Origin of the sequence: Crocosphaera sp. XPORK-15E, from assembly GCF_034931425.1 — a bacterium.
In the GTDB taxonomy this organism is placed as follows: domain Bacteria; phylum Cyanobacteriota; class Cyanobacteriia; order Cyanobacteriales; family Microcystaceae; genus UHCC-0190.
Genome location: NZ_JAYGHQ010000006.1, coordinates 145,865 through 260,259, shown reverse-complemented (window position 1 = coordinate 260,259; position 114,395 = coordinate 145,865). Strand labels below are relative to the sequence as shown.

Annotated in this window: 123 protein-coding genes and 2 tRNA genes (1 of these 125 cut by a window edge); 71 read left to right on the top strand and 54 right to left on the bottom strand. The window is 38.5% G+C overall.

The features are described 5' to 3' along the window. On the top strand, positions 1–1,429 hold the final stretch of the coding sequence (locus VB691_RS07865) for an AAA family ATPase (protein ID WP_323290920.1). The gene continues 3,956 nt to the left of window position 1, outside the view; only the last 1,429 of its 5,385 coding nucleotides appear in the window; the start codon falls outside the window, past its left edge; it ends in the stop codon at positions 1,427–1,429. 22 nt (positions 1,430–1,451) lie between these two features. Here the strand turns inward: VB691_RS07865 and VB691_RS07860 are convergent, their stop codons facing one another. The 6 genes from VB691_RS07860 to hpnA all read right to left on the bottom strand — a co-directional run bounded on the left by VB691_RS07860 (position 1,452) and on the right by hpnA (position 6,833). Further along, positions 1,452–2,096: a Crp/Fnr family transcriptional regulator gene (locus VB691_RS07860; protein WP_323290919.1), complete on the bottom strand. Its 645-nt coding sequence runs from the start codon at positions 2,094–2,096 to the stop codon at positions 1,452–1,454. A 76-nt stretch (positions 2,097–2,172) separates the two neighbouring features. Next, a complete protein-coding gene (locus VB691_RS07855) occupies positions 2,173–3,567 on the bottom strand; it encodes an aminopeptidase P family protein (RefSeq protein WP_323290918.1) in 1,395 nt (464 codons plus the stop codon). Positions 3,568–3,595: 28 nt separating this feature from the next. Continuing rightward, complete coding sequence (locus tag VB691_RS07850; RefSeq protein ID WP_323290917.1) at positions 3,596–4,576, bottom strand: ATP-binding cassette domain-containing protein; 981 nt, start codon at positions 4,574–4,576, stop codon at positions 3,596–3,598. Positions 4,577–4,611: 35 nt separating this feature from the next. Further along, positions 4,612–5,079, bottom strand: a complete 468-nt coding sequence (locus VB691_RS07845; RefSeq protein WP_323290916.1) for a DUF29 domain-containing protein — start codon at positions 5,077–5,079, stop codon at positions 4,612–4,614. A 3-nt stretch (positions 5,080–5,082) separates the two neighbouring features. Next, the gene (locus VB691_RS07840) at positions 5,083–5,829 is read right to left on the bottom strand and encodes a chemotaxis protein CheW (protein ID WP_323290915.1); all 747 of its coding nucleotides are present in this window, start codon (positions 5,827–5,829) and stop codon (positions 5,083–5,085) included. Between the two features lie 5 nt (positions 5,830–5,834). After that, positions 5,835–6,833 carry a hopanoid-associated sugar epimerase gene (gene hpnA / locus VB691_RS07835; RefSeq protein WP_323290914.1) on the bottom strand — a complete coding sequence of 333 codons (999 nt, stop codon included), beginning with the start codon at positions 6,831–6,833 and terminating at the stop codon, positions 5,835–5,837. Positions 6,834–6,984: 151 nt separating this feature from the next. On the opposite strand from hpnA, the gene VB691_RS07830 reads away from it, so the two are divergent. Further along, entirely contained in the window at positions 6,985–7,401 is a 417-nt protein-coding gene (locus tag VB691_RS07830; RefSeq protein ID WP_323290913.1) for an element excision factor XisH family protein, read from the top strand. Beyond that, a complete protein-coding gene (locus VB691_RS07825) occupies positions 7,389–7,724 on the top strand; it encodes a XisI protein (RefSeq protein ID WP_323290912.1) in 336 nt (111 codons plus the stop codon). The genes VB691_RS07830 and VB691_RS07825 overlap by 13 nt, the downstream gene beginning before the upstream one ends. A 302-nt stretch (positions 7,725–8,026) precedes the next feature. Here VB691_RS07825 and VB691_RS07820 read toward each other — a convergent pair whose 3' ends face one another. Both VB691_RS07820 and VB691_RS07815 read right to left on the bottom strand, forming a co-directional pair. Continuing rightward, entirely contained in the window at positions 8,027–8,155 is a 129-nt protein-coding gene (locus VB691_RS07820) for a hypothetical protein (protein WP_323290911.1), read from the bottom strand. Continuing rightward, positions 8,145–8,456 (bottom strand): hypothetical protein, encoded by a 312-nt coding sequence (locus tag VB691_RS07815; RefSeq protein ID WP_323290910.1) that lies wholly within the window; start codon positions 8,454–8,456, stop codon positions 8,145–8,147. The genes VB691_RS07820 and VB691_RS07815 overlap by 11 nt, the downstream gene beginning before the upstream one ends. A gap of 125 nt (positions 8,457–8,581) precedes the next feature. Between VB691_RS07815 and VB691_RS07810 the strand changes: the two genes are divergently transcribed. From VB691_RS07810 to VB691_RS07790, 5 genes are all read left to right on the top strand, one after another. Then, entirely contained in the window at positions 8,582–9,460 is an 879-nt protein-coding gene (locus VB691_RS07810) for an ABC transporter permease (protein ID WP_323290909.1), read from the top strand. 152 nt (positions 9,461–9,612) lie between these two features. Continuing rightward, the gene (locus VB691_RS07805; protein ID WP_323290908.1) at positions 9,613–10,764 is read left to right on the top strand and encodes a DegT/DnrJ/EryC1/StrS family aminotransferase; all 1,152 of its coding nucleotides are present in this window, start codon (positions 9,613–9,615) and stop codon (positions 10,762–10,764) included. Between the two features lie 54 nt (positions 10,765–10,818). Beyond that, on the top strand, positions 10,819–11,727 hold the full coding sequence (gene crtB, locus VB691_RS07800) for a cyanoexosortase B (RefSeq protein WP_323290907.1): 909 nt from the start codon (positions 10,819–10,821) through the stop codon (positions 11,725–11,727). Positions 11,728–11,731: 4 nt separating this feature from the next. After that, positions 11,732–12,448 (top strand): cyanoexosortase B system-associated protein, encoded by a 717-nt coding sequence (locus tag VB691_RS07795; RefSeq protein ID WP_323290906.1) that lies wholly within the window; start codon positions 11,732–11,734, stop codon positions 12,446–12,448. A gap of 64 nt (positions 12,449–12,512) precedes the next feature. Then, complete coding sequence (locus tag VB691_RS07790) at positions 12,513–12,974, top strand: DUF29 domain-containing protein (RefSeq protein ID WP_323290905.1); 462 nt, start codon at positions 12,513–12,515, stop codon at positions 12,972–12,974. Positions 12,975–13,041: 67 nt separating this feature from the next. On the opposite strand, the gene glgA is transcribed toward VB691_RS07790, so the two are convergent. Continuing rightward, positions 13,042–14,478 carry a glycogen synthase GlgA gene (gene glgA, locus VB691_RS07785; protein WP_323290904.1) on the bottom strand — a complete coding sequence of 479 codons (1,437 nt, stop codon included), beginning with the start codon at positions 14,476–14,478 and terminating at the stop codon, positions 13,042–13,044. A 92-nt stretch (positions 14,479–14,570) separates the two neighbouring features. Here glgA and purE point away from each other — a divergent pair, with 92 nt between their 5' ends. Continuing rightward, positions 14,571–15,101, top strand: a complete 531-nt coding sequence (gene purE / locus VB691_RS07780; protein WP_323290903.1) for a 5-(carboxyamino)imidazole ribonucleotide mutase — start codon at positions 14,571–14,573, stop codon at positions 15,099–15,101. Here the strand turns inward: purE and VB691_RS07775 are convergent. From VB691_RS07775 to VB691_RS07730, 10 genes are all read right to left on the bottom strand, one after another. After that, a tRNA-Met gene (locus VB691_RS07775) sits at positions 15,102–15,175 on the bottom strand. 65 nt (positions 15,176–15,240) lie between these two features. After that, positions 15,241–16,194 (bottom strand): asparaginase, encoded by a 954-nt coding sequence (locus VB691_RS07770; RefSeq protein ID WP_323290902.1) that lies wholly within the window; start codon positions 16,192–16,194, stop codon positions 15,241–15,243. Positions 16,195–16,262: 68 nt separating this feature from the next. Continuing rightward, entirely contained in the window at positions 16,263–16,763 is a 501-nt protein-coding gene (locus tag VB691_RS07765) for a CGLD27 family protein (protein ID WP_323290901.1), read from the bottom strand. 5 nt (positions 16,764–16,768) lie between these two features. After that, on the bottom strand, positions 16,769–17,197 hold the full coding sequence (gene rsfS / locus VB691_RS07760; RefSeq protein ID WP_323290900.1) for a ribosome silencing factor: 429 nt from the start codon (positions 17,195–17,197) through the stop codon (positions 16,769–16,771). A 56-nt stretch (positions 17,198–17,253) separates the two neighbouring features. After that, positions 17,254–17,850, bottom strand: a complete 597-nt coding sequence (yqeK, locus tag VB691_RS07755) for a bis(5'-nucleosyl)-tetraphosphatase (symmetrical) YqeK (RefSeq protein ID WP_323290899.1) — start codon at positions 17,848–17,850, stop codon at positions 17,254–17,256. Positions 17,851–17,989: 139 nt separating this feature from the next. Further along, positions 17,990–18,727: a Uma2 family endonuclease gene (locus VB691_RS07750; RefSeq protein WP_323290898.1), complete on the bottom strand. Its 738-nt coding sequence runs from the start codon at positions 18,725–18,727 to the stop codon at positions 17,990–17,992. A 61-nt stretch (positions 18,728–18,788) separates the two neighbouring features. After that, positions 18,789–19,610, bottom strand: coding sequence for a Uma2 family endonuclease (locus VB691_RS07745; protein WP_323290897.1), 822 nt, complete (start codon positions 19,608–19,610; stop codon positions 18,789–18,791). Positions 19,611–19,636: 26 nt separating this feature from the next. Then, a complete protein-coding gene (locus VB691_RS07740) occupies positions 19,637–20,878 on the bottom strand; it encodes a bifunctional sterol desaturase/short chain dehydrogenase (protein ID WP_323290896.1) in 1,242 nt (413 codons plus the stop codon). Positions 20,879–20,945: 67 nt separating this feature from the next. After that, the gene (locus VB691_RS07735) at positions 20,946–21,254 is read right to left on the bottom strand and encodes a (2Fe-2S) ferredoxin domain-containing protein (RefSeq protein WP_323290895.1); all 309 of its coding nucleotides are present in this window, start codon (positions 21,252–21,254) and stop codon (positions 20,946–20,948) included. Further along, entirely contained in the window at positions 21,251–21,682 is a 432-nt protein-coding gene (locus VB691_RS07730; RefSeq protein WP_323291024.1) for a molybdenum cofactor biosynthesis protein MoaE, read from the bottom strand. The genes VB691_RS07735 and VB691_RS07730 overlap by 4 nt, the downstream gene beginning before the upstream one ends. A 191-nt stretch (positions 21,683–21,873) precedes the next feature. On the opposite strand from VB691_RS07730, the gene rpsB reads away from it, so the two are divergent. The 3 genes from rpsB to VB691_RS07715 all read left to right on the top strand — a co-directional run bounded on the left by rpsB (position 21,874) and on the right by VB691_RS07715 (position 24,626). Next, positions 21,874–22,713 (top strand): 30S ribosomal protein S2, encoded by an 840-nt coding sequence (rpsB, locus tag VB691_RS07725; protein ID WP_323290894.1) that lies wholly within the window; start codon positions 21,874–21,876, stop codon positions 22,711–22,713. Between the two features lie 134 nt (positions 22,714–22,847). Then, the gene (gene tsf, locus VB691_RS07720) at positions 22,848–23,648 is read left to right on the top strand and encodes a translation elongation factor Ts (RefSeq protein ID WP_323290893.1); all 801 of its coding nucleotides are present in this window, start codon (positions 22,848–22,850) and stop codon (positions 23,646–23,648) included. A gap of 114 nt (positions 23,649–23,762) precedes the next feature. Continuing rightward, positions 23,763–24,626 (top strand): hypothetical protein, encoded by an 864-nt coding sequence (locus VB691_RS07715; RefSeq protein WP_323290892.1) that lies wholly within the window; start codon positions 23,763–23,765, stop codon positions 24,624–24,626. A gap of 131 nt (positions 24,627–24,757) precedes the next feature. Here the strand turns inward: VB691_RS07715 and VB691_RS07710 are convergent, their stop codons facing one another. Then, the gene (locus tag VB691_RS07710; RefSeq protein ID WP_323290891.1) at positions 24,758–25,654 is read right to left on the bottom strand and encodes a CoB--CoM heterodisulfide reductase iron-sulfur subunit B family protein; all 897 of its coding nucleotides are present in this window, start codon (positions 25,652–25,654) and stop codon (positions 24,758–24,760) included. 256 nt (positions 25,655–25,910) lie between these two features. Here VB691_RS07710 and VB691_RS07705 point away from each other — a divergent pair, with 256 nt between their 5' ends. Together VB691_RS07705 and VB691_RS07700 are read left to right on the top strand one after the other, a co-directional pair. Further along, the gene (locus VB691_RS07705) at positions 25,911–26,222 is read left to right on the top strand and encodes a nucleotidyltransferase family protein (RefSeq protein ID WP_323290890.1); all 312 of its coding nucleotides are present in this window, start codon (positions 25,911–25,913) and stop codon (positions 26,220–26,222) included. 49 nt (positions 26,223–26,271) lie between these two features. Then, complete coding sequence (locus tag VB691_RS07700) at positions 26,272–26,451, top strand: HepT-like ribonuclease domain-containing protein (RefSeq protein WP_323290889.1); 180 nt, start codon at positions 26,272–26,274, stop codon at positions 26,449–26,451. A gap of 50 nt (positions 26,452–26,501) precedes the next feature. Here the strand turns inward: VB691_RS07700 and cobA are convergent, their stop codons facing one another. From cobA to VB691_RS07680, 4 genes are all read right to left on the bottom strand, one after another. Further along, complete coding sequence (gene cobA / locus VB691_RS07695; RefSeq protein WP_323290888.1) at positions 26,502–28,010, bottom strand: uroporphyrinogen-III C-methyltransferase; 1,509 nt, start codon at positions 28,008–28,010, stop codon at positions 26,502–26,504. Between the two features lie 24 nt (positions 28,011–28,034). After that, positions 28,035–29,441 carry a serine/threonine-protein kinase gene (locus VB691_RS07690; RefSeq protein WP_323290887.1) on the bottom strand — a complete coding sequence of 469 codons (1,407 nt, stop codon included), beginning with the start codon at positions 29,439–29,441 and terminating at the stop codon, positions 28,035–28,037. Between the two features lie 126 nt (positions 29,442–29,567). Then, positions 29,568–29,963: a 6-carboxytetrahydropterin synthase QueD gene (gene queD / locus VB691_RS07685; protein WP_323290886.1), complete on the bottom strand. Its 396-nt coding sequence runs from the start codon at positions 29,961–29,963 to the stop codon at positions 29,568–29,570. Positions 29,964–30,046: 83 nt separating this feature from the next. Continuing rightward, on the bottom strand, positions 30,047–30,418 hold the full coding sequence (locus tag VB691_RS07680) for a DUF1622 domain-containing protein (RefSeq protein ID WP_323290885.1): 372 nt from the start codon (positions 30,416–30,418) through the stop codon (positions 30,047–30,049). Between the two features lie 240 nt (positions 30,419–30,658). Here VB691_RS07680 and VB691_RS07675 point away from each other — a divergent pair, with 240 nt between their 5' ends. The 9 genes from VB691_RS07675 (at position 30,659) to VB691_RS07635 (ending at position 35,667) form a co-directional block, all read left to right on the top strand. Then, positions 30,659–31,384 carry a V4R domain-containing protein gene (locus tag VB691_RS07675; RefSeq protein ID WP_323290884.1) on the top strand — a complete coding sequence of 242 codons (726 nt, stop codon included), beginning with the start codon at positions 30,659–30,661 and terminating at the stop codon, positions 31,382–31,384. Beyond that, entirely contained in the window at positions 31,381–31,761 is a 381-nt protein-coding gene (locus VB691_RS07670) for a hypothetical protein (protein WP_323290883.1), read from the top strand. The genes VB691_RS07675 and VB691_RS07670 overlap by 4 nt, the downstream gene beginning before the upstream one ends. 10 nt (positions 31,762–31,771) lie before the next feature. Further along, positions 31,772–32,266, top strand: a complete 495-nt coding sequence (locus tag VB691_RS07665) for a phycobilisome protein (protein ID WP_323290882.1) — start codon at positions 31,772–31,774, stop codon at positions 32,264–32,266. 5 nt (positions 32,267–32,271) lie between these two features. Then, complete coding sequence (locus tag VB691_RS07660) at positions 32,272–32,949, top strand: V4R domain-containing protein (RefSeq protein ID WP_323290881.1); 678 nt, start codon at positions 32,272–32,274, stop codon at positions 32,947–32,949. A 17-nt stretch (positions 32,950–32,966) separates the two neighbouring features. Continuing rightward, positions 32,967–33,449: a 2Fe-2S iron-sulfur cluster-binding protein gene (locus VB691_RS07655; protein WP_323290880.1), complete on the top strand. Its 483-nt coding sequence runs from the start codon at positions 32,967–32,969 to the stop codon at positions 33,447–33,449. Positions 33,450–33,497: 48 nt separating this feature from the next. Further along, entirely contained in the window at positions 33,498–33,971 is a 474-nt protein-coding gene (locus VB691_RS07650) for an allophycocyanin (RefSeq protein WP_323290879.1), read from the top strand. Positions 33,972–34,015: 44 nt separating this feature from the next. Then, on the top strand, positions 34,016–34,336 hold the full coding sequence (locus VB691_RS07645; RefSeq protein WP_323290878.1) for a 2Fe-2S iron-sulfur cluster-binding protein: 321 nt from the start codon (positions 34,016–34,018) through the stop codon (positions 34,334–34,336). Positions 34,337–34,379: 43 nt separating this feature from the next. Further along, the gene (locus VB691_RS07640) at positions 34,380–35,327 is read left to right on the top strand and encodes a tetratricopeptide repeat protein (RefSeq protein WP_323290877.1); all 948 of its coding nucleotides are present in this window, start codon (positions 34,380–34,382) and stop codon (positions 35,325–35,327) included. A gap of 266 nt (positions 35,328–35,593) precedes the next feature. Then, positions 35,594–35,667: transfer RNA gene (locus VB691_RS07635), tRNA-Asp, on the top strand. Positions 35,668–35,693: 26 nt separating this feature from the next. On the opposite strand, the gene VB691_RS07630 is transcribed toward VB691_RS07635, so the two are convergent. Both VB691_RS07630 and VB691_RS07625 read right to left on the bottom strand, forming a co-directional pair. Continuing rightward, entirely contained in the window at positions 35,694–35,921 is a 228-nt protein-coding gene (locus VB691_RS07630) for a hypothetical protein (protein ID WP_323290876.1), read from the bottom strand. Positions 35,922–36,128: 207 nt separating this feature from the next. Continuing rightward, the gene (locus VB691_RS07625) at positions 36,129–36,959 is read right to left on the bottom strand and encodes a mechanosensitive ion channel family protein (protein WP_416244869.1); all 831 of its coding nucleotides are present in this window, start codon (positions 36,957–36,959) and stop codon (positions 36,129–36,131) included. Between the two features lie 112 nt (positions 36,960–37,071). Between VB691_RS07625 and VB691_RS07620 the strand changes: the two genes are divergently transcribed. The 4 genes from VB691_RS07620 to VB691_RS07605 all read left to right on the top strand — a co-directional run bounded on the left by VB691_RS07620 (position 37,072) and on the right by VB691_RS07605 (position 40,373). Continuing rightward, positions 37,072–38,433 carry a pentapeptide repeat-containing protein gene (locus VB691_RS07620; protein ID WP_323290874.1) on the top strand — a complete coding sequence of 454 codons (1,362 nt, stop codon included), beginning with the start codon at positions 37,072–37,074 and terminating at the stop codon, positions 38,431–38,433. Positions 38,434–38,530: 97 nt separating this feature from the next. Continuing rightward, complete coding sequence (locus VB691_RS07615; protein ID WP_323290873.1) at positions 38,531–39,295, top strand: hypothetical protein; 765 nt, start codon at positions 38,531–38,533, stop codon at positions 39,293–39,295. Between the two features lie 243 nt (positions 39,296–39,538). Next, positions 39,539–39,844 (top strand): hypothetical protein, encoded by a 306-nt coding sequence (locus VB691_RS07610; protein WP_323290872.1) that lies wholly within the window; start codon positions 39,539–39,541, stop codon positions 39,842–39,844. A gap of 49 nt (positions 39,845–39,893) precedes the next feature. Continuing rightward, positions 39,894–40,373 carry a hypothetical protein gene (locus VB691_RS07605; protein ID WP_323290871.1) on the top strand — a complete coding sequence of 160 codons (480 nt, stop codon included), beginning with the start codon at positions 39,894–39,896 and terminating at the stop codon, positions 40,371–40,373. Positions 40,374–40,496: 123 nt separating this feature from the next. On the opposite strand, the gene VB691_RS07600 is transcribed toward VB691_RS07605, so the two are convergent. From VB691_RS07600 to VB691_RS07580, 5 genes are all read right to left on the bottom strand, one after another. Further along, positions 40,497–40,757 (bottom strand): hypothetical protein, encoded by a 261-nt coding sequence (locus VB691_RS07600; protein ID WP_323290870.1) that lies wholly within the window; start codon positions 40,755–40,757, stop codon positions 40,497–40,499. Between the two features lie 72 nt (positions 40,758–40,829). Next, on the bottom strand, positions 40,830–41,915 hold the full coding sequence (leuB, locus tag VB691_RS07595) for a 3-isopropylmalate dehydrogenase (RefSeq protein WP_323290869.1): 1,086 nt from the start codon (positions 41,913–41,915) through the stop codon (positions 40,830–40,832). A gap of 111 nt (positions 41,916–42,026) precedes the next feature. After that, positions 42,027–42,314: a YggT family protein gene (locus tag VB691_RS07590; protein WP_323290868.1), complete on the bottom strand. Its 288-nt coding sequence runs from the start codon at positions 42,312–42,314 to the stop codon at positions 42,027–42,029. A 574-nt stretch (positions 42,315–42,888) separates the two neighbouring features. Further along, complete coding sequence (lepB, locus tag VB691_RS07585; protein WP_323290867.1) at positions 42,889–43,935, bottom strand: signal peptidase I; 1,047 nt, start codon at positions 43,933–43,935, stop codon at positions 42,889–42,891. A 109-nt stretch (positions 43,936–44,044) separates the two neighbouring features. Further along, positions 44,045–45,442, bottom strand: a complete 1,398-nt coding sequence (locus tag VB691_RS07580) for a Rieske 2Fe-2S domain-containing protein (RefSeq protein ID WP_323290866.1) — start codon at positions 45,440–45,442, stop codon at positions 44,045–44,047. Between the two features lie 246 nt (positions 45,443–45,688). Between VB691_RS07580 and VB691_RS07575 the strand changes: the two genes are divergently transcribed. The 3 genes from VB691_RS07575 to VB691_RS07565 all read left to right on the top strand — a co-directional run bounded on the left by VB691_RS07575 (position 45,689) and on the right by VB691_RS07565 (position 47,940). Next, positions 45,689–47,488, top strand: coding sequence for an aspartate kinase (locus VB691_RS07575; protein ID WP_323291023.1), 1,800 nt, complete (start codon positions 45,689–45,691; stop codon positions 47,486–47,488). Positions 47,489–47,625: 137 nt separating this feature from the next. Further along, positions 47,626–47,757 carry a hypothetical protein gene (locus VB691_RS07570; RefSeq protein WP_323290865.1) on the top strand — a complete coding sequence of 44 codons (132 nt, stop codon included), beginning with the start codon at positions 47,626–47,628 and terminating at the stop codon, positions 47,755–47,757. Between the two features lie 3 nt (positions 47,758–47,760). Then, positions 47,761–47,940 carry a DUF2949 domain-containing protein gene (locus VB691_RS07565; RefSeq protein ID WP_323290864.1) on the top strand — a complete coding sequence of 60 codons (180 nt, stop codon included), beginning with the start codon at positions 47,761–47,763 and terminating at the stop codon, positions 47,938–47,940. Between the two features lie 125 nt (positions 47,941–48,065). On the opposite strand, the gene infC is transcribed toward VB691_RS07565, so the two are convergent. Further along, positions 48,066–48,617 carry a translation initiation factor IF-3 gene (gene infC / locus VB691_RS07560; RefSeq protein ID WP_323290863.1) on the bottom strand — a complete coding sequence of 184 codons (552 nt, stop codon included), beginning with the start codon at positions 48,615–48,617 and terminating at the stop codon, positions 48,066–48,068. Between the two features lie 152 nt (positions 48,618–48,769). Between infC and VB691_RS07555 the strand changes: the two genes are divergently transcribed. Further along, positions 48,770–49,681, top strand: coding sequence for an RluA family pseudouridine synthase (locus tag VB691_RS07555; protein ID WP_323290862.1), 912 nt, complete (start codon positions 48,770–48,772; stop codon positions 49,679–49,681). Positions 49,682–50,023: 342 nt separating this feature from the next. Here VB691_RS07555 and VB691_RS07550 read toward each other — a convergent pair whose 3' ends face one another. Both VB691_RS07550 and VB691_RS07545 read right to left on the bottom strand, forming a co-directional pair. Further along, positions 50,024–50,722, bottom strand: coding sequence for a PEP-CTERM sorting domain-containing protein (locus VB691_RS07550; RefSeq protein ID WP_323290861.1), 699 nt, complete (start codon positions 50,720–50,722; stop codon positions 50,024–50,026). 532 nt (positions 50,723–51,254) lie between these two features. After that, positions 51,255–52,217: a protochlorophyllide reductase gene (locus tag VB691_RS07545; protein ID WP_323290860.1), complete on the bottom strand. Its 963-nt coding sequence runs from the start codon at positions 52,215–52,217 to the stop codon at positions 51,255–51,257. Positions 52,218–52,445: 228 nt separating this feature from the next. Between VB691_RS07545 and VB691_RS07540 the strand changes: the two genes are divergently transcribed. Then, the gene (locus tag VB691_RS07540) at positions 52,446–52,886 is read left to right on the top strand and encodes a hypothetical protein (RefSeq protein ID WP_323290859.1); all 441 of its coding nucleotides are present in this window, start codon (positions 52,446–52,448) and stop codon (positions 52,884–52,886) included. A 133-nt stretch (positions 52,887–53,019) separates the two neighbouring features. Further along, positions 53,020–54,303 carry a TldD/PmbA family protein gene (locus tag VB691_RS07535; RefSeq protein WP_323290858.1) on the top strand — a complete coding sequence of 428 codons (1,284 nt, stop codon included), beginning with the start codon at positions 53,020–53,022 and terminating at the stop codon, positions 54,301–54,303. Here VB691_RS07535 and VB691_RS07530 read toward each other — a convergent pair. Next, positions 54,300–54,473, bottom strand: a complete 174-nt coding sequence (locus VB691_RS07530) for an elongation factor G (protein WP_323290857.1) — start codon at positions 54,471–54,473, stop codon at positions 54,300–54,302. The two genes, VB691_RS07535 and VB691_RS07530, sit on opposite strands and share 4 nt — an antisense overlap. 266 nt (positions 54,474–54,739) lie before the next feature. Here VB691_RS07530 and VB691_RS07525 point away from each other — a divergent pair, with 266 nt between their 5' ends. Next, positions 54,740–55,033, top strand: a complete 294-nt coding sequence (locus VB691_RS07525; RefSeq protein ID WP_323290856.1) for a 4a-hydroxytetrahydrobiopterin dehydratase — start codon at positions 54,740–54,742, stop codon at positions 55,031–55,033. Between the two features lie 143 nt (positions 55,034–55,176). On the opposite strand, the gene VB691_RS07520 is transcribed toward VB691_RS07525, so the two are convergent. Beyond that, positions 55,177–61,125, bottom strand: coding sequence for a translocation/assembly module TamB domain-containing protein (locus VB691_RS07520; RefSeq protein WP_323290855.1), 5,949 nt, complete (start codon positions 61,123–61,125; stop codon positions 55,177–55,179). 182 nt (positions 61,126–61,307) lie between these two features. On the opposite strand from VB691_RS07520, the gene VB691_RS07515 reads away from it, so the two are divergent. Further along, the gene (locus tag VB691_RS07515; RefSeq protein WP_323290854.1) at positions 61,308–62,495 is read left to right on the top strand and encodes a Ycf66 family protein; all 1,188 of its coding nucleotides are present in this window, start codon (positions 61,308–61,310) and stop codon (positions 62,493–62,495) included. Positions 62,496–62,551: 56 nt separating this feature from the next. Here the strand turns inward: VB691_RS07515 and VB691_RS07510 are convergent, their stop codons facing one another. The 3 genes from VB691_RS07510 to folD all read right to left on the bottom strand — a co-directional run bounded on the left by VB691_RS07510 (position 62,552) and on the right by folD (position 65,394). Beyond that, a complete protein-coding gene (locus VB691_RS07510; RefSeq protein WP_416244867.1) occupies positions 62,552–63,412 on the bottom strand; it encodes an amino acid ABC transporter substrate-binding protein in 861 nt (286 codons plus the stop codon). After that, positions 63,399–64,457 (bottom strand): AI-2E family transporter, encoded by a 1,059-nt coding sequence (locus VB691_RS07505; RefSeq protein WP_323290852.1) that lies wholly within the window; start codon positions 64,455–64,457, stop codon positions 63,399–63,401. The genes VB691_RS07510 and VB691_RS07505 overlap by 14 nt, the downstream gene beginning before the upstream one ends. 64 nt (positions 64,458–64,521) lie before the next feature. Next, a complete protein-coding gene (folD, locus tag VB691_RS07500) occupies positions 64,522–65,394 on the bottom strand; it encodes a bifunctional methylenetetrahydrofolate dehydrogenase/methenyltetrahydrofolate cyclohydrolase FolD (RefSeq protein WP_323290851.1) in 873 nt (290 codons plus the stop codon). A 93-nt stretch (positions 65,395–65,487) separates the two neighbouring features. Here folD and VB691_RS07495 point away from each other — a divergent pair, with 93 nt between their 5' ends. The 4 genes from VB691_RS07495 to rpsN all read left to right on the top strand — a co-directional run bounded on the left by VB691_RS07495 (position 65,488) and on the right by rpsN (position 68,421). Beyond that, positions 65,488–65,994 (top strand): DNA-binding protein, encoded by a 507-nt coding sequence (locus VB691_RS07495; RefSeq protein WP_323290850.1) that lies wholly within the window; start codon positions 65,488–65,490, stop codon positions 65,992–65,994. Beyond that, positions 65,957–66,415 (top strand): NUDIX hydrolase, encoded by a 459-nt coding sequence (locus VB691_RS07490; RefSeq protein WP_323290849.1) that lies wholly within the window; start codon positions 65,957–65,959, stop codon positions 66,413–66,415. Before VB691_RS07495 ends, VB691_RS07490 begins: the two co-directional genes overlap by 38 nt. A 141-nt stretch (positions 66,416–66,556) precedes the next feature. Then, entirely contained in the window at positions 66,557–67,948 is a 1,392-nt protein-coding gene (gene ctpB / locus VB691_RS07485; protein ID WP_323290848.1) for a carboxyl-terminal processing protease CtpB, read from the top strand. Positions 67,949–68,118: 170 nt separating this feature from the next. Beyond that, entirely contained in the window at positions 68,119–68,421 is a 303-nt protein-coding gene (gene rpsN, locus VB691_RS07480; RefSeq protein WP_323290847.1) for a 30S ribosomal protein S14, read from the top strand. Between the two features lie 238 nt (positions 68,422–68,659). Here the strand turns inward: rpsN and VB691_RS07475 are convergent, their stop codons facing one another. Continuing rightward, the gene (locus VB691_RS07475) at positions 68,660–68,995 is read right to left on the bottom strand and encodes a hypothetical protein (protein WP_323290846.1); all 336 of its coding nucleotides are present in this window, start codon (positions 68,993–68,995) and stop codon (positions 68,660–68,662) included. A 28-nt stretch (positions 68,996–69,023) separates the two neighbouring features. On the opposite strand from VB691_RS07475, the gene aat reads away from it, so the two are divergent. From aat to VB691_RS07445, 6 genes are all read left to right on the top strand, one after another. Beyond that, a complete protein-coding gene (gene aat, locus VB691_RS07470; protein ID WP_323290845.1) occupies positions 69,024–69,605 on the top strand; it encodes a leucyl/phenylalanyl-tRNA--protein transferase in 582 nt (193 codons plus the stop codon). A gap of 648 nt (positions 69,606–70,253) precedes the next feature. After that, complete coding sequence (bchL, locus tag VB691_RS07465) at positions 70,254–71,123, top strand: ferredoxin:protochlorophyllide reductase (ATP-dependent) iron-sulfur ATP-binding protein (RefSeq protein ID WP_323290844.1); 870 nt, start codon at positions 70,254–70,256, stop codon at positions 71,121–71,123. A gap of 189 nt (positions 71,124–71,312) precedes the next feature. Then, positions 71,313–71,693 carry a DUF5331 domain-containing protein gene (locus VB691_RS07460; protein ID WP_323290843.1) on the top strand — a complete coding sequence of 127 codons (381 nt, stop codon included), beginning with the start codon at positions 71,313–71,315 and terminating at the stop codon, positions 71,691–71,693. Positions 71,694–71,696: 3 nt separating this feature from the next. After that, positions 71,697–73,097 (top strand): ferredoxin:protochlorophyllide reductase (ATP-dependent) subunit N, encoded by a 1,401-nt coding sequence (locus VB691_RS07455; protein ID WP_323290842.1) that lies wholly within the window; start codon positions 71,697–71,699, stop codon positions 73,095–73,097. 84 nt (positions 73,098–73,181) lie between these two features. Then, positions 73,182–73,433: a hypothetical protein gene (locus tag VB691_RS07450; RefSeq protein ID WP_323290841.1), complete on the top strand. Its 252-nt coding sequence runs from the start codon at positions 73,182–73,184 to the stop codon at positions 73,431–73,433. Further along, positions 73,414–73,674, top strand: a complete 261-nt coding sequence (locus tag VB691_RS07445; RefSeq protein WP_323291022.1) for a Txe/YoeB family addiction module toxin — start codon at positions 73,414–73,416, stop codon at positions 73,672–73,674. The genes VB691_RS07450 and VB691_RS07445 overlap by 20 nt, the downstream gene beginning before the upstream one ends. A gap of 151 nt (positions 73,675–73,825) precedes the next feature. Here VB691_RS07445 and VB691_RS07440 read toward each other — a convergent pair whose 3' ends face one another. Next, positions 73,826–76,348, bottom strand: coding sequence for a sigma 54-interacting transcriptional regulator (locus tag VB691_RS07440; protein ID WP_323290840.1), 2,523 nt, complete (start codon positions 76,346–76,348; stop codon positions 73,826–73,828). Positions 76,349–76,496: 148 nt separating this feature from the next. Here VB691_RS07440 and VB691_RS07435 point away from each other — a divergent pair, with 148 nt between their 5' ends. Genes VB691_RS07435 through VB691_RS07425 form a run of 3 tightly spaced genes read left to right on the top strand, consistent with a single transcriptional unit; the run spans position 76,497 to position 78,245 of the window. Next, positions 76,497–76,862 carry a Lin0512 family protein gene (locus VB691_RS07435; RefSeq protein WP_323290839.1) on the top strand — a complete coding sequence of 122 codons (366 nt, stop codon included), beginning with the start codon at positions 76,497–76,499 and terminating at the stop codon, positions 76,860–76,862. Between the two features lie 27 nt (positions 76,863–76,889). Next, the gene (locus VB691_RS07430; RefSeq protein ID WP_323290838.1) at positions 76,890–77,654 is read left to right on the top strand and encodes a pantothenate kinase; all 765 of its coding nucleotides are present in this window, start codon (positions 76,890–76,892) and stop codon (positions 77,652–77,654) included. Between the two features lie 27 nt (positions 77,655–77,681). Continuing rightward, positions 77,682–78,245, top strand: a complete 564-nt coding sequence (locus VB691_RS07425) for a Uma2 family endonuclease (RefSeq protein WP_323290837.1) — start codon at positions 77,682–77,684, stop codon at positions 78,243–78,245. A 161-nt stretch (positions 78,246–78,406) separates the two neighbouring features. On the opposite strand, the gene gltX is transcribed toward VB691_RS07425, so the two are convergent. Further along, the gene (gene gltX, locus VB691_RS07420; RefSeq protein ID WP_323291021.1) at positions 78,407–79,852 is read right to left on the bottom strand and encodes a glutamate--tRNA ligase; all 1,446 of its coding nucleotides are present in this window, start codon (positions 79,850–79,852) and stop codon (positions 78,407–78,409) included. Positions 79,853–79,927: 75 nt separating this feature from the next. After that, complete coding sequence (locus VB691_RS07415; RefSeq protein ID WP_323290836.1) at positions 79,928–80,812, bottom strand: ABC transporter permease; 885 nt, start codon at positions 80,810–80,812, stop codon at positions 79,928–79,930. Between the two features lie 223 nt (positions 80,813–81,035). Here VB691_RS07415 and cax point away from each other — a divergent pair, with 223 nt between their 5' ends. The 7 genes from cax (at position 81,036) to crtB (VB691_RS07380) (ending at position 88,816) form a co-directional block, all read left to right on the top strand. Continuing rightward, complete coding sequence (cax, locus tag VB691_RS07410; protein WP_323290835.1) at positions 81,036–82,127, top strand: calcium/proton exchanger; 1,092 nt, start codon at positions 81,036–81,038, stop codon at positions 82,125–82,127. 215 nt (positions 82,128–82,342) lie between these two features. Beyond that, the gene (gene murA, locus VB691_RS07405; RefSeq protein ID WP_323290834.1) at positions 82,343–83,671 is read left to right on the top strand and encodes a UDP-N-acetylglucosamine 1-carboxyvinyltransferase; all 1,329 of its coding nucleotides are present in this window, start codon (positions 82,343–82,345) and stop codon (positions 83,669–83,671) included. A 116-nt stretch (positions 83,672–83,787) separates the two neighbouring features. After that, the gene (locus tag VB691_RS07400; protein WP_323290833.1) at positions 83,788–84,261 is read left to right on the top strand and encodes a GNAT family N-acetyltransferase; all 474 of its coding nucleotides are present in this window, start codon (positions 83,788–83,790) and stop codon (positions 84,259–84,261) included. 91 nt (positions 84,262–84,352) lie between these two features. Then, entirely contained in the window at positions 84,353–85,516 is a 1,164-nt protein-coding gene (locus VB691_RS07395) for a GuaB3 family IMP dehydrogenase-related protein (protein WP_323291020.1), read from the top strand. A gap of 93 nt (positions 85,517–85,609) precedes the next feature. After that, on the top strand, positions 85,610–86,158 hold the full coding sequence (locus VB691_RS07390) for a Uma2 family endonuclease (protein ID WP_323290832.1): 549 nt from the start codon (positions 85,610–85,612) through the stop codon (positions 86,156–86,158). Positions 86,159–86,305: 147 nt separating this feature from the next. Beyond that, entirely contained in the window at positions 86,306–87,733 is a 1,428-nt protein-coding gene (pds, locus tag VB691_RS07385) for a 15-cis-phytoene desaturase (protein ID WP_323290831.1), read from the top strand. Positions 87,734–87,883: 150 nt separating this feature from the next. Further along, positions 87,884–88,816 (top strand): 15-cis-phytoene synthase CrtB, encoded by a 933-nt coding sequence (gene crtB, locus VB691_RS07380; protein ID WP_323290830.1) that lies wholly within the window; start codon positions 87,884–87,886, stop codon positions 88,814–88,816. Positions 88,817–88,905: 89 nt separating this feature from the next. Here the strand turns inward: crtB (VB691_RS07380) and VB691_RS07375 are convergent, their stop codons facing one another. The 3 genes from VB691_RS07375 to VB691_RS07365 all read right to left on the bottom strand — a co-directional run bounded on the left by VB691_RS07375 (position 88,906) and on the right by VB691_RS07365 (position 93,144). Beyond that, positions 88,906–89,748, bottom strand: a complete 843-nt coding sequence (locus VB691_RS07375) for a hypothetical protein (RefSeq protein ID WP_323290829.1) — start codon at positions 89,746–89,748, stop codon at positions 88,906–88,908. Positions 89,749–89,957: 209 nt separating this feature from the next. Then, positions 89,958–90,719 (bottom strand): hypothetical protein, encoded by a 762-nt coding sequence (locus tag VB691_RS07370; RefSeq protein WP_323290828.1) that lies wholly within the window; start codon positions 90,717–90,719, stop codon positions 89,958–89,960. A gap of 205 nt (positions 90,720–90,924) precedes the next feature. After that, positions 90,925–93,144 carry an IMS domain-containing protein gene (locus VB691_RS07365; RefSeq protein WP_323290827.1) on the bottom strand — a complete coding sequence of 740 codons (2,220 nt, stop codon included), beginning with the start codon at positions 93,142–93,144 and terminating at the stop codon, positions 90,925–90,927. A gap of 345 nt (positions 93,145–93,489) precedes the next feature. Between VB691_RS07365 and pdhA the strand changes: the two genes are divergently transcribed. After that, on the top strand, positions 93,490–94,521 hold the full coding sequence (gene pdhA, locus VB691_RS07360) for a pyruvate dehydrogenase (acetyl-transferring) E1 component subunit alpha (RefSeq protein ID WP_323290826.1): 1,032 nt from the start codon (positions 93,490–93,492) through the stop codon (positions 94,519–94,521). 161 nt (positions 94,522–94,682) lie between these two features. Here the strand turns inward: pdhA and VB691_RS07355 are convergent, their stop codons facing one another. Then, positions 94,683–95,279 (bottom strand): tRNA-(ms[2]io[6]A)-hydroxylase, encoded by a 597-nt coding sequence (locus tag VB691_RS07355; protein WP_323290825.1) that lies wholly within the window; start codon positions 95,277–95,279, stop codon positions 94,683–94,685. A gap of 111 nt (positions 95,280–95,390) precedes the next feature. On the opposite strand from VB691_RS07355, the gene VB691_RS07350 reads away from it, so the two are divergent. Continuing rightward, the gene (locus VB691_RS07350) at positions 95,391–97,484 is read left to right on the top strand and encodes a RecQ family ATP-dependent DNA helicase (protein ID WP_323290824.1); all 2,094 of its coding nucleotides are present in this window, start codon (positions 95,391–95,393) and stop codon (positions 97,482–97,484) included. A gap of 18 nt (positions 97,485–97,502) precedes the next feature. Continuing rightward, complete coding sequence (locus VB691_RS07345) at positions 97,503–98,783, top strand: DNA-processing protein DprA (protein ID WP_323290823.1); 1,281 nt, start codon at positions 97,503–97,505, stop codon at positions 98,781–98,783. 36 nt (positions 98,784–98,819) lie between these two features. On the opposite strand, the gene VB691_RS07340 is transcribed toward VB691_RS07345, so the two are convergent. Beyond that, positions 98,820–100,103, bottom strand: a complete 1,284-nt coding sequence (locus tag VB691_RS07340; protein ID WP_323290822.1) for an ATP-binding protein — start codon at positions 100,101–100,103, stop codon at positions 98,820–98,822. Positions 100,104–100,387: 284 nt separating this feature from the next. Here VB691_RS07340 and trpS point away from each other — a divergent pair, with 284 nt between their 5' ends. Together trpS and VB691_RS07330 are read left to right on the top strand one after the other, a co-directional pair. After that, positions 100,388–101,398 carry a tryptophan--tRNA ligase gene (gene trpS / locus VB691_RS07335; protein ID WP_323290821.1) on the top strand — a complete coding sequence of 337 codons (1,011 nt, stop codon included), beginning with the start codon at positions 100,388–100,390 and terminating at the stop codon, positions 101,396–101,398. A 41-nt stretch (positions 101,399–101,439) separates the two neighbouring features. Then, entirely contained in the window at positions 101,440–102,345 is a 906-nt protein-coding gene (locus VB691_RS07330) for a methylenetetrahydrofolate reductase (protein ID WP_323291019.1), read from the top strand. A 38-nt stretch (positions 102,346–102,383) separates the two neighbouring features. Here the strand turns inward: VB691_RS07330 and VB691_RS07325 are convergent, their stop codons facing one another. Beyond that, positions 102,384–102,887, bottom strand: coding sequence for a Bdr protein (locus VB691_RS07325; protein ID WP_323290820.1), 504 nt, complete (start codon positions 102,885–102,887; stop codon positions 102,384–102,386). Between the two features lie 277 nt (positions 102,888–103,164). Here VB691_RS07325 and VB691_RS07320 point away from each other — a divergent pair, with 277 nt between their 5' ends. The 3 genes from VB691_RS07320 (at position 103,165) to VB691_RS07310 (ending at position 104,643) form a co-directional block, all read left to right on the top strand. Then, the gene (locus VB691_RS07320) at positions 103,165–103,374 is read left to right on the top strand and encodes a hypothetical protein (RefSeq protein WP_323290819.1); all 210 of its coding nucleotides are present in this window, start codon (positions 103,165–103,167) and stop codon (positions 103,372–103,374) included. A gap of 11 nt (positions 103,375–103,385) precedes the next feature. After that, positions 103,386–103,646 (top strand): type II toxin-antitoxin system RelE/ParE family toxin, encoded by a 261-nt coding sequence (locus VB691_RS07315; protein ID WP_323290818.1) that lies wholly within the window; start codon positions 103,386–103,388, stop codon positions 103,644–103,646. Between the two features lie 220 nt (positions 103,647–103,866). Continuing rightward, positions 103,867–104,643 carry a PEP-CTERM sorting domain-containing protein gene (locus VB691_RS07310; RefSeq protein WP_323290817.1) on the top strand — a complete coding sequence of 259 codons (777 nt, stop codon included), beginning with the start codon at positions 103,867–103,869 and terminating at the stop codon, positions 104,641–104,643. A 223-nt stretch (positions 104,644–104,866) separates the two neighbouring features. On the opposite strand, the gene VB691_RS07305 is transcribed toward VB691_RS07310, so the two are convergent. From VB691_RS07305 to trpC, 3 genes are all read right to left on the bottom strand, one after another. Then, entirely contained in the window at positions 104,867–106,018 is a 1,152-nt protein-coding gene (locus VB691_RS07305; RefSeq protein ID WP_323290816.1) for an alanine--glyoxylate aminotransferase family protein, read from the bottom strand. A gap of 154 nt (positions 106,019–106,172) precedes the next feature. Continuing rightward, positions 106,173–106,460 (bottom strand): DUF5340 domain-containing protein, encoded by a 288-nt coding sequence (locus tag VB691_RS07300; RefSeq protein ID WP_323290815.1) that lies wholly within the window; start codon positions 106,458–106,460, stop codon positions 106,173–106,175. A gap of 46 nt (positions 106,461–106,506) precedes the next feature. Continuing rightward, a complete protein-coding gene (gene trpC, locus VB691_RS07295; RefSeq protein ID WP_323290814.1) occupies positions 106,507–107,388 on the bottom strand; it encodes an indole-3-glycerol phosphate synthase TrpC in 882 nt (293 codons plus the stop codon). A 190-nt stretch (positions 107,389–107,578) separates the two neighbouring features. Here trpC and VB691_RS07290 point away from each other — a divergent pair, with 190 nt between their 5' ends. From VB691_RS07290 to VB691_RS07260, 7 genes are all read left to right on the top strand, one after another. After that, positions 107,579–107,767, top strand: a complete 189-nt coding sequence (locus tag VB691_RS07290; RefSeq protein WP_323290813.1) for a hypothetical protein — start codon at positions 107,579–107,581, stop codon at positions 107,765–107,767. Then, the gene (locus VB691_RS07285; RefSeq protein ID WP_323290812.1) at positions 107,752–108,045 is read left to right on the top strand and encodes a type II toxin-antitoxin system RelE/ParE family toxin; all 294 of its coding nucleotides are present in this window, start codon (positions 107,752–107,754) and stop codon (positions 108,043–108,045) included. Before VB691_RS07290 ends, VB691_RS07285 begins: the two co-directional genes overlap by 16 nt. A 2-nt stretch (positions 108,046–108,047) precedes the next feature. After that, positions 108,048–108,692, top strand: coding sequence for a HEAT repeat domain-containing protein (locus VB691_RS07280; RefSeq protein ID WP_323290811.1), 645 nt, complete (start codon positions 108,048–108,050; stop codon positions 108,690–108,692). 98 nt (positions 108,693–108,790) lie between these two features. Continuing rightward, entirely contained in the window at positions 108,791–109,237 is a 447-nt protein-coding gene (gene psbQ / locus VB691_RS07275; protein WP_323290810.1) for a photosystem II protein PsbQ, read from the top strand. A gap of 80 nt (positions 109,238–109,317) precedes the next feature. Continuing rightward, positions 109,318–110,421 (top strand): FAD-dependent oxidoreductase, encoded by a 1,104-nt coding sequence (locus VB691_RS07270; RefSeq protein ID WP_323290809.1) that lies wholly within the window; start codon positions 109,318–109,320, stop codon positions 110,419–110,421. A gap of 29 nt (positions 110,422–110,450) precedes the next feature. Next, positions 110,451–111,530, top strand: coding sequence for a hemolysin family protein (locus VB691_RS07265; protein WP_323290808.1), 1,080 nt, complete (start codon positions 110,451–110,453; stop codon positions 111,528–111,530). 126 nt (positions 111,531–111,656) lie between these two features. Further along, positions 111,657–111,842: a hypothetical protein gene (locus VB691_RS07260; protein ID WP_323290807.1), complete on the top strand. Its 186-nt coding sequence runs from the start codon at positions 111,657–111,659 to the stop codon at positions 111,840–111,842. A gap of 58 nt (positions 111,843–111,900) precedes the next feature. On the opposite strand, the gene VB691_RS07255 is transcribed toward VB691_RS07260, so the two are convergent. Together VB691_RS07255 and VB691_RS07250 are read right to left on the bottom strand one after the other, a co-directional pair. Continuing rightward, positions 111,901–112,755 (bottom strand): hypothetical protein, encoded by an 855-nt coding sequence (locus tag VB691_RS07255; RefSeq protein WP_323290806.1) that lies wholly within the window; start codon positions 112,753–112,755, stop codon positions 111,901–111,903. Next, positions 112,752–113,354 carry a DUF1517 domain-containing protein gene (locus VB691_RS07250; RefSeq protein WP_323290805.1) on the bottom strand — a complete coding sequence of 201 codons (603 nt, stop codon included), beginning with the start codon at positions 113,352–113,354 and terminating at the stop codon, positions 112,752–112,754. Before VB691_RS07250 ends, VB691_RS07255 begins: the two co-directional genes overlap by 4 nt. A 359-nt stretch (positions 113,355–113,713) precedes the next feature. Here VB691_RS07250 and VB691_RS07245 point away from each other — a divergent pair, with 359 nt between their 5' ends. Next, a complete protein-coding gene (locus VB691_RS07245) occupies positions 113,714–114,214 on the top strand; it encodes a PEP-CTERM sorting domain-containing protein (RefSeq protein ID WP_323290804.1) in 501 nt (166 codons plus the stop codon). Positions 114,215–114,395: the final 181 nt, after the last annotated feature.

The window sequence follows — 114,395 nt, the reverse complement described above, 5'->3', positions numbered from 1 at the left end:
GAACAGTGTTCTGAAAGCTTCTCAAGTAATATCAGGAGAAATTGTTCTCGAAAAATTACTAGAAAAATTCATGGAAACTGTCATCGAAAATGCTGGCGCACAAAGAGGTTTTTTACTCTTAGAAAAAGCAAGTAACTGGGTAATTGAAGCAGCAGGAGATATTGATAGTAATAACTTGACCGTTTTACAATCAATTCCTATGGAGACTATCGATAGTAAGACTCAAGCTCCTATCTTATCAGTTGCCATTATTAATTATGTGGCCCATACCCAAGAAAATATTGTTTTAAATGATGCTACTTCGGAAGGACAATTCACCCAAACTCCCTATATCATTAAGACTCAACCTAAGTCAATTATTTGTACTCCTTTACTCCATCAAGGTAAATTAACTGGTATCATTTATTTAGAGAATAATTTAACCACAGGAGCGTTTACCCCTGAAAGAGTCGAAGTCTTAAAAATATTATCCACTTCAGCCGCAATTTCTATTGAAAATTCTCGCCTTTATGAACAACTAGAAGACTATAGTAAAACCCTTGAAAAAAAGGTTGATTTAAGAACCCAAGAACTTCGAGATAAAAATCAACAATTAGCCAATACTTTAGAACAATTAAAAGCAACCCAAGCTCAAATTATTGCCCAAGAAAAATTAGCTTCTCTCGGTGCTTTAACCGCTGGTATCGCCCATGAAATCAAAAATCCTTTAAATTTTGTTAATAATTTTGCAGAATTATGTATCGAATTAACGGAAGAAGTACAAGAAGAAATTGAAGCTCAAAAAGATAAATTAGAGGAAGAAACTATCGAATATCTTGAAGAAGTATTAGGAGATATCAAACAAAATTCCCAAAAAATTCATGCACATGGGCAACGGGCTGATAAAATTGTTCATGGAATGTTGATGCACTCTAGAGGAAAACCAGGTCAACGAGAATTAACAGATGTTAACAGTTTATTAGCAGAATCCATAAATTTAGCCTATCATGGAATCAGGGCCAAAGATACTTCTTTCAAGCTCAAAATTCAAACCAATTATGCTGAAAATTTACCAAAAATTACGCTCTCTCCCCAGGAAATAAGCCGTGTTTTTCTCAATACTATTAACAATGCTTGTTATGCTGTTCATGAAAAGAAAAAGGCAAGAGGAGAAGAATTTGAACCCACCTTAACTATCACCACAAGGGAACAGAATGAGCAAATAGAAATCAGCATTCGAGATAATGGTAATGGTATTCCTAAAACCATGCTTGATCAGGTTTTTAATCCCTTTTTTACCACTAAACCCACCGGACAAGGAACCGGATTAGGATTGTCCATTAGTCATGATATTATTGTGCAAGGGCATCGAGGTCAAATTCTTGTAGAAAGTGAGGAAAATAATTACACAGAACTCAAAATATTGCTCCCAAAAAAACAGGATGAATAAGAAACTTTAAACCCTAATTGACTTAATAATCTCCCATATTAGGTTTAAAATTACTATTTAAAAAAGGTTCAGCTATAATAATATGACGATCGCCATCAAAACTAAGCCATCCTTGACGTTGAAAGTCCCCTAATAAACGAGTCACCGTTACCCGCGTTGTTCCAATCGCACTAGCTAAATTTTGATGGGTAAGACGCACCCCTAAACGAGTCCCTTCCTTAACAGGTTCACCTAATTCTTGTTTGAGCAAATATAATAATTGTTGTAGACGATCTTCCACCCGTTTTAATCCCGCAATGGCCAGAAGTGCCTCAGTTTGTCGCATCCGACGCACTAACTGAGTGAGGGCCATTTGACTTAACTGAGAAGAATTCTGAATTTCATCAACAGGATACCACTTTAAATACACATCAGATAAAGCTTTAGCTTGATAGGATTCCATCTGGGTTAACCATAACCCAAATAAGGTTGAAGGTTGGGCCCATCCTAACAAGATTTCCTCCCCATGAGGAGATAATTGACTCAATTGAGTAATTCCCCGATAAACTTGCCAAATTCCATCACTAACAAGGGGAATATTTTCGCCACGATCATAAAAGTGTAGTCGCCCGCCCTCTGTAACTTCATGGGGGGACAGAGGTTGAGTGGGGTTATAAGCTAACAGCATCTCTATTTTAGTTTCCCGCCGTCAAACGACAATACTTTATTAATCATCCTATAAGATAAAGGTAAAAATTAGGTAATCAATAGATTAAATTTTGATAATCAATATCTGAATTAACTAAAATTTCAATTTTTTGGGGGTGAGTGGGCAAATTTTTCGTTAATATTTCTGCACCAGTTTCTGTCACTAAAATATCATCTTCAATGCGAATCCCTCTGACATCAGCAAATTGAGCTAATCTTTTCCAATTGATATCCTTGTTATAAGTTTCTTTAAATTGGGAATTATTTAAAATAGCAGGAACTTGATAAAATCCTGGTTCAATTGTCACCACCATACCAGCTTTTAAAGGGCGATCTAATCTGAGATATCCTAACCCAAAACGTTGACTTCTGGTTCTTCCTAATTCATATCCTGCCAAGTCTGCTAAATCTTCCATATCATGCACATCTAAGCCCAATAAATGACCGATTCCATGGGGAAAAAAGAGGGCATGGGCATCTTTTTCTACTAGGGTTTCTGGGTTGCCTCGCAAAATCCCTAAATTGACTAATCCTTCCGCAATTATTTGGGCAGCTAATAGATGTATTTCTCGATATTCTTTACCTGGTTTAATCTGTTCAATACAAGCATCATGAGCAGCTAAAACTAGATCATAAATATCCCGTTGAGTCGTGGAAAATTTACCATTAACTGGCCAAGTTCTGGTAATATCTGAAGCCCATCCTAAAGAGGTTTCTGCCCCAACATCTGCTAATAATAAATCACCTGATTGTAAATGATGATGGTAATGTTCATTATGTAAAACTTCCCCATGAACTGTAACAATACTATTGTAAGCACAAGTCATGTTTTGTCCTATAATATATCCCTCCATTGCGCCTCTGATTTGGGCTTCTGTTTGGGCATTTTTTGTGACTTTCATGCCTATTTTATGAGCTTCTATTGCAACATTTACCGCCTTTTTTATTTCTATTAAAGCGGCTTGATCATGGGTAAGTCTTAGGGTAATAATAGCTTTTTTTAGGTCAAAATCAAGGGCGATAAGGGAATTTTGGGGAGAAAAAGAACGGTTAAGAGTTTCCCATTGTTGTTGATAGGTTGTGACATCTTGGACGGGAATTGTTAGGGCATTTGTGGTATATTTAGCTAATTCTGTGAGAGGATAGGCTTGATTTGCCCCAATTTGCGCCGCTATCTCCTCTCTAGTGGGCGTTTCTCCATGCCATAGGCTACTATCAGGAGATGGGTTGTCCATGAATAGCTTTAGGTTGCCATTGTTGAGAAGAATTGCCGCATTTTCAAGGTTTAAGCCCGTAAAATAGAGAAAATGACTACTAGCACGAAAAGGGTAACGGTTAGCCCGAAAATTACGAGATAAGGCTTTCCCTGACCATAAAATAGCAGGTTGATCAATTAATTCGGCTAATTTTTGTCTCCGTTGTTGCAAGGTATTTATTAAAAAATCATTCATATTTATTACTTATTAGTTATTACTTATTTTACACATTTCCTGTTTGAAAAAGTCGCCCGATAATTTCCTCAAGAGGAGGATCAGTTATATTAAGATCAATAACCTGTAATTGGGCTAAAATTTGGGCGATAGTTGCTGTTAGCTTTTCTTGTTTTACGAGAAAGCGAACCTCTTGACCTTGTATACTTTCAATTTCGCCATAAATTGCTAATTGTTCATAAGAAACTGCCTCAGCTAATTCAAGTTTAACCTCTCGATAGGGAGCAAATTTTTCGACTAATTGATCTAAGCTTCCATCATAGATCAATTCGCCCTCATGAATCAATAAAACTCGTTTACATAAAGCGGTAATATCAGCCATATAATGACTGGTTAATAAGATAGTAGCTTGATAGCGTTGATTATATTCTTTTAAAAAATCTCTGACAGCAACTTGAGCATTAATATCTAATCCTAAAGTGGGTTCATCTAAGAATAAAACTTGGGGATGATGTAATAAAGCTGCTAATAATTCTGCTTTCATTCTTTGACCTAAAGAAAGCTTACGAACAGGTTGAGTTAATTGTTTTTCAATAGATAGCATTTCTGCTATTTCTTTAAGTCTTTTCTGAAAAATTTGCTCAGGAATTTGATAAACTGCCGCATTAATTCTCAGGGAATCTAAGGCTGGTAAATCCCATAATAATTGTTGTTTTTGTCCCATTACTAAACTCATTTTTGTCAGAAATTGGGGTTGACGACGAAAGGGGACATATCCCACAATTTTAATCTCACCAGTTGAGGGATAAATTAGCCCTGTGAGCATTTTTAATGTGGTAGTTTTTCCGGCACCATTTGCACCCAAAAATCCCACCATTTCCCCTGATTCAATAGTAAAAGAAATATTTTTAACCGCTTTTATTTCCCGATAAGTACGGTTAAAGAAATGATTTAATGTTCCTTTTATTCCTGGTTTTTTGACGGCGACTTTATAAACTTTGCTAAGATTTTTAACAACAATAGTAGACATGATTATCATTCATATTTGAAATGGGTTTTGACTAATTATTTGGGCAACCAATTTTTATCGATTAAGTTTTCCAACGTATAAGGACAAGTATCCGGCAAAGTAGTTAGATTGGCTTTTAGTTTAACATAATCGACAGCATGACTGTAGATTATGGGTAAATTGCCTTGTAGGTATTGATATAAATTCGTCGTTAAATCTTCATTAAGTTGATTACGAAAACTAACAATTTCAGCCAACCAATGATAATAATTATTTGTCCTTTCTGACTCCCAATATTGAGCCATAAGTAAGTGCCTAATAATTTGTTCTAATAAACTTCTCAATCTCCTTTTTTCTCGTTTAGACAAGTCTTCTAATTCCTCAATTAAGTTTTCATAATCAAGCTTGTCTAGTTGACAAGTTTTGAGAAGTTTTATCGTTTCCTCTAGCCAGGTTATGTAATTGGTTTCATAGAGTTCTTTAAGATGATTGATTTCTGTGATTGAAATTTGTTTGCTGCTCATGTTTTAAGCCCGATTTAAAGTATAGAATAGCAATTCATAAAAGACTAATTCATAATCTAAATAGTTGATCTGTTTTCCTTGCCAAGATAATATTTTTTTTGTATAAGTATCAGGGGTTTTAGATATAACAACAGGTGCATCTTTTAATTGATCACTAGAAAATCGATAAACTCCTAATATTTCATCAACAGGAAATACCCAACGGTTGCCTTGAATTTCAAGGACGACCATTCGTTGATAAATAACAGGAATCATGTCATATTTGTCATATTTTGATAACTTTGATGATTGATTATCTTCATTAAAATTCATGGTAGATAAACCCAAAAGATTTCGCAGTAAAATACACATTAAAATCTCACCTCGAATATTAACAATTCCCGCAAAAACATGATTACTGCGATGAGGTAAAGTATGAATCGGAAAAACATGAGTTATTTCTTTAACCACCCAAACAGGTAAGGCTAACCACTCTTGAGCAAGTCTAAAAACAATTAATCCAAGAGACTCATTTATTAAGGATTCTTGCTTGTTTAAATCAGCTTTTGAGGCTATTTCTTGCCAGTCTTTGGCTAATAAATCTGTCCATTCTTCAACATATCCTTCAGGAGACTGTCGTTGCAATAAATTGCGTCCTGCTGCCCCATAAATAGCACAATTACGACAGTGGATAACGGTTTTTAATTCAGGGCAAGAACTATCACCATAAACCCCAATTTTATTCCAACATTGGTTAATATAAGTATTCATAATCTTTAACGGTTAGGTGCAACATATTCATGATTAATAAACCAATTAACGGCATCTTGGAGAGCATTTTTAATCGGAGAAGGAGACAACCCTAATTCATTAATTGCTTTGGAAGCATCATAATACATTGGTTGTTTAGACATCTTCACACCATCGATAGGAATTGAGGGTTTTTTTCCCAAGGGAGAGAGTAAATATTCCTCTATCCAAGCGACAGTTAAGGGTAGCCAGAGGGGTAAGGTTTGTTGGGGTGCGTCTAGTCCTGTTAAGGTTGATAATTCATCTAATAGGGCTTTTAAAGTTAGGTTTTGGTTGCCTAAAATATAACGTTCCCCCGTCTTCCCTTTTTCTAATGCTAACAGATGACCCCGCGCTACGTCTCGCACATCAATTAAATTTAATCCTGTGTTAACATAAGCGGGCATTTGACGGCGTAAAAACCGTAAAATGATCTCTCCTGTGGGGGTTGGTTTAATGTCATAAGGGCCAATAGGAGTGCTAGGATTAACAATAACAATATCTTGACCCTTTTTAACAGCTTGGTAGGCTTCTTGTTCAGCCCAATATTTGGATTTTTTGTAATGTCCGACTAATTTTTCCACAGGACTTTGATGGGTTTCATTAACAATTTCACCAGGGTTTCCTACCCCAATAGCAGCAACGGAACTGGTGTAAACAATGCGTTCAATTCCTGCTTGTTTTGCGGCGGCTAAAATAGAACGGGTTCCTAACACATTACTTTGATATAATTGGTTTTTATCGGCTTGATATAAGGAATAATGGGCTGCTACATGAAAGAGTACCTGACAGCCTTTTATTTTATTAGATAACTTGGGATCATTGAGGTCACTTTTAATGATTTCAACATCAAGATTTTTCAGGTTGTCTAAGGAACTTTGGGGACGCACTAAAGCACGAACTTGATAGCCTTCTTCCAATAAAAGTCTAACCAAGTTTGCCCCAATAAATCCCGTTCCTCCCGTAACAAATGCTTTGATACTCATAAAATATTACACTTAATTAACTAGCTTGAGTATAAAATCTGTAGGTCGATGCACTCTCTACTTTTAATATATCTCATAATAAGCTATAATTAAACTGGAGATTGTCCTTTCCTCACTAGGCTTAATAATTAATCCCTAATTATTTTTACTTATGCCCGCCAAAGATATTTATCATGATACAGTAAAAAATGCACTAATTAAGGATGGGTGGACAATTACCAATGACCCCTTAAGCCTTAAAATAGGTAACAAAGACATCTTTATTGACATAGCAGCCGATAAACTATTAGTAGCTGACAAAAAAGGACAAAAAATTGCTGTAGAAGTTAAAAGTTTTGTTGGTACATCAGAAGTAGAAGATCTAAAAAACGCATTAGGACAATATATTCTCTATGAGAAAATTCTTAAGCGTCAATTTTCAGAACGTATTCTTTATTTAGCCATTAGATCAGCAATATTTCGCCGCTTATTTAGTCAAGAAATAGGACAAATATTATTAGAGGATAACACTCTAAAACTAATTATTTTTGACCCTGAACAGGAGATGATTACCCAATGGATAAATTAGAAAAATATCGGCAAATTATTCGTCAAGTTCTAACCCCTTATCTTAATATTTCTTACGCTAATGTTAAAGTCCGTAACCGGGCAGCTTTTGACGAAGAAACAGACCAATATTTAATTATTTCTGAAGGATGGAATAATCAAGAACATCTTCATAGTTGTTTAATTCATCTGGAAATTATTAACAATAAAATTTGGATTCAATGTGATAATACTGAAGATGGCATTGCCAATGAATTAGTAGCAGCAGGTATCCCTAAAAGTGATATTGTTTTAGCGTTTCATACTCCAGATATTCGGAAATTCACCGAGTTTGCTGTTGGTTAAGATTTAGGGATAAATTTGAGCAAAAACTCTTGTTTTTTTTGAGAAGCATGGGTTTATAAGCTTCTATAGCAATCAGTAATGATATGTGAGAAGCAAAAACATACTAGGACATAATGGTATTATGTCCCTACAAATATACCCTTGTAGGGATTTAACACTGTTAAATCCTCCTCCTAATTTTCTCACAATTGAAACCTGATTGCTATAGTTTTTCTTTTAAATTTTCTAACATTATCATAATTTTCATTGACTTAATGACTGCCCTTTGAACTATTTTAAGAATAAACTTAGGCATTTAAACTTTACAATACGGGCAATGCCGTTGGAACATTTTTGGCGGTTTCTAACCCCTTGACTCCTTCCCACTTGGTTTGTTTATTCCATCTGATGTCTTCAAGGTTGGCGTTACTGAGGTAGGCGTTAGCTTTCAATCGATAAATCTTCTTTGGTCTTTTCAATAACAAACCCTAATAAACCTGTTGCAATACCAATAAAAGGAATACTCGACTTAACCACTTCTCCCAAAGGAGAATTAAGCACATCTAACAAAGAAGCAGTCTGTTCTAAACAAGGAGAAATAGCTGTTAAAAAAGCTTTATTATCCTTCTTATTAACCGCTTCAGCTAAAGCAAATATCTTGTCACTTGCTTCTACACCACCCTTAACCGTTTCACCCCAATTAATATCAGCATCAGAATTAATAACTGTCAGAATACGTCGCCACAAACTCATAATAATTCACTCAAAAATATTAGATAAAATGAAACAAAAAACTTGACAAAACGTTTAAAATGTGGTAAAAGAATTAACATCTATAAAAATAAATTAAACGCCTATTTAATATTATACTATGAAAAATGAACCTAAACCCTATTAACAACCTCTGGCAAAAATTAAAACGCGATCGCCTAGCAATTTTCGGACTGATCACCCTAATAATAATAATTCTCGCCATCCTTATTGGCCCCCTTATTTATCAAACTCCCATTGATAAAATTGACTTTACCCAGTCCAGTAGCCCTCCTAATTTAACCCATATATTCGGTACAAACTCCCTCGGACAAGATATCTTAGCTAGGGTATTATTTGGGGGTAGAATTTCCTTAACTGTCGGCATTTCTGCCATGTTAGTCGCCATTTTTCTCGGCACAACCATCGGGGCGATCGCCGGATTTTATGGCGGCATAATTGACAACTCATTAATGCGTGTAACCGACCTATTTTTAGCCCTACCCCAATTACCCCTATTATTATTAATTGTCTACCTGTTTCGAGAACCCATAAAAACCATTGCCGGCCCAGAATTAGGTATATTTATGCTCGTTGTAATTGTTATTGGGGGACTCAACTGGATGTCTGTAGCGCGACTGGTTAGAGGTAGCGTATTAAGATTAAGAGAAATGGGATTTGTTGACGCAGCAACCACCTTAGGGGCCACCCCAAGTCACATCATTCGCGTGCATATTTTACCCAATGTTTTAAGCATTATTATTGTCGCCGCTACATTAGGGGTAGGCAATAGCATCATTACCGAGTCTACCCTAAGTTTTTTAGGTTTAGGATTTCCCCCTGATGTACCAACTTGGGGACAAATGTTATTTCAAGCCAAAGATTATCTAACAACAGCCCCCCACATGGCATTTTTTCCTGGTTTAGCCATCTTTCTCACGGTTTTAAGTATCAACTATATTGGAGATGGTTTACGGGATGCTTTTGACCCCAAAACGCGCCGCTAAGGCCTCTTGAGAGGAAGTAAAAGAAAGAAAAAGTCAAAAATTTCTTTTGTTCCCTATTTTCTGCACATCGCACTATAATTTTTAAATAATGTAGGGGCATAATAGATTATGCCCTTAATATCAAACATTCTCTTTCAATAAACAAATTATCCATGACTGTACTGTCCAAAAATGTCCCATTTGTTGATTTAACGATCCAACACCAACCCTTACAAGCTGACATAGAAAAAGCCATAGAAACCGTAGTAAAACGGGGAGATTTCGTCTTAGGACAAGCTTTAAGGGAGTTTGAAACCGAATTTGCTCATGCTTCTGGGGTTAATTATGGGGTTGGGGTTGCCTCCGGTACAGATGCGATCGCCCTAGGACTGCAAGCCTGTGGTATTAATGAAGGAGATGAAGTAATTGTCCCGGCTAATACCTTTATTGCCACAGTGATCGGGGTGATAAAATCTGGTGCAACCCCCATTTTAGTAGATTGTGACCCAGAAACCGCCCTAATTGACTTAAATGCCGCGGCCAAAGCCATCACCCCTAAAACCAAAGCCATAGTTCCCGTCCATTTATACGGCCAAATGGTATCCCCTAGCCAATTATTAGACTTTGCCCAAGCTTATAATTTAATTATCTTTGAAGATGCAGCCCAGGCACACCTAGCCGAACGAGAAGGCTATACAGCCGGATCTATTGGCAAAGCAGCGGCCTTTAGTTTCTATCCTAGTAAAAATTTAGGGGCTTTTGGTAATGGGGGAATGTTAATTACGTCTGATGAAGAAGTTGCCCAAAATGTTCGTACCTTGCGGAATTATGGCGCACCCAGTAAATATTATCATACTCAAATTGGGATAAATAGCCGTTTAGACACCTTACAGGCGGCCATTTTACAAGTTAAATTACCCCATCTTGCTCAATGGAATAAATTAAGAAATCAAGCGGCCAAAAACTATGATCAGGGTTTACAATCATTAGCAGACAAAGGAATTGTCCCCATTCAAAATTTAAGCGATCGCGGTCATGTTTATCACCTTTATGTGATCCGTATTCATGATACTTGTACTTTGAATCGGGAAAACCTACAAGACGATCTGCTAAAAAGGGGTATTCAAACAGGTATTCACTATCCGATTCCTTGTCATTTACAACCAGGTTATAAAGGGTTAGGCTATCAATTAGGAGACTTTCCTCACTCAGAAACCCTCTGTAATGAAATTTTATCCTTACCCATGTATCCTGGAATCAGTTCAGAACATACTAATTGGGTGATTGAACAACTTTCCTTACTAATAAGTAAACGTAATTATTAACTGTTTGTTCGCTTTTCTTGCTCAATAAATTATCCTGGCTATAGGTTCTTTAAAATGCAAATAACCCAAAAAATACCTCCATTTCTTGAACGAAACCTAGGCAATGTTTTAATTATTGCTTTCCTGGCTATTCTCTATATTCCAATTCTTTTATATTGGTATGACGGCTGGTTAAATAAGAGTATTAATATTGAACACGAATACTTTAGCCATGCTCTGATTGGTTTCCCCTATGCCACTTATCTTATCTTTGGTAAAAATCGTCACCAATGGCAAAAATTACCTAATAAAAATCATCCTCTGGGTGGTTTTTTGCTTGCTTTAGGACTGGCTTTTTATATAACAGGTTCGGCCGAATTAGTTGCGATCTCATTCCCGATTATAATTACAGGAGTTATGCTCTGGTTGAAAGGAATGCCAGGCTTAAGACTTAATGGGTTTCCTTTACTATTAATCTTACTCGCAACCCCTAATTCAATTCCTTACCTTTTAACTCCTTATACCTTACCCTTACAAAAATTCATTGCGGCCATGGCGGGGTTTCTTTTACAACAATTAAGAGTTAATAGTCAAGTCGATGGAATTTATCTCTATGTCAATAACATTCCTGTGGAAGTTGCCCCCTATTGTGCCGGATTAAAAATGTTATTTACCAGTTTATATGTTAGTTTATTACTATTACATTGGACAGGTAAAATAAGTGATCGTGGTCGAGTTATTACCCTTCTGAGTGGTGCATTAATCATTAGTACCCTTGCCAACATTATTCGTAATACATTGTTAGCAGTATTTCATGGTAATGGTCAACATAAAGCCTTTGAAATTCTTCATGATGGATGGGGAGGTGATATCTATTCAACAGGAATGCTAATCGTAATTATTGGACTGAATTGGTCCCTGGATCGTTTTGAAGAAAGCTCGATGATAATCTCTGATGAAAAGGATGATAACTTTAATGAATAGTTTTATGTCTAAAATAATCCCATCGGTGGGTATGTTAAAATTTAAGAAGGGTATTTTTTCTTCTCAAATTGTCATATTGTGTCTTCTAAGTTTGGCAATCATTTTTGTCGCACTTCCCAGTTATTTTACAGGAAAATGGTCTTGGTCTGATTTACCTCTTGTCCCTGAAGTTGAACAAATGAGGAAGATTCCAACAACCCCATTAAATTTTCCTGGATGGCAAACAATTGACCAACAAAAAATTATGATTAGTAAGGCCCGTTGGTCATTTCAAGTCATTGAAAAACCAGGACAAGAACCTGTTACGGTTGCCATGATGCCCCAAAATTATTACAAAAATCATCCTCAAGTAGAATGGGTAGATTTACAAGGGGTAGAAAAATGGAAAACCGATGATTACAAAACCCTGAAATTTTCTTCAGATACTGACCCAAAATATTCAGTCACGGCCCGTTGGTTTCAAGCTTGGAATAATAAAACTTATGCTATTCTTCAATGGTATGCTTGGCCAGGAGGGGGAAATTATGCGCCCTCTCAATGGTTTTGGGCTGATCAAAAAGCTCAATTGCATCGTAAAAGAGTACCTTGGATCGTAGTTTCTGTTAAAATTCCTATGGAACCTTTAGGAGAATTGAAAGACATGGAAGCTTTAGCAAAATCCATTGGTCAAACCGTACAAACGACCCTGGAAAAAGATGTTTTTGATATCAAGAAAAATTAATGTTTAAAGTCAATAAAAACAAAATAATATGTTGTAATCATAATCTTTTGTAAGCGGGAGAATCATGAACATAAAATCTGTTACTTCATCCCTTCAATTGTTGTATGAAAAAGATTACCAAATCTGGCTAGAAGAAACGGTTAAATTATTAAGCGATCGCTCTTTTGATCGATTAGATTTAGATAATTTAATCGAAGAAATTAAAGACATGGGTAAAAGTCAAAAGGAGGCGGTTGAAAGTAATTTGACGATTCTCTTAATGCACCTGTTAAAATATCAGTATCAACCAGAAAAAAGACAAGATAGCAATAGTTGGCGATCCAGTATTGTTGAACATCGAAGACGTTTATTACGGACATTTAAAAGAAATCCGAGCTTAAAACGCTATTTTGATGAGGTGTTTGACGAATGCTATCAAGATGCTCGACAAGATGCGAAAACAGAGACACAATTACCTTTAAATATCTTTCCCAAAACTTGTCCTTTTACAAAAGAGGATATTCTTAATCCTGACTTTTTGCCCTAATCATAATATTAATTGCTCCAATATAAAATCATTAGAGGCCAACAACCGTTGACCCCTATTCTCTAATTCACAAAACAGTTCCTTTGATTAAAGCAGCTAATTTGTTTTGTTCATCCTCACTCAACTCTCCAGAATGTCCCTTCACTTCTTTATACACCTTAATATATTCAGCAGTAGCCTTGTACCAACTGAAATCATGATTCATGCACCTTTGTTGTAGTTTAGCCCAATCAGCTTTAAACCGAAAACCTTCCCAGGCCCGAATCATACAAGTTAATAAGTCTAAGGGTTCATAGCGATCAAAACAATAACCCGTTCCTGTTTCATTAATGGGATCATAAAAACCCACCGTATCCACTAAACCCCCAGTTCGTCGCACAATAGGTACACAACCATAGCGCATGGCCAACAGTTGACTAATACCACAGGGTTCAAAACGAGAAGGCATTAAAAAGACATCTGACCCCGCATAAATGCGTCGGGAAAGGGCATCATTATACAAAAGTTGCACTGACACCCGACCCCGAAAACGGGAAGCTAATTGCCATAATTGACTTTCATAATAGCGATCGCCACTACCTAAAACAATCAATTGAGCATCAGTATAGGCCAGAAAGCGATCTAACACTTGCAGCACTAAATCAATGCCCTTTTGTTCGACTAAACGAGTCACCATCCCCATTAATAGGGCATTTTTATTGACTTCTAGCCCCGTTTCTTCCTGTAGGCCAATTTTATTAGCCGTCCGTTTTTCCAAGGTATCAGGGCTAAAAGGCTGATAAATAAACCTATCATTAGCAGGGTTATAAATGTCCATCTCAATGCCATTGAGAATGCCCACTAAATTCTCATGAACATAAGACAATAACCCCTCTAATTTCTCGCCATAGACAGGGGTTTGAATTTGTTGGGCATAAGTTGGGGAAACCGTCGTCACCCGTCCTGCAAATTGTATTCCTGCAGCCATGGCGTTATCCCCTTCCATATACCAGGGACACCAAGTCGTTTGTTGCAAAAAGCCCCGACCCGGCCCTTGATAGGCTAAGTTATGAATGGTGAAAACGGTAGTAATATCAGAAGATTGGTGCATCCAGACAGGAATCATCGCTGTATGCCAGTCATGACAATGGATAATGTCAGGTTTCCAGTAATTCCAGGCAAATTCTGCCGCCCCATTGGCAAAGAAAGTAAACCGCCAATATTCATCCTCACCGCCATAAATACGACGGGGTAAAAAGACAGGATGTCCCAATAAATAGAGAGGAACATTACTATCAGGGAGGGTGGTTTCATAAATTGCAAATTCCTGAAACATAGCATTTCCCCGCCAGATCGGTTCTTTGGGAATCTCGATTTTATCGGCAAGAAAACCGTAATAAGGCATGAGAATCCGCACATCATAGCCTAATTGATGTAATACTTTGGGTAAAGCTCCAATTACATCCCCCATTCCGCCCGCTTTGGCTAAAGGGGCCACTTCGGCCCCAACAAATAAAATTCGCATTGTTGCTAATTGTTCCCTCTCTTGGCACTCTCTAGGATTATAGGGGACTAGCTACCTGTAATATACTTTCTAAATTACAATCAACTTAAATTATGACCGATTCATCTGCACTAATTGGCATTATCATGGGCAGTGACTCAGACTTGCCCACGATGAAAGCAGCGATCGCCGTTTGTCAAGACTTTGATATCCCTTGGGAAGTGGCTATTGTCTCGGCTCATCGTACCCCTGAAAAAATGGTAAACTATGCACAAACCGCCCATGAGCGAGGACTTAAGGTCATTATTGCTGGTGCAGGAGGAGCGGCCCATCTACCAGGTATGGTGGCATCTTTGACCCCTCTCCCTGTTATTGGTGTGCCTGTTCCCACTCGTCACTTACAAGGGGTAGACTCCCTCTATTCTATCGTTCAGATGCCCAGAGGCATTCCTGTTGCTACTGTGGCCATTGGTAATGCTCAAAATGCCGGATTACTCGCTATCCAAATTTTAGCGTCCCACAATCCTGCTTTACTTGCTCAGGTGCAACAATATCGTCAAACCCTCAAACAGATGGTCTTAGATAAACAAACTACCCTGGAACAATTAGGGTATGAAGCCTATCTAAAACAAATGAGTGAGTAATGGCGGGAGGCGGATTTGAACCACCGACCTTCGGGTTATGAGCCCGACGAGCTACCAGACTGCTCTATCCCGCGTCGCCTTTCCTAGTATAACAACAAGTTATTCTAAATGGCAAGGGTTTTGAGAAAATTAATTTAATTCAGAGCATTGATAAGTCTCCAATGACTTCTAACCGTTTGTAATTACTCAAAATCATAAATTGCTCCCCTAGGGTTTCTGCCACACTGGGAGAAAGCCATCCCATTTGTCGCAAAAGATGGAGCGCAACCGCACTTTTCGCCCGTTTTGAGCCATCAACGACTTTAATGGCTAATCCCATCCCTTCCCCAACCCGTCCAATACATTGAATGCCTTCTGCTCCTGACTTACTGACTAATTCTCCTTCTGTCAAGCGCATCAATTCCGTATCAAAAGACCCTTCCCCTGCTACCATCGTTGGATAATAGGTCATCGATCGCAAAATTCGTTCAAGATCAAGACTATTACCTGAAGCTAACTGAGCATAGAGATGGGCCATTTGTCCCAATTTCATGGAATAAGTCGGGGCCCCACAGTCGTCATGGGCCCCAATTAATTCATCTCCTGGCATTCCCAATAATTCGGCAATTTTGCCTAAAATTAGTTGTTGAACGGGAGAAGACCGACGCAAATAGGTATTAAGAGGCCAATTGCGTTGTTGACAAATGGCTAACATTCCTGAGTGTTTACCTGAACAATTATGCTGAAGGGGACTATTGCTACCTTCTGGAATAGGACATTGTAAGGCACTGGGATCAATATCAGCCCGCCAGAGAACATTAAAGACTTGTCGCGCTTGTTCTACATTGCCTTGATGGGAACTACAGATGATCGCTAAATCTTTATCATTCAAATCATAGCGTTCCAGGGTTCCGGTAGCGATGACGGCTAAAGCTTGGAAGGGTTTAAGAGCAGAGCGGACAAAAGCCGTTGTTTCTGAACTTCCCGCAACGGATAACACCCGTCCCCGATCATCAGAGACAGTCGCTTCAACAAAATGGGTTGATTCGATGATACCTTCTCGAAGTAAGTGAACTTCTATTTTGGGCGCGGAGTGGCGTTTTCCTCTGGTCATGGGATATTAAATTTAAGGAATTTTAGGATAAATTGGTTCTATGGCTGTGATTGACCTTTTCATCAGTCTTACAAACATAACCAAACCATACTATCACCCATCATCAACAAAGCTAAAATTCCCGCAGTACGGACTAAGCGTTGTAAAATGGGGGCGACTTGGTAGGAAACAATCAGGCGATCGCGGGTTAACATTTCCGGGGGTTTAGGCCAAGTTTGACCATCATACCAGCCTGACTCCTCATAAAATATCGTTTCTTTGCTCAGGCGATCGCTGACATAACGCCAGCCCAAATACAACTGTAACAAAATCAATCCGAGAATCAAACCTGCTCCTAAATTACTAGACAGGGCAAAGAGGAGTAAGTATTTTTGTGGGGGAAAACTAGCCGCCGCGATCGGACTAGCCATAAGCCAGCCGATGGCCCAGATCCAAGCTATTTTACGCCAAAAGTCTCCTTTTTCTAGGGTAGCCCAGCGAAATAACCAAGATTCTTTTAAGGACTCATATTCGTTAACTGGTTGTTGTTCCGTTGGGACAGGACAAACTTGTATCGATGATTCCCGCATAATGCTTATAGTCTTGTAACTTCCTCGGATGAAAATTCTAGACGTTCAGCGTGACCCCAGAATGCTTCTAGGTTATAAAATTCCCGCTCCTCAGGCAAGAAAATATGAACTATCACTTCTCCAAAGTCTTGCAATACCCAGTTACCTTCCCGTTTTCCTTCTGTGCGTAGGGGCAACCTATTATAAGTTTGGGCGACTTGATGTTCTATTGCCTCAGCAATGGCTTTTACCTGAGTGCTGGAAAATCCGGTAATAATTACAAAATAATCGGCTAAGTAGGAAACATTGCCCACTTTTAATAAGACAATATTATCGGCTTTGCGATCATCTGCTGCTTGGGCGATCATGGTTGCTAATGCTTGGGTTTCTGGATCACTGGCATTATCGATTACAGTTGTGGAAGGGTTGGGGGTCAATTGTTCGTAATTAGTCATTAAGTTTGATTTTAAAGGAATTGGGTAGGGTATTTTGAGCCGTAGCTTAACTGAGATTAAGGATTTTTGTTCACTAGAGATAATTGTTGTTTGCTGAGGTGTAATGCCCAATTGCGAGTTAAGATCGCTCTAGGGTGAATTGTGCGATGAGTCTGTATTAAATATTTTAGAGAATACTCACAGGTTTGTTGTACACTTTTGTAAAGATTTTGCCAACTGACCTGACGCATAGCTTCTAATTCTAGGGTATGGCCTCGGCTTGGTTCTAAGGCATCAGCGACAAAAACAATACAACTGAGGTCGCTCATCTGGGGATTTCCCAAGGTATGATTGCGAATAGCACTTAATATTTCTTCATCTTGAATGTTAAAGGTATCTCTAGCGACCATTGCACTGACATCAGCATGAAGTAAATGGGGGTTAGTCCCACAGACGGGATCAATTTCTGCCATTTCTTTCTTAGCCATTTCTAAGAGTTTGACAGGGGGAAAAAATTTGGCCAAGTCGTGCATTAAACCTGCTTGGGCAGCCTTTTGGGGGTCAACTTGATGACAATGAGCTAATTCTATACATAGCTGTTCTACCCCTAAAATATGTTGTAGGCGATGGTCAGAAACATTATCTTTTAACCAGGTAATCACCTGTTCTCGCATAGGAAGTTGGGATCTATGAGAATTTCTGTTTTCATTGTAGCTAATTCTTTTTCGATTTAACAAAATATAATTATAGGGCGCAAGCAATGCGCCTCTACCTATGCAAACTACTTTATGTCTAGACGACGAGGAGTTAAGATTAAATTGTATCAGGATCAATGCCCTGTTCTCTTAATATTTGAGCAAGACGATCAGCCCTTTGCTTTTCTAACTCGAACTTTTCATCTCCAGTTAACAAAATATTGCCTGAACCATCGCACCATCTTAACCATTGTTCATAAAACTGTCCTTCAAATTCCCCTGACCATAAAGTTAAGCCTAAATTCAGTTCTTCTAGCAAATAATTCTCCTGTAATTGATAACGAACAACTTGTCTTTTATAAACTTGTAAAACATTTTCACTCAAGTATTTTAAAGGATCAAAAATTACATAATAACTGACTACTGCATCTAGATAACCTTCTAGCTTACTCTCTAATTCATTATCTCCTTTATTAGAAACAATTTCAATGGCAATTTCTGGAGATTTACCAAAATTCCAAATAAAATAAGAACGGTTCTTCTTTTGACTCCAATCTTCAGGACATTTTACCCTGAAACTTAACATTACATCCGGCACTAAAGGCGGTTTTTTTTCAGCATAAAATAACCCCACATTTGCCGTGACTAAAAAAGGGATTTCTACATTAAGAGAACTATAAGCAGAAGAAGTTAATAAACGTTGTTGTTTTTCTGAAATCAGATTATCCACTGGTTGCTCATCCTCAATCACTACCTCACTAATATCTGGTTCAGGCATTAATTCCCATTCTGTTTCAGATGAAGATGATAGATCGGGGCTATCATTAATATTAGAAGAAGTTGTTGTTACATTCATCACTGTTTCCTTAAGAGTTAATTAGTAGAATTAGAGTCCTATTATAATTATAGGATTTTTTTCAAATTAGATCAGGATCAATTCCCTGTTCTCTTAATATTTGAGCAAGATGATCGGCTCGTTGTTTTTCAGTTTCAGCCCGTTGCTTTTCAGTTTCAGCCCTTTGTTTTTCAGTTTCAGCCCTTTGTTTTTCAGTTTCAGCCCTTTGTTTTTCTAACTCGAATTTTTCATCTCCAGTTAACAAAATATTGCCTGATTTATCGCACCATCTTAACCATTGTTGGTAGAACTGTCCTTCAAATTCCCCTGACCATAAAGTTAAACCTAAATTGACTGCTTCTAGCCAATAATCCTCCTGTAATTGATAACTAGATACTTGTTTTTTATAAACCTGTAAAACATTTTTACTCAAATATTTTAGAGGATCAAAAATTACATAATAATCAACTCCTGCATCTAGATAATTTTTAAACTTACTCCCTAATTCATTACCCACTTTATTAGAAACAATTTCAATGGCAATTTCTGGGGATTTACCAAAATTCCAAGTAAAATAAGAACGGTTCTTCTTTTGACTCCAATCTTCAGGACATTTTACCTTTAAACTTAACATTACATCCGGCACTAAAGGCGGTTTTTTTTCAGCATAAAATAACCCCACATTTGCCGTGACTAAAAAAGGGATTTCTACATTAAGAGAACTATAAGCAGAAGAAGTTAATAAACGTTGTTGTTTTTCTGAAATCAGATTATCCACTGGTTGCTCATCCTCAATCACTACCTCACTAATATCTGGTTCAGGCATTAATTCCCATTCTGTTTCAGATGAAGATGATAGATATGAACTAGAACTAATATTGGGAGAAGTTGTTGTTACATTCATGACTGTTTCCTCTTACTATAATATGATTAGAATTTGTCCTTTGCTTTGGTAAATAATTTAAAGTAAATTGTCTGCATCATTTCTTTAACGGGAAAGACAATAAATGTAATAGGATTAATCGTGACAATAATATTACGATTATCACTTTTTGCCCCTTTTATAATTTGTTTGGCCACCCAATCTGCTGACATGACACCAATGGGATTTAGATTACTTTTAAAGGGCCCTAAAATCAACTTTCTGACCACACAGGGCGCATCTAAACGCCGTAAGGTAATTAAGTCACCAAAGCTTCTTTTACTCAGTTCATAAAGGGGACTTAAAGCGGGATTAACTTCCGCTTCTGAGGTATTAACCCAGACTTCTTTTCTAACTTTATCTTGATTGGTTTTAACGGTTTTCAAGAAACATTCCATTAATCGCCAACCGGAAAAAGTATTAACTTCATAGGATTTAATGATGGCTTCTTCACTTCTTTCTTGATGAACATTCAAACCATGATTAATAATTAAAATATCAATTTTTGTGAGTTGATCTATCAAATCTGTTTCCTTTCCTACTTGCCACGTTAACGTTTTAACAGGTAATTCTTGACCAGATATTTCTAAACTAATTTGCTTATTTTGAGAAGTTAAAGCGATAACTTTTGCCCCATTTAAGTGTAATTCTTTGAGCAAAGAAAGTCCCAAAGTTCCTGATGCACCAGTGACCCCAATAGTTTTACCTTTAAGAGATAAAGCAGTCCCCATGATTTTATCAACTAATGTTAAAGTTCCACTATAGTAAGCTTTTTGATTATCAAAATGATGTCGCCAATGATAAGGACGGTTAACAAACCAAGGGGCCGGAAGAGTGGTAAAATCCCCAGGACGATGAGTAAGATCTGTTAATTCATCCACATAAGGAACTCCTGCACCACGAGCGATCGCACCGAATAAAAAGGTTAAAGTATAAAGAGAACCCGTCCAAGCAACCCAACTATAAGGGATAGTTTGCCAAGAAAAAATTAAGCCAGGAATAAAACTTAAAGTTAACATTACTAAAGCTTCAGGTAAATCATTATACCAGTGAGCTTTACGATAAATTTCTTCACTTACTGCGGTTAAATCAGGTCGAAAAACCTTATGATGCCAAGAATGAAGACGATATAAAGGTTGCCAATAATGGGAAAGGGCATGATAACAATCTCGAACAATTTCTACCCAAAGAATTGTCCCTAAGATAATAATAACAGGAGTAATAATAGTGATTAAGTTATCCAAATCCATACCTTATTTAAAAATCCTTTGACGAGTGAGAGAGTAAAGTTTATTGATTCTAGAATACTATCCTATCTTAAATGTCCCTGGAAAAATTAGGATGAATACGGGGGTGAAGTTTTGCAGTCACGGGGTTTCCTCCGTATAAATGTTGTTCTACAATAATGGCCACATCTTGAGGTTGTACCCGACAATACCAGATTTCTTCTGGGGTAATGCGTACCGTTGGCCCACTACTACATTGTCCCTGACACCCGGTAGACATAACGACCACATCAGGGGGTAATTTAGCTAATTGAAATGCAAACAGAACTTGAGATGATCCAAAGGCCCGACAGGAAGAATGTTGACAGACAAGAATACATCGAGACGATAGGTTATTCATAATGTGACCGTATTTTCTTCGCAGGCCCCAATACTAACCCAGGTACTTGAACCATCAGACCAAAATTCTTTTTTCCAAATCGGGGCATTATGTTTTAAGGTATCAATGCCATAACGACAAGCGGCAAACGCTTCGGCCCGGTGAGGACATCCCACCGCAACTAAAACACTAATTTCTCCAATTTGTAGCCGTCCGGTACGATGATGAATGACGACTCGGTTAGTATCGGGCCATTGTTGACGAATAGTAGCCGCAATTTGACGAAAAATTTCTAAGGCCATGGGTTCATAGGCTTGATATTCTAAATAACGAACCGCTTTGCCTTCTGTTTGTTGTCTCACTGTCCCACTCATTAAGGCGATCGCCCCATTGGCCGGATCATCCGCTAAATTATACACCTCATCTAAAGAAAGGGGCGCAAAACTCATTCTCACACTATCTTGGGGGTTAATTTTGCTGTTCACGCCTAAACTCCTACAGACAGGACAACCACGTAATTACTAAATAATATGTTATCCTAGAAAAGTTCTTTAAATCTCGCACATCCAGGACTTCGGGTGTTTCTAATCAGAAAGACACCTGGATGGAGGATTAACCCGAAATAGGAGAAAAATTAATCATGCCAGTAGTTTCTCTTGCAGAATTGCTAGAGTCTGGGGTTCACTTTGGTCATCAGACCCGTCGTTGGAACCCCAAGATGGCCCCTTATATTTATACCGCCCGTAATGGTGTTCATATCATTGATTTGGTGCAAACCGCCCAATTAATGGAAGATGCCTATCAGTATGTTCGTAACTCCTCTGATCAGGGCAAACGGTTTTTGTTTGTGGGAACCAAACGTCAAGCAGCAGGAATTATCGCCCAAGAAGCCTCCCGTTGTGGGGCTAATTATGTGAACCAACGCTGGTTAGGGGGAATGCTAACCAATTGGGAAACCATTAAAAATCGGGTAGAACGCCTGAAAGAGTTGGAGGGAATGGAAAGCAGTGGACAACTTGATCGTCGTCCCAAAAAAGAAGCCTCTGTCCTCCGCCGAGAATTAGGAAAACTTCAGAAATACCTGGGGGGGATCAAAACCATGCGTAAGCCCCCTGATATAGTGGTTATTGTTGACCAAAGACGGGAATATAACGCGATTCAAGAATGTCAAAAATTGGGAATTCCCATGATTTCTCTCTTGGATACTAACTGTGATCCCGACTATGCTGATATTCCTATTCCCGCCAATGATGATGCGATTCGCTCGATTAAGTTAATTTTAGGTAAATTGGCTGATGCTATCTATGAAGGTCGTCATGGTCAATTAGACTCAGAAGAAGACTACGAGGAGTTTGATGAGAGTCTCGCTGAAGGGGACTACGATGATTACGATGAAGATGATGAGGAGAATGAAGGCGAAGGCGTAGAAATTGACGCTGAACTCTCTGATAATGAAGGGGAGGGTGAGGAGAATAACTAAAGGAATTTAACAGTCTTTCGGGCGAGGCCCCCTGCCTCTTGTAATGAGATGTAGGGGGTTAGATACTGTTAGGTGTGAGATGATTTTTCCCTCTCATGTCATCATAAGTTAATAGAGTAGGAACAGAAGTTAACATGGCCGAAATTTCAGCAAAACAGGTTAAAGAACTCCGTGAAAAAACTGGCGCGGGTATGATGGACTGCAAAAAGGCACTCCAAGAAAACCAAGGCGACATGACACAAGCTGTTGAATGGTTACGAAAAAAGGGCATTACCTCCGCCGAGAAAAAGTCTGGCCGACAAACGGCAGAAGGGCTGGTTCACAGTTATATTCATACTGGAGGACGCATTGGGGTTCTTGTAGAAGTCAACTGTGAAACTGACTTTGTGGCCCGTCGGGATGAGTTTAAGGAACTGGTTCAGAATGTGGCCATGCAAATTGCTGCTTGTCCCAATGTGGAATATGTGACCCAAAGCGAGATTCCTGACACCACCGTCGCCAAAGAAAAAGAAATTGAGATGGGACGGGAAGATTTAGCCAATAAGCCTGAAAACATCAAAGAAAAGATTGTTCAAGGGCGTATTGAAAAACGACGAAAAGAACTCTCCTTGTTGGATCAGCCGTTTATTAAGGATCAAAATATCACGGTTGAAGAGTTAATTAAACAAAGCATTGCCCAACTTGGAGAAAATATTCAAGTTCGTCGTTTTGTTCGGTTTATTTTAGGGGAAGGCATTGAAAAAGAAGAGGTCAACTTTGCTGATGAAGTAGCGGCTCAAACGGGTCAAACAACCCAAGAACCTGAACCTCAAGTTGAAGCGGTTGCCGAACCTGAACCTTTAGAAACAGCAGCAGAAACGGCACCAGCCGAAAAACCTGCGGCGCAAGAAACTCCCCTTAAAACTACTGGGAAAAAAGGTAAAAAAAGAAAGTAATCCTGATGGGAAAAATCTCATTAAGATTAAGGCAAAAGTTCGGAAGAATAATCCTGCTTTTGCCTTTTTTTAATCCAAAACCAAACATCAAAAATTATTATTTAAGATTGAATTATGGCCAAATCTCTCCAGCAAATTAGACAAAATTTGACCGCGTTGGAAGAACAAGCAACTCAACTTTCAACAGAGTTAAATGAGCTTTATCAACAATATTTAGAGTCCTTGAGTCAATCTGTTAATAAACAATTGATTCTAGCTGTGTATCAAATTTGTACCCAGATTTATCCTGAGGAATTTTTAAAATTATCTTATAGTCAGAGAGAAAAACTTCAAGAAAAAATCCGTAACTTAGGGAAAGGTATTCAACCTAAATTATTAGCTTATTTGTCCTTACCTCAACCCGCCCCAAAACCGACGATTACTGAACAACAAATTTTTCGGCAATTAGCCGTTCAAGATTCCTCATTTCAGTTACCAGAAATACCAGAAGCAAACGAAATTTACACGATAAAAACTCCCGAAGATTTAGTCAATTGGTGTAAAAAGATAGAGCAAGGAATTAGAATCGTTTTAGATGAGCTTTCTCAAGAAGTTAATCGTAATTTACAAAAAGCCCAGATTATTTCTAGTAATTTACCTCCCCAATTATTGGAAATGGCCTTACAAGCAGAAGAAGGGGGAATCTCAGCAGGAAATTCACCTAATATTTTAAACTTGTTGGTAGAAACAAGTCATAAAGGAGAGGATAAAGAAGAGGAAGATGATGATGATCAACCCTCACAAATTACTAAAATTTCTGCAATTCATTTAAGATTATCAGAAATAGAATTTGCTGATCCTCAATTAAGTATTCAACGCAAAGGCATTATGAAACAACTTGAAACCCTGAAAAAAATGCGAAAAGCTTATGGTTTGACTCAACAAGAGCATGCTCAAGCTGAAGCTGAAACCGCTTGGCGTTCAAGTTGGCATGAATAGGGGAAACAACAGAAAGTTTTAAAGAAATGGCGATCGCTTTCCTTTTTTTGGGACAACCTAATTATCTTGCTGTCACAGTTTACCGTATCAAGCTTGTACCAAAAGAGCAATCGCCAAAAATTAGATCAATTTTAGTTTAAACTTAACTTATTTAAGACAGATTGAGTTGAAACAATATGACGGTCTAAGCCTAATTTTTCAGGCTCAACCCCCAGTGCTAAAGCCACTAATTGAGGTAAATGTAACACGGGAATACCTAATTTATGACCGATGACTTTTTCAACTTCCGGTTGTCTTGAATCTAAGTTTAAATGACACAAAGGACAAGGAGTAACTAAACAATCTGCCCCCGCTTCTATTGCTTCTTTGAGGTGATTTCCTGCCATTTTAAAGGATTGTTCTGTGGCATAACTAGAAAGGGGCCAACCACAACATTGTGTTCTTCCTTGATAATAAATGGGATTAGCTCCTACCACACGGAAAACGTTTTCTAAGGACTCTGGATGAAAGGGGTTATCATAGGTTAGTTTGTCTTGACTGCGTAATAAATAACAGCCATAAAAAGCCGCACAATTTAATCCTGAAAGCTTACGTTTAACTTTTTTTTGTAAGTTATCAAGTCCATAATCAGCCACTAATGCCCATAATAAATGTTTGACTTCTGTGCTACCTTGATATGGAGAACATTGTTCTTTTTTTAAAAAACCGTTGACTTTTTCAAGATAAGAAGGATCATTTTTTTGTGCATCTTTTAACCGTTCATCTACATGACCAATCACTCCTTGACAGGTGCTACAATGGGTTAAAAGGGGAAGATTAAGGGACTCTGCTAAAGCAATATTCCGCGCATTAACAGTATCTTCTAATAGTTGAGAGTCTTCTTTATAAGTTCCTGAACCGCAGCAAGCAGCTTTTTTAAGTTCAATTAATTCTATCCCTAAAGCATCAGTTAGGGCCGCAGTCGATAAATACAGTTCACGACAAGCTCCTTGAGCAACACAACCAGGATAATAAGCGTATTTTAGCATTGAGTTTAATGTGTCGATGGATGGATATCGACTATAATTATAATAAAAACATAGCTAATTTATTATAAGTTATTTGTTAAGATTTAGAAATTTTGTAGGGGCGGGTTTTTGTTACAGTCTATGATTCTCACAAATAAGTTAAATAAACCCGCCCTAATCTGTAATTTATTTTGCTTAGGCACTTAGCCAAATATTATCAGTTTATTGTTCTATCCGTTACAATATTGGTATGATTTTCATTTGCTAAAACAAAACAATGAAAGTAAGCAACAAGCAAGATTTAGTAACATTATTACAGCAACATCAAGACCATTTTAAAAAATTGGGCGTACGTCGTTTTGGTTTGTTTGGATCATTTGTAAAAGATCAAGTCAATGAAGATAGTGATGTAGATATATTAGTGATGTTTGAACCAGCATTGAAAACTTTTAATAATTTTATGGAGTTATCAATTTTCTTGGAAGATTTATTAGGTCGAAAAGTAGATTTAATTACCATTGAGTCCTTAAGTCCTTATCTCGGTAAAAAAATTTTAAAGGAAGCAGAATATGTCTCACTCTCCCATTGATTATTTAAGTCATATTCTTGATGAAACGAGTTACTTAATCAAAACTTGAATGGCGAAAAATAGCAGGAATGAGAGTTCAACAATTGACAATTGTCAATTGCCCATTGATAAATTAATCCATAATTATTTTGGGGTTGATTATGATATTGTTTGGGATGCTATTATTAATGAAGTTCCCCTTTTGGATAGTAAAGTGAGGGAGATTGTTAAGAAATGCTCTGAACTATAACTTATCTTCTTAACTCTTACTAGAGTCTTCAGAAACGTTTTAAGAGATTTTTATCGATAATTAATAATGGCATCAATTAATCCTTCTAAAGTATATTCTTTTGCTTCTATATCAACTCTCCCTAAGATTTTATGACAAGTTTTAGACGTTTGAGGCCCAATAGAAGCCAAACAAACATCTTCTAATAATGATAACATATTTAATTCAGAATTACTATTTATTTCTTGTTTCAATAACTCATGAAAATTCTGCACGGTTTTAGAACTTGCAAAGGTTATAATATCGACTTGTTTTTGTTGTATTGCTTCCCAAGCATCAGGATTAATTTTTTGAGGACATCCTGACTGATAAGCAGCAACTTCTATTACTTCTGCGCCCTGTTTTTGTAATTCTTGAACTAAGATTTCTCGGCCACCTGTTTCAACACGGGGAAATAATATTTTTTGGTGATTTAATATTTCTGGAAAGTTTTCTACTAGAGAGTCTGCCACAAAATTAGGAGGAATAAAGTCAGGGGTTAACCCATGATTTTGTAAAAAAGATGCGGTTTTTTTGCCGACAACAGCAATTTTAATTCCTCCCAAAGCACGGGAATCTTTTCCTAATTTTTTTAAGCGTTCAAAAAAGAATTGCACCCCATTTGCTGAGGTTAAAATCAACCAATTAAAGGAATATAATTCTTGAATTGCTTTATCTAATGCTTCCCAATTAGACGGGGGTAAAATTTCCAATGCTGGCATTTCAATCGTTGTTGCACCCTGCTGTTGTAACATTACACTAAATTGACTTGACTGTTCAGCAGCACGAGTAATTAAAACAGTTTTTCCCTTTAAAGGAAGGTCAGAAGATGAGGACATATTTCTTAAATTAACTACTTTTCCGATCACAATAATTGCTGGCGATAATGAGATACCAGATACTTGATCTATTATAGTCTTTAATGTACCTATCCAGACATTTTGTTTCGGACTTCCTCCATTACGAATAATAGCAATTGGTTCATCAGGTGATCGCCCATTCTCTAGTAAATTGTTAATTATTTCTCCAAGGGTTTTTGTTCCCATTAAAATAACTAATGTGTCAATCTTTGCCAAAGCATCCCAATTTAATAAATTCGGTTCATGGCCTGTTATTACCACAAAACAACGACTTAGTAACTTATCCGTTAAGGGAATTCCAGCAAGTAAAGGGGCCGCTAAAGCAGAAGAAATTCCAGGCACTAATTCATAATCACAACCTGCTTTAATCAAAGCCTTTATTTCTTCATTTGCCCTACCAAATATCAAGGGATCACCACTCTTTAATCTTACAACTATTTTGCCTTGTAAGCAATAATTAATCAGTAAATTATTAATAGTATCTTGAGGGGTACTCGGTAAACCACCACGCTTACCAACATTCAATTTAAGACAATTTTCTGGAACTAAATCAAGAAATTTTAGATCAACTAAAGCATCATAAACTAAAATATCAGCTTGAGATAAAAGCCATTGACCACGAATAGTTAAATAATCTAAGTTACTAACTCCTGAACCCACCAAATAAACTTTACCTTTCATGAAAATTATTGATTATTTTGTCAATTATAAAATTCTAGAAATTAACTGATAAATTAACCGAAATAAAGATGTAACTGCGATTAACCCTGCTCCAGCAATTACTGCAATAATTAATATCTCAGGGAAAGATAAACTACCACGAAGTACCGGAATAAACATTAATAATAGCGCAGTAATTACACCAATAACTAGAAAATCTTTACCTTCAATAATACGACGATATTGAGCATAAATTAATCCTCCAATTGCCATACATCCGAGGATAATTCCAGGGGTAGAAATTAAACCTTTTAAAGCAATAATTAATAACACCCCTTCAAACCCAGTAAATCCTGAACTAAGGATCAAATTAATACTTGAAAAAGACCTTTTAGCTACTGTTGAAGGAGGAGAAGGAGGAGAAACAACAGGAATAGGTGAAGGGGTTTGAATGGCTGTATTTGGAGTAGTATTTATAGGAGAAGAAGGAGAAGAAGGAGAGGACTGTAAGGCTTCTAAAACATCTGTTGCACTGCTATAACGCTCATTAGGAATTGGTAATAAAAGACGATCTAAAACAGCAGCTAACTTATCGCTAATTTTGGGGACATTGGGTTTCCAATTCCAAGAATTATGATAGGAATCATACAATTCTTCTGGAGGTTTGCCAGTTAAAAGATTGAGACAAGTTGTGGCCAAAGCATATAAATCTGTGGCTGGATAAACTGTTGAACCTTGCATTTGTTCAGGAGGAGCAAACCCCATCGAAAAAATTCCCGTTGAGCGTTTTTGTTGATTACTAGCACCTGCGGTTACTTGTTTAACTGCCCCAAAATCTAGTAAATATAAACGTCCCTGTTTATCCCGCATAATATTAGAGGGTTTAATATCCCGATGAATACAATTATGATCGTGAATAAATTGCAAAACCCCTAAAATTTCTGTCATTACCTCCATAACTTGCGCTTCAGAAAACACCCCATTTTTGTGTAATTCTCTTTCTAAATCTTCCCCATCAATTAATTCTTGAACCAAATAAAAAAATTGTTCTTCTTGCTTCGTCAACCCATTAGAAACCACTAAGGGAAAAAACGCATATAATTGGGGAATTTGGGGATGTTTACTGCCTAAATCTTCTAACGTAACCGCTTCTCGTTCAAATAAATTTTGAGCAATAGCCAACGCTTGATCACTTAAGTTTCCCTCCGGTTGAAACTGTTTCACCACACACAAACGCATGGTCGGAGTATAGCGATCTTTGGCTAAAAATGCCGCCCCAAACCCCCCTTTACCCAGTAATTTAGAAGGAAGATAACGACCGGCTAAAATTAGCGGCATTCCACAACTGGTACAGTATTTTTGTTGAACCGTTTTTAGAGTCATCGGATCATCAAGATCCGAAAAATAATTTTTAGGATGAGAACATTCGGGACGAGTACAAAGGATTTCCATATTAAATGGAGAGAATAAAAATTTTATGTGCTTTTATTGTAAGCAAGGGATTGGATTTAGACAAATTTCTCGAACTGGAGACAATTTTACTTATAACTTCAGTAGGGGCTTAATATTATTAAGCCCCTACTGCTGCTGACTTCTACTATATCGCGCCCCAGAAGTGCAGGTTTCCCGAATTTCTACCCCTTGAAGTCCTGAAAGTCCCGCTGTTTCCAATTTCTCAAAAATCCATTGAGCGATCGCTTCACTGGTAGGACTTTCTAACCCCGTGGTTTCATTGAGATAATAATGATCTAAAAAATTTTCGAGCAGAGGCTCCAAATACAGCTTAATATCCCCAAAGTCCATCACCATTCCTTGTTTTGGCCCCTCTGAGATCAGGCGATCGCTACTCACATAAACTCGGCCAACCCAACTATGGCCATGAAGACGACGGCATTTACCATCATGATAGGGGAGTTGATGGGCTGCTTCAAAGCGAAATTCCTTGTAAATAGTCCATTGATGGGGTGAGTTCATAATCTAAGTTTGAGATAATGAGGAGTGAGTACGGGCAAACCTGACGTTAATTAAACAAAACAGGGATTACATAACACCTTATTTTAAACTTTTGAGTCTCCGCTACGTTCCCGCAAAGACTGTTCCGCTTCTAATTCCTGATTTAAAAAATAGTTAAGAAAAGTCCGAATAACAGCAATAGCCCCTAATTTTCCTAGGGCTTCCCATGAGGGAGCAACTGTCGTCGCTAAAATGTCCGAGCCTAATTGAAATTCTAAGGCCAAAGCTAACCAAGAACCAAAACGAATACGCACCTCTAAAAAAGGAAAAGACTTACGACGAATACCCAAAATTACGGCACGAAACGATCCGAAAAAGCCACAAATCACGCACAGCACCGAAACAAACTCTATGATTAACCGAAAACCCCCAACCCAACGTTCTAAGATCTCAGCTAAATTTCCTAATAATCCCATTTTCCTCTGGTCTAGTCACTTCAATTTAATCTTAGTGCCATTTTTAAGAGGGCAGTTGTTTACTTTCTATAACCAATCTCAGTTTTTACTCTGTTGAATTAAGCACAACTACACAGGAATAGAGAGAAACTGCCCAAGATTTCCTCAAAATTACCGAGGAAGGCAATCAGCAATTTTTCTAGAATGAAATTAAGTTAAAGAATACATAAATCACCTTCAAGAGTTTGAGGTTTTCAAGCTATGGTTTTCACCTCAATTGACAGCAAACAAGAAACGAAACAAATATCCCGAAAAGTTGAGCATATTTTAAAGAAGAAATATCCTAAAAGACATCATCATTATGGCTTAGAAGATTTCTTCTGTTTTCAGACAGAAACCGGAACCATTATTGATTGGAATGAATCCCGTAATATTTTAACCAGTGAAGATTTTATTCTGGGTTTAATTGAAGGATTAGAAGAAGAAATCGGCAGCGCAGCAGGAGTCGTTACCTATAACATTGGTAAAGAATGGGGTAAACGAGATGCTGTCTTTTTTCAACAGTGGCTTTATTCCGAATATGAGTATGAAAAACCCCTTAATCAACTCAATCTAAATTATGTTTTAGAAGCTTGGTGGTGGCCCTTTACTGCTCAAGGTTGGGGTAACTGGGAAGTTGATATGAGTGAGCAGAAAAATGGCTTTATGTTCGTCAATATTTTTGACTCTGCTGTTGCTCGAACTTTAGGGGATGTTGGCAAACCTGTTTGTCATATTTACGCTGGATTATTAGCAGGATTTTTCAGCAATTTAGTCAAAAAAGACTTAAATGGTATTGAGATTCAATGCTATGCTATGGGGGAAACTTATTGTAAGTTTCTCATCGGTAAAAAAGACCGAATTGATGCAGCAACTTTCTGGTTAAATGAAGGCGCATTAGCCAAAGATATTGAAAAGCGGTTGTATCATGGGGAGTATCTTAAATGATGAGTATAACAGCTTGGGCGGGGTTAAGTGTTAATGACTTTTTTCGTACCTATAATTGGACTGGTCAAACCCCAAAACTTCAACCTTTAGACACATCTAAAAACAACATAAAACCTTCATCTTTTTTATGTTTAAGTTTAGGAGAATTTCTCTCACAAGGTAACTGGACTGGTAAGGTTTCTCCTCAACCTTTAAATAAAGCAACTCCAATATCTAATAAAGCTTTGATGACGTTACCTGTTGCTGAATTTTTTCAAGAAATGGGCTGGCAAGGACTTCCTAATATAGCTCCAATGGCTCAAAAATCTTCTCTTTCTAAGGCAATTTCTTCACCCTCTCAAGACTTGAATGTAAACAATTTATCCGATTTATTCTAGAACCAAGACCATGCAAAAAGATTTTGAGAATTTATTCTATGAAGCCGAAGATCACTATCTTCAAACTTCAGACATTACGACCCTAAAAAATCAGGCTAACCGACTTAGAGAATGCTTAGAAATTTATCAGTGTCTACGGGATCAAGAAATCACTATTTTTCAATCTGTTGCTGATAGTTTAGTTGAGGCATTTCCTGATGAAAATAGCCCGCGTCTTGAACAGGCTTTAAGACATTGGATGTCTGTGATGCGTTATGGTGCAATGGCCCTGTTATTAAATAACCCTGATTATTTTAATCATCGTCTCTTAGAATGGCTCACAGATATGGTTCATGCTCAGGAAATGGTTGTCATTGAAACTCATCTTTTTGAGTGCTTAAAACAACAGTTAGAAGATAGTTTTTCTTCAAGACAAATGGAAATAATTAATCCATTCTTGTCTCAAGCAAAAACTATATTAATTGAACCAAAAGCCCAATTAAAAATAGCTAAGACAGGAGCATAAATAAAATGATTGATGTTGCAAGTTTAGTTAAAGATTCCTCATTAAAAGGGAATTATTTTTCCCCTGATGCCTATCTTCAAGGAGACTTTGAATTTGGCTTATTAGAGAATCGTAGTGGTTCCCGTTTACTGGCCTTACCTCAACCTTTATTAGAGGCTATGTATGCTACTTTAGAAGATGAATTAGGACAAGGAAGTGGTGTTGCTTTATTTAGTTGTGGTCGTTGGTGGGGAAAAAGTTTCTATCAGCGATTTGCCGAAGAAATTGGGGAATACTATGGACAACCCTTAGTACAAATGGAGATGATTCAATTTATCCAATGTCTAAAACAATGTTGGAAAACTCACGGATGGGGAACGCTAGAAATTGATCTAAAATATTATCAGAATGGCTTTTTAATTCCCAAAATTGTCAATTCTCCCTTTGCTCAATTTGCCCCCCAAAATAAGCGTCCAATGTGTTTCTTAGAAGCAGGAATTTTGAGTTCTTTCTTCAGTAAAATAACCGGACAAGAATTACACTGTCTTCAAACATCTTGTGAATCAATGGGAGCAGATTCTAATAACTTTGTTATTGGATTATCTGAACGAATTAAACCCATTGAAGCTTGGCGAGAAGAAGGTCATGATCACGCGACAATCATGGAATTATTGTGTCGAAATCAATCAAACTTAGCTAATTAATTCAGGAGTATTTAAACATGGCAAAAACTGTTAAACTTGACCCCATTAATCAAGAAGTTGCAATACAAACTAATGATAATCTTTTGAGTGGTTTACTGCAAAAAGATTTGAATGTTTGGAAAGAGTGCGGAGGAAGGGGAATGTGTTCCACTTGCCATGTTTTTATTACAGAAGGGATGGATAGTTTATCCCCTGTAAATCGGCGAGAAATGCGTACTATGGAAGTGATTACAACAGCTAATAAATTCTCTCGACTTGCTTGTCAAGCACGGGTAATTGGGGAAGGTGTTGTCGTTGAAATTCCCTCTGGTATGTATGTCAGTGAAATCGAAAATATTGAAGATTTAATTGGCCGTCGAGCAGAGGAAAATATCTTACATCCCATTACAGGAGCAGTATTAGTTGAAGCGGGAAAATTAGTCACTCGTTCGATGATTACCCAACTCAAAGATACTCAAGTCGAAGTTGCTGAATACATCGCCAAAACTCAAGATGTATAAAACACTTAACCTAGTTAATTCTCTCGAAAACAAAGGAAAAATAAGCCAATGTTAACACAGTTTTCACGATTAAGTTTAGATGCAGATGGCCGTTATGCAACTGATGCAGAATTGGGGTTTATCGAAAGCTATTTAGACTCGGTAGATCTGCGAGTCAGTACCTACGAAAAAATTCGGGATAATGAAGTAGCAATTCTCCTGGAAGTTGAAGAAAAAATGCACGAATTAAACCCAAATAATTGCCTATATACGATGGGTGAACATGAAAAAGAAATTTGTCGCCGTGACCGCAAAAATGCAGTCCGTTATGCTAGTGCTTCCATGTTAATTAACGACTTAGATCGTTTACGGGATGGACTTTTAATTTGGGTACAAACTATTGTTCGTGCTGTGGGTTATAAATTCTTTGTTCGTACCCATTATCCAACAATTCAGGAGGTAATTAAACAATATTTAACCCCTGAAGAAGCTGCCTTAATTCTCCCTGCTTTACAAGTTGATAGTACCATTCTTGGTGCCTAAAGTTTCTAGTACAATTGAGCAATTAAATCTTGAGGATTTTAGTAATGAATGAGCAAAATACTGCCTTTAATGTAACTTTAATTAATCCCAAAAAAGAGCTACATAAGACCATTAAAGTGGCAGCAGATGAATATATTCTTGACATGGCTGAACAAGAGGGAATTAAGCATCCTTGCTCTTGTCGTGCAGCAGCTTGTTTTGATTGTTTAGCTAAGGTTATTGAGGGTAAAGTTGAACAAAGTGGAAAAGCTTTATCTTTTCTTCGTCCTCATGAAATCAAAGAAGGTTATGTCTTACTTTGTGCCGCATCTCCAACTTCTAATTGCACAATTTTAACTCATCAAGAAGAAGAATATCTTGCCTAAAGGTTCATTAAGTTAACTCAGAAATTTAACAGGATTAAACATCATGGAATCACAAGTAGAAACCCAAGAATTAGAAAATGAATCTAGTGCTAATAACCTCTCTGATATCTTTGATTTACTATCAGGAGTTGGCCTATTTGGGGGTGTCGTTGGCTCGTTTTTTGGTAATGCTGCTTTTGCCACAATTCCCCTTTCTTTTTCCCTGGCTTTACAAATGGCTAATCGTCGCCAATTAAAAGTAGAAATGGCTCAGGTTCAGCAAACAGCAATTATGCAGTTAACTGAGCAAATAAATAATAATAAATCTGTTATTTTTGAGCAATTTAACCAGTCAAAACAAGAGACTAATAATCAGTTGGGGCAACAAAATCAAGCCTTTCAAGCTAAGGTCAATGATTTGTCAGATAAATTACAAGATGCTCAGCAATCTATTGATGGGTTAATGCAAGAAGATAGAAAACTTAATGAGTTTACTAATGCTTTGAATTCTCAGCAACAACAAGTTGAAGAAATTGTCAAGAGTTTACAACAAATTGAAAACTTATCTCAAGTTATTCGGAGTAATCCTGATGGGGTTGAAGCTTACTATCAACGGGGTTTAAGTCATCAAAAATTAGGGGATAAAACTGGAGCAATTGAAGACTATACCGAAGCGTTACATCTAGATTCTACTTATGCTAAAGCTTATCACAGTCGTGGTATTCTTTTGGCAGAATTAGGCAGTAAAAAGCAAGCAGTTGAGGATTTACGCCTCGCGGCTAAATATTACTTTGAACAAGGTGATATTGAAAGCTATGAACAGGCCAGAAATCTGAGCAAAGAATTCTATGAAGTACGTCATTCTCTTATTGATAATCAGAATGCAAAAGCCGCAGTTTCTGATGAGTCAATGATCAAAGAACCACAATCAAGTATGATAGATTTAATTGCTGTAGGTCATCTTTTTGATGATGACTCTGATCCTGAGCAAAACGTTACTATGCTTGGTTAGACTAGACAAGAAAATTTCATACTTTGTGTCTAAATTCTCCTTGTTGTCAGCGATCTTGTCATAAAGATCGCTGTTTTTTTATTGAAAGAGGAGAAGTTTACGGAGTGCGTAGGTATTTGAAGACGCGATCGCAGCATCGGTTCTGTTGAAAACGGCTCAGGAACAGGATTTAAGCACTTTAGTCGAACTTTAAAAAACTTTTTTGAGCAAATCCCTTGACAAACTTTCGTTAACCTTGATATGATTATAGTCGGCTCAAAAAATATGGGACTGTAGTTCAATTGGTTAGAGCACCGCCCTGTCACGGCGGAAGTTGCGGGTTCGAGCCCCGTCAGTCCCGTAAAAAAAACATAACAAAATCATCAGTTAAGCCATTTGTTCTTCGAGACGGGCTTGGGCTAAATCCCTGATTAGGGCAGCGCGTAGATTGATGTAATGATTCAGATGATGGCATTCATCATGACTGAGGTTTTTCTTTTGTTGAAGCTTTGCCATCAAACAATTGACTAAATCAGCTTGACTCAGACTTAGTAGGGTTTGAGCTTGGGTTTGTTCAATGATAGACCATAATTGACGTAAAATCGTGGGACTCATGAGAGATTAAACCTCACACTCACAAAAATCTAAAAAGATTATAAAATTATTTGGGGCTTTTTGACAGTAGCAACAATAACATTTTTTCCCCACCACAGTCGTAACGGTGTTAAATTCCCTCAGTCTAAAGCCTGGGGTTATACAAACGAAGCCCGCGAAGGCGGGCTTTAAGCTTATTCTCAAGTGTTTTGTCAGGAAATAACCCGATTAAACCGCAGAACTTTGACGAATCACATAATGTTGTTCAGGGGCAGGATAACCAGCACTGCCTAAAGTTTCACGAATGGTTTTATTGGTGTCAAAATAAACTTGCCAATAATGTTCGTTATGACAATAGGGACGGACTGCAAGAACAGGCCCAGCAAGATTAAACTCCAAAATTTCTACATCAGGTTGAGGGATTTCCATGACATTAGGAATTTGGCGTAATCTTTCCTGAAGTAAATTAATCGCCTCAGCATGATTCACACTATGATTAAGTTGTGCCACCAAATCAACCCGACGGTAAGGGTTAGCGGAAAAGTTTTGAATATTATCGGCAAAAATCTTATTATTTCCGATAATAGTTCTTACATTATCCATCGTATTAATGGCAGTAACAAACAAGCCAATTTCTTCAACCGTTCCGATGACACCTGCCGTAGCAATAAAGTCACCCACGGCAAAAGGACGGAAAATCACCAGGAAGACACCCGCCGCAAAATTCGCTAAGAGTCCTCCCCAAGCGGCCCCAATGGCAATACCGGCCGCAGCTAATAAAGCCGCAAAGGACGTGGTTTCAACGCCAAAATACCCAAGAATAGCGACGATTAAAATGATTTTTAGGGCAATGTCCAAAAAATTCGCCAGATAAGCAACCAGCGTCGGTTCAATGCTTTGTCGCTTCAGAAGACGAGAGAGTAAACGAACACCCGTTTTAATTAACCATTGTCCCACCACCCACAGAATAATTGCCCCAATGAGTTTGAAACCAAACCCGGCCAATTGGCTTTTAACGGTTTCCACAAAAACATTCACTTGCACGGCATCGACTGGCATTTGCATTATGTACATATATGTAGCCTCCTCAACACATTTAAAAAGCTTTCCCTTATAAGATATAAGTATTTACCACTCAAGATCAAAATTAATAACTGTTTACCCATCGCCGATGAAAACATCTCAAGTCCTCAAACGCTACGAACAAGGAAAACTCGATTTCCGAGGAGAAAACCTGAGAGGGCAAAATTTTAAAGGAAAAAACCTCACGGGGGCCAATTTCAGTCAGGCCGACATTCGAGGGGCAAATTTTGCTGAGGCCATACTCACAGGGGCCAACTTTTATCAAGCTAAAGGCGGACTACCGAAAAAGTGGGCTGTGAGTTTGATCGGATTTTCCTGGTTGTTAGCCGCCTTATCGGGGATTTTTTCGGGATTTGCCGGAAGTTTTGTGGTGCTGACTTCAGAAAGTCTGGACATAACTAACCAAATCGCCGGATGGACAGCCATCATTATTTTGATCCTTTTTTGTATTTTCAGCTATCTTCAAGGCTTAGAAGGGGGGTTAGGGGCAGTGGTAATTGCCTTGATGGCCACTGGGGTGATCGCCGTTGCTTTTGCGGGATCTTTGCCCTTTTCCTTATCCATGGCCCTGACTTTTGGGGTAACTTTTTGTCTTCATTTAGTCGTGGCGATCATTGCTGCGGTGGCCGGAGCGATCGCAGGGGCAGCAGCAGGGGCCGTCGCTGGTACGGCGGCGATCGCCTCCATGTTTCCTTTTGCGGTTGTCATCGCCTTTCTGCTTGCTGTAGAGGAAGCGGAAGTCTTTTCCTTCACCATTTTTGGGGCGGGGATAGCGGCCGTGACGGTTACTTTATTAAGTGCTTATCTGGGTTGGCGTTCCATAAAAGGCGATCCTAGAGATCAGTGGATTCGTCAAATTGCGATCGCCTTTACCTCTATTGGTGGTACAAGTTTTTATCAGGCCGATCTCACGGATGCCAATTTTACTGGAGCAACCCTAAAAAGTACGGATCTTCGGCAAGCTACTCTGACGAGGACTTGTTTTCACAACACCCTTAAATTAGAAGATGCCAGACTGGGAGACTCCATTCTCTATGAACCTGTGGTTCGGGATTTATTGGTGAATCCTCAATTTGGCTATAAACAATATTATGGCAAACTCAATTTACGGGGTGCGAATTTGGATGGGGCCAACTTACATCGGGCCAATTTTAAACTAGCAGATCTGACTGATGCTACGTTTCACGGGGCTAATTTAGAGGGGGCAAATTTAACGAAAGTTGTGGCTAATCATACTAATTTTACGGGAGCAAATCTCACAGGGGCTTGTGTGGAAGCCTGGAAAATTGATGAGGGGACGCAGTTGGAGCAAGTCGTCTGTGATTATGTTTTTCTCTTAGAAAAAACCAATCAATACGGCAGTCGCAAACGCCGTCCTAGCAATGATGCTCGAAGTTTTAAACCTGGGGAATTTGAGAAATTGTGCCGGCCGCCAATTGAGGAGGAATAAACTGTTATCTAAAAATATAATAAATACTCTCTAGTAATACCTAAAATCTGGGGTAGACTCAGAGGCGTTCCTAAATTATCTTTCCTTATTGACAAAAATGTCAACTATTCAAACTCAAGAGAATTTAATCACGAATATTACTGGCGAACCCTATCAACCCGCCAGACTTTATTATCAGGTTTCTAATAAAAAGACGGTTTTAGGGGTGTTTCAAAAGCTTAAATGTATGGAGTATCATCCCTCAAGCGATCGCTGGTATTGGTTATACATTGAAGAAGCGAAAAAAATTCGGTTTGAGCAGTCTTATAATAAAATTCCCAAGGATGTGCAACCTGTGCCTTTAGGTTATTTTAGTTTCATTGATGATGAAATAATGATCTTAGAGGTTCGTTCTTTTCAACGCTTGATCGAAGCAATTAAGTTCTTTCAAACTCGATTAAATTGGCGTGCGGCTGAACCTTTAAGATTACGTTTGGTTAATAAATTCTTTGGTTCTCTGCCCAATGAAACCCCAAAACCGCCGACTTCTTTTGCTGAATTTTTTGATCGGGATGATATTATTATTCACAGTCCCGAAGCCCTAGAACAAGAATTAATGGCTGTAGAAAGTCAATACGAAACTAGGGAAGAAAAAGAAGCGGCTATAACGGCTTATATGCAAGAAAAATCCAAAGAACCTTTACCGGAAATTGAAGAAATAGCTATCAGTATTCATGAAGAAGGTATGATGATTTTAGAAATGGCTTTACGGATGAAACATATTGAAGCTTGGGAACATTGGAACGGAAATAAGGATTTTACTCAGTATGATTTAGTTCAAAATATGATAGCTTCTCTGCCTGATAATTCTGATCAAGAATAATGATCTTAATCTAAATTATACCGAAAATCTGTAGGGGCATGGCATTAGAAATTTATTGCGCCTTTCCTAAAGCTTAATACTCGCCATGCCCAATATTAATATTATCTACATTTTTTGGTGAATATACAAAGATTCAGGACACGGCGATTGTTAATTTATGGTTTAAATACAAGGATTTTTGATGCCGTGTCCCTACATTATTAATTATCACCGAAAATCTGTTTCGATTTCTTCGCGGTTTAAATGTTCAACAAAGAATACTTAGAACTACTCCCTAACCAAAAAATTGTTGATTTTACTAACCCAAATAAAAACCTAGAAGGTTACTATTATCCCGTTCGTTTAAATGATACCTATGGGTTACAAATTGATTGTTCTATTAATGATTTAACTGAACCCCAACCTATTGACAGTTTTATAGTTCTTAGAGAAGAAATTGAATCTAAATTAAAAGGTAAACCTGCTACAATAGGACAGACATGGATGTTATCAGGTTTCCTCCCTGATAAAAATAGCAGTAAAACTCCTGAAGAAATAGCCAAATATTGACGCTGAACTAGAAACAATTAAGGATATTTTAGACAATTATACTGTTGACTTGCCCAAACTAAATATTCAAAAACAAACATTAGATATTAATTTAATTAACTATGAAAAACGCTTACAAGAGGATATTAAAAACAAATTAGAAAAATCTGACAACTTAGAATTTTTCAATAAATTTAGTAAATTATCTCACCAAAAATATATTGTACAAATAACAAAAGACTATGAAAATATGGAATTAGGATTAAGAATTTTAGAAAGCAATATTAACATTATTCGTAGTCAAATAGAAGCCGAAAAATCAAACCGCGATCGCAACTTTCAAACCTTAGTTACCGTCATTGGAACAGGAACTGCTGTTACTTCATTAATTGATTATGAAGGCAAAAAATGTGAGGCAATTTTTCAACTTATTCCGGTGACAACTCATTGGTGTAATAATTCTTTAACTAAAACCATTCTTTTTCCTGTTGTAATGATTCTAATTTTTGGTATAATTGGGTTAGGATTTAAAAAATTATTCAGCAAATAAATATAAACAATAATTGCATTTATCCCTAGAAAGGTTGAATCTTCAAAAAAATTATGAAGAAATATCCGCCTCAAAAATTGAGACAGTTTTTTTATTATTTATCTAGATAACAAAACTTATTTCTTAATAAATCTCCGCTTCTAGTTGTTTCGTTGGGACAAAACATTCCCCAGGTAACAAAACAGGTTGAGGGCGAAAAATTAGCTGTCCTCGGTGGCTTTTTTTATGAATAGCAATGCCAGAGGGCCGCTTCCCCTGCTTGGAGTGCAACACACAATAGGTGCGATAAATTCTTTGGGCGGCCCGTAACAAATGGGGGTCAAGTACAATGGTTGAATCCATCCGTTGTTGTCTAGGGTCTTTAATTTGGGGTGAATACACCATAATTTACACTCCTCACACATTACATTGCTTGTAGTTTACCGTCATCCAATCAGAAGACGGATAAATTACGCCCTATGATTCCAAAATTTTCAAAAGAATGTCTCCCATGGCCCGACAACCGACAGATTTCATGCCAGGGGACATAATATCTCCAGTACGATAGCCTTGGGCCAACACCTCCAAAACCGCCTTTTCTATCTTATCCGCAGCTTCCGGTTCATTTAAACCATAGCGTAACATCATCGCTGCACTGAGAACCTGAGCCAAAGGGTTTGCTTTATCCTGTCCCGCAATATCAGGAGCCGAACCGTGTACGGGTTCAAATAAACCAGGCTTTTCTAACCCTAAACTAGCAGAAGGTAACATCCCAATGCTACCCGTTAACATGGCAGCCGCATCAGAGAGAATGTCCCCAAATAAATTCCCCGTAACAATGGTATCAAACTGTTTAGGCGCACGAACTAACTGCATGGCCGCATTATCTACATACAGGTGAGAAAGTTCCACATCAGGGTAATTTTCCCCCATCAAGGTCACGCGATCGCGCCATAATTGAGAGACATCTAAGACATTGGCCTTATCCACAGAACATAATCTTTTGCTGCGTTTTTGGGCGGTTTCAAAAGCTACCTTAGCAATACGGTCAATTTCTGACTCCGTATAGGCCATGGTATTCACGCCTCTTTTTTCTCCGGTTTCTGTCTCAAAAATGCCTTTAGGTTGGCCAAAATAGATGCCTCCGGTTAATTCTCGCACTACCATAATATCCACCCCTTCCACCACTTCGGGTTTGAGGGAAGAAGCATTAATTAACTGGGGCAAAATGGTGGCCGGCCGTAAATTAGCAAAGAGATTTAAACCTGCACGAATGGCTAATAAACCCGTTTCGGGCCGTTGATGACGGGGCAAATTATCCCATTTATAGCCCCCAATGGCCGCTAATAAAACTGCATCACTGTTGCGACACAGTGTAAGGGTTTCGTCGGGTAAAGGGTTTCCCGTAGCATCAATAGCGGCCCCTCCAATGAGGGCCTCTTGAAATTTAAACTCAATTTCAAACTGATTTGCGATCGCCTTGAGAACATTGACGGTAACTGCTAAAATTTCAGGGCCGATGCCATCGCCAGGAAGAAGGGTAATGCAATATTGCCGCGTCATGATAGGTTCTTCTTTTTTACACTGTGATTATGGGTGATCGATCACCCCCTTTGCAGTTTAGCCGTGACGGTAGCCCTGAATCAATGGGGTGTGATCACAAATCAGAAATAACTAACGTAACGCCATTGTAATTAAGCCTTGTTGTCCGACTAAAATTTCTCGTAATAAACTACAAATTGCCACCCAAATAATCGGACTAATATCGACTCCGCCCAAGGGAGGGATGACTTTACGCACGGGCATTAACAAGGGTTCAGTGGGTAAAGCGATTAATTTCCAAGGAAACCGATTTAATTCTACCTGGGGATACCAAGTTAAGACAATACGAAAAATAAATAAAAAGGTCATTAGCCCTAAAAATAGACCTAATCCCCAATTGGTAAGATTAATAATATCCATAGAATCTTCTTAAAGGTTTAAAATTAACTTTTTTCAGTATAAACGCTTCTTAAGATCCTTGCCAAATTAATCATTAATAACGCTGCTGTTGCCTGATTCTACAACAATTTAGTCCACGAAGTCGGACGCTCATCCTAGGTTGCGTAGGCAACCTTTGTTTGTATAGCTTAACTCTTTAGAGTTAAAGTCCATTATTTGTGATAATTCTCAAGTCCAAAACTCAAAACCCCTTTTTTAACCAAGGGGTTTACGGTAAGCTTGACGGAAGAAGGGTGTGTCAGCTTTGCTGAATGACATCACCATCACCCCCTAAGAGCTAATTATCTAATTATTGTGAAGAAAAAAGTCAACAATAAAAGTTCCAGCTAAGATTAAAGAAAGTGAAATAAGCTCCATGGGGGTTTCTCCTGATCAAACTAAACGACTCGAAACGAAAGACTTCTCCTATGCCCTTGCTTATTAGCTACTAGGCATCACCTATATACCTAGTGTACGGAAATCCCTGTCTCCGTACTTCCCCCAGGTAGCTCATCCGTTTGGGCTAATTTTTCTGTGTGTATTTCCCTAATAAGTTTTAGGGGGCGATCGCTTGTATACGATGAGGCGGCCAACCAATTTTATACGCTTTACCCACAATGACTTCTCTGGGTAATAATCCCCAATAATGGGAATCTAGACTATCATTACGATTATCGCCTAAGACAATGTAATGATTAGGGGGTATGGTTGGAGACTTCCATTGATATCGAGGTGATTCCGCAATATAAGATTCTTGCAGAGGCTGATTGTTAATATACACCTTTCCCTGCTTTACTTCAACTATATCCCCAGGTGTGCCAATAATTCGTTTAATATAATAATCTGCAAAATCGGGATCAAAGACTTTGATATTTTCTGAGGGAGTAAAGACGACAATATCCTTCTGTTGTGGGACATAATTGGGGGACTTACTCACAAATACGATATCGTTAATTTGTAAGGTTGGTTGCATTGACTCACTGGGAATTATAAACTTTTGAAAGCGTTGATCTAACCATTGGGGAAAATAATTTCCCATCACACTGATTAAAAAGATTATCCCTGTCATAATAATAATTATGCGATGTTTTATTTGAGAATGTTCAGGAAAGACTCTATAGGTGTGATAAGTTGCGATCGCTGCTATTAATGGGGGAATTAATAATAATTCTGGGAAGATATTGTTGAGACTTAATAATATTAAACTTGCTGTCAATAAAATTAAGCCAATAACAGATTTTTGTAGATAAAGATGGCCTAACCCTGGTAAAAAGCGAGTTATAAAAATCGCAAACCACAATTTTTTATATTTACGGGGGATTTTTTCTAATATTTGTTCTCGTCTTGGATAATAAACCCCTAAATAAGCTTCTACAATATTACCGAAATAGACAAGCAAAGCAATTACCAAACAAATAAATCCTGTTACTGTATTACCTTTAGCACCAAAAATATTCCAGGTAGCTATTATCAATAAAAGAATCTGACCATTTAAAAAAAGAATTCCCCTCAAATAGTTGCCAGCATAAAACTGTCCAATACCAGGGAAAAACATCGAGAAGTTAACTGCCAACCAAGGATCTTTGTCAAGATTAATAGACACTTAATTACCTGGGAAATAACAAGAGTGAATATGAACTATTGTAGGGGCAAACGGCCATTTGCCCCTACATTCTAAAAATCAGACATTTTTGTTAACATTACACTCATGATTATTTTTTGGGTAAATTTCTAGGAGGAATTTCTCGACCTTGATAAAATTGTTTTTCTAGGTTACTTAAAATAAACCAGAGACTAACACCAAGGGGAAAACTTAAACTCAATAAACCTATTCCAATTAGGGGAGGATGGTCTAAAATTAAGAACAATAGGGGAATAATTGCCCAAAGAATTGACGTTGCGATCGCTACACCTATTTTAACTCGTTGTAAATTCTTTAAAGCTGTTCGACAACTACTACATTTCTTAGTATGGGAATGATAGCGATCTAATAAGGTTTCTGTGGATAAGGCAGGGTTTAAAGTAGCATTAGGGAAAGGTTGGGCTTTATATTGATTAACCCAGGAACGAAATTCAAAGACAAATAAATCAGCTTTTGTCGGTAAATAGAACGCCTTAGAAAAGTTTTCACTACCGCCTTTTTCTTCTAAATAACGTTCCTGATGATGCAAAAATATTTGATCATCTTCTAAAACTCCATTGTTACCTAAATGGGAATACCAAGTAGGAGTTAATTTGATAAAAAATTTAGGAAAAGGCGAGGAAAACTTAAACGGAAAACGAGCAAAAAGACGACATTCTCCCTTACGAATTGGAGTCGCATAAACAACCGTTAAGGTGCGTCCAAACTGTTTAGATGTCAAGTCATGCCACATCATAGAAGGAGCAATAAAGGTAGTTTCTTGCCGGCCTAAAGTGCCTTTTCTGGGGCCTTCTTCCCAGACTCCTTTAAACCCCCATTTTCCTGATTCTACTACTTCTAAATTTACGGGAGAAACATTAGCACGGTTGCCCACAGTTTTATGATGAGTATAAGGAATATGACTGGAATCTAACACATTTTCCATTAAAGTTAAAGCATCATAAGGTAAGTCTCGAAACGTATTAAGACAAACCCATTCATCAGAATTATCTGCCAAAACATCTACAATAGGAATAGAGGTTTTATTTGCATTTTCTGGGTTTCCGGCATAAACAAATAAAAGCCCTTGACAAACTTTAGTAGGCCAAGAATTAACCGATGCTCTAGGAGAATTTTCTGCCTTTCCTCCTGATGGTTGTTGAGGAATAATTTCACAGTTTCCTGTGCCTGAAAATGCCCAACCATGATAAGGACATTCTAAACATCCAACCTCATTAATTCTACCTTCAGAAAGAGGCGCAAGACGGTGAGGACATTGATCATCAAACACTCGCCATTTAATTGCTTTTTCGTCCCACCAGATGACAATATTTTTAGCTAATAGAGTAAAAGGAGTGGGTTTGTTTTTGTCTAAATCTTCAACATAATAAACAGGATACCAAACTTCTTGCCAATCGAAATAGTTTGGATCAGTTCCACCAGCAGTTAAAGGGGTATTTAAGGGGGATAAAGTCATATTATCAGTCATAGAATGGCAAGCAAAAAATAAAGGGTTTGTTTCTATTATAGGACTTACGCAACGCCTTGATAAATTGTGTTGTTTGTAGAGATAATTCATGAATTGTCCCTACAGGTGCAATCCTTTTATAGAAGTTCAAAAGTACCAGTAAGTGAGTTGTCGTCAACAATATGTACACAAATGTAACAAATGCGCCGACATGCCTGAGTAATTTTGCTAAGTTAGATGATTAATATCTCTGCTTCTATTTCAACTATGGCTCTAATTGTTCAAAAGTACGGGGGAACCTCGGTGGGTTCAGTTGAGCGTATCCAAACTGTCGCCCAACGCATTTATAAAACAGTCCAAGACGGTAACACTGTGGTTGTTGTTCTCTCGGCCATGGGCAAAACCACCGATACTTTAGTCAATTTAGCCAAGGAAATTACCGAAAACCCCTCCCGACGAGAGATGGATATGTTACTATCCACAGGGGAACAGGTATCCATTGCCCTGATGACCATGGCCCTGCAACAATTAGGACAACCGGCCATCTCCTTAACGGGGGCCCAAGTAGGCATTGTCACAGAAGCAGAACATAGTCGGGCCCGCATTCTCTCTATTAAACCAGATCGCATTCAACGCCATCTTAACCGTTCAGAAGTGGTAGTCGTCGCCGGGTTTCAAGGAATTAGTAACATTGATGATTTAGAAATTACAACCCTGGGCCGTGGGGGTTCCGATACTTCAGCAGTTGCCCTCGCTGCCGCCTTAAAAGCCAGTTGTTGCGAGATTTATACCGATGTTCCTGGTATTTTAACCACTGACCCCCGTCTTGTTTCAGATGCTAAATTAATGGCAGAAATTACCTGTGATGAGATGCTAGAATTAGCTAGTTTGGGGGCCAAAGTATTGCATCCGCGAGCGGTGGAAATTGCCCGTAATTATGGGGTTCCTCTGGTAGTGCGATCGAGTTGGAGTGATCAACCTGGAACCCTTGTTATTTCACCCATTCCCAAACCGAGATCCCTCGAAGGCTTAGAAATTACAAAAGCAGTTGATGGGGTGGAATTTGACAGAGATCAGGCAAAAATTGCCTTATTACGGGTTCCCGATCGCCCTGGAATTGCGGCCCGTCTTTTTGGGGAAATAGCCCATCAAAAGGTAGATGTAGATTTGATTATTCAGTCGATACATGAAGGGAATAGTAATGATATTGCCTTTACAGTGGTTAAAAATGTGCTAACTAAAGCCGAAGCAGTGGCCGAAGCGATCGCCCCGGCCCTGCGGAGTTATCCGGCCAACCCCCAAGAAGCAGAGGTGATGGTAGAAAAAGGGGTGGCCAAAATTGCGATCGCCGGGGCGGGAATGATTGGCCGGCCAGGTATTGCGGCTAAAATGTTTAAAACTTTAGCAGAGGCTAATATTAATATTGAAATGATTGCTACCTCGGAAGTTAAGGTGAGTTGTGTTATTGATCAAGAGGACGGCGATCGCGCTATTAAAGCCCTCTGTAACGCCTTTGAGGTGGATCTGTCTCCTGTCTCTGTGACAGAGAAAACTGTTGCTATGTCTCCTCCTGTTCGCGGTGTAGCTTTAGATACAAAACAGGCCCAAATTGCGATCCGTCATGTGAAAGACAGGCCAGGTATGGCAGCCAGCATTTTTAGTGTCTTGGCTGAGCATAATATTAGTGTGGATACTATTATTCAGTCCCAACGCTGTCGTATTGTGGCAGGAATGCCCACCCGTGACATTGCCTTTACTGTTGCCCAAGGGGATGTAAAAGCGGCTTGTTTGGCGTTAAATAGCCTGTCTGATGCCTTTGATGAGGTGGTGGTTGATGAGGATATTGCTAAGGTGAGTATTGTTGGGGCCGGAATGGTGGGACAACCTGGAGTCGCTGCTAAGTTTTTTGATGCCTTAGCTAGTCAAAAAATTAATATTAAAATGATTGCCACCTCAGAAATTAAAATTAGCTGTGTGGTTCCCAAGGATGAGGGTATAAAAGCTTTAAAAGCCGTCCATCAAGCCTTTCAGTTGGCTGGGAAGGAAACCGTAGAAGTACCTGCTTAGATGGTGATGGGGCGATCTCACTCTCATCTTAGGTGAGGAATTTTATACATGACATGGCTAGTTATGGCAAGACTCCTTGCCATTTTTTTATAAAAACATTAGAATAGTTAACATAAGTTTACATAAGGAAACCAATTATGAGTAACCTCATCATCGAACTCATGGCCTTGACCGCAGTTTTGATGGCAGTGAAAGGAATTCAGTCTCAGCAACAGTCTAACCCCATTGTGATCCCTGTTCGTATTGATGAAAATATTAGGAGACGTTGAATTGTGTTAGAAAAATTGGTAATGTTCTTACAAGAGGAGTTGGATATTCCCGCAGAACAAGTTCATCTTGCTTTACGCAACACCCAAGCTATTCCTTCCCAATTACCTATGCAGCTATGGAACTATGGGCTGATTAACTTAGGTCAATTAGAAAAAATTTTTGATTGGTTAGAAGTCGCGTGATTCTTAAGAATTAGTTGCAAGATTGGGAAGTTAAGGCAAAATTGTTAATATCGAAAAAAGAATGTTGCTAATCAGCCACCCCGTAGGATCAATTCATGAGTTGACCCTACGCCCCATTTTTCGTATTAGTTGGGTTCTAAGAAAATATGTAGCTGACTTCCACTGTAACTACTATTTCCTTCTAAATTCGCCACATCTCTCAGTCTTTCGACAATTTGCTCTAATTTTTCACGGCCAAGTTGAATAAATGCCTTTTCTCGACCTCGAAATCTCATGGAAAATTTGACTTTAGAACCATCTTTAAGAAACTTGCGGGCCTGATTTAGTTTTGTATCTAAATCTCCTTTGTCTATGCAATATCTCAGTTGCAGTTCTTTAATTGAAGTTTCTGTGCGGTTTTTCTTCGCCTGAGCTTCTTTTTTCTGTAATTGATACTTAAACTTGCCATAGTCAATGATTTTACACACAACCGGGGACGCATTCGGGGAAACTTCTACTAAGTCTAATTCCGCTTGTTGTGCTAGACTCAGGGCTTCTTGTAGAGGGTGAATACCAAGTTGTTGTCCATCTTCGCTAATTACTCTAACTTCTTGCGCTTTGATTCTATTATTAACTCGGTACTGATCGGATTGTTCAAAAGGTTTAACGGGCTTATTTTTTGTTTTTGCTCGTCTCAAATCTCTCTGTTGCTCCTATATAACGACAGGTTATATTTTACTGGTTAACTACATTATATCATATACTCTGAAAAAATGACAAGATTGTCTATTATCTGATTATATAAAATTGTTACTGTGATAAAAATCATGTTTGGTCTAAGGGAAAAATAATGAATCAAGGTTGGATTTATCGAGACAAAATACGCCCCATTGATGCAGGTTTAACGGTTCTAGAATATTATACAAAACGCTATCATCATTCTGGTGCTGAGGAGTGGTTAAAACGTATTTTATCTGGGGAAATTTTACTCGATAATCAACCTGTTAACCCTCAAATTTGTTTGGAAACTGGACATTTTTTAACCTATCATCGTCCTCCTTGGCAAGAACCCGATGTTCCTTTATCTTTCGAGGTATTATATGAGGATCAAGATTTATTAATTATTAATAAACCGTCAGGACTTCCTGTGTTACCAGGGGGTGGATTTTTAGAACATACTTTATTATGGCAATTACAACAACAATATTCTGATGATAAACCTGTTCCTATTCATCGTTTAGGAAGGGGAACATCGGGGTTAATGTTAATAGCGCGATCGCCTGTTGCTCGTTCTAATTTAACCCAACAAATGCGCGATCGTCAAATTCGTAAAGTTTACCGAACTTTAATCGGCAAAAGTGAGTTACCTGATAACTTTATTATTGATCATCCTATTGGTAAAATTCCCTATCCCACCTTAGGTTATATTTACGCTGCAACCCCTGATGGAAAGTTTGCTTATAGTGAATGTCAGGTTTTAAAACGTAGTGATAAAAATACTCTTTTAGAAGTGACAATTTTAACAGGCCGTCCTCATCAAATTAGAATACATTTAGCAACGATAGGTTATCCTTTAATGGGTGATCCTTTATATAAAATTGGGGGAATTCCTAATATAGATGATACTGATAAATTAGCAGTTCCTGGAGATTGTGGGTATTATCTTCATGCTTATCACCTTTCTTTTCTTCATCCTACTATCAATCAATCAATGAATTTTACTTGTCCTGAACCTGAGACAATTAAGAAAAGAATAAATTAATGTTTCAGCCAAAAACCATTAAATGATGGGCATAATAGTATTATGCCCCTACCAGATTCCTGTAAGTTTACTCAGATCTTGCAGCAATACCGAAAAGCTAAAAAAATCCGATTTTTAAAGACTTAAACCCTGATTCTTTCCTTGAAATTTAGGCAAAAAATCGGATTTTTGGTTCAGGTTCAAGATCTGAGTTTAAAGGCGATCGCCTCTTTAAAATAGAGTTGATGATTACCTTGTACAATAAAAGAAGTGAGGCTATTGTGCTGAAGACACAACCTTAACCCCACTCAATTTACAATAAAGTCTTAACAGTTATCTGTGTTGGACAGACGCGGATAACTGTTATTTTTGCTTCTTGCGCTTGGAAACTAAACCAAGTCCACCTAAAGCGACAAGTCCGAGGACAGTTCCAGGTTCAGGCGTTTTTACTAACTTAGCGTTATCAATGTCAGCGTCAAGCTCTTCAACACCATTAACTCGAAGGATTACCTCGGTAACACTAGTGTCATCAGTCATTAAATCTAACATACGTGAGATGGTTGCACCACCTGTAGCTGGCAGAAGAGGGTCAGTAGCAACAACAATGTTGTCAAATAAAAGTTCGAGATTAGCACCAGCTAGGTCGGCTGACCAGTCGTACATGAAGGATTTGAATTCTGTCCCATCAAAGGCAGTACCACCCCTGTATATCCATTCAAAAATACCTGTTGAGTTAGCATTTGATACTGCATGACCTGTTTGACAGTTTGCACAAACTTCTGTTGACACCCCGTCACCGGGGAAAAGAAGAGTGGTATTAAGGAAGCGTTCCCAGCCAAGATCGACACCGTGTGCCTGCATAACTGTATTGCCAAGAGTTATAAGTGTGGAAGCGGGATCACAAATATCACCAGGTTGAGTTAGGTCACTACAAACATACGTTGTAGTGGTGTTGAAATCGTCGATTATCAAGTTAGCCTTAGCTTCCATGGGAACTGCGAGAGCAGCAGCACCAGCGATACCAGCGATCGCCAATTTTTGTAATAACTTAGATGTATTCATCTGTTTTCCTCCAGAAAAAATCTTGATTATGCCGTTAACACAAAATTAATTGTGTTTTCACTGGAACTATAACTAACCTCAAATTTAAAATCAAGGGTTACAAACATCAAGATTTAGATGGTATAATATTTTCTTATGACTCTCCCCATTTCCCAAGTTTTTGCTCTTATTTTTTTGAATTAATGTTAAAAATTAAATTCAGTAAACTTGGACATCCTTCCATAAAAATTGGTCTAAATTACCAAAATAACTTTCAGCAGCTTAACATTTATACATATTGTTTTTTGTGAAAGATAAGAATATTAAATATTTGGACATTTGTGGAATTTGATGTCAACTCAGATCTTCCACCTGAGCCAAAAATCCGATTTTTTGCCTAAATTTCAACGGAAGAATCAGGGTTTCACCGTTTAAAAATCGGATTTTTTTAGCTTTTTGGTGTTGGTGCAAGATCTAAGTCAAAATAGTAGGAGAAATTCATGAATTGCCCCTACGGGTAAAGGTAGGGTGGGCATTGCCCACCTTAACTGTTTTAGACTAAACCGACTAATTGTTCACTAAGATCCCACATCCGTTCTGCTTTTTCCTCATCCCTTGCTTGGGGTGAAACCTTCTGCACAAAAGCCTCACGGCCTTTTTTCTGACGATTTCCCCAACTCCAATATGACCCAGACTGGCCATATTCGGGTTTTGTAACCACATCAGCAACCCTTTCACCTGCTAATTCTTGAGACACATAACCCCCTGTAATATTCTTTTGGAACCAGGGAAAAATCTTCTGAAACAAAGGATAATGATTACGGAATAAAGGAGTATCAGCCACACAACCAGGGTAAAGAGAGGTAAAGATAATTCCTGTGGTTTCATGATAGCGTCGGTGTAATTCTCGCATAGTCAAAACATTGCACACCTTACTATCTTTATAGGCTTTCACAGGTTCAAACTTTTTGCCATCAATCATAGTAATGGGGTCTTTAAAACCATTAACAAACCCTTCCAGTTTTCCTAAGTCGGGACGGGGCGGAATTTTGCCCCCTAACTCATCAGGGTTATGGGTGACAGTTCCTAAAATCACTAACCGCTTTTCAGGGGCGGTCGAATTTTTCAGATCCTCTAACATGAGGTTACATAAGAGAAAATGTCCCAGATGATTTGTGGTCATGGTTAACTCGTAACCTTCGGGACTGCGTAAAGGTTCCTTTAACAAAGGCATATAAATGGCAGCATTACACAGCAAAGCATCCAGCGATCGCCCACTGGCTCTAAAATCCTTGACAAACTGTTGCACACTATCTAAACTACCTAAGTCAAGCTGCATCACGCTATAACTATCCATAGGAATATCTAATTCCTTGGCCGCCTGGTGTGCTTTAGGTTGGTTACGACAAGCCATAACAACGTGCCAACCGCGCTTGGCCATGGCTTTAGCCGCGTATAAACCCACCCCTGATGATGCACCTGTAATGACGACGGTTGATTGACGATTTTCTGCCATTATTTTAAGACTCCCTTAAGATTCTATTCGCTATTTCTAGGATCTCACACCACGTTATCAATCGATCACAAAACCCCGATTTTTAAAGAGAGCAAACCAACCATGACTTCGTTACTATTTGGTCAGAAATCGGGTTTTTCAAGCTAGGTGCAAGATTCTGAGAATATGCCAAATTTTGGAAAACCTTGTAAAGTATAAATACTTACTGGAAATGTTTGGAATATAAGTATGAAAACCGTTCAAACTCTGATCATCGCTAGTTTAGTCACTACAGTTGGCTTAATTCCTTTACCCAGTATGGCTCAAATTAAGGATAATCAAGTCAATGCCTTAGTGAAGGCCCTGAAACAAGCTGCACCCCCTAACCGTCCTAATGATGGGATGTATAGTGCTTGGCAAGTTCTACCCAATATTATTCCTAGTTGGACTAAACAATGTGTGGGGAAAGAATTAACCCCTGAACAGTTTGAAAAGGATGCTAAAGCGGCAGAAAAGACCGTTAGTTGTATTGTGAAACGGGAATTAAACAGCCAATATCAGACGACCAAAAATGAGATGAAATCTGTGCAAGGGGTCGCTTGTTGGTGGATGACGGGAAAATATCAAGGTTGCGATCAAGATCCTTCTAAAACCTATGTTCAACGGGTTTTAAGTGCTTATAAACCCTAAAACTATTTGCACAAAGTAGTAGGTTGGGTTGAGGGAACAAAACCCAACACACCAGGGGGTTTTGTTGGGTTTCACTATCGTTCAACCCAACCTACATTGAGCCAAAACCTACTAGATATATTTGTTACTATTTATGACGAAACAAGCCCAAGAATTAATTGATTTAGCCTTAAAAATGGGGGCTTCTCAAGCAGAAGTTTATCATTCCCGTTCCCTCTCTCATCCGGTATTTTTTGAAGCAAACCGTCTCAAACAATTAGAAAGTTCCCAGTCAGAAGGCACTGCTTTACGTCTTTGGAAAAAAGGATGTCCAGGGTTAGCAGTTGCTTATGGAGAAGTGGAGAGTCAAAAATTAGTAGAAAAGGCGATCGCACTTTCTGAGTTAAACAGTCCTGAAACTATCGAATTAAGTGATTCGCGCACTGATATTCATCCCAATATTGGAGAATTTGTTCCGGTTGAAACATTAATTGAAGCGGGAAAAAATGCAATTTCTCAATTACGAGAAGCCTATCCAGAAGCGATTTGTAGCGGTGAATTTTCTTGCGAAGAAGATGTCACTTATTTACTCAATTCTCAAGGGCTTTATTGCGAATATAGTGAAACTTCCATCAATTATTATTTGGGATTAGAATGGGTCAGGGGAGAAGATTTCTTAGGTATTTATGAAGGGGAACAAACCAGAAATCACATTAATACTGATGGGGTTGTTAAAGAGATTTTACAACGTTTAGAATGGGCTAAAGAAAATGTATCACCCGCGACTGGCCGTATTCCTGTGTTATTTACACCCAATGCAGCAGCCATGTTATGGGGAACGGTTGCTGATGCAATTAATGGAAAAGTTGTCTTAGAAAAATCTTCTCCTTGGAGTGATAAATTAGGCGAAAAGGTAATCTCTGAAAAATTAACCATTACGCAACAACCAAATCGAGAACCCTACACTTGTCCGTTTGATGATGAGGGAACTATTACTCAACATTTAGCCCTAATTACTCAGGGAAAATTAGAACAATTTTACAGCGATCGCACCATTGGACACGCTTTAGGTAAAGAAAGCACCGGAAATGGCTTTCGTCCCAGTCTGGGCCGTTATCCTACCCCTAGTTTAGTCAATTTAATTGTTGAACCTGGAACTGATAACTTTAATGAGTTAATTCAACAATTAGATCGAGGTATTATTGTCGATCAAATGTTAGGGGGAGGGGCTGATCTTTCTGGGGAATTTTCGATTAATGTTGACTTAGGTTATGGAGTCAGGAAGGGAAAAATTACGGGCAGAATTAAGGATACAATGGTAACAGGGAACGTTTACAATGCCCTTAAAGAAGTCATTATCCTAGGAAATGATTGCCGTTGGACAGAATCTTGTTACACTCCTTCTATTATTGTCGAAGGGTTATCTGTTATTGGTTAAAACCATTGATGAATATAATCATCTAAATAACTTAAAGAGGGAGTTTCTTTGTTCTTATCGTTAATAGAATGTTTAATGTTCTTTTCTTCAGTTTGATGGTGTTGAGTAATCTGAAGTTCTTTATTATTGGTAAAATGGGGATGCAGCCATTGAGGTAGGGTAAGAGCCATGATAAGTACCGTATTATGGTGATGGAGTTAGTTTAAGGGGAATCCCATGACAAATACTTCCCCCTAATTGACTCATCCAACTGGGTGAGTTTTTCAGAAATTGATTTTTGTTAAGCTGAAAGGGATTAAGAAGTTAGGGACTAGGTATGAAAGGAATTAGAATAATCTTGCTCTTATGTGTGGCAATGTTTCTATTTGTTGTTAGTAACACTTTCCCTGTGAATTCTCAGGCTTCTCTATCTCCTATTGTAAATCATGAAATAGCTATGAGCGATCTTAAAGTATTATCGTCTGAAGAAGTAAAAACTGCCTTAAAACAATTAAATGGTTGGACTGAAAAAGATGGTAAATTACATCGTCAGTTCCAATTTCCATCCTTTGTTGAAGCTTTTGGATTTATGTCTAGTGTTGCTCTAGTTGCTGAATCTATGGGCCATCATCCTGAATGGTTTAATGTTTATAATCGTGTCACGATTGACTTAACGACTCATGATGCGGGAGGTATTACTAATAAAGATGTTGATTTGGCTAAGAAAGCAAATGAATTAGCCAAATTTTAAGAGAAATAAATGTATTAAGAATTAGATTGGGTTGCTTTTCTGACTTGCTCCCTATCTAATTCCAAAGCTTCGGCAATCTGTTCTATATTTAATCCTAATATCATTCTTTCATTATATATACAATAAATTTACTATTACTTGTCTTAAAATTTTGTCTCATAACGAATAGTAGCTTCATTTAACCCATAGTCATAAGAAAACCGAATTAGTGCATTTTCTGGCAAGTCATAAACCGTTTCTAACACAGGATATAAACGTAAATTTGTTAAGCCTAATTTTTTCCCAAATTCAGTCGTTGCTTCATTAGATTCAAAGACCCAATCTTGTAAAAATGGTAAGACAACAACAGCAGATTGTAGGACACCTGCTTCAAGTAATTGGGTAGAATTTTGCCCTTGTAATTGCTCCGCAATATCATATTTTTTTGTCCCAAATAATGTTAAAAGTTCACTATTACTAAGAGGAGGATTACTTGAAAATGAAACAATAGGAGAACGCAGTAAATCTTGAATGGAATTGGTTCCTAAATTATTAACTTCAATACATCTTGCTAGTTGGCGTAACTTCTCAGGAGAAATCTCGGAAGATGCAGGAATTGGGGGACTATTAGCAGATCTTAGTTGACAAACTTGTTCTAATTTTTGACCCAAAGTCGGCAATACTTCACTAGCACTTCCTCGAATTGTTAAGGTGACTTCTGCTGATTTTGCTCGACCACTTTGCACAATATCATCTGTAATTTCATTATCTTTAATCGATTGTAAACCAACTAGGAAAAGATACAGTTTAAGTTCTAAGTCAATACTAGGATTTAATAATCCTTGGTTGGGAAAAAATGTCAAGGTATTTTCATGTTGACGACTGACAAATACACGGGTAATTGGGATATTAACTTGACCCCCATTAATCCTAATTTGTCCTGATGGTTCAAGAGATAGTAATTCAGCAATTGACAAGCTATTTATTTGACCATTTAAAGCTAGATCACCACTCAAATTAAGAAAGACATTAGGGGTTTCACTAAATATGTTTGGTCTTTTATTTATTTTTTGAACTGCGATTTCTTCAAGAGATATCTTAAAATTATTTAATTGAGGGGGAATAACTAGGTTGTTGTTTGAAGCTAATGTTCCTAACCAGTTAACAAAAATTTCTGGCTGATTTTCTGATTTTAGATTGATGTCAGGAACCATTAATTTTCCTTGACTAAACCTTACTTCTCCTCCAATAATTGGGCTAATTAATGCTCCTGTGATTAAGATTTCTCCATTAATTAATCCTTGATAAATTCCAGATTGATTAATTTCATTTTGAGTAATATTAATGGTCAAAGGGTTGGTAATTGGATTATTAGAATTAGGGGGAAATAAAGGGAAAATGCCTCTTGCATTTATCTGATTTTTAGCAAAGTTTGCGGTTAAATCTTCTACGTTAATATTGCCATTTTGTAAGTTTATTTGTCCATTAAGTGTGACGACTGTGGGTAAAAGATTATTAGTAAATTTTGTCTGATCTAAGTTAACAGAAATTTTACTATCATTGTCTAAAGATATCTTAATTTGATTATCAACATAAATTTTACCGTTAAGATCAGCATTAATGCTTCCATTTCCCTCTACCCAAATAATTTGATCCAGGGTAAGAGGTTGTAATAAGGCAAAAGTTTGTTGACCCAAATTTGCTTTAATATCAAAGTAATTATCACGATTTTCTATAATTGGAAAAGGTATATTAGCTGTGATTTTTATAAAGTCTGGATAAGTTGTATTAACCCGAAGTTGATCATCTGTGTAAGCAAACTTTCCCCTTAAATTTTGATTAAGTAATCTAGCATTAATTGCGCCATCATTAAATTCAAACTGTCCGTCAATTTTAGGTTTTGCTAAAGTTCCATTGATCGTGCCTTCAAGGTTAATAATACCATTGACATCACTGGGAATAACAATTAAGTTACGCACAAAATCTAAGGTTAGATTTTGTATTTTAAATTCTGAAGAATCTAAAGAAAATTTAGTATCTTGATAGGCTAAATTAAGGCTTGCATTAACTAAAGCTTGTCCAACTTTAATACTAGGATTTATTTGGATTAACCCATCACTTAACTCTCCTTGAATTGCTAATTTTTCAATAGGAATTACTTGAAAACTTTCCATAACTAATCCCAATGATCTGACAATTGAAGCGGTAGAAGGTTGAGGAGTCCATTGCCATTTATCTCCTTCAAATTGTAAGGAAATTTTAGGATCTTGAAGGGTTCCACTTAAATTAAGTTTAGCTTGATATTTGCCTCGAAAATCTAATTCTCTCGGTAAGTCTCCCGCTTGACTTTCAGCAAAAATTTGTCGAACTTTGCGATCATTATTCCAGAATTGATTGAGTTGTTGATCAAGGGGAGACTCTGCATCTCCTAATGGGTTTGTGCTGATTTTTCCTGCTGTCGTAAAGTTAGGTTTTTTCAGTTGTAATAACCTTAGTAAACTATCCCAGTTAGAGATTTGCAAAGCTGTTAAAATATCTTGGATGTAACCATCATTTATGTTAGCTTTGCCTATAATTTCTTTTGATTTAATATCAAAACTACCCGCAATATTGTAGCTGCTTTCGCCAATATTAAAAATTGTTTCTTCTAATATAAATTTATGGTCTTGATAGATGACATTTGCTTGTAATTTACCGCCTACTATTTTACCAAATCGAGGATCAATAATTGTTATTTTTCCTATCGCTTTTGATTTTGAAGGATTAAAAGTCAAATCAAAATTGAGGTTTCCTCCTAAATAATTAGGCAAACCATAATCCCCTAAGGGCATGATTCTTAATCGTTCTATGGGTAAATTTTCTAGTCTGGCAATTAGGTTATTATCTTGACGATTTCCTTGGGCAATAATGGGAAATTCATTATTATAATCTTGACGAATTTTAAATGATTGAATTGAATAAGGAAAAAGACATTTTTCTTGTAAACAAGGTTCAAAAAAAGCACTTATAACGTCTTGTTTCCCTTGTAAGTTTATTGATATTTTTTTAGATAAGTCTATTTCTACTTTTCCTTGTAAAATAGGTTCAAAAATTAACTCATTAAAGCTCAATGCTGATAATTTTAGATCTCCATTTAATTGTAAATTACCTGGAGAAAAAGGAGCAGTTAATATATTATTGCCTGCTAATTTTCCGTTAAATTCTCCGACTCCTTCTAGTTGAAATTTTGTGGGCAATAATTTTCGATTAATCGGAATTTTAGCTAAGATTTTATCGAGAGGAAAGATGTTTAAGTCAAATTTTGTATCTACGTTAAATAATAGGTTTTTAATATCAGGAACAGTCCATAAATCAGAAACTAATAAGGAGCCATTAGCTTGTAAGTTTTTGTCTCCTAAATTAAGGGAAGCACTTTCTACTTTGATCGGCAATAGTGTTTCAGATGAGAAAATTAAATTTAGCGCAATGGAAGTCTTAATTTCTGCATTAAGTCTTTCAGATATTGATGATGAAAAAAGTTCAGAATTAAGACTTGATAAATTAATATTTTTTGCTTTAATATTAGACGTTATTTGATTATTATTAAATTTATTAGATAGGGTAACTGTCCCTTCGGCAATTTCTAATTCTGCTTCGGTATAACCCTCAAGACTACTAAGATCAAAAGAAAGCACCGATGATAAACTAGCAGTTAAATTAGTTTGAGCTTTTTTGACTTTAATACTAGGATAAGATTCAAAAATTAAAGGAGTCGTTATGAAGGGGGTTGTTGTGGCATTAATTTTGATAATTCCTTGGTTTAATTGACTGTTAGCTATGATAGTTTGATTATCAATTAATAGCTCTGTATTTGCTCTGATTTGTACTGTATTAAAGTTGGGTTTTGTTCCCGAAAATAAAAGCGATCGCAGATTGGTTTTTAAGTCAATTTCACTCTTAACAATATTAACGGGAATAGGAAGCTGAGAAAACACCTGATTAACCGATAAATTGTTAATATTAGCAACCCCTTCTAAGGACTCTCCTTGTAAATTTCCCCTTGCAGTAATGCGACTATTTCCTATATTTAATAGAACATTACCATTACCTTTAAGTGCATTTAAGTTAAGGGTTGAATTTTGCCAAATTGTTGTTAAGTCACCCAATAAATTGATTTGAGCATTATTTAAGGTGACAGGAATTGTTAACTGAGGTAAAAATGAATTGATCGGTAATTGTAAGGTTGTTAATGATGTGATAAAATTCCCTTGTTGGATTTGACTATTAATCGAAATTTTACCTTGATCAATCGATAATAAGAGATTAGAATCTATTTTAAGAGATTGTAGGATGGGTTGATTAAAGTTCCCTGCTAAGCGAATATTTCCGTTATTTAAGATAATATTTTGAGGACATTGAAAAGGCTGATTTTGACAAAAAATAGCAGCAAAAGAATTTAACTCTAATTTCTCTGTCAACAAAGAAACTTGCCATTGTGTATTTTTTAAGTTTCCCCTTCCTGTGACATTAATAGTTCCCTTTTTTGTCTTAATTACTGTATTATTTAAAAGTAAATTATTTTGTTTAATAAAAATGTTTCCTTGACCAACAACTTCAGTATTTAATTGTTTTAAGTTTCCCGAAGTTTGCCATTTAATTAAACCATTAAGATTTTCGAGAGTACCTTTAACTGTTCCTTCTGCTTTCAACAAATCTAAATTTAATTGATTAGGTAACTTGTAATAAGCATTAATCAGGGTTTGACTCGGTAATTTTGTTTGAAAATTTAACTCAAAAAGTAAGGTTTTAAAATTAATTTGTTTCTTTTCTTTAATTAATTTAGTTAGATTTTGTTTCAGTTTTCCTTGCGCTTTAATCTCTCCTCCTCCTTGGGTTTCAATTTGCAAGTTTTGCAATAAAAAATCATCAAAATTAACTTGAAACTCAGCCGCAATCTTTTTAATAGGAGTTTGAGCAACTTCAATTATTTTATTATTAACAATTTTCCCCTTTAATAAAGGATCTTGAAGCATTCCTGTTAGGTTAAGATTTGCTTCAAACTCTCCCTTAAGCTTAAAAGGAAAAGAAAACGGAACAACCTGACGAATATTACTAACACTTAAATTCCGAACAGCAATATTAATATTACTTCCCGTCTTCCAATCATAATAACCTTGAATATTTGTGAGAATTTTTCCTAAACTAATTTGAGCTTTGTCAATTAAAATTTTATCCTTATTAAAAGAAATATTAGCCAAAGCCTTAATCGGTTCTTTTAATGCTTTAACTTGTCCTCGAAACTCTCCTAAAGCTAGATTTCCCTTACCTTGAGTTTCCCTCAAATTTTCAATAGATGGCACATTAAGATTAAGATTTGCTTGTAAATCACCTCCCACAACTTCCACCGGAAAATTAGGCAATAAAGACATCACTGCTGGTAAAGCTAACTTATTCAAGGTTAACTCAATTTCACTTTGGGTTGTAGCAATTAATGTTCTCCCTTTTAGGGTAATTTCGTCAGTATCAAAAAAGCCAAGATTAATGGCATATTTCCATTGTTTTTCTCCCTTTTCTTGATAAGTTGCCTTACCCTTCAATTTCACCTTAACCGGATTCTTCGCATTCTGAGGAAATAAAGCAATATCAGTGTTTTTTATATCAAAAGTTAAATCTAAATCAAGAGGAATTAGTTCATCATTTACCTCTACCGTTAACCATTCATCTTGAGACTTTTGACGAATTTCAACCTGAACATCTTCAGGAGAAATTGTAATCGGTAAAGTTCCCTCAAATAAAACAGCGAGGGGATTAAACTTAATAATGACAGTTTTTGCTATTAATTTATTTTTCTGTTGAGAAGTCGCTGGAATCGAAGCCATATCTAGGTGTAAACTGGTCAAAGAAAAGCCCTTTAACTCCCCAATTTCCACCGGACGATTAATGACTTGACTGACTTGTTCTTCTAACCAAGGAGGTAAATATTCCCGCAAAAATAAACGTAACCCCCCATAAGCAAGGAGAATTAAAGCAAAAGAGGTGGTTCCCACCGCGATAGTTTTGGGTTGTCTCACCAGTCTCAGAAGACGGTTAAGACGACGAGAAAGGGAGTCTTGAGGCGTTGGAGACTGACTCATAGGGTTCACCCCGAAACGAGAGAGAGAGGACTTGTGCTGCGATCATTGATCTCGCTAAGCAAAACAAGATTTTGTTGATTAATCTAACTTACTTTGTAAAATTATTTATCAGAATTGATGAACAAGAACAGGCAAGATGCCTCACAATAAGAAAGAGAAACCACCAAAGGAGTAACCCACAGATGTTGGCATACATCCTAGCGATCGCCATTGCCCTTGCAAGCTTAAGTCTTTATTTATCGGCATTTTTCTTACCAGAACTACATCGAAAAGATGACTTTCTCTGGAGTGGTGTCGGTTTATTCTACGCCCTCATTTTGTGGGTATGTGCAGGAAGAATGACAGGAGGAGTCTTGTTAGGCCAAGCTGCTGCTGTAGCCTTGATGTTATCCTTTGGTTGGCAAACAGTTCGCTTACGACGGGCGATCGCCCATCCTGATGAACAAACTGATCTTAGCGGATTTTCTTTGCTAACTTGGGTACAAAACCGTCTGGGAAGAAAAACCCAACCTGTCCCCCCCACAGTGGTTGAAACACCTACCCCGGTTACAGAAGAAACGGAGGAACCCACAATTCCTCAAGAGGAAGTAATTTCTCAACCCCAAGAAACCCCCGAAATGGAAACCTCAGAAGTTGCGGAGGAAATGACCTTAGAGGAAGTCCTAGAGGTCGCTGAGACAAGAGAAACCCCTGTTACCATAGAGGAAACTGAAACCTCTGAAACAGAACCCTTATCCGAACCCCTTATGACGGAAACGGAGACTGAGACTGAAGCAGAATTATCATCCGATGTTCCCCCTCAACCAGCAAGCAAAAAACAGGGATTTTCCTGGAAATCTTGGTTTGGGTTTGGGAAATCTAAGTCTCAACCTGTTTCTAAACCCTTACCAGAAAAGGAAAAAGAGATAGAAGCAGAAAACTGGGAAGATGAAGATGAAGATGAAGATGAATCATTAGAAATTGAAGAAACTATCCCAATTTTTGTCGAAACAACTGAAGAAATTACAAGGGAAGAAACAAACTGGGATGACGACAAAGAAGAAGACTTGTCAGAAGTTGTAGCAGAAACCATTGCAGAAATTTCTGAAGAAACTACAATTTCATCGGAAGTTGTTCTAGAAAAAACAACTAATCAACCCGAAACCTTAGAACAATATACGGCTGATTTTGAACCATTTATTGCTGATGAAGAAGCAGAAACACTGATTGAAAGTTATCAACCGAAACTGGAGAAAGTGGCAACTGAAACCATTAACATAGAACCAGAAACCACCCCAGAAACCCCACCTTTTCCCGTTAATTCTGCCGAGACTACTGAACAAGCAGAAAAGGTTGAAGAAACTCCAGAAAACTCAGAAGATACAAAATAATTAAAGCCCGCGAAGGCGGGCTTTGTTTATATAGCCTAACCCTTCAGGGTTTAAAATTAGGTTTGTGTCTGACAAAAAGATTCTATGTCCTTAATTTGCGGTAAAGTTTCTCCAAACCACTGTTCAAAACTGCTTCTACTGGCAGAATTTTTGATAACTGAGTCCACAAAATTTAACCATTCAGGATCATTTTTGGGCAAAATTAAGCCATAATTTTCGCAGTCTAAGGGGTATTTAGGCAGCAAAACATAGTCTTTGTTGATCGCCAAGCCCTGGATTAATGCTTGTCCTATTAATAAAATGCCATCACTAGCAAATGCCTCTATTTTACCCGCTTGTAAGGCTTGTATACCTCGAAAACGACCGGTAACGCCTTGAAACTCTACCTGATTTGCCAAGGGATATTTTTGAGAAATTAATTGTTCATTAGTCGTATTTCTTAAGACACCAATTAACACATTTTCTAAGGTACTATTTGAGTTGATTGATTGTTCATTTTCCGCCTTGACAAGTAGTTGAGTACCCGTCCAAAAGAAAGGAGAAGAAAATTGAATATTATAGTCAGAAATAGCACGAATTGTATTAGGGCCACATTCAAAATCAACAATGCGATCGCCGACTAATTCAAAGCGATTAAATAGGGTTGATTTATATAACTTAATAGCGATTACTTTTTTGTTTAATTTACGTTGTAATTCCCCTCGAAGAACTGCGATAAAATCTAAACATAATCCGTTTAAATCTCCGTTAATATCTCGATAACCAAAGGGGACTGCATCTTCTCGAATACCTACTTTAAGTAACCCTGTTTGATTAATTTTTTCTAACACCGTTTCTGTTTGTGCATTGGTAGGTAAAGATAAAAGAGACAAAAAAAGTAAAGGTGTTAAGCTCAATAATTGTTTAAATTTTATCATCATATTCAACAACATTAATCAATTGATTCCAAGGATCTAAAATATCTTTAAATAAGACTTCTTCAATCCAAGTTTTAGCCACAACTGCTAAAGGGAGAGCTAATAATAAGCCTAAGATACCAAAAGCTTGAGCAAAGAAAATTTGTGCCATTAAAGTAACTGCTGGTAAAAGGGAAACTTGTTTGGCCATTACTGTTGGGGTTAACCAATAACTTTCGATATTTTGAATGATAAAATACCAAACAATAATTGCCCAAATTTTCCAAGGAGAATCAAGTAATGCTACCATAATGGGAAAAACTACACTCGCTGCTGGGCCGACATTGGGAATCAAATTTAATAACCCCGCTAATATAGCATGAACTAAGACTAATTTAACTTGTAAAATCCATAAACCTAAACCACTTAACGTCGCAATAAATAAGCAATTAATTGTAATTCCTATTAACCAGTTACCTAAAGCAATTTCAGAAATATCTAGAATTTCATCTCCTCTTATTCGATAAAAAGACGGAAATAACTTGAGAAAAGCTTTTCGATATCTTTGGGGATCAATAATCATCATAATCGTTAGGACAAAAACAAAAATTAATTGTAAAATCGCCACAAAAGAATTAGAAAATAACTTGAAAAAATTCTTAAATATTGCCGTTGACAACGGTTGTAATTGGTTAATTAAATCCGTTAAAGATGGGGTAGAAGACAACCAAAAAAAACGACTTTCTTGCTCACTCAATGAGATTAATGTCTCTCTTAATTTTCCCCAAATATTCGGTAATAAATCAAGTAAATTTTGAAACTGATCGATAAAGGGAGGAACCACTAAACCAAAGAAAAGAACAGTTAATAAAATCAGGCTACTAATAGCAATAAAAATTCCTAGATTTCGTTGAATTTTAAACCGTTGTAGCCATTTTATTAGTCGATTAAGTGCCGTCGCAAAAATAACTGCCGTAAAAATAAGTAAAAGCAGTTGTCTAATTTGCCAAAGAATATAACCGGAAATGACTAAGCTAGATAACCCAATCCACTGACCAAAATTCACGGTTTCATTGCCAATAAAAATTAATGTTGATTAACCGTAACACAGCCTTCTAGACTGTCACAACTCAAACTTGTTGGCTATAACTTAAAACAGTATTCTGTAATAACATCGCCACCGTCATCGGGCCAACCCCTCCAGGGACAGGAGTAATATACTCAGCGACTGCTGCCACAGAATCAAAGTCAAAATCCCCCACCAACTGAGAAGCCCCATCCGCCCTAATTATACGATTAATTCCCACATCAACAGCCACGGCCCCCGGTTTAACCATTTCCCCAGTAATCAATTCCGGTTTTCCCACCGCAGCAATGATAATATCTCCTTGACGGGTCATTGCTCCTAAATCTGGAGTACGAGAATGGGCAATTGTTACCGTTGCATTTTTCTCCAACAACATCAAGGCCAAGGGTTTTCCTACTAAAATACTACGTCCTACCACAACCGCGTGTTTACCTGCGACCTCAATCTGATATTCTTCTAGAAGATTCATGACTCCGGCTGGGGTGCAACTGCGTAGCCCTTTTTCTCCCCGCACTAATCGGCCTAAATTCATAGGATGGAGGCCATCAGCGTCCTTATCAGGAGCGATCGCCAGCAATAAGGCAACAGTATCCAAATGAGCAGGTAAAGGCAACTGAACCAAAATCCCATCTACCCGTTCATCTTGATTAAGTTCCTTAATTAAAGACTCCACCTCTTGTTGAGAACTTTGGTGGGGTAAATGACGGCCAAAAGAAGCGATACCCACCTTAGCACAAGCCCGTTCCTTATTGCGAACATAAACCGCACTCGCGGGGTCATCTCCGACCATAACTACGGCTAAACCAGGAGGACGACCGATTTTAGGCTGTAACTGTTCAATCGAAGCTTTGAGTTCAAGCTGAATTTTTTGGGCTAATGCTTTACCGTTTAACAAAGAAGCAGTCTTAGGAGCCATGAATAATTGTCAGTAAATTTTGGAACGTAGGAGCATTCTGAAGTGTCCTATTGGTTAAGATATCTCAAGAAGGTCAAGCTAATCACGGTCATCATGAAAATTTTAAACATTCGAGGGGTTCATGGTGGAATATTATCCCTCCTGGTGGGGGGACTGGTTGGTTGTACCCCACTTAATTATTTAGGGTTAGCACAAACCCCCCTTACTCCTATTCGGGAAATTTCCCCCCAAACCAACCCACAAACCACTCCAGAAGCAGGAATTATTTACATAGAGGGAAAAGTCGTTGATCGGGCCCCTTTTATGGAAAGCGGTTCCTATCAACTCCAGGATGCCACAGGGACAGTTTGGGTACTGACTAATGGCGACCTTCCCCAAACGGGGCAAGAGATCATAATAAAAGGAAAAGTGGCCTATCAATCGATTCCCATTGGGGGCCAAGATGTGGGGGAATTGTATATTGTTGAGGTAGAAAAACTTGACACCCCTCCTGTCGCTTCCTCTCCTGTCGCTCAACCTGTGTCCTCTCCCCAAGTTAAACCCACACCACAAACGAATTTCGATGAATTCCTCCTCCCCCATAAGCGTAACGCCAAATAGTGTCATCCCTGTCGTTGCTCTTGCTATCCTGCATCAAGACGGTCACTTTTTAATGCAGTTGCGAGATGATATTCCCACCATTCTCTATCCCGGCCATTGGGGATTTTTTGGGGGTCATCTAGAACCCAACGAAACCCCAGAAGAAGGAGTTAAACGAGAAATATGGGAAGAAATTAACTACAATCTGCAAAATCCCACTATCTTTGATTGTTATGCCGATGAACGGGCCATTCGTCATATTTTCCATGCTCCTCTCACTGTTCCCCTAGAACAGCTAATCTTACAAGAAGGGGCCGACTTGGAATTAGTGCCGCCTCAAGATATTGAAAAAGGACAATGTTATTCAGGAAAACTTGACAAAGTTCGTCCTCTCGGCGCAATTCATCAAAAAATTTTACTCGATTTCTTAAATTCCCACTAAAGTAGAACAAAGGAGGAACATCATAACCCCAAGGTTGATCTATAACTTACCCTGAATTAAGTTTTAATTTGTAACTCCTCAGCCCTCACTGGCTTAACTAACACCTTCTCACCTAATTCCCGTTTGACCTTGATAAATACTATGAATAACTGTATAAAACGCCTCAGCCTCAATCACCCTTTACTCTGGGGAGGAATCGTCGCTACGATTTCCCTACATAGCTTCACATCTCCCGCTTTGAGTGCGCCCCAACCCGAAGTGTTAGAAGATAATCCTAAAGCCATGGTCGATGAGATGTGGCAAATTGTTAATAATGAGTTTGTCGATCGGAACTTTAATCGGGTTGATTGGCAAGAAAAACGACGGGAATTACTCAGCCAAGACTATGCTAACCCCAAACAAGCTTATAAAGCGATTCGGGACGCTCTCAAAGACTTAGGCGACCCCTATACTCGCTTTTTACCCCCTAATGAATTTTCTGTCCTCACCAGTCAAACCTCTGGGGAGTTATCAGGAGTAGGTGTCCGACTAGCCCTCGATAAACGTACTAGCCAACTTTATGTGGTAGAAGCTGTCAGAAATTCCCCCGCTATGGAAGCAGGGCTTAAACGCGGCGATCGCCTGATTCGGATCAATGGCAAACCCACCGCCTTAATGACCTTAGATCAGGCCCAAGAAGAAATTACCGGAGAAGTAGGCACAGAAGTTAGTTTACAGTTATCTCGGCGGGAAAAAGGGGTGTTTCAAGTCACTCTCAAACGCGCTCAGATTGAAATTGCTTCCGTGACTTATTATCTCAAAGAAGATGAAAAACATCGCATTGGTTATATCAAGCTAGATGAATTTAGCTCCCATGCGGCTGAACAAATGAAACAAGCGATCGAAGAGCTAGGACAGCAACAGGTTTCTGGTTTCATTTTAGACTTACGGGGTAATCCTGGGGGACTCCTCTTTTCTAGCGTCGATATTGCCCGTCTCTGGCTCCAAAAAGGAGAAATCGTCAGTACCATTGATCGTAAAGGCGGCGATCGCCATTTTTCAGCCAATGGTACATCAATCACAGATTTACCTTTAGTGATCTTAGTGGATGAAGGTTCGGCCAGTGCCAGCGAAATTTTGACGGGTGCGCTCAAAGAAAATGGACGGGCCACCATTGTTGGTACAACTACTTATGGCAAAGGGACAGTGCAATCAGTACATTCTCTCTCGGATGGTTCAGGTTTAGCTGTTACCATTGCCCGTTATTATCCCCCTAGCGGTACGGATATTAATCATAAAGGGATTAATCCCGATGTTTATCTTGACTTAACTATGGATCAACAAGTTCAGTTAAGAAATGATCCAACCCTAATGGGAACCGATGCTGATCCTCAATATAACCGTGCGCTCTCGATTTTAAAGAGTGAATCTGCTCCTCTCTCAACGCCAGCAACTCCCAAACCCGTTGGCCTTCGTTGGCAACAATTACGTCAAACAGTTCAAGATCCTAATCCTCGCTGGGAGAGAATGCAAGAAAAAGTCACCGATAATTAGGGTGATGGGGCCACGGGACAATGGACAAATTTTATCCGTACTCCCGGTTGATGAGCTTAGTCGAATCACACCTCCCCACTCCCTTTCAACCGACATCTATTGTCCTGGGCGAAAATTTTGATAAGATAGGAAATAGTGTCTTTAATTAGAAAATTCTAAACTGAACCCCTATGGCTAAAAAAAGCTTGATCGAACGCGAGAAAAAACGTAAACGCTTAATTGATAAGTATGCAGATAAGCGAGAAGCTCTGAAACAAGAGTTTAACAATGCTGAAGACTACGAAGAAAAAATCGAGATTCATCGTCAAATACAACGTTTACCCCGTAATAGTGCGCCCAACCGTCTTCGTAACCGTTGTTGGTTAACAGGCCGCTCTAGAGGATATTATCGGGATTTTGGCTTATCCCGTAATGTTCTACGAGAATGGGCCCATGAAGGGTTACTTCCTGGGGTAGTTAAATCTAGCTGGTAAGCTTCTCCTCATGCTGTCAAGGAATGATTGAAATGATTGGGACAGTCCCTTGCAACAATTGACAATGAACAATGGACAATTGACAATTACCTCTACCTAAAAGGTAGAGGATTGAAAATAAGGAAAAATTTTTTAATTTCTCCCCTTAAAAGAGGAGGTTTTAAACCAAATTAACCAATTGTCAATTGTCCATTGTCAATTGTCCATTGATAAAAAGGATGTCCCTAACCCTTGATAGCTAACTTTCTCCACAGCAACGATCAATACCTAAACTATCAAGAATTAAGTCACTGACTGCATTAGCGACAGCAAACTCACTAAAAAATGATTCTCGAAAGTCAAAAGCTTGCATTTCCGTCACAATGGCAATGACTAGGGAACCTAAATCATTTTCCCCTTCTAGTCGCTGACGCACGAAAATTTGAGCGGCCCTTTTAGCAATATTTTCGTTGACTTTTTCAGGGATAAATTCTTGATCTAGCCAGTTTTGCAAAGCTATCTGTAACCATTCCCCTTCTTGTTGGGGATGGCGAATTGGGGGTAAAGTAATGGGAGGAATCGGTTCAACCGTCATGGAAATTTATTAACTACGGAAATCTACGATGGAATTTGCCGAAGATCTAGACCCCATTATACAGGGATATGCTCAAGGTTACTTTTTGATGACTGATGAACAAAATGTTCTGGGTTGGTATTCCAGTCGTCAACGGGCCTTAATGCCCTTAGATGAGGCTTTTCGCTATCCTAAATCTCTGCAACGGGTTTTGAATCAAGAACAGTTTTCTGTGGCGATTAATCGGGATTTTTTAGGGGTTTGTCAGGGTTGTGCTAATCGAGATGTTACTTGGATTTCTCCTGAATTAATTGAAATTTATTATCAGCTACATTTGGCCGGGTTTGCCCATAGTTTTGAAACTTGGCAAGGGGACGAATTAGCGGGGGGAATTTTGGGCCTTACTCTTGGGGGTGCTTTTATTGGAGAATCGATGTTTTATCGCATTCCCAATGGCTCTAAAGTGGCTATGGTAAAGTTAGTAGAACATTTAAAAGCCAGAGGGTTTATCTTATTTGATGCCCAATTACAAAATGAACATTTAGAAAGATTTGGCTCTTATTTAGTCAGTGATAAAGAATATCAAATTTTATTGCAAAAAGCGTTAAATATTCCTTGTATTTTTGTTTAAACCTCAAAAATCTGTTTTGCTGTTAATTTTAAATCAGGACATCAAGGGTAGGGGCATGGCATTAGTAATCTTACTCTTAAAACCATCAACTTATTATCGCCATGCCCCTACAAATTAATGGTGTACTTCAAAAAGTTGCAAAATGCTGTAATTTAAAAACCCGAACCGACAAAATTGTAATTATTCTTTATAAAAATCTTGCTACCGAGATAGTAAGGCAAACAATTGACCAAAATCTGCCTATTTTTCGTTACATTTCTTAATTATTTGAGGGTTTAACTCTAGTTTTTTGGAGGTTAAAAATATTCTCTAAGCTTTAATTAACAAGGAGCGTAGCCATTGTAACGATTGTTTAAGAAAGGTTGACAAAGATACTATTTTCTTTTGTACCTTATTATATTAATACAAAACACAAAATCTAATTTTAAGGTAATTATTAGAATAGACTTGATTATAAAATTAAAAAATTTATTTTACTCTTATATAATCTTAATAGCTCTTGTTTAAGCCTAAAATTATTTGAGTAGACACTTTCAATTATTGGCCATTTGCCCCATAATGCGAGTAATGAGATTGACAAACCCACTGCCCTCATAAAGCAGTGATAAGGAAAACCAGATTTATTTGATCACACAGGAGACTCGAACCTTGACTTTAACACTCGCAGTTTACGGAAAAGGCGGTATCGGCAAATCTACCACTAGCTGTAATATTTCCACAGCATTAGCCAAACGGGGTAAAAAAGTGCTACAAATTGGCTGTGATCCTAAACATGACAGCACATTTACTCTGACTGGGTTTCTTATTCCTACTATCATTGACACCCTACAAGAAAGAGATTTTCATTACGAAGATATTTGGCCAGAAGATGTTATTTATAAAGGTTATGCAGGAGTAGACTGTGTAGAAGCAGGTGGCCCCCCCGCAGGTGCAGGTTGCGGTGGTTATGTAGTAGGAGAAACGGTTAAATTACTCAAAGAATTAAATGCTTTTGATGAGTATGATGTCATTCTTTTTGATGTCTTAGGTGACGTTGTTTGTGGTGGTTTTGCTGCACCTTTAAACTATGCAGATTATTGTTTAATTGTGACAGATAATGGTTTTGATGCCTTGTTTGCTGCTAACCGTATTGCTGCTTCCGTAAGAGAAAAAGCAAGAACCCATACTTTACGTTTAGCGGGTTTAATTGGTAATCGGACTTCTAAGCGTGATTTAATTGATAAATATATAGAAGCGGTTCCCATGCCTGTGTTAGAAATTCTGCCATTAATTGAAGATATCAGGGTATCTCGTGTTAAGGGTAAAACCTTGTTTGAAATGACAGAAACTGACCCATCTCTTGAGTATGTTTGTAATTACTATTTAAACATTGCAGACCAATTATTAGCAATGCCTGAAGGGGTAATTCCTAATGATGCTCAAGACAGGGAATTATTCACTTTATTGTCTGATTTCTATCTTAACCCTCAAGCTCCTGTTAAGTCAGAAGAAGAAGCATTAGATCTAATGATGGTTTAACCGTTTAATTGTAGGTTGGGTTAGCGATAGCGTAACCCAACATTTTACGGTTGTTTTGGTTGTGTTTTGTTGGGTTTCGTTCCTCAACCCAACCTACAGGTTACTTGATTTTTTCTCTGAGGTGATACAAATTCTCGTTAGTGAGGGAATACTAAACATAGTTACTCTTGCTAATAAGGACACTTAATCATGATTACTTTTGAAGAAACCAAGGCCACTTTACCAAATAAATGGTTAGATTACTATCAAATTAACCGTTCTTGGATTAGATCTTTAATGGACTCTAGAAGTTGGTGGCGTAAAACAACTGATGATGGTAAACGTCCTTGTGCTGATATCATTTTGGGCGCAATTACGGCCCTAGAACCAAAATTATCGATTTGGATGCCACCTTTTTGTCAACTTAATTCTGATGGAGACAAGCTGATAGAAGTTTTGGGATTACATTTTGATCCTGAGAAGGAACTAAAAAAAAGAGCAGAAGAAAGGGCAAAATTACCTCCAGTAGCACCATCAGAAATCGATGAAATCGAACGAATTAGACAACAATTAAGCAAAGGAGAAATCTAAATTATGACTGCTGTACAAGAACCCACCGCCTTACAATTTGAATGCGAAACAGGTAATTATCACACCTTTTGTCCTATTAGTTGCGTTGCTTGGTTATACCAAAAAATTGAAGATAGTTTTTTCTTAGTCATTGGCACAAAAACCTGTGGTTACTTCCTGCAAAATGCCATGGGAGTCATGATTTTTGCTGAACCACGTTATGCGATGGCAGAATTAGAAGAAGGAGACATTTCTGCTCAATTAAACGATTACGAAGAACTCAAAAGATTGTGTCTGCAAATTAAACGCGATCGCAACCCCAGTGTAATCGTTTGGATCGGTACTTGTACCACCGAAATCATTAAAATGGACTTAGAAGGTTTAGCCCCCAAATTAGAGGGAGAAATCGGTATTCCTATCGTAACAGCAAGAGCAAACGGTTTAGATTATGCCTTTACTCAAGGGGAAGATACCGTCTTAGCTGCAATGGCCCATAAATGTCCTCAAACTGCCAAAGCAGAGGGAGAAAAAGAAGAAAGAAATGCCATTCATAAACTCTTAAACTTTGGACGGAAGAAAGAAGATATTAAACAAGAAGAATCCGAATATAAGGATCATCCTCCCTTAGTTATGTTTGGATCTTTACCCGATCCAGTTGTTACCAATTTAACCCTAGAATTGAAGAAACAAGGCATAAAAATTGCTGGTTGGTTGCCATCAAAACGGTATACAGAATTACCTGTAATTGATGAGGGTTATTATGTCAGTGGAGTTAACCCATTCCTATCACGAACCGCTACAACTTTAATGCGTCGTCGGAAGTGTAAATTAATCGGTTCACCCTTTCCCATTGGCCCCGACGGAACCCGCGCTTGGATTGAAAAAATTTGCTCAGTTTTTAACATTGAACCCCAAGGTTTAGAGGAAAGAGAAGCACAAATTTGGGAGAGTTTAGAAGATTATCTCCAGTTAATTCGCGGTAAATCTGTCTTCTTCATGGGAGATAATTTATTAGAGGTTTCTTTAGCCCGTTTCTTAATTCGTTGTGGGATGACTTGTCAGGAAATTGGTATTCCTTACATGGACAAACGTTATCAACAAGCAGAATTAGCTTTTCTAGAAAAAACTTGTCAAGAAATGGGAGTTCCTCTACCAAAAATTGTGGAGAAACCCGACAATTATAATCAAATTCAACGCATTTATGAATTAAAACCAGACTTAGTTATTACGGGAATGGCCCATGCAAACCCCCTAGAAGCAAGAGGAATTAATACTAAATGGTCAGTAGAATTTACCTTTGCACAAATTCACGGGTTTACTAATGCGCGGGATATCTTAGAATTAGCAACTCGTCCTTTACGTCGTAATAATAACCTAAAAGAATTAGGTTGGGAGAAATTAGTCAAAGAAGAAGCTAAAATCTAATTAGTAGGGTGGGCAATGCCCACCCTACAAGTTATTTTAAAGTAAGTATCATTATCTAAAATAATTTATCGTAAAGGTAAAATTATGCTTAAAGGATTAAAACAAAAGGTAATTGTTGGCAAAAATGGCAAAATTGAACTTCCTACAACCGAACTTGTTGAAGGAACAACAGTAGAGATAATTATTTTAGTTGAACCCCAAAATGAAGAAGATGAAACAACCTATCTTCTTAAGTCAGAAGCTAATAAAAAACAATTAATAAAAGCTTTAGAAAATGCTAATCAAGGTAATTTAATTGAAATTGATTTAGATGAATATGAGAAAAATTACCTTTGATCCTGAAGCTTTTGAACAGTTAGGAACATGGGGAATAGAAGATAAAAAAATCTTCAAGAAAATCTTAACTTTAATTAGAGATGCACAAAGAAACCCCTTTTCAGGATTAGGAAAACCAGAACCCTTAAAATATGAATTAAAGGGATGTTGGTCAAGACGGATAACTGATGAACATCGATTAGTATATAAAGTAGAAGAAGATTCACTAATCATTCTATCTTGCAGATATCATTATGATTAGAACTGAAAAAGTGACTTCCAGTATTAAAAAATTTTAAAAATACTTGAAAAAATACCTATTTGTCTGATTGTATTTGCTAAGCTATTTTTCATTTAAACCGCTTATTGTTGAGATTGATGAAAAAGCTAAAGTATGCTTCCCTTTTGCTTTGTTAAATCAGAATGACTTTTCCTAAACAAAACGCCAAAATTGCCGTACATAAATGTTGAAAAAGTAAGTATCGAAAAGGCAATTTAGCGATTTTTTGTGTCAAAATAATTGACAAAAGCACACCAACAATTAAAAGGGTAGATTGTAAAAAAGCAATCACCGCAGGATGAGCAACAAAAATGGGCAACCCTTCTCCTGAAAACCCAAAGGTAGCTAAGGTTAGTGGTAAAATTCTCCCCGCTTCTCCGAGTCCCATTTGTAAATAATAAGCCAAATTTCCCGCTAAAACTAAGGGTAAATAACCATAGGCTAATTCAATAAATGAGCGAGGTTTCAGGGTTGATTGAAAGCGTAAGAAAACTCCCATCACTTGATGGATAATTACAGGTAATAAAGCTGGCAGACTCAACGCTAGAACAGCAAGACCCAAATGTATCCAAAATTGAGTTAAATCCGCAAAAATCCCCAATTGAGCTTGCACTTGGGGCAAATGATGTAAAAAAACCGCATCTAATAAGAGAAACAGCAAAGCCACTTCATAACTGCGAGGCACATGGGTAGTCCATAATTCAATCCCTGGAGGGCGTAAATTTAACTCCACAGAACGATGAGGACAGGCTTTTAAACAGGTCATACATAGGACACAATCTCGATTATCTACAAGTTGGGCCGGATGGGAATATAAGGGGCAACCTTCGGTTTCTAAACCTTCTCCTTTTTGTGGGCCGCCTTTATAACATTGATAGGTGCTACACTCAGCAGAACAAGTTCCCTGTTGCGCTCTTAATTCTGTCATTGAGAGTTTAGCAAACATCCCATTCATTCCACCAATGGGACATAAATAACGACACCAAAAGCGACGTTCAAAAATGGTTGAACAAATCATTGCTCCTGCGGTAATTAACAGCAATAAACAGGAAGAAAGATAGGCGGTATTTTTTAAATCCCAGAGTTCTTCCCACAACAGAATTAAGGCAAATAAACCCCATAAAAACCAACCTCCCCATTTTTCAGCAGTTTGACGGGGCCATTTTTGGAGTTGTCGCGGAAATAACCACAGGGAGATTTTTTGAGTAACTTCTCCATAAATCATAAAGGGACAAACGGCACACCAGAGCCTTCCCACAAAGGGAAATCCGATTAACACCAGGGGCCACCACCAAGCCCAAAAAAGATTTAAGGCAAAATTTTGCTCTCGCGTTTGTGGCCCCACAAAAAGGATAATATTGACCACAGCAAAGGCAGTCAGAGTAAAACCATAATTGAGGCGTTCAGGATACCATTGACTCCGCAAAAAGTTACGCAAACTGGGATAAGCATTGAGAAAATTAAAGCGAAATTGCTGTTTTTTGCTTTGTGATGGCCAGATAATTTCTTCGGTAATTTCTGAATACCCTTGTAACTGGATAATTGCCCGTTCAATGAGATTTTCTAACTCTCTTAAGTTATTAGGAAAATCATAAGCTTGCAGTCTTCGTAGTGCTTCATCACTTAAACAAACTTTGGCAATGCCCCTCCTCCGACAAATTAAACTAATGTAGTAATTAACCGAGTCCTCGATATCGGTTTTACGGACTCGCAGGGAGGGAACTTTAATAATATTCTCCACCAGTCCATCAATGCTAGGGAGGTTTTTTTCGGAAATAATAATGATTCGCCCTTGACTCGTTTTATGAGCAGCTTGAGCCTCTCCTTCGCGGCTAACAGGTTGATAGGTTCGGGTGGAGAGTAATTCAGCAATGGGTTTAAATAATTCAGGTTTAAGTTCTTGAAGATTATTGAAAACAATGGTTCCGTTTCCTAATGCTTCAAGTAAGCTTAATTTTCCTCCGACTCGTCCGAATAATTCTGCACCACTTCCTTGCAGTTGGGAACAATTGACCTGAATTATTGGCTCTCGACGGAAAGGGGAACTAAAATGGATTAAGCTGGCTAGATTATCTTTTTGTAAGCCAGGTTCCCCAAAAATCAACACGGGTTGACGATTATCTGCCATATCCTGAATCTGCGATCGCAATTTTACTGCATAGCGACTTTTGCCCATTACCCCCCTTTTCACTTTTGGGACTAAATAGGGACGTAAAATGGTCTGTCGTTCCTGTTCAAAACTCAAGGCATTGGATAGTTGTTCTACCTCTTTGGCCAGTTGTTGGGAGAAGGCTTGAGTGATTTCAGGATATTGTTCCACCAATGATTGAAAATCGGCGGCAGTAATCCACCATAACTCGCACTCACTCAGGGTTTTGAGGGTTTCTGAGACGGTTTGCTCTAATATTAAGGCACTTAAGTTAATCACTGTCCCTGGCAGTAAGCTCACTTCTGGTGTGACTTGTCCGTGACTTTTAATCTGTCCCGATTTTATAATATAGAGTCCTTCGGGAGACGTTCCTGCTACTGCTAGGTTTTGGTTCGCTTCAACAGTAATTAATGTCATAAGAAGCGCGATCGCCTCTAGCACCTCTGCACTTAATACCGTCAGGGTGGTACGTTCTTTTAGCCAGGTGATCAAATCAAAATCCGCCATCGCTAATCTTTTTTGATATTTGTTTTCATTCTATCTGAGAATTTGACTGATGTTTTAATTCCTGTTATCAAGCTAATATTTCTATTGATAATTTTTTAGATAAGTTGTAATTATGACATAATATTAATAGAGTAAAGCCTTTAAAAATATGCCACGAAAACGCTTAATTATCGAGATGGGAATGGGAATTGATCAACATGGTCAAGATCCTACTGTAGCAGCAGCGCGGGCCCTTCGCAATGCGATCGCACATAATGCCTTACCTGGAGTCTGGGAAGTGGCCGGTTTGAATCATCCGAATGAGATGATTGTAGAGGTAGAAATTGCCGTTCCTTACCCTGAAAGTGTCCGTAAAGATGAAGTTTTAGCGGTGTTACCTTTTGGCAAAAAAAGTATTACCATAAAAGAAGGTGGCATGATAGTTAAAGGTCGCGCTATCCCTGAATTAAATGATAAGAATGATGACATGATTATTGCCAATGCTGCGGTAACTGTGTTAATAGAAACCCCCTAAAATACCAAACATTTTTACGATTAAATTGTGAATAATTTACCTAATTTAAAATCAAATGATTGGTTAGGATTAATAATTGGTAATTCTCGCTTACATTGGGCATATTTTCAAGAAGATAAATTACAATTTAGTTGGGATAATGAGCATTTATCTGAACCTTTAATGACTCAAATCTTACCCCAGAATTTATTACTTCCTAACATCCCCAATAATCTACCTTTATATATTGCTTCTGTGGTTCCTTCTCAAACTAAATTATGGCAAAATTATCCCAAAATACATATTCTTACTTTAGATCAAATTCCTCTAAAAAATCTTTATTTAACAATGGGAATTGATCGCGCTTTAGCATTATTAGGTGCAGGAGAAATTTATGGATTTCCTTGTTTAGTCATAGACTCAGGAACTGCATTAACCTTAACAGGAGTTGATAGTGATCGCAAGTTAATTGGAGGGGCAATTTTACCAGGATTAAAGTTACAATTTCAAGCATTAGCAACAAAAACCGCAGCCTTACCTAATGTTAATTTATCAGAGAGTTTACCCCTTCGTTGGTCAATGAATACTGCTGATGCAATTACCAGTGGAATTATGTATACTATATTAGGGGGAATTAAAACCTTTATTGATGATTGGTTAAATAACTATCCTAATAGTTCAATAATTCTAACAGGAGGAGATTCTCAACTATTATTAAGTTATTTTCGACAACAGAATTATAATCTGTCTAAAAAACTTAAGCAAGACAAAGATATAATTTTTTTGGGAATATATTTCAGTTTATCAGACTAATAAAAAAATATAATAGAGGTCAGAGCAATGCAAGTTATAACTAGAAAATTTACTGTTAAAGAGTATCATAAAATGGCTGAATTTGGCATTTTAACCCCGGAGGATAGGGTTGAATTAATTCAAGGAGAAATTATTGCTATGTCCCCTATTGGTTTAAAACACGCTGCTTGTGTGAATCGTCTTAATCAGTTATTTTATAAGAGATTAGGAGATAAAATTATTATTAGTATTCAAAATCCTATCCAATTAAATAATTATTCTGAACCTCAACCTGATCTTGTCCTCTTAAAACCACGTCCTGATTTTTATGAAAATGAAATTCCTAAATCAGAGGATATTTATTTACTCATTGAAGTTGCCGATAGTACCATAAAATATGATCAAGAAGTCAAACTTACTTTGTATGCACAGAGTAATATTCCTGAAGTTTGGATTATCAATTTGAATCATCAAACTCTCGAAGTTTATCGTCAACCTCAAGGGAATCAATACCTTAATCAGCAAAAGGATGTTAAGAGAATTTCTCCCTTAGCTTTTTCAGAAATTAGTCTAACAAGTCATGATATTTTAGGGATTTTACCAAGAGGATAATCAAATAGATGTTATATCTATTTTAATTAGAATATTTATATAGGGGCAATTCATAAATTGCCCCTACACAGTTTGAGAGGTTTTAGATAATTCCCTTTGGCAATATGGATTTAGTTAGTATCAGCTACCTGAGTTTAACGATTTATTGCACTCAAATTGCTTTAACTTAACACCCCTTGTAAACGAGTTTTATCCCAACCTTTATGATTTAATAAAAGCCAGGATTGAATTAAGTCGGGGCCGTGTAATTCTCCCATTAAACCTGCCCGAAGCGATCGCATAATTAACCCTTTTTTGACTTTAAAGGTTTTGGTCACTTCTTTGATGATTTCTTGGGCCATTTCTTCCGTTAACTCTGACACCTTTTCTGTGCTATCTAACACCGCTTTGAGGATATCTTTCACCCCTTCTTGTTCAATTTGGGCCATGGCTTCCTCACTGTAAGTCACCGTTTCACCAAATAATAAATGACTTTCTTTGGGAGCATCACTTAAACGAGTTAAACTAGGGCCAATTAAGGCAGCCATTTGTTCCAACCAAGGACGATCACTCTTTAAATTAACCTCATATCCTGCTTCTTGCCAATAGGGAATTACTAATTCTACTAATTCATTAGCGGGCATTTTATGAAGATATTGACTATTGAGCCAATCTAATTTATCCCAATCAAATTTAGCACCCGCTTTATTAACTCTATCTAAAGTAAATTGTGTAGCAGCTTCTGCAAGGGTAAAAATTTCTTGAGTAGAGTCAGGGGCCGTCCATCCCAAAAGAGTCATATAATTGACTAAAGCATCGGGTAAAAAGCCCATTTTGCGAAAATCATCAATAGAGGTGACTCCATCCCGTTTTGAGAGTTTACGCCCTTCTTGATTCAAAATTAGGGGACTGTGGGCAAATTCTGGAATCGTTGCCCCTAATGCTTCATAGAGTAAAATTTGTTTGGCTGTATTAGCAATATGATCCTCCCCACGAATAACATGGGTGATTTTCATATCAATATCATCCACCACGACAGCTAAATTATAGAGAGGTTGGCCAAAGGTTTGCTCGTCAGTTTCAGGAATACGAGCGATCACCATATCTCCACCGAGATCGCTGCCTTTCCAAACTACTTTACCTCTGATTACATCATTCCAGACAATTTCCCGATGATCATCAATGATAAAACGGATAACAGCTTTTCTTCCTTCCGCTTCTAAAGCCTGACGTTGTTCTTCCGTTAAATGACGATGACGGTTATCATAGCGAGGAGCTTGATTTTTGGCTTTTTGTGCCTCTCGCATCTGTTCTAGTTCTTCTGAGGTACAATAACAGCGATAGGCGCAACCTTTATCTAATAAAGCTTGGATAGCTTGACGATAAAGATCAAGACGTTGGGTTTGAAAGAAAGGCCCTTCATCCCAGTCTAAACCTAACCAAGTTAAACCAGATTTAATGTTTTCAGTGTATTCTGAACGCGATCGCTCCTGATCTGTATCTTCAACCCGTAAAATAAAGGTACCCTCCTGATTACGCGCAAATAACCAGTTAAAAACAGCCGTTCTCGCGGTTCCGATGTGTAAATTTCCGGTAGGACTAGGAGCAATACGAACTCTAACTGTCACAGAATTTCCCTCTAATAAAACTGACAATTTGACGGGTTCTTTCATTATATTTTAAAAGTAAACCCGTCAAGTTATTTAAGCCCTTTCCACAATAAATGGCATGGCTAACCGATAGAAAAACCAACCAATTAAAAGCATAATGATGGCGGCAATACTGGCTAACCAAAAACCTGTCGGATTAGAAATGATTCCTGTGGTTGCCAATTCTCTTGTTGTTACCAATAAAGGCGTAACCGGATTAATTCTCACCAAAATTGCCCAAATGCCATGTTTTGGCTCAGGATAAATGACGGGGGTAACAAATAACCACATCTGAGTGACAAACCCCATCAATTTACCCACATCACCGTATAAACAAGAAAAGGGTCCCATAATTAAGCCAACACCTGTGGCAAACATCAGCAAATGAATAAACGCAACTGGTGCTAGAATAATTGTCCAAGTAACACTTACTTTAAACCAAATAAAGAAGAAAATGACAGGGATTAATTGAATAAAAAAGTTAAAGATAATTTGTCCTAATGTGGAAAGAACAAAAGCTTCAGGGGGAACATTTAATTTCGTTAACATTCCTTTGGCAGTACGAGCCGCACTCATGGTGTTATTTAAAGTTCTTGTAAAAGTTTGCCAGAGGGTCATACTAAAAGCGACAAATACTGGGTAAGGAATATCCGTTTTTCCCAAGTTTAGAATATTAGCTTCTTTGAGGAAGGTTAAACCAATGGCAGCAATGATCGGTGGAATAAAAGCCCAGAGAATGCCTAGGAAAGATTGACGATATTGAGATTGAATATCCCGTTGAATCAACTGCCAAGCTAACTCACGGGAGGCTAATAAATCACGCCACATCTCGTGAAACAATTGCACAGGATGTCTGACACGACTGTCTGGTTGATAGACGACAACTGGGATGGGTTTTTTTTCTTTGTCTGGAGAAGAGTGGGATGTGCCGTGAGTCATGCTAGGGTATCAGTAGTATAGAGACTTCTTAATCGTTTTATCATATAAATTCACATTTTTTCAAACTTAATGTGTCTCAACCAGGCTTAACCCTTTGAGCAGACAAGGTGTAAGGATTATTAGGATTATTACTTTTCTGGCAGTTCGGGCCTTTAATATCATAAACTGAGAGTCAGAAGATTATCAATTCTGACTTCTGGCGAATTGGATGTTGACCCTTACTATGTTGAATAAAAGTACAATTTTGTCAGTCTTATTGGTGTTTATTCCCATTTCTTTGGCGGCTGAATATTTAGAATGGGGAGCAACCGTCGTTTTTATTACGGCTGGTTTGGCTATTGTGCCATTAGCCGCCTTAATGGGCAAGGCAACGGAAGAGATCGCGGTTGTGGTTGGCCCCAATTTAGGGGGTTTATTAAATGCCACCTTTGGCAATGCTACAGAATTAATTTTAGCTTTAGTTGCCCTGAAAGAAGGGTTAATTGGCGTGGTTAAAGCAACGATTACTGGGTCAATTATTGGCAATTTATTGTTAGTAGTTGGCTTTTCTATGTTGTTAGGAGGATTACGCTATAAAGAGCAAACCTTTCAATCAGTAGCCGCCCGCTTAAATTCATCTTCTATGAATTTAGCTGTGGCAGCAATTTTATTACCCACAGCCGTACAATATACTTCTAGCGGCATTGAGGAAAGAACCCTACAACATTTATCCGTCGCTGTTGCTATTGTTCTCATTTTGGTCTATGCTCTGACCTTACTTTTTTCAATGAAAACCCATGCTTATCTTTATGAGGTAGGGGTAGCTGTTGAAGAAGAAAGTGAGGAAGAACAAGAAAATATTAATGTGACCAAATGGGTTTTAATTCTGTTACTAATTACTCTAGGAGTTGCTTTTGAATCAGAATTATTAGTCAATTCTCTAGAAGAAGCCACAGACTCTTTGGGTTTAAGTACATTATTTACAGGGGTGATTTTATTACCAATAATTGGTAATGCAGCAGAACACGCTACAGCAGTGACAGTGGCCATGAAAAATAAAATGGATTTATCCATGTCTGTTGCCGTGGGTTCCAGTTTACAAATAGCCCTATTTGTTGCCCCTGTCTTAGTAATTGTAGGATGGCTTTTAGGCCAACCCATGGATTTGAATTTTAATCCCTTTGAATTAGTCGCAGTATCTGTGGCTGTTTTACTGACTAATTCAATTAGTTCTGATGGTCGCTCTAATTGGTTAGAAGGAACTTTATTACTCGCCACTTATGCCGTGATTGGTATTGCCTTTTATTTCCATCCTGTGGTCGAAGGAATAGGCTAATTTCTCGTTCAAAGTGACGCTCCCTAATCTTAGCCTAGACAGATTAGGGATTTTTGTCAGAACTTGACCTGACCCTTAAGAATAGCAAGTCTGGAACTTTAGCTAGACTTTTTTAATCATTCAAGTTACATTGAAAACAAATTTGAACCGAATACTATAAAGATTTATAGTATTTGGAGAATATAACCATAGAACGCTCTTATATATCGAATCCTATGACAACCCATCTAGAAGAACAGCAACCCGTTTTAAAAATCCAAGGACAAGCCACCCTCAAAGGCGAAGTCACCATTAGCGGGGCCAAAAATTCAGCCCTCGTCCTCATGGCCGGAGCCATTCTTTGCTCCGATGACTGCCGCCTACGGAACCTTCCTTCCCTGGCTGATATCCACCGCATGACCCAAATTTTAGCCGCTTTAGGGGTTAAGCTAGAAAGAAACGGGGATATTCTAGATATTAACGCTCAACACATTGGACAGGATCAAGCCCCTTATGAGTTAGTTTCTCAACTCCGGGCCAGTTTCTTTGTTATTGGCCCCTTATTAGCCCGTTTAGGCATGACTCGCGTTCCTTTACCTGGTGGTTGTGCCATTGGGGCCAGACCCGTTGATCTCCATGTCCGAGGGTTGCAAGCTATGGGGGCCGATGTCCGCATTGAGCATGGTGTGGTTCATGCTTGTGTTAAAGGCAGTCGTCAACGGTTACAAGGGGCTAAAATTTACTTAGATTATCCCAGTGTGGGCGCAACCGAAACGATTATGATGGCAGCCACCTTAGCAGAAGGGGAAACCATCATTGAAAATGCGGCCCAAGAACCTGAAATTATGGACTTAGCTAACTTTTGCCGTTCCATGGGCGCGAAAATTAAAGGAGACGGCAGCAATACGATCATCGTTTCTGGGGTAGAAAAGCTCCATAGTACCGATTATTCTGTCATTCCCGATCGCATTGAAGCAGGAACCCTCTTAATTGCCGGGGCGATAACTCAATCAGAAATTAGCCTCGCCCCCGTCTTTCCTGAACATTTAGCCTCTGTCATTGCCAAATTACGCGCTATGGGCCCCCAAGTGGTTATAGACGGGCCAGATCGTATCCGCTTAGTTCCTGCCCCCTTAAAAGCCACAGACATCGAAACCCTACCCTTTCCTGGATTTCCCACGGATATGCAAGCTCAATTTATGGCACTGTTAACCTTGAGTGAAGGCAGTAGTATCGTCACAGAAACAGTGTTTGAGAACCGTTTGCGTCATGTGGCTGAATTACAGCGCATGGGAGCAGATATACGGGTTAAAGGTAATGTTGCCCTAGTACGGGGGGTTCCCTTCCTCTCCGGTGCGCCTGTGATGGCTACAGATTTACGGGCTTCTGCTGCTTTAGTATTAGCAGGGTTAGCCGCTAAAGGAACTACTGTGGTGCAAGGCTTGCAACACCTAGATCGCGGTTATGATAATTTAGAAGGCAAACTCAGAAAATTAGGCGCAAACCTCCGTCGCGTCAACGTTGCTTCTGAACAAGAATCAGAGGAATATTCAACAGTGAGTTGATGCTTGCTTCTTTAAACTAAGGTTAGCGACAGGGGACGATGGTTTCTTTCCTATCAAGGGTCAGGACTTCCCGTCGCTTTTAATGATAGCTAATCCCCTTTATCGGAAAGTTGCTAATGATTCGACCCGCCACCGCCGATGACAAAAAAGCTCTAATGGCGATCGCTGAAGCTGTTGGTCTGTTCAGTCCCCAAGAGTTTGAGGAACTTGACAGTATGTTAACAGCATACTTCGAGGATCACCTCAATAGCGATCAATGTTGGCTCACCTACGACGATGGTGCTGGGCCGGTGGGGGTCGCGTACTACGCACCAGAGCCTTTTACCTATGGAACCTGGAACTTGTACTTTATTGCCGTTCATCCCAACCGTCAGGGGGAAGGACTCGGTGCTAAATTGCTACGCGACGTTGAACAAAGGTTGGCTGAACGTGGGGAGCGTGTGCTATTAGTAGAAACTTCTGGACTGCCGAATTTTGAGGGTATACGGGCATTCTACCGTAAGCATGAGTACGAGGAGGAAGCGCGAATTCGGGAATTCTACAAAGCGGGTGAGGATAAAATCATTTTTCGCAAAGCATTAACCCTGTAGATTTTTTCCTTGATCTGGCAGACATCTATTCCCCAAACCTCTCAAAATTTGGTAGCCTATTCTAATACTTAAGGGAATGGGATATAGAAGTGTGGATATAGTTATTGGTCGTGGCAAAAACGCCCGGCGAGCTTACGGAATCGATGAAATTGCCCTGGCCCCCGGCCTGCGTACCTTAGATCCCAGTTTAGCAGATACAACTTGGACAATAGGCGGCATTGAACGCCCTATCCCCATCTTAGCTAGTGCTATGGATGGGGTAGTTGATGTCAAAATGGCGGTATTATTGTCAGAATTAGGGGCGATCGGCGTTCTTAACCTAGAAGGAATTCAGACTCGCTATGAAGATCCTAACCCGATTTTAGATCGCATTGCCTCTGTGGGAAAATCTGAATTTGTCGGGTTAATGCAGGAACTCTACGCTGAACCCATTAAACCAGAATTAATTAAACAACGTATCATCGAAATTAAGTCTCAAGGGGGCATTGCAGCAGTCAGTTTAACCCCAGTAGGAGCTTCCCAATACGGAAAAATTGTGGCAGATGCGGGGGCTGATTTATTGTTTGTACAAGCTACTGTAGTATCAACGGCTCATTTATCCCCTGAATCTATTCTTCCTCTTGATTTACGACAATTTTGCCAAGAAATGCCCATGCCAGTGGTTTTGGGCAACTGTGTCACCTATGAAGTGGCCTTAAATTTGATGAAGGCCGGGGCCGCTGCTGTTTTGGTCGGCATTGGGCCGGGTGCTGCTTGTACCTCTCGCGGCGTTTTAGGGGTTGGAGTGCCTCAACCAACGGCTGTCGCTGACTGTGCGGCGGCACGGGATGATTATCAACAAGAAACGGGCCGTTATGTCCCCGTGGTGGCTGATGGAGGTATCGTGACTGGGGGTGATATTTGTAAGTGTATCGCCTGTGGTGCCGATGCGGTAATGATCGGTTCTCCCATTGCTCGCGCTGCTGAAGCTCCTGGCCGGGGTTATCATTGGGGTATGGCTACTCCTTCCCCTGTGCTGCCAAGGGGAACCCGTATTAATGTGGGAACTACGGGAACTATCAAGGAAATTCTCACAGGGCCAGCAAAATTGGACGATGGTACTCATAACCTTTTAGGGGCCCTGAAAGCAAGTATGGGAACCTTGGGGGCTAAGGATATGAAGGAAATGCAGCAGGTTGAGGTGGTTATTGCCCCTTCATTGTTGACGGAAGGTAAAGTCTATCAAAAAGCTCAACAGTTAGGCATGGGTAAGTAAATAGCAAGTAGTGAACAGTTGTTTTGATAATGACTGTTCACTGACAAAAGTCACGATTTATACAAGTATAGATATTTAAGAACGGGAGCAGATATGGCTTCAATTATTTATAAATGGTCAATAGATGAATGGCACAAACTGGTTGACTCTGGAGTATTAGAAGGTAAACCAGTTGAACTTTTGGAAGGAGATATCATTGAGATGAGTCCTGAGGGAATTGACCATAGCTATACTAATCAATCTGTAAGCGATTACCTGAGAGATTTACTCAAAGGACAGGCTCAAGTAAGAGATGCTCATCCAATCACCTTAGATAATTCAGAACCAGAACCAGATATAGCTATAGTTCGACTGCCTGAAACTATCTATCGCCATCATCACCCCTATCCTCAAGATATCTATTGGTTGATCGAAGTATCTAATAAAACTCTGAAAAAAGATTTAGAACAGAAAATTATTACCTACGCTCGTAACGGTATACCTGAATATTGGGTAATTGATTTGAAGAACAAAAAACTGATTGTTCATACTGAACTCCAAAACAGCCGTTACTCACAAATTACTGAATCTAAATCAGGAACAATTACATCTCAAGCATTTCCTCATATCGAAATTGACCTAGAACAATTGCTGCTATACTGAACTGCAAAAAGTAATATTAAATACTACAAGTTATAGATTCCCTTATGTCAAAACCAGGTCAGAAAATTTGCAACGCCATCAGCCAAATGTAACGAAATGCAAAGTATAATGAGTAACACACACAAACCCTTATAGAGATTAGTATAAATGCGAGTTGCGATCGCCGGAGCAGGTTTAGCGGGCCTTTCTTGTGCCAAATATCTCGTTGATGCGGGCCACACCCCCATTGTACTAGAACGTCGAGATGTCCTCGGTGGTAAAATAGCGGCCTGGAAAGATGAAGACGGAGACTGGTACGAAACCGGCCTACATATCTTTTTTGGGGCATATCCTAATATGCTGCAATTATTCCAAGAATTAGGCATTGAAGATCGTCTACAGTGGAAAGAACATTCCATGATCTTTAACCAACCCGAAACCCCTGGAACCTATTCCCGCTTTGATTTTCCTGATATTCCTGCCCCAGTCAACGGAATGGTGGCTATTTTAGGCAATAACGATATGCTTACCTGGGAAGAAAAAATTAAATTCGGCCTAGGGTTACTTCCGGCGATCGTGCGGGGACAAAGTTACGTCGAAGAAATGGATCGTTATTCTTGGTCAGAATGGCTAAAAAAACAGAATATTCCCTCCAGAGTTGAAAAAGAAGTCTTTATTGCCATGTCTAAGGCCCTAAACTTCATTAACCCCGATGAAATTTCTGCCACCATTTTATTAACAGCCCTAAACCGTTTCTTACAAGAGAAAAACGGCTCAAAAATGGCCTTTTTAGATGGTTCTCCCACGGAAAGACTCTGTGAACCCATTGTAGATTACATCACAGAACGAGGAGGAGAAGTCAGATTAAATGCGCCCTTAAAAGAGATTTTACTCAATGAAGATAATACCGTTAAAAGTTTTCTTTTAAGAGGGCTTAATGGCGCACCTGATGAGGTATTTGAGGCGGATTTATACCTATCTGCTATGCCCGTTGATCCTTTAAAAGTAATGTTACCTCAACTCTGGCGACAACTGCCAGAATTTAAGCAATTAGAAGGGTTAGAAGGGGTTCCCGTCATTAACCTCCATCTTTGGTTTGATCGTAAACTGACCGATATTGATCATCTATTATTCTCTCGTTCCGACTTACTTAGTGTCTATGCGGACATGAGTAACACCTGTAAAGAATACGCCAACCCCGATCGCTCCATGTTAGAGTTAGTCCTAGCTCCGGCCCAAGATTGGATTAATCAATCTGATGAAGCCATTATCGCTGCGACTATGGCAGAATTAGAAAAACTCTTTCCTCAACATTTTAATGGGGAAAATCAGGCAAAATTGCTCAAATCCCATGTGGTTAAAACCCCTCGTTCTGTCTATAAAGCGACCCCAGGACGGCAAAAATGTCGGCCCTCCCAAAAAACCTCTATTGCTAACTTTTATTTAGCTGGAGATTACACCATGCAAAAATATCTAGGCAGCATGGAAGGGGCGGTATTATCGGGAAAACTAGCGGCGAAAACCATCGCCCAAGACCATCCCGCTCAGCTTCCTATATCTAACTCAGAACCGACGAAACAACCGTCATTAGTGTAAGCTAAAGACTAACCTTTTAGAAGGTTAAAAATGACCGATTAACCTATTCCTAATGACGAAACGGCCATTGAATGCGACAATGCTAAATGGCTAACGCTTAAGGATTCGGTTCCGTCCTCCTACTATACAAAATCATTCTGCTTGTGCTGAATGCTGCAACTGCCTAAACCCCCCCAACCCCAAAAAGTCCTCGTCTCCGTCGAAGAGGCCTACGAACTCTGCCGCCAAATTACCCAGAAGTATTCTAAAACGTTTTACCTGGGAACCCTTTTGATGCCCCCTGAAAAACGCCGGGCCATCTGGGCTATCTATGTTTGGTGTCGGCGGACTGATGAATTAGTTGATGGCCCCCAGGCCCAATATACAACCCCAGAAACTCTCAAACAGTGGGAAGACCACTTAAACGCCCTATTTTCGGGTCATCCCCTGGATGATGAAGATCTGGCTTTGGTGGATACTCTAGAACGTTTTCCTGTGGAGATTAGCCCCTTTCGGGATATGATCGCAGGACAGCAGATGGATTTGTATCGCAGTCGTTATGAAACCTTTGAGGAACTTAAACTATACTGTTACCGTGTTGCGGGGACGGTGGGGTTGATGTCCAATGCGGTGATCGGCATCGAAAAAGAGCAGTTTATCCCACCTTGGGAACAAAATCAACGGAAATACATTCCCCAAGAAGAAGCGATCGCCCTAGGAATTGCTAATCAATTGACTAATATTCTGCGGGATGTGGGAGAAGATGCCCAACGGGGACGAATCTACTTACCTTTGGAAGATTTAGAACGGTTTAATTATACTCAAGAAGATTTATTTAATAGCGTAATTGATGATCGTTGGCGAGATTTAATGCGCTTTCAGATTCAACGGGCCCGTCAATATTATAAAGACGCAGAACGGGGTATTCGTGTCCTCAGTCGAGATTGTCGTTGGCCGGTTTGGACGGCTTTGATGCTTTATCAGGGCATTCTGGATGTTATTGAAGCTAATGATTATGATGTCTTTAGTAAACGGGCCTTTGTGGCTACTCCGAAGAAAATGCTTTATCTTCCTGTCGCTTGGTTAAGGGCGCAAGTGCTTTGATGTTTTTCTGGGGAAGAAAAAGAAGTCTAAAACCGATTTTCAATTGGTTTTAGCAAGTCTCATGTTCTGTAGGGGATAATATTAAGCCCCTACCGCTTGGTAACAGCTAATAAGCCTGATAATAAACTAAAAGCTAACAATCCTTTCGCCAGATCTGGTTCAGGAATCTCCGGTATCGGGGGATTTGGATCAACGGCTGCTTCTACAAATGTTATAGATGCGTCTACGGCAGTCGGGCCACTTAAGATTAGTTCAAAAGCACCCACATTAGCAAAATTGGCCCCACCAGAAAATCCGGCTAGAGTGGTGAAATTGGCAAAATTATAAAAGGTTTTGGTGGGAGAACCGCTAATAGCATTAAAAGTTTTGCTAAGAGTCGATGCGCTATTGTTATCTGTATAGATATTAACTGTAATCTGTAAACCTTGGTCAGCCGATATTAATTCTAGGCCAATACTATCAAGTGCGCCCATCAAGGTAAAATCTCTGCCAACACCTCCATTATTTGTTCTTAAACCAGTGGTATTAATACCATTGGTAAAACTTTCATTGACCCCATCCCAAACAACTCTTAATTTGGAGCTAACTCCATCCCCATTATTCCAGGATAAAGAACTAGATCCCATGTCGGCGAAAACCAAACTGTCACCAACGTTAGGAGGATTACTATTCATCACGTCGAATAAAATTAATTCTCGATATTGCCCAACTACGTCAGTTTCTGGGTTAGGGCCGTTTTGATCTTCTGTGGGGAAGCCGGAGTCAGGATCTGTCGAAACAAATTGAAACCCGCCCACAGACTCGTCAAAACTGTCAAGAACTAAATTTATAGCTTGCGCTTTGCCTGAATAGAGTGTCATGGTGGCTAATAAGCCAACACCACAGTTAATTAATAGTTTAGAGGGAATGTTTATTCTATTAGTTGTTTTCATATTCTCCTATTTCCTTTGAAAGCAGTTACTAAATCAAAAAGCTACATCTGATTGTTTAAAAATATATTTTCAGCCAAAAGGCAAGGAGTTCAATCGGGTTAAAACCAGTAAAAAGGTTTTTTTGCATTTTTTCGTCAAAAGGGGAACTTTTAATAAATCTCCCCTTAACCCTTCGAGTTAAGGGTAAGACTGTTAGGAAATTCACAAACTTACTTTTGTTTCAATTTTTGCCGTTTGCCAGTAAGTCCTGCTAAGGTTGCTGCACTGGATAAAGCTAACAGGGAAACCACAGGTTCAGTTACGGGTGGGGGAGCATCGCGGGTGGTCAAGATCTCAAATCTCGCATCAATGGCGTTTACTGTTCCATTGACGACTAATTCAATGGCTCCAATGGTATCCACAGCGAAATTGACACCACCCCCTTCCGTAGCCATAAATTGAGAGAATTCAAAAGTAAAATCTGTGGAAACTCCGTTTGGTACTATTCCGAGGTTAGCAATGGTCAATGCGGATTTTTTGCTACCTGAATAAACATTAATGGTGGCTTGAGTACCCGAAATATCGATGAAGTTTGAGGTTAAAATAAAAGCATCGGCCGTCTTGAGACTAAGATCTAAGCCAGTACGGTCAATCACATTAAAATTAGTGTCCGCGTCCCAGACAACATTGAACCTTGAGTTAAAGCCCGTGGGATTAGACCAAGATAGGGTTCCTGGATTATTGGTGGGACTAACTGTTATAGTGCTTCCCGCTATAGGTGGACCAGTTCCAGCTGTCTTAGTTAGAGTTAAATCTCTGGTTCCCCCTACCGCGCCTACTGGGAATAAGGAAACCCCCACGGTTGTTCCGTTGGGGAGATTACGATTAATAGTGAGACTGCTGTTGGCTGGCAGATCAAAGCTATCAATAATGGTGGCTGCTTGAGCATTGCCCACACCCACGAGACTGGCTAAGGTTAGCCAACCTGTCATTCTTAAAGCACTCACACACTTCATATTTATTGACACTGATTAAAGTAATTTAGTATTGGGTAAAATATGTGAACAGACACGGGTAAGTGTATCCCTATTTCCTCAATGTTGTCAAGGGTAGAAAATATATCTAAAAATTTGCCCTAAAATTCGACCGAAAGTCGCTAATTTTAGGAACCTTAGTTATTAACCCAACAGCCCTAATTTAGTTAATAACATTAATATTCTGAATTAACCAGCGATCGCCTTGACGAGCTAAATCATAGCGAACTTGCAGGTTATCATTATAGCCCCGGCCTTTTTGTCCTTGTTGATAGAATTGAGCGACTTCTTGAACATTCGCCTCTACTATTGCTTTATTAGGATTATTCTTATTGACTTGAAACGTCTCAACCTTAACTTGATGTTGATAAGTCCAATAATTTTGATTTGCCTTAAGTTTTTGAGCGCGATCGCGCCATTGGGACAATAAGGGTTCGGCTAAAACCTTATTTAATGCGTCAACATCCTGTTGTTTACCAAAAGCTTGAGCCTTGCTCGATAGCCACATTTCTACTATGTGTGTTGCCCCTTCCTTTGTCAACATTCCCGTGGGGGTGGTAATTTGAGCATCAGCAGGAGGGATCTCAATCAGGGATTTATTTAAAAATACCCCATATTGCCCTTCTTCCAGGGCAGATAAGGGAGAAGTCCCCTGATGGAGCAAAGTCAAAGATAATACAACTAACCCTAAACCGCCTAAAATCGTTAGTCCCATTTTCCGATTAAAAGCAAGGGTGGGACGGGGTCTTCGCCGAGCAGGGGTATAGGGTTTGCTTGAAGGCTTTACTGTCGCAGTAGAAACAGGTTCTGGCGGCGTTAATTGCGGTTTTTGGGAAGGATTAGGGTTAGTGGCAACCCTTGGTTCCTCATGGGCTTTTTGAGGGGAATTGCGCTTGTGTTTACGACGACGGGCCGAACGAATATCAACGGGGGCCGTAGAAGGATTTGGCATAGCTGCCGCCACTGCCGCGCCACCTCCACTGACCATTACCTGATTCTGTTGATACACTGGGTAAGCAATGGCAGTAGCGCGACTGGTGGCGGTCTTAGCCTTACCTAATGCCCGATTTTGCGTCACACTTTGGGCCGTTGAGACTTCAGTTTCCTGTTCTATTGAGGCGAGTTGTTCGAGATAGGCTTGAACCTGCTGGTCAGCAAAGTATTCTTTTAAAGAAGCTCGTTGTTTGGCTAAATCTCGGAAATGGGTAAAGACTTCCGTTTGTAACCAATGCTCTCCGTATAAGCAAAGCCCTGGCAGAAAGTCGGGAGAGCCTTGAGAACAGTCCTTGATATATTTTAACGCTTGTTGATCCTGACACCGTTCTAGGGCTTGGGTGGCTGTCTGAGTTTGTCCCAATAATAAGGCGCAAATTGCTTGCTCAAGAGAGACATCTTGACGTTGTTCTAAGCCATCTAAAATGGTCTGCGCTTCCACCATTAAGGCGGGTTCTTTTTCGGCAAAACCACGGGAGATCAGGGCATATACCCCTAAATAAGCGGCCACGGATGAGGGACGTTGTGCTTCAGCGAGAAACAAATCTTGTTGTTCTTTGGCTGTTAGATAAGTCCGAATTTGTTGAATAAAGCGCAAAAAGTCATCAATACCCAAACCAGATCTATCATCCCCTCGACCATCAATTCCTTGTCGCTCTTTTAACATGGATTTGAGGAGATCTATTCCCGTCTTACGGGCAGCTTTTTCGGTTTCGGGTTGGACTAATAATTCTAAAATGCGGTAAGGTCGTAATTTATCAAGTTCTGTGCATATTTCGGCTTGAACTGAAGGAAAGAGGGTATTTTTTTCCAGTAAAGCTAGGCCTTTAACGCCATAACCGGCCGCCTTCTCATAATTTTCTTGTTGCCATTGCTCTCGACTAATTTCTAAATAAGCAAGGGCAATACTTAAAATTGTATCGGCTCGATTTTTGGCTGAATTATCGGTTAATTCTAAGGTCAAAGATGAGGAAGGCAAAATGCTGAGATAACGCTCCCCAAATTTGATGACTAATTCGTATTCTCCCAGTTCTTGGAGAATTAATAGAATACCAGGTAACTGTTGCGGTTCAATGTCAATTCCTGAAGCTTTGGCTGAGGAACTTTCTGCTGTGGCCCCCGTCCCTGACAAGGAGAATCCTCCTTCCCCTACTGATTCATCAGACAACTGATCTTCGAGAAATTGTGCTTCATAGGCGACTCTCTGGCCGGGATCGCAAAAAAGGCCATAGGCTTGGTCTAGCAACTGTTTTCTGGCTTTGATCGCTGTTTGGCTATATTCCCGACGGGGTAATTGAACACTACGATCTCGATAAGCTTGGCGAAGTTGCTCATCTGTGGCTTGGGGAAAAATCCCCAAAATTCTGTAGTAGTCGAGCGGTATGCGCACGGTTGACTTCCTCAGAGCAGGGTGACTCAGTACATTGGAGATTACAGGAGTGATGATAATTTATCATCGAACAGGGTTTAGGATTCTTGGCTGTCTTTGCTAAAGACGTTGGTTGGGAAAATTGTAACTTAAAGGTTCATTTTAGTAAAAAGTTTTTTATTGATTTTCAATCCAATCGCTTTACTTGACAATGCCTATTCAGTTTAAACTAAAACTGGAGGTTATCGATTTTTTCTTTAAGCCTCTAGGATAGCTCATCTAAGCATACAATTTTAGCAATATTTTTTGATCTTGGTTGGCTCTCCTTTTTAACAGTTCAAATGTTCTTTATATTGTTTAGTTTTTATGGTTTCTGAACGTACTTTGCCTGAATTTAACACAACTGCTGTCCAAATTACCAAAGAGGAAGGATTAATCCTCTACGAAGATATGACCCTAGGACGGCTGTTTGAAGATAAATGTGCTGAAATGTATTATCGGGGCCGAATGTTTGGCTTTGTCCACCTCTACAACGGACAAGAAGCGGTTTCTACAGGCATTATTAAATCGTTACGTTCTGATGAAGATTATGTGTCAAGTACCTACCGAGATCACGTCCATGCTTTGAGTTGTGGGGTTCCTCCCCGTGAGGTGATGGCGGAGTTGTTTGGTAAGGCTACAGGCTGTAGTAAGGGCCGCGGCGGTTCGATGCACTTATTCTCGGAAAAACACCGTTTATTGGGGGGTTATGCTTTTGTAGCTGAAGGTATTCCGGTGGCTACGGGGGCAGCTTTTCAGAGTAAATATCGACGGGAAGTGATGGGGGATCAAAATGCGGATCAAGTGACGGCTTGTTTCTTTGGAGATGGGGCCAGCAATAATGGTCAATTTTTTGAATGTTTGAATATGGCCGCCCTTTGGAATTTGCCGATTATTTATGTGGTAGAAAATAATAAATGGGCGATCGGTATGGCTCATGATCGGGCGACTTCTCAACCGGAAATCTACAAAAAAGCTAGTGTTTTTAATATGGTTGGGGTGGAAGTTGATGGGATGGATGTCTTAGCGGTGCGACAAGTGGCCCAAGAGGCTGTGGCCCGCGCCCGTGCTGGAGAAGGGCCAACCTTGATCGAAGCCTTAACTTATCGTTTTCGCGGCCATTCTTTGGCTGATCCTGATGAAATGCGATCGCCTGATGAAAAAGAATTTTGGGGCGGCAAAGATCCCATTGAACGATTAGCTAATTATTTGATAGAACAGAATTTGGCTAACCAGGATGAATTAAAAGCTATTCAGCAAAAAGTTCAAGCTTCTGTTGATGATGCGGTTAAGTTTGCTGAGGAAAGTCCTGAACCTGATCCTAGTGAATTATATCGTTATGTTTTTGCTGAGGATTAATCGTTTTTAATTGTAGGGTGGGCATTGCCCACCTTTTACTCACATCCTGCACATGAACCAAAAATCCGATTTTTTGCCTAAATTTCCACGAAAGAATCAGGGTTTCATGGTTTAAAAATCGGATTTTTTTAGCTTTTCGGTGTTGGTGCAAGATCTGAATTTTAACTATGTATTCTGGGTTGTGGGTGTAATGTCGTTAAAATATTACTTTCAATGATTGATAATTCATCGAGTCTTGTTTGTACTAAATCTCGATCATAATAAGTATCAGCTAATACCCAATAAATGCCATAATGTCGCGCTTCTGATGCCATTAAACTACGGTAAAATTTAGCTAAGTTTTCATCAGGACAATGGGTTCCTAGTAGTCCTAATCTTTCGTGGGATCTCGCTTCTATTAAGGCGGCAACTAATAGAGAATCTAACAATCTTTCGGGTTCTTGGTTTCTCATTGCGCCCCTTAATTTTGCTCCATAGGGAGGGGAAGAAATGGGGCCTAGGGGAATATTTCTCTGTTCTAACCATTGATTAACTTGTTCAAAATGTTCTAATTCTTCTTGGGCGATCGCGGTTAATTTTCTGACTAAAACCGTATTAGAAGAATAACGAAACATCAAATTTAAGGCAACACCTGCGGCTTTTCTTTCACAATGGGAATGATCTAATAAAATTACATCTAAATTATTAATTGCTTGTTCGATCCAAGCTTCTTGAGTAGGGGTTTTTAAGATACTAATTTTTGTTTTTTCTGTTAGCATAATTCATTTTTCAAGACAAAATATTGGTAATATAGGAAAAATCAATATCCTATTGTGAATTTTATCAAAAGGATTGGGAATACTACTAATATAATTAATTTTCATTTTTCTATGACAAGTCAACTTCATGACAAGGCGTTACGATACCTCCGTAATGCTTTAAATAACCCTAATGCTAACTTTCGAGACGGACAGTGGGAAGCTATTTCAGACTTAGTGCAGAATCGTTCTCGTTTGTTAGTCGTTCAAAGGACAGGATGGGGAAAGAGTTTAGTCTATTTTATCGCAACTAGACTATTAAGAGATCAGGGAGCAGGAACAACGCTTCTAATTTCTCCCTTGCTGGCACTGATGCGTAACCAAATTGCCGCAGCACAACGGATTAATGTTCAAGCAGACACCATTAATTCTAGCAATACTCAAGAGTGGAACAGAGTTCAAGAAAAGTTGTTAGCAGGAACAGTTGATATTTTATTGATTTCTCCCGAAAGACTTTCCAATGAGGAGTTTAGAGACAATATTTTAATTCCAATAGCTTCTAGTATTGGTTTATTTGTGATAGATGAGGCGCACTGTATTTCTGATTGGGGACATGATTTTAGGCCAGATTATCGGCGTATTGTTCGCATTTTACAGGCACTACCTTCAAATATTCCCGTTTTAGCTACTACAGCAACGGCAAATAATCGAGTAGTCAATGATATTAAGGCACAATTGGGAGAAAGCTTACAAATTAGTCGAGGAGAATTAACCCGAAAAAGCTTACAGTTACAAAATCTTGAGTTTCCTAGTCCGGCTGCTAGACTCGCTTGGTTGGCACAATATATTCCTAAATTACCAAATTCTGGTATTGTTTACACTTTAACCGTTAGGGATGCTCAAAGAGTTGCAGCATGGTTAAAACAGCAAGGAATTAGTGCAGAAGCTTATTATGGAGATTTAGAGACTGAAGAAAGGGAAATTTTAGAAAATAAGCTTTTAAATAATGAAATGAAGGTATTGGTTGCGACAACGGCGTTAGGGATGGGATTTGATAAACCAGATTTAGGTTTTGTAATACATTATCAACGTCCTAACTCCGTTGTTCATTATTATCAGCAAGTTGGACGAGCAGGAAGAGCAGTTGAACAAGCTTATGGTATTCTACTCAGTGGGGCTGAAGATGAGGAAATTAGTCAGTATTTTATTAATAATGCTTTTCCGCCAGAAGCTCACACCAAAGAAGTATTAACTACCCTAGAATCTTCTCCAAATGGTTTATCTGTACCGCAATTAGAGCAATCTTTGAACTTATCAAGCGGACAGATTAATAAGGTATTAAAGCTACTTTTCTTAGAATCTCCTGCACCTGTAATGAAGCAAGGATCAAAATGGTATGCAACAGCCGTTAATTATCAACCGAATCGGCAAAAAATAGAACAATTAACCCGTATTCGTTACCAAGAACAAGATCAAATGCGGGATTATATGAATAGTAATGGTTGTTTGATGCAGTTTTTAGCCTCTGCGTTAGATGACGAAAATCCGACTATTTGCGGAAAATGCGCCGTTTGTTTAGGCAAAGATTTAATTCCTACTATCTATTCCCTCAATTTACTCAATCAAGCAGTAATATTTCTCAAACGCAGTGATCACATTATCGAACCGCGAAAAAAATGGCCATTAAAAGGTGCATTTTCGGTTTATAACTTTTCGGGTAATATTAAACCAGAATTAAAGGCAGAAAATGGGAGAGCATTATGTTTATGGGGAGATCCAGGATGGGGACAATTAGTCAAACAGGGAAAATATGAAACTAATCATTTTGATGATCAATTAGTAGAAGCAATGGCAGAAATGATTCAACGCTGGAACCCTCAACCCAAACCCACTTGGATAACTTGTATTCCTTCTCTCAATCGTCCCCATTTAGTCCAAAATTTTGCCCAAAAACTGGCTAATGGCTTACAAATCCCTTTTATTCCAGTGGTTAGCAAAATCAAACAAAATCCCCCCCAAAAAACCATGAATAATAGTTATCAACAAGCGCACAATTTAGATGGAGTATTTAGCATTGATAGGGAAAAAATAATGTCAGGTTCTGTCTTTTTAGTCGATGATTTTGTTGATTCTCGTTGGACATTAACCGTCGTTTCTGCACTTTTACGTCAAGCTGGAAGTGGTCAAGTTTTTCCCACAACTTTAGCGTTAAATTCTTTATCTTAAAGTTATTTGGTATCAATTATGCTTTCTCCAGACACTCAAGCGATTTTACTTCTTTGTGCAAGTTTTGGTCAAAATCGTCAAACTGAACCCTTTCCTTTAAACCTTGGTGAATATAACACCCTTGCGAGTTGGTTAAGAGAAGAAAATATGTTTCCCCAAGACTTAATTAACCCTAATTTTATCAATCGTCTTCCTCAATTAAATATAGGTAAATTAGATTCTAACCGATTAGTTTCATTGCTACAAAGAGGTGGTTTATTAGCTTTAACGGTTGAAAAATGGTTCAATCAAGGTTTATGGGTCATCAGTCGTGCTGATAGTAACTATCCTCAAAGATTAAAACAACAATTGAAAAGCTTAGCTCCTCCTATTTTATATGGGATTGGTAATCAAGATTTATTATTAAAAGGAGGGTTAGCTGTTGTGGGTTCTCGTAATGTTGATCAAGAAGGATTAGACTATACTTATCGAATAGTAGAAACCTGTGCAGAACAAAAGATTCAAGTGATTTCAGGCGGTGCAAAAGGGGTTGATCAAGCTTCGATGTTAGGAACATTAAAAGCAGGAGGGACAGCCATTGGCATATTAGCAAATAACTTACTTAAAGCATCCGTTAATGGCCAATATCGTCCTAGTATTAAAGAAGGAAAATTGACCTTAATTTCTGCGGTTGATCCTAACGCTTCTTTTCATGTTGGTAACGCTATGGGACGCAATAAATATATCTATGCTTTGGCTAATTATGGGTTAGTTATTAGTGCTGACTATAACACAGGTGGAACATGGGCTGGAGCAACAGAAGCTTTAAATATAATTAAGAATGTACCTGTTTTGGTGCGAATGCAGGGAGCAATACCAGAAGGAAATCAAGAGTTATTAAAAAAAGGTGCAAAACCATTTCCTGACACTCCTTGGAATCGTCCGATTAAAGAATTAATTGAAACGACTATATCAGAATATAAACCCATAGAATCTCCTCAAAATAACACTCAATTAACTTTATTTAGTCAGGATAATCATTCTGTCGTTCCTGAAAATAAAGCCGAACTTAAGCTACAAGAATCTGATATATCTTCCCGTAATGATGGGTTTAAATCTTCCTCAGAAAGACTTTATTATGCTGTTTTACCTATCATTCTGCAAGAATTAAAAAAACCACAAGATCAGAAATCTTTAGCAACTAATCTTGATGTTCAAGTTGGTCAACTAAGCAAATGGCTAAAAAAAGCAGTTACAGACAAAAAAGTTATCAAACAGACTGAAAATAAACAAGTTATTTATAAATTAAATGAGATATAATTCAAATAATCTATAGATAAAGATGATGGTAAATTGTTAATATTTTAACCCTAATTCTCCCTGGAGAAAATCAATAAATTGTCTAGCACTTCTTCCGGATCTTCCATTATGTTTGGTGGCCCATTGTTTCGCTTTAAATTCTAATTCATCTTGGGATAAATTCAACTTTGCTGCTGTTGATAAGTGATGGACAATATTGAGATAAGTTTCTTGGTTTGCTGCTTCAAAAGTTAAGGTTAAACCAAAGCGATCGCTAAAGGATAATTTTTCTTGTACTGTATCCCAATTATGGATTTCATCGGCATCACTGGGACGAGGACGATCATCAAAAAATTCCCTAATTAAATGTCTTCTATTTGATGTTGCATAAACTATAACATTTTTTGCTCTTGCGGTAACACTTCCTTCTAAAACTACCTTTAAAGCTTTAAAAGAATCGTCATCTTCTTCAAAGGATAAATCATCAACAAATACAATAAACTTTTGTGGGACATTTCTTAATTTATCCACAATTAACGGTAAATTGTATAGTTGAGATTTATTGACTTCTACTAATCTTAAACCTTGGGCATAATATTGATTTAATAAACCTTTAACTAGGGAAGATTTACCTGACCCACGACTGCCATATAATAAAACATGAAGGGCGGTATAACCAGACAATAAAATCTCTGTATTTTTGATTAAGGTTGCTTTTTGTGCTTCATAACCGACAATTTCAGTTAATTTAATAGGATCAGGGTTGGCAATACCAATTAATTGATTATCTTGCCATTTTAATGCTTTATATTGAGCAAAAATTCCTGTACCATTTTGACGGTAATAATTGGCTAATTCTTCTAAACAATTTTCCCAAAGCTCTTGTTGATGTAAAAAAGTATTATTTATGTTATCAAATTGGACAATAAAAGGAGAGAAAGGCACTTTTGCCGCTTCTTTTACCCATTGACTAATGGCTTCTAAGGGAAGATTATATAAGGTGTTTAAAATACTTAAATCATGTTCAGTTGCCTCAATCAAAGACTTTGATATATTGGATAAAGAATGGGATTGAACTTGTTGACTAAAAGGATTATCATCAACTAAAATTCTTTTAACAAGATAATCTTGCCAACTAATGCTTTGAGATGCCAAGGTTTTAAACCAATGACTATAGGCAGTTAAACAGTTAAAATTAATGGTATCTGGATTACGAGTATAAATAGAATTTAAAAGTTTAAGAAATGCTTGGCCAATTTCATCTTCAAAAATTGATTGATACAAAAGCAAAGAAGCAATTTCTTGATGAATGAGGTAATAATAGTTTAAGTCTTGATTCATGTTTTGAGGAAATACTTATTCTTAAGATGACTCAGGATAGGACAAAAATTAAATTATTCGTAGGGTGGGTTAGGTGGCGATATGTTATGGCGTTAATTGGTTAATTAATTATCCACCGTAACCCACCATCAAGAAGACTTGCATTTACCTTAATAATAATTAAAGTAGGGGCGAACGGCCGTTCGCCCCTACAATGAGATAGGGGAACTTTTTTACATAATCACCAGGATCAGGCATAATTGTAAAGAAATAATACAGTTAAGAAAAATTCAGATAAGGGTAGAATGGGAAAACAAAGGGTCTTATCAGGGGTACAACCAACCGGAAACCTGCACCTAGGCAACTATTTAGGGGCTATTCGCACCTGGGTAGACATCCAAGAGAACTATGATAACTTCTTTTGTGTGGTCGATTTACACGCGATTACCGTCCCCCACAACCCCAAAACTTTAGCCCAAGATACTTATACCATAGCGGCTCTTTATCTCGCCTGTGGCATTGATTTAAACCATGCTACAATCTTTGTTCAATCCCATGTTACGGCCCATGCGGAACTAGCTTGGTTATTAAACTGTATCACACCTTTAAACTGGTTAGAAAGGATGATTCAGTTTAAAGAAAAAGCCGTTAAACAAGGAGAAAATGTCAGCGTTGGACTATTAGATTATCCCGTATTAATGGCAGCAGATATTTTATTATATGATGCCGATCGCGTGCCTGTGGGAGAAGATCAAAAACAACATTTAGAATTAACTAGAGACATTGCGGCCCGGTTTAACGATCAATTTGCTACACCGGAAAACCCTGTTTTAAAAATACCTGAACCTTTAATTCGTACAGAAGGGGCCAGAGTAATGAGTTTAACCGATGGCAGCCGAAAAATGTCAAAATCTGACCCATCAGATCTCAGTCGTATTAATTTATTAGATCCTCCAGAATTAATTGGCAAAAAAATTAAACGCTGTAAAACTGACCCCATCAAAGGTCTAGAATTTGATAATAAAGAACGTCCTGAATGTAATAATTTGTTAGGCTTATATGGATTATTATCAGGAAAGACGAAACAAGAAGTTATCCTTGAGTGTCAAGATATGGGATGGGGACAATTTAAACCCTTACTCAGTGAGACAACTATCGCAGCCCTCGAACCAATTCAACTAAAATATCAAGAAATCATGGATAATAAAGATTATTTAGATTCTGTTTTACGAGATGGCAAAGAGAAAGCTGAAGCCGTTGCTAATCACACTTTAAACAGGGTTAAAGACGCATTAGGCTATTTACTCACCCTTTAGATCACTTTATTCAATTCTTATTATTTATTGTGACTCGTTCTATGATTAACCATTTTCGCCAAGCTGCCCAAAATAAGGAATTTCTGATCACCGCAGAAGTCACTCCCCCCAAGGGAGGAAACCCCACCCGAATGTTAGAGATGGCCAAACAACTCAAAGGGAGAGTCCATGGGGTAAATGTCACAGATGGCAGTCGGGCCGTGATGCGGATGTCTTCGGTGGCTGCTTCTGCCTTATTATTGCAGTATGGCATAGAACCAATCTGTCAGGTGGCTTGCCGCGATCGCAATGTAATTGGCCTGCAAGCAGACTTAATGGGGGCCTATGCCTTGGGATTACGCAATATTTTAGCTTTAACAGGCGATCCCGTCAAAGCGGGGGATCACCCCAAAGCCAGAGCAGTTTTTGAGTTAGAATCGGTAAGATTGCTCAAGTTAATTGATAATCTCAATCGTGGTGTAGACTATAATCAGAAGTCTTTACCAGATGATCCCTTAGATTTATTTGTTGGGGCCGCAGTTGATCCCCAGTCTTCTAGTTGGTCAGGGTTACAACGAAGATTTGAGAATAAATTGGCAGCCGGGGCGCAATTTTTCCAGAGTCAATTAATTACAGATTTTGATAAATTGGATAAGTTTATGCACCAAATTGCTGCTAAATCAGATAAGCCGATTTTAGCGGGAATTTTCTTGTTAAAGTCGGCTAAAAATGCTCAATTTATTAAGAATAATGTGCCAGGTGTAGAGATTCCTGATAGTATTATTAAACGTTTAGCTGATGCAAATGAACCCTTAAAAGAAGGTGTAAAAATTGCGGCGGAACAAGTACAATTAGCCAAACAATTATGTCAAGGAGTTCATTTAATGGCAATTAAACGAGAAGATTTAATTCCTGAAATTTTGGATCAAGCAGGAATTGCGCCTATTATTACTAATACCCTGAATTAATTGACAAATTTACCAATTTAATAACTTCTATAGTCAGTTTAATTAATGAAATTGGGAAAAAACAACTTAGCTAGTCCAGCAAGAATAGCCAAAATAAAGCCAACTACAACGGAACGATTGATGAATTCCTGAGTATCTAGTCGCTTACTAACTCCATTGACGGTGGCTTCAAGTTCTTTGATTTGTCCCGTCAGTTTAGTATCCAGTTCTTTGATTTGTCCCGTCAGTTTAGTATCACTTTCTTGAATTTGTCCCGTCAGTTTAGTATCAAGTTCTTTGATTTGTCCCGTTAGTTTAGTATCCAGTTCTTTGATTTGTCCCGTTAGTTTAGTATCACTTTCTTGGATTTGCCCAGTTACTCTAGCATCGAGGGTTTTGATTTCTCCTTTGATTTCAGCAACTTCAACTTTAAGAATGGTAACATCTTGCTGTAAATTGTCTATCTTCGACTCAATGGATGCGAACTGTCTATCCATCTTCTGCTCTAGTCGCGTCAAGAATTCTTCTAAGGAATAAGTAACTGTAATCGGTGTTTGACTCATGGTCTTATTTAGAAAAAAATTACTTTATTTGGTAATTATAATAACATAATTGTTCTTAATTAACTGGTTTAAAATAATTGTAAATATGCAACCGCGCGAGCGTCGAACGTCTCGACGGTGACGCTCGACGGAACCGCTGAAGCTCACGGCGAAGCCTCATAAGTCCGAGAAACGCTATATATATTATAAAGATCATCGGAAAAAGATGTAGGATTGATGTTTTTATTAAACTCGCGCTAAAATGAAACAGTAGAGATGTAGATTGGCAAGCTAAATAATGAGTTTAGAATCTAAAGAACAATATCTAACTGACGTAAATGGCAACCGCATTGCCGTTGTTATCGATATTAATGTCTATCAAAAGCTATTAGATGAATTGGATGAATACTACTGTATAAAGGGGTATGAACAAGCGGTTACTGAAACTGAACCAGAAATTAGATCAGGGGATTACCTAACCTTAGAACAGTATTTAGCCAATCGTTAAAGCAATAATCAATGAGTTATCAAATTATTATCCCTAAAGCTGTGCAAAAACAGATAGATAAATTGGCTAATGATATCCAAAATAGTGTCATTCAATCTTTGCTAAGCCTATCTGAAAATCCTAGACCATCGAACTCCCTGAAGATGAAAAATAATCAAGGATATCGTTTAAGAGTAGGTGAATATCGGGTTTTATATGATATTTATGACAAAACTCAGGTATTGACTTTAAGACGTATTGCACATAGACGAGATATTTACCGTAATAATTAATACTTATATCTACACAAAACTTTACTCGTTAAAATTAGACAAAAGCAAAAAAAATTAGACAAAATTTGACAAAGTTAATCTTATCTTAACTTGATTAATTATTATTAATTAATTTGTTGAAAGTAATTGCAAAGATTTGTAAAATTAGCCTGAAATATTTAATTACCTGACTATCATACAGGTAATTGATTAACCCTAAATTTAAGGAAATTTTATAAAAATGACATTAACAAAACTGATTGATTTTACGAAGGGGTGTAAGAATAACTTATCTAAAATAGCGATCGCCTCCTCTGTTTTGGTTGTTAGTTCTTTGGCGATCGCACCTGTTCAAGCCGCGACCTTTGATGCTGCAACTGACTTTTCTGCAACGAATAATCCGAATGGGGTTTGGAGTTATGGCGATTCAAATACTTTAGGTAGTGTATTCAACTTATATACCAACAAATATACTGATGTTACTGGTTTAGATGTTTGGTTTGGGTCCGATGCCGCTACCCCAACAAATCCTGCCATAGTTCAAAATCCTACAGCAAGCACTGTTACTAATATTTGTTGCCAACTTCTACCTGGACAACTATCTCTCCACCCAGGACCGCAGGGACAATATAGCATCGTTCGCTGGACGGCACCTCACAGTGGCTTATTCAGTTTAGCAACAACCTTTAGCGGGACAGATTTTGTCGGTCCCACATCTACAGATGTTCACGTCCTCAGTAACGGGACTTCCCTATTTAACGATTTTGTCAACGGTTTTGGGAGTCCTAGTGCTAAAAACTTTTCTACAACTCTATCTATTGCTGTAGGAGATACAATTGATTTCGCCGTAGGTTTCGGCAACAACGGTAACTTTTTCTCTGATAATACAGGATTAAGTGCTATCCTCACCACCATATCCGCGTCCGAACCCTCTACTATCCCCGAACCCTCATCAATATTGGGAATACTAAGTTTAGGAGTATTAGGAATAGGTGCAGCTTTAAAGAGAAAGCCTTGAATAACATTTTGAAGAATAAATGAGATTTACGGTTACTGAGAACTACATAATGGTTGTAGCACTAAATTAACCAAAATCGGTCGGATTAATATATTGGTTGCCATTCATCTCCCGTTAATCTCTGTGAGTCTTTTTTTACCGAGAAATTTAACGGGAGTCCTCTGGCAACACCATGAGATAGACTGTGCCAAAAACCAGCCCCTACTAAACCTCTGATACGAATTTATTGAGCGAAAACCTTAGAAGCCGCAGCAATACCGGCCCCAGGAGTTGCCCCTTCATAACCTAAAGCTTGTAAGGTGGCTTCTAAAGCTGCGATCGCAGTTAAGATATCTCGTTCACTGACAAACCCTAGATGGCCAATACGGAAAATTTTGCCTTTGAGATCGTCTTGTCCCCCCGCTAAAGCAATATCAAATTGCTTCTTCATGGTCGAACGAATGGCTTCAGCATCGACCCCTGTAGGCATTACGGCGGTAATGGCAGGACTTGCGGCATCATCCGGGGCAAACAAGGGTAAATCGAGGGCTTTAACGGCGGCGCGGGTGGCTTGAGTTAAGCGAAGATGACGGGCAAAAATACTCTCTAACCCTTCCGCCTTCATGATTTTTAGGGACGCTTGTAACCCGTACATCAGGTTAACGGGAGGAGTAAAGGGAGAACTATTTTTATCCGTGGCTTTCTTGTAGGCTTTTAAATCGAGATAAAACTTAGGTAGGGTAGCGGTTTCGTAAGCTTTCCAGGCCTTGGGACTAACAGAGACAAAGCCTAACCCTGGAGGTATCATATAGCCTTTTTGCGACCCAGAACCCACCACATCAAGTCCCCATTCATCAATAGGAACATTAACCGCCCCTAAACTGGTGACAGCATCAACGATAATTAGGGCTTCTCCGTGATCTTTCACATATTTGTTGATCGTGGCTAAATCATTGAGAACCCCTGTAGAGGTTTCAGAATGGGTGATAATGACTGCTTTGATGGTTTTTGCGCTGTCTGCTGTGAGTTTGGCTTTAAAATCTTCAGGATTGAGGGGTTTGCCCCATTCTGCTGTAATTTCTTCTACTTGTAGGCCAAAAGCTTGGCCCACTTTCACCCAACGTTCCCCAAATTTGCCATTGTTGCCGACTAAAACGCGATCGCCTGGACTGAGGAAATTAATCATTCCTGCTTCCATGGCCCCTGTCCCACTGACGGTTAACATCAGGACATCATTCTGGGTTTGGTGAAGCCATTTGAGGTTTTCTGTCAGTTCCCCAATAATATTACTAAAATCCCCACTTCGGTGGCCGATGGGGTGTTTAGCCATGGCCAACAGTACACTTTCGGGTACGGGGGTTGGCCCTGGAATCATGAGCATATTTTTATCTTGCATGAATAATCTCTCCCGCTTCGCGCTTAAAATAATAATTCCCCTGCCCAAAACACAGAGGATGGTTTCTTTGCAGGGAGTCCAAAATTTAGTGTAACCCGTCCTTAACTAACACTGAAAAAATCTTTGAGCTTTTGACGGATTTTTAAGCTTTAATTCAGGTTGTTTCCCTGAGATTTTCAGCATTAGCTACGGGTTCAATTAGGGGTGAGCGGGGAGCATCAATACTGTTGAGTGACCAATGATGTTCTGGGGAAATATAACTTTGTTCACAGATGGCTTCGAGTTGTTTTTGTTGGGCCCTGGCTTTGCGGAGGGTGACGATCAGCCGTTCCACCTGTTCCTGTAAAACTGGTTGTTCATAGGTCATTGCCAAGGTTTTACGCTCTAGCAGTTGTAAGAGTAATTCGTAATGAATGAGGGAAGGAAGGGGTAAGGATTTCATCGAATTTATAAGTGATTGGCTAATCGATCTTTCTTGATTTAAAGGATCAAGAAAATAAGGCAGCGATCGCCTGTTCGGGATCGGGTTGTTTAACTAAAGATTCTCCAATTAGAACTGCATCGGCCCCCGCTTTTTTAACGGTTTGTAAATCTTGGGGAGTATGTAACCCAGATTCACTGACAATGTAAATTCCTAATTGTTTAATTTGGGTTTGACGAGCATCTAAAAGCTGGGTTGTTGTCTCTAAATTCACCTCAAAGGTTTCTAAATTACGGTTATTGATCCCGATCAATGATACGCCTTCAATAGCTAAAACCCGATCCAATTCTGTTAAGGAATGAACTTCTAATAAGGGAGTCATACCCAAGGATTGAATAATTTTGATCAGATAACGCAAATCTGAGTCTTTGTGAATGGCAGCAATGAGTAAAACCCCATCTGCCCCGTTGAGACGTGCGAGATAGATTTGATAAGGGTAGAGTATGAATTCTTTACACAGTAAGGGAATATCTACGGCTTGACGAACTAAAGCCAGATTTTCAAAACTTCCTTGAAAAAACTTACTATCGGTAAGCACAGAAATACAAGTCGCGCCTCCTCTCTTATATGCTTGAGCAATGGCCACGGGGTCAAAATCCGCCCGAATTACGCCTTTACTTGGTGAGGCCTTTTTGACTTCGGCAATTAGGGCCGGTTGGGTTTTTCCCTGAGCTATCGCCCCCAAAAAATCTTGGGGTGGGGGAACCTTACTCACTTGTTTGCGTAGTTCTAATAAGGAAAGCCTTTCTCTGAGGCGATCGACTTCTTTTTCCTTGTGCCAAACGATTTCTTCAAGGATATGTCTTGCTTGTCCATCGGGATCTGGTATTTGATAACGCAGGGTTTCGACTTCTACGGAAGGGTTGGGGGGTCGTCTTCTGATTTGCATTCGGCTTGTTAAGAAGGATTAAGCAACTGTTTGAAGGGGTATCTTACCAAGGTTATTCTATCTATAATTGCTGTTTTTGGGCTAATCTTGTTGTCTCTATTCTCTCGAAGCAGTCAGACAAAAAAAAAGATTTTCTATATGATCCCTTAGTAGCCCTAAATTTAGGGCAAAAATCTAGCTGAAAACCCTTATGAATACGATTAAAGCAAAAATTCAATCGATCTTGAATCAATTACCAGATGATTGTTCAATTGAAGATATCCAGTATCATTTGTATGTTCTCGAAAAAATCCGTCAAGGATTACAGATCGCTGAACGGGAACCCATGTTACAACAGCAGGAAGTCGAGGGGCTACTAAGTAAATGGCTTATCGAGTAATTTGGTCTTCTAAAGCAGTTGAGGATGTTGAGGCAATTGCGACTTACATTGCCCGTGACTCCCCTTCTTATGCGGCTGCGGTTGTCCGGCAAATTCTGGATACCACAAGTCAATTGGAGGAATATCCAATGGCCGGTAAAATTATCTCTGAGGGGGACAATCTCACGATCCGTGAGCAATTAGCCTACAATTATCGGGTAATTTATCAGGTGCAGGAACAGAGAGTTACAGTGGTGTCTATTGTCCATACCAAGCAGTTATTAGGGCTGAATGAATAGGGATGACAGAGCAAGATGTTCAAATCTTAATTAAAAAGGTAGAGCAAGCTGACTCCTCCTTGAGTTTATTCAAGGCGGTTCAGTCTCTGGCCGCCAGCGGCCATGAAAATGCCATTCCTACCCTGATCCAAGCTTTAGGTTACAACAATCCAGGGGCGGCAGTGGCCGCGGTGGAAGGCTTGATTAAGATGGGAGATGTGACGGTTTCCTATCTTTTGGCTCAAATTGATGGCTACAATTATGGGGCGAGGGCTTGGGCGACTCGTGCTTTGGCCGGTATTGGTCATCCTTCTGCCCTCGAACACCTCCAAGAAGCCGCTAAAGCTGATTTTTCCATGAGTGTTCGTCGTTCAGCGGCCAAGGGGTTAGGGGGTATTTGTTGGCATAAGTTACCCTCTGAAAGAGTTAACAAGGCTCAAAATCAAGTGCTTGAGACTTTAATTAAGGTTTCTGATGATCCAGAATGGGTGGTGCGTTATGCTGCGGTGGTGGGCTTACAGAATTTGGCTAATTCAATCAAGAAGACTCAACCGACACTAATTGATTCCTTAGTGGCTAGGTTACAGCAAATGCTAAGTAATGAGCCAGAATTAGGAGTATGCGCTCGTATTCGCCTGGCTTTAGAAAATTTGCATGAGCGGTGCTAGTTCATGAATTAACATAGAATTAACTCAAAACCCATAGGATAATGATATCTATGGGTTTTATAATCTTGCCAAAAGTCCACTATACAGAAACTAAAGTTATGCCACGTCTTCGGTCTATTTTGTCCCTGTTGTTGGTTGCTGTTACCATCTTCTGTGTCAGTTGCAGTAGTCCCCAAGCACAGATCCCAACAACTTATTCCCCTGAGAAAGTTGAACAATTACAAGTTCTCATTGAACCCATTCAAGAAGCACGGGAAAATATGTCAGTGCTTAAAGAGTTGATCTCTGAGCAAAATTGGATTGACATCGGTACCTATATTCATGGGCCTCTCGGTGGTTTACGTCGGGAAATGAGCAATTTAACTCGTGATTTATTACCCAAGGATCAAAAGCAAGCTAAACAACTCTCTCAGGAATTATTTAGTCATTTTGAACGCCTTGATACTGCGGCCAAAGCTCACAATAATACTGATGCTCAACGACAATACCGTGATGCGGTAGATCACTTTGATGCTTTCTTAGATTTGCTCCCTAAAGCAAGCTAATTGAGTCATCTTGATAGAAAAAATTTCTAGGGGCATAATTAATTATGCCCTTATTTAATATCTAAATTTATCTCAAAACTATGACCCGTATTGCCATTATTGGTGCAGGAATTATTGGATCTGCGATCGCCTACGAATTGAGTTTACTTGATGGTTTGAATATTACCCTAATTGATGAAAAATCCCCCGCTTCTGGTTCTACTGGGGCAGCATTAGGGGTATTAATGGGCATTATTAGCCATAAAACTAAAGGGAGAGGCTGGAAACTTCGTCAAAGCAGTTTACAACGCTATGAAACTCTAATTCCTGAATTAGAAGGATTAACGGGAAACCCTATTCCAGTTAATCGTCAAGGGATTTTAATGTTATGTTTTAACGATGACTTCAGGGACAGATGGGAAAGTTTAGCCAAGCTTCGAGCTTCTCAAGGCTATTTGTTAGAAATTTGGACTAAAAATGATCTCTTGAAACGCTGTCCTCAGATTCAAAATGAGCGTGTAATTGGGGCTATTTATTCCCCCCAAGATCGTCAAATTGATCCCACAATTTTAACTCAATCTCTTGTTACAGCAGCCGCTAAGAATGGCGTTAATTGTCAATTTGGAGTCAAAGTTCAAAATATTGTACCAATTGCCTCTGATGCCTCAAATAATGGTCAATCTTATCAACTTCAAACAACTCAGGAAAGCTTAACAGTTGATTGGTTAATTATTGCCGCAGGATTGGGATCAACGTCTTTAATTACCCCTTTAAAACCGATTGTCAAGATGCAACCAGTATTAGGACAAGCATTACAAATTAAGTTAAATCATCCATTAGGAGAGGCTAATTTTCAACCTGTTATTACTGGGGAAGATGTACATATTGTTCCGATCAAAAATGATGAATATTGGATCGGTGCAACGGTAGAATTTCCGGATCAAATGGGCCAAGTTGTGCCAGAATTAGAATTGTTAGAACAGGTTAAACAACAAGCGATCGCCTTGTGTCCTCTGCTTCGGGAAGGAACAGTGATCAAAACTTGGTTGGGTAAGCGTCCCCGTCCTGACGGAGAACCAGCACCAATTATTAAAGAATTACCTGATTATCCTCATATTTTATTAGCAACAGGTCATTATCGTAATGGGGTATTATTGGCCCCCGCAACTGCTTTGATGATTCGAGATAAAATTAAAAACAGTTAAATCTGTCATCATTTTACTGATAATTAATTATGTTAAATATCATTTTTGTTATCTTAATTATTCTGATTGGTTCGGCGATTTGTTCTTGTACAGAAACCGCATTATTTTCTGTTTCCAGTGTCAAAGTTAAACAGTTAGCACAATCAAAAAAGCCCCAAGCAATAGCTTTACAAGCAATTCGTAGTAAAATGAATCGTCCTATTGCTACGATTGTGATTATCAATAATATTTTTAATATTGTAGGAAGTATTATTATTGGAAGCTTAGCAACTCAAGTTTTTGGTGATACTTTATTAGGACTATTTTCTGGTATTTTAACATTTTTAATTATCATTTTTGGAGAAATTCTCCCTAAAACTTTGGGAGAAAGATATGCGGAACCCATTGCCTTGTTTGTCGCTATTCCTGTTCAATTTATAACCTTAATTTTTACTCCCATTGTTTGGTTAATGGAACACATTACTTCACCCTTTACGAAAGGGAAAAAACTCCCCACAACCAATGAAGCAGAGATCCGTTTTTTAACGATGATTGGTTATAAAGAAGGGGTGATCGAAGGTGATGAAGCTGAGATGATTCATCGAGTATTTCAGTTAAATGATTTAACCGCAGCAGACTTAATGACTCCTCGGATAATTTTAACTTTTTTAAAAGGAAATTTAACCTTAGCTGAGTCTCAAACAGAGATTATCAAATCTGAACATAGTCGCATTTTAATTGTTGAAGAATCAATCGATCAAATTTTGGGTTATTGTTTAAAAGATGAGCTTTTGACGGCAATTATTGAAGGAAATTCGGCAGAAAAAATACATGATTTTATTCGTTCAGTTTATTATGTTCCTGAAACAATTAAAGCTGATAAACTATTAAAAAGTTTTCAAGATGCTCGTGAACATTTAATGGTAGTTTTAGGTGAATATGGTGGCGTTTCAGGAGTCGTTACCTTAGAGGATGTTTTGGAAGTTTTAACAGGGGAAATTGTTGATGAAACTGATCGCATTGTTGATCTCCAACAAATTGCCAGAAAAAAGCGCAATTTTCTCTTAAATTCCAGAGAAATAGCGAAAAAATCAGAGGATATCGATACAACCGATGTTGTCAATGATTAAGACACAATTCTTAACGTCAGGAAAACTTATAGATATAACAAGAAATTCTGAAGTGGCGATTGATTTATTTTCCTAAACTTCGTTGATAATAGACTATATAGGAAAAACTCAAAAACCATTACAAGTATGTCTATAGAAATCAGCGATCTTCAACTATGCCTGATGCTCATCTTTAATGCAGTATTGTGTTTACTGCTTCCTAGACTCTTAACCATGAACTGGTTAGCTGCTTTTTCTAGTGATGATATATCTACTTCCAGTGCGTCTCAACTTGATGCTGTGACTGTTACCCAAAAAATTACGATTAAATAGAGATCTTCAGAAAAAAAGACGCATTATTGCGCCTTTTGGTTATTTTCATTATGCTTGTTTAACGTCTTCGAGAACGAGAACGAGAACTTGAACGCTTGCTACTCCCAAACCCTGAATTTCTTTGAACATTAGAGCGAGAACTTCCTGAATTTTTCAAATTACTACTACCAAACCCTGAACCACTAGACTTAGTTGCGTTAGGAGACGATTTTTGGCGAGAAGTTGCGGAACCGGAAGAAGAACGGTTAAGGTTTCCTGTCGTCCGTAAGGTTTGACGATTTTTCACGGCTGGAGGAGGTGCGTTATATTGACTTTGATAGCGTTGACTAGCTTGGGTATAAGTATTCCCATAACCCCCATAACCTCTCATTACGCCCCCTGGTTGATACATAGGAGGAACATAATATTGTGGGGTAAATAATAAACTCCCCAATGCTTGACCCGCTAATGCACCCGCAAAGGGGGCCCAAAAATTAGACTCCCGACGCACCACAACAGTTTGAGGTTGTCCAGTTTGGGGGTTAGTTTGGGTTTCGGTTACATTGTGAACATATTCTATTTTGAAGTCTTCCGTCAGGTGCATCACTGCTTGCTCTCCCGTCACCTCTAAATAGGTGCTTTCCCCATTTTTTACCTGCTCCTCAGTCAGTCTGGCCATTTGTAAATTATCGGTGCGGTAGGTGGGGGGTTTTCCTGGGGGAGTATTGAGCAGCATCAGGGTATAAGTTCCATCTGCATCATTATATTCCGCTTGTTGAACAGGATAACGGCCCTCTGTAACTTGATTAGGGGGAGTAACACTCGCGCTAGTATTATTAGAAGGTTGGGACTTGGTTGAGGTAGGAGAACTACAGGCCACCGTTGTCCAACAGAGTGCTAAGGATAAGAAAATAGTAATCAATTTGCGAATCATAAAGGAATCAGTTCCGAAAAATTGAGTAATAATTGATCATTGGTGAGTTCATCCCCAAATTGAGCAGGGGAATAATGAACTTGAATCGCTTGTAAACGGTTTTTATAATGCAGGTTAATTAATGCTTTTAAACCGTCTTCTAAGGCTTCTCTATCGGCCAAGTTTGTTTCTAATTCTGGTACTTCTCCGGTTACAGCAACGGTGATCATCACCACTAAATTACGGGTAACAGGGAAAGATAAAGGAGTGTTGTCTTCGTCATCTTCAGCAAAAACAACTGCACTGAGGTAACGTTGTGCAGAGTCGGTAAACAGTTCGGTAACATAGTCTCCTGCTTCTCCCTCCTCCCAACAAACATCCCCCTCATTGGATGCAGATTGCCAGTTAAGGCTCATTTGCAGAAGATTTTGACAAATTTCAACTAAACTCTCTCCGAGTACCTGTAAATCTCCTTCTGCATCGATAGCTTCTCGCGCTGCATGGTTTAGGACTCCTAAGAGGGGAGCAATGTCATCTCCTGCAAGGTGTAGGAAAATACGACAGACCACAAAACGAGTTTTTCCGGTGAATTTGTTAATGCGATCGCGCCAAGAACTCATAATTTATGCTTGAAAAGCTCTGATTATAATGTAACCCAAAACCAGTCAAAATAATTCATTGAGTTGTTTTTTATTAAATAAACTCCTTTTATTAAAAAGCAATTCATACATTCTAATAGTCCCGTGGCCGTTTAAGCTTTAAAATACGTTTTCGTAGGGGTCAACGGCCGTTGACCCCTAAATAAAGTTTTACATAATTACATATTTCCTTTATATTTAAGAGGTTTATCATTTTTTTTTGAGGAAAATCTCATGGCAAGTTTAGCAAAACTTATGAATTTTCGGGGGGGGTAAAGAATAGCTTATCTATCAAACCTCTTGCTTTAGCTTCCACTACTGCTGCGATCGCGCTTATGGGTGTGGTTACTTCCACCTCTGAAGCTCAAGCTGCTACCTTCGATTTAAGTTTCACCGGAAATAGCACCTCCATTACGGGAACGGGAACAGTAACAATTGATGATGTTTTACTTATTCCAAACCAGGCTTTTTTCGGATTAACAGGAATTACTGCATTCCAAGCAACTTTAACCAATCTACCAACTGTCCCTAATTCTACAACTTTTAGTTTAGCTGATGTCAGCGCATTTATCATCTTCACAGATAGTAATGCCTCTATCACCGACTTTAATTTAGCCTCAGCCAGCAATGCAGGTGGTTTTAGTGCTATTGGTGTTGATCCATTCACATTCGCTTTACAAGATCAAGTCGGTACTCTTGACACCGTTACTATAGGTATCACTCCCGCTGCCACGTCAGTTCCTGAACCTGACTTTTTAACAATGTTAGGAGCAGTAACTGTGATGGGTTTTGGTACTGCATTTAAGCGTAAGTTAGCTCAGAAAAAGCAGAATAAAGCTTAATTTTTGGGACTCATTTTTAAAATAGGTTTTCCTAGGGGTCAACGGCCGTTGACCCCCACGAAAACCCTTAAGGGTTAAGCTATACAGACAAAACCCGCCTACGCGGGTTTAATATAGATCAACTGTTAGGTGATGAACAAGAAAGTTAAACCGCGCGGTCTGAAACATAAACCAGATATAA

Bases quoted from the DNA above. Each gene is read 5' to 3' on its own strand.
- VB691_RS07860 (WP_323290919.1), bottom strand. From the start codon at position 2,096: ATGCTGTTAGCTTATAACCCCACTCAACCTCTGTCCCCCCATGAAGTT.
- VB691_RS07855 (WP_323290918.1), bottom strand. From the start codon at position 3,567: ATGAATGATTTTTTAATAAATACCTTGCAACAACGGAGACAAAAATTA.
- VB691_RS07850 (WP_323290917.1), bottom strand. From the start codon at position 4,576: ATGTCTACTATTGTTGTTAAAAATCTTAGCAAAGTTTATAAAGTCGCC.
- VB691_RS07845 (WP_323290916.1), bottom strand. From the start codon at position 5,079: ATGAGCAGCAAACAAATTTCAATCACAGAAATCAATCATCTTAAAGAA.
- VB691_RS07840 (WP_323290915.1), bottom strand. From the start codon at position 5,829: ATGAATACTTATATTAACCAATGTTGGAATAAAATTGGGGTTTATGGT.
- hpnA (WP_323290914.1), bottom strand. From the start codon at position 6,833: ATGAGTATCAAAGCATTTGTTACGGGAGGAACGGGATTTATTGGGGCA.
- VB691_RS07830 (WP_323290913.1), top strand. From the start codon at position 6,985: ATGCCCGCCAAAGATATTTATCATGATACAGTAAAAAATGCACTAATT.
- VB691_RS07825 (WP_323290912.1), top strand. From the start codon at position 7,389: ATGGATAAATTAGAAAAATATCGGCAAATTATTCGTCAAGTTCTAACC.
- VB691_RS07815 (WP_323290910.1), bottom strand. From the start codon at position 8,456: ATGAGTTTGTGGCGACGTATTCTGACAGTTATTAATTCTGATGCTGAT.
- VB691_RS07810 (WP_323290909.1), top strand. From the start codon at position 8,582: ATGAACCTAAACCCTATTAACAACCTCTGGCAAAAATTAAAACGCGAT.
- VB691_RS07805 (WP_323290908.1), top strand. From the start codon at position 9,613: ATGACTGTACTGTCCAAAAATGTCCCATTTGTTGATTTAACGATCCAA.
- crtB (WP_323290907.1), top strand. From the start codon at position 10,819: ATGCAAATAACCCAAAAAATACCTCCATTTCTTGAACGAAACCTAGGC.
- VB691_RS07795 (WP_323290906.1), top strand. From the start codon at position 11,732: ATGTCTAAAATAATCCCATCGGTGGGTATGTTAAAATTTAAGAAGGGT.
- VB691_RS07790 (WP_323290905.1), top strand. From the start codon at position 12,513: ATGAACATAAAATCTGTTACTTCATCCCTTCAATTGTTGTATGAAAAA.
- glgA (WP_323290904.1), bottom strand. From the start codon at position 14,478: ATGCGAATTTTATTTGTTGGGGCCGAAGTGGCCCCTTTAGCCAAAGCG.
- purE (WP_323290903.1), top strand. From the start codon at position 14,571: ATGACCGATTCATCTGCACTAATTGGCATTATCATGGGCAGTGACTCA.
- VB691_RS07770 (WP_323290902.1), bottom strand. From the start codon at position 16,194: ATGACCAGAGGAAAACGCCACTCCGCGCCCAAAATAGAAGTTCACTTA.
- VB691_RS07765 (WP_323290901.1), bottom strand. From the start codon at position 16,763: ATGCGGGAATCATCGATACAAGTTTGTCCTGTCCCAACGGAACAACAA.
- rsfS (WP_323290900.1), bottom strand. From the start codon at position 17,197: ATGACTAATTACGAACAATTGACCCCCAACCCTTCCACAACTGTAATC.
- yqeK (WP_323290899.1), bottom strand. From the start codon at position 17,850: ATGCGAGAACAGGTGATTACCTGGTTAAAAGATAATGTTTCTGACCAT.
- VB691_RS07750 (WP_323290898.1), bottom strand. From the start codon at position 18,727: ATGAATGTAACAACAACTTCTTCTAATATTAATGATAGCCCCGATCTA.
- VB691_RS07745 (WP_323290897.1), bottom strand. From the start codon at position 19,610: ATGAATGTAACAACAACTTCTCCCAATATTAGTTCTAGTTCATATCTA.
- VB691_RS07740 (WP_323290896.1), bottom strand. From the start codon at position 20,878: ATGGATTTGGATAACTTAATCACTATTATTACTCCTGTTATTATTATC.
- VB691_RS07735 (WP_323290895.1), bottom strand. From the start codon at position 21,254: ATGAATAACCTATCGTCTCGATGTATTCTTGTCTGTCAACATTCTTCC.
- VB691_RS07730 (WP_323291024.1), bottom strand. From the start codon at position 21,682: ATGAGTTTTGCGCCCCTTTCTTTAGATGAGGTGTATAATTTAGCGGAT.
- rpsB (WP_323290894.1), top strand. From the start codon at position 21,874: ATGCCAGTAGTTTCTCTTGCAGAATTGCTAGAGTCTGGGGTTCACTTT.
- tsf (WP_323290893.1), top strand. From the start codon at position 22,848: ATGGCCGAAATTTCAGCAAAACAGGTTAAAGAACTCCGTGAAAAAACT.
- VB691_RS07715 (WP_323290892.1), top strand. From the start codon at position 23,763: ATGGCCAAATCTCTCCAGCAAATTAGACAAAATTTGACCGCGTTGGAA.
- VB691_RS07710 (WP_323290891.1), bottom strand. From the start codon at position 25,654: ATGCTAAAATACGCTTATTATCCTGGTTGTGTTGCTCAAGGAGCTTGT.
- VB691_RS07705 (WP_323290890.1), top strand. From the start codon at position 25,911: ATGAAAGTAAGCAACAAGCAAGATTTAGTAACATTATTACAGCAACAT.
- VB691_RS07700 (WP_323290889.1), top strand. From the start codon at position 26,272: ATGGCGAAAAATAGCAGGAATGAGAGTTCAACAATTGACAATTGTCAA.
- cobA (WP_323290888.1), bottom strand. From the start codon at position 28,010: ATGAAAGGTAAAGTTTATTTGGTGGGTTCAGGAGTTAGTAACTTAGAT.
- VB691_RS07690 (WP_323290887.1), bottom strand. From the start codon at position 29,441: ATGGAAATCCTTTGTACTCGTCCCGAATGTTCTCATCCTAAAAATTAT.
- queD (WP_323290886.1), bottom strand. From the start codon at position 29,963: ATGAACTCACCCCATCAATGGACTATTTACAAGGAATTTCGCTTTGAA.
- VB691_RS07680 (WP_323290885.1), bottom strand. From the start codon at position 30,418: ATGGGATTATTAGGAAATTTAGCTGAGATCTTAGAACGTTGGGTTGGG.
- VB691_RS07675 (WP_323290884.1), top strand. From the start codon at position 30,659: ATGGTTTTCACCTCAATTGACAGCAAACAAGAAACGAAACAAATATCC.
- VB691_RS07670 (WP_323290883.1), top strand. From the start codon at position 31,381: ATGATGAGTATAACAGCTTGGGCGGGGTTAAGTGTTAATGACTTTTTT.
- VB691_RS07665 (WP_323290882.1), top strand. From the start codon at position 31,772: ATGCAAAAAGATTTTGAGAATTTATTCTATGAAGCCGAAGATCACTAT.
- VB691_RS07660 (WP_323290881.1), top strand. From the start codon at position 32,272: ATGATTGATGTTGCAAGTTTAGTTAAAGATTCCTCATTAAAAGGGAAT.
- VB691_RS07655 (WP_323290880.1), top strand. From the start codon at position 32,967: ATGGCAAAAACTGTTAAACTTGACCCCATTAATCAAGAAGTTGCAATA.
- VB691_RS07650 (WP_323290879.1), top strand. From the start codon at position 33,498: ATGTTAACACAGTTTTCACGATTAAGTTTAGATGCAGATGGCCGTTAT.
- VB691_RS07645 (WP_323290878.1), top strand. From the start codon at position 34,016: ATGAATGAGCAAAATACTGCCTTTAATGTAACTTTAATTAATCCCAAA.
- VB691_RS07640 (WP_323290877.1), top strand. From the start codon at position 34,380: ATGGAATCACAAGTAGAAACCCAAGAATTAGAAAATGAATCTAGTGCT.
- VB691_RS07630 (WP_323290876.1), bottom strand. From the start codon at position 35,921: ATGAGTCCCACGATTTTACGTCAATTATGGTCTATCATTGAACAAACC.
- VB691_RS07625 (WP_416244869.1), bottom strand. From the start codon at position 36,959: ATGCCAGTCGATGCCGTGCAAGTGAATGTTTTTGTGGAAACCGTTAAA.
- VB691_RS07620 (WP_323290874.1), top strand. From the start codon at position 37,072: ATGAAAACATCTCAAGTCCTCAAACGCTACGAACAAGGAAAACTCGAT.
- VB691_RS07615 (WP_323290873.1), top strand. From the start codon at position 38,531: ATGTCAACTATTCAAACTCAAGAGAATTTAATCACGAATATTACTGGC.
- VB691_RS07610 (WP_323290872.1), top strand. From the start codon at position 39,539: ATGTTCAACAAAGAATACTTAGAACTACTCCCTAACCAAAAAATTGTT.
- VB691_RS07600 (WP_323290870.1), bottom strand. From the start codon at position 40,757: ATGGTGTATTCACCCCAAATTAAAGACCCTAGACAACAACGGATGGAT.
- leuB (WP_323290869.1), bottom strand. From the start codon at position 41,915: ATGACGCGGCAATATTGCATTACCCTTCTTCCTGGCGATGGCATCGGC.
- VB691_RS07590 (WP_323290868.1), bottom strand. From the start codon at position 42,314: ATGGATATTATTAATCTTACCAATTGGGGATTAGGTCTATTTTTAGGG.
- VB691_RS07580 (WP_323290866.1), bottom strand. From the start codon at position 45,442: ATGACTGATAATATGACTTTATCCCCCTTAAATACCCCTTTAACTGCT.
- VB691_RS07575 (WP_323291023.1), top strand. From the start codon at position 45,689: ATGGCTCTAATTGTTCAAAAGTACGGGGGAACCTCGGTGGGTTCAGTT.
- VB691_RS07570 (WP_323290865.1), top strand. From the start codon at position 47,626: ATGAGTAACCTCATCATCGAACTCATGGCCTTGACCGCAGTTTTGATG.
- VB691_RS07555 (WP_323290862.1), top strand. From the start codon at position 48,770: ATGAATCAAGGTTGGATTTATCGAGACAAAATACGCCCCATTGATGCA.
- VB691_RS07550 (WP_323290861.1), bottom strand. From the start codon at position 50,722: ATGAATACATCTAAGTTATTACAAAAATTGGCGATCGCTGGTATCGCT.
- VB691_RS07545 (WP_323290860.1), bottom strand. From the start codon at position 52,217: ATGGCAGAAAATCGTCAATCAACCGTCGTCATTACAGGTGCATCATCA.
- VB691_RS07540 (WP_323290859.1), top strand. From the start codon at position 52,446: ATGAAAACCGTTCAAACTCTGATCATCGCTAGTTTAGTCACTACAGTT.
- VB691_RS07535 (WP_323290858.1), top strand. From the start codon at position 53,020: ATGACGAAACAAGCCCAAGAATTAATTGATTTAGCCTTAAAAATGGGG.
- VB691_RS07530 (WP_323290857.1), bottom strand. From the start codon at position 54,473: ATGGCTCTTACCCTACCTCAATGGCTGCATCCCCATTTTACCAATAAT.
- VB691_RS07525 (WP_323290856.1), top strand. From the start codon at position 54,740: ATGAGCGATCTTAAAGTATTATCGTCTGAAGAAGTAAAAACTGCCTTA.
- VB691_RS07520 (WP_323290855.1), bottom strand. From the start codon at position 61,125: ATGAGTCAGTCTCCAACGCCTCAAGACTCCCTTTCTCGTCGTCTTAAC.
- VB691_RS07515 (WP_323290854.1), top strand. From the start codon at position 61,308: ATGTTGGCATACATCCTAGCGATCGCCATTGCCCTTGCAAGCTTAAGT.
- VB691_RS07510 (WP_416244867.1), bottom strand. From the start codon at position 63,412: ATGATAAAATTTAAACAATTATTGAGCTTAACACCTTTACTTTTTTTG.
- folD (WP_323290851.1), bottom strand. From the start codon at position 65,394: ATGGCTCCTAAGACTGCTTCTTTGTTAAACGGTAAAGCATTAGCCCAA.
- VB691_RS07495 (WP_323290850.1), top strand. From the start codon at position 65,488: ATGAAAATTTTAAACATTCGAGGGGTTCATGGTGGAATATTATCCCTC.
- VB691_RS07490 (WP_323290849.1), top strand. From the start codon at position 65,957: ATGAATTCCTCCTCCCCCATAAGCGTAACGCCAAATAGTGTCATCCCT.
- ctpB (WP_323290848.1), top strand. From the start codon at position 66,557: ATGAATAACTGTATAAAACGCCTCAGCCTCAATCACCCTTTACTCTGG.
- rpsN (WP_323290847.1), top strand. From the start codon at position 68,119: ATGGCTAAAAAAAGCTTGATCGAACGCGAGAAAAAACGTAAACGCTTA.
- VB691_RS07475 (WP_323290846.1), bottom strand. From the start codon at position 68,995: ATGACGGTTGAACCGATTCCTCCCATTACTTTACCCCCAATTCGCCAT.
- aat (WP_323290845.1), top strand. From the start codon at position 69,024: ATGGAATTTGCCGAAGATCTAGACCCCATTATACAGGGATATGCTCAA.
- VB691_RS07460 (WP_323290843.1), top strand. From the start codon at position 71,313: ATGATTACTTTTGAAGAAACCAAGGCCACTTTACCAAATAAATGGTTA.
- VB691_RS07455 (WP_323290842.1), top strand. From the start codon at position 71,697: ATGACTGCTGTACAAGAACCCACCGCCTTACAATTTGAATGCGAAACA.
- VB691_RS07450 (WP_323290841.1), top strand. From the start codon at position 73,182: ATGCTTAAAGGATTAAAACAAAAGGTAATTGTTGGCAAAAATGGCAAA.
- VB691_RS07445 (WP_323291022.1), top strand. From the start codon at position 73,414: ATGAGAAAAATTACCTTTGATCCTGAAGCTTTTGAACAGTTAGGAACA.
- VB691_RS07440 (WP_323290840.1), bottom strand. From the start codon at position 76,348: ATGGCGGATTTTGATTTGATCACCTGGCTAAAAGAACGTACCACCCTG.
- VB691_RS07435 (WP_323290839.1), top strand. From the start codon at position 76,497: ATGCCACGAAAACGCTTAATTATCGAGATGGGAATGGGAATTGATCAA.
- VB691_RS07425 (WP_323290837.1), top strand. From the start codon at position 77,682: ATGCAAGTTATAACTAGAAAATTTACTGTTAAAGAGTATCATAAAATG.
- VB691_RS07415 (WP_323290836.1), bottom strand. From the start codon at position 80,812: ATGACTCACGGCACATCCCACTCTTCTCCAGACAAAGAAAAAAAACCC.
- cax (WP_323290835.1), top strand. From the start codon at position 81,036: ATGTTGAATAAAAGTACAATTTTGTCAGTCTTATTGGTGTTTATTCCC.
- murA (WP_323290834.1), top strand. From the start codon at position 82,343: ATGACAACCCATCTAGAAGAACAGCAACCCGTTTTAAAAATCCAAGGA.
- VB691_RS07400 (WP_323290833.1), top strand. From the start codon at position 83,788: ATGATTCGACCCGCCACCGCCGATGACAAAAAAGCTCTAATGGCGATC.
- VB691_RS07390 (WP_323290832.1), top strand. From the start codon at position 85,610: ATGGCTTCAATTATTTATAAATGGTCAATAGATGAATGGCACAAACTG.
- pds (WP_323290831.1), top strand. From the start codon at position 86,306: ATGCGAGTTGCGATCGCCGGAGCAGGTTTAGCGGGCCTTTCTTGTGCC.
- crtB (WP_323290830.1), top strand. From the start codon at position 87,884: ATGCTGCAACTGCCTAAACCCCCCCAACCCCAAAAAGTCCTCGTCTCC.
- VB691_RS07375 (WP_323290829.1), bottom strand. From the start codon at position 89,748: ATGAAAACAACTAATAGAATAAACATTCCCTCTAAACTATTAATTAAC.
- VB691_RS07370 (WP_323290828.1), bottom strand. From the start codon at position 90,719: ATGACAGGTTGGCTAACCTTAGCCAGTCTCGTGGGTGTGGGCAATGCT.
- pdhA (WP_323290826.1), top strand. From the start codon at position 93,490: ATGGTTTCTGAACGTACTTTGCCTGAATTTAACACAACTGCTGTCCAA.
- VB691_RS07355 (WP_323290825.1), bottom strand. From the start codon at position 95,279: ATGCTAACAGAAAAAACAAAAATTAGTATCTTAAAAACCCCTACTCAA.
- VB691_RS07350 (WP_323290824.1), top strand. From the start codon at position 95,391: ATGACAAGTCAACTTCATGACAAGGCGTTACGATACCTCCGTAATGCT.
- VB691_RS07345 (WP_323290823.1), top strand. From the start codon at position 97,503: ATGCTTTCTCCAGACACTCAAGCGATTTTACTTCTTTGTGCAAGTTTT.
- VB691_RS07340 (WP_323290822.1), bottom strand. From the start codon at position 100,103: ATGAATCAAGACTTAAACTATTATTACCTCATTCATCAAGAAATTGCT.
- trpS (WP_323290821.1), top strand. From the start codon at position 100,388: ATGGGAAAACAAAGGGTCTTATCAGGGGTACAACCAACCGGAAACCTG.
- VB691_RS07330 (WP_323291019.1), top strand. From the start codon at position 101,440: ATGATTAACCATTTTCGCCAAGCTGCCCAAAATAAGGAATTTCTGATC.
- VB691_RS07325 (WP_323290820.1), bottom strand. From the start codon at position 102,887: ATGAGTCAAACACCGATTACAGTTACTTATTCCTTAGAAGAATTCTTG.
- VB691_RS07320 (WP_323290819.1), top strand. From the start codon at position 103,165: ATGAGTTTAGAATCTAAAGAACAATATCTAACTGACGTAAATGGCAAC.
- VB691_RS07315 (WP_323290818.1), top strand. From the start codon at position 103,386: ATGAGTTATCAAATTATTATCCCTAAAGCTGTGCAAAAACAGATAGAT.
- VB691_RS07310 (WP_323290817.1), top strand. From the start codon at position 103,867: ATGACATTAACAAAACTGATTGATTTTACGAAGGGGTGTAAGAATAAC.
- VB691_RS07305 (WP_323290816.1), bottom strand. From the start codon at position 106,018: ATGCAAGATAAAAATATGCTCATGATTCCAGGGCCAACCCCCGTACCC.
- VB691_RS07300 (WP_323290815.1), bottom strand. From the start codon at position 106,460: ATGAAATCCTTACCCCTTCCTTCCCTCATTCATTACGAATTACTCTTA.
- trpC (WP_323290814.1), bottom strand. From the start codon at position 107,388: ATGCAAATCAGAAGACGACCCCCCAACCCTTCCGTAGAAGTCGAAACC.
- VB691_RS07290 (WP_323290813.1), top strand. From the start codon at position 107,579: ATGAATACGATTAAAGCAAAAATTCAATCGATCTTGAATCAATTACCA.
- VB691_RS07285 (WP_323290812.1), top strand. From the start codon at position 107,752: ATGGCTTATCGAGTAATTTGGTCTTCTAAAGCAGTTGAGGATGTTGAG.
- VB691_RS07280 (WP_323290811.1), top strand. From the start codon at position 108,048: ATGACAGAGCAAGATGTTCAAATCTTAATTAAAAAGGTAGAGCAAGCT.
- psbQ (WP_323290810.1), top strand. From the start codon at position 108,791: ATGCCACGTCTTCGGTCTATTTTGTCCCTGTTGTTGGTTGCTGTTACC.
- VB691_RS07270 (WP_323290809.1), top strand. From the start codon at position 109,318: ATGACCCGTATTGCCATTATTGGTGCAGGAATTATTGGATCTGCGATC.
- VB691_RS07265 (WP_323290808.1), top strand. From the start codon at position 110,451: ATGTTAAATATCATTTTTGTTATCTTAATTATTCTGATTGGTTCGGCG.
- VB691_RS07260 (WP_323290807.1), top strand. From the start codon at position 111,657: ATGTCTATAGAAATCAGCGATCTTCAACTATGCCTGATGCTCATCTTT.
- VB691_RS07255 (WP_323290806.1), bottom strand. From the start codon at position 112,755: ATGATTCGCAAATTGATTACTATTTTCTTATCCTTAGCACTCTGTTGG.
- VB691_RS07250 (WP_323290805.1), bottom strand. From the start codon at position 113,354: ATGAGTTCTTGGCGCGATCGCATTAACAAATTCACCGGAAAAACTCGT.